Origin of the sequence: Colwellia sp. (assembly GCF_013214175.1) — a bacterium.
GTDB lineage: Bacteria > Pseudomonadota > Gammaproteobacteria > Enterobacterales > Alteromonadaceae > Colwellia.
In genome coordinates this window covers 451,751-537,572 of record NZ_JABSPA010000001.1, presented here as the reverse complement: position 1 = coordinate 537,572, position 85,822 = coordinate 451,751, and the positions used below count along the sequence as shown (strand labels likewise).

General features: G+C 38.9%; 68 protein-coding genes, 2 tRNA genes and 2 pseudogenes (1 of these 72 only partly in view). 29 read left to right on the top strand and 43 right to left on the bottom strand.

The genetic code is table 11. The annotated features are described in order from the left end of the window. A tRNA-Met gene (locus tag HRT55_RS02320) sits at positions 1–76 on the top strand. A gap of 532 nt (positions 77–608) precedes the next feature. Here the strand turns inward: HRT55_RS02320 and HRT55_RS02315 are convergent. From HRT55_RS02315 to HRT55_RS02300, 4 genes are all read right to left on the bottom strand, one after another. Next, positions 609–1,598 (bottom strand): NAD(P)H-quinone oxidoreductase, encoded by a 990-nt coding sequence (locus HRT55_RS02315; RefSeq protein WP_291618507.1) that lies wholly within the window; start codon positions 1,596–1,598, stop codon positions 609–611. Positions 1,599–1,636: 38 nt separating this feature from the next. Beyond that, positions 1,637–1,984: a HopJ type III effector protein gene (locus HRT55_RS02310; protein WP_291618820.1), complete on the bottom strand. Its 348-nt coding sequence runs from the start codon at positions 1,982–1,984 to the stop codon at positions 1,637–1,639. Between the two features lie 32 nt (positions 1,985–2,016). Then, on the bottom strand, positions 2,017–2,277 hold the full coding sequence (locus HRT55_RS02305) for a DUF2999 family protein (protein WP_291611780.1): 261 nt from the start codon (positions 2,275–2,277) through the stop codon (positions 2,017–2,019). 124 nt (positions 2,278–2,401) lie between these two features. Beyond that, a complete protein-coding gene (locus tag HRT55_RS02300) occupies positions 2,402–3,466 on the bottom strand; it encodes a CNNM domain-containing protein (protein ID WP_291618505.1) in 1,065 nt (354 codons plus the stop codon). Positions 3,467–3,719: 253 nt separating this feature from the next. On the opposite strand from HRT55_RS02300, the gene HRT55_RS02295 reads away from it, so the two are divergent. After that, the gene (locus HRT55_RS02295; protein ID WP_287206584.1) at positions 3,720–4,259 is read left to right on the top strand and encodes a M48 family metallopeptidase; all 540 of its coding nucleotides are present in this window, start codon (positions 3,720–3,722) and stop codon (positions 4,257–4,259) included. A 252-nt stretch (positions 4,260–4,511) separates the two neighbouring features. Beyond that, on the top strand, positions 4,512–4,733 hold the full coding sequence (locus HRT55_RS02290; protein WP_287206587.1) for a hypothetical protein: 222 nt from the start codon (positions 4,512–4,514) through the stop codon (positions 4,731–4,733). Between the two features lie 173 nt (positions 4,734–4,906). On the opposite strand, the gene HRT55_RS02285 is transcribed toward HRT55_RS02290, so the two are convergent. The 6 genes from HRT55_RS02285 to HRT55_RS02260 form a co-directional block, all read right to left on the bottom strand. After that, positions 4,907–5,623, bottom strand: coding sequence for a response regulator (locus tag HRT55_RS02285; RefSeq protein ID WP_287206592.1), 717 nt, complete (start codon positions 5,621–5,623; stop codon positions 4,907–4,909). 62 nt (positions 5,624–5,685) lie between these two features. Continuing rightward, positions 5,686–7,284: a sensor histidine kinase gene (locus HRT55_RS02280; RefSeq protein WP_291618499.1), complete on the bottom strand. Its 1,599-nt coding sequence runs from the start codon at positions 7,282–7,284 to the stop codon at positions 5,686–5,688. Positions 7,285–7,405: 121 nt separating this feature from the next. Continuing rightward, positions 7,406–8,944 carry a tripartite tricarboxylate transporter permease gene (locus tag HRT55_RS02275; protein ID WP_291618497.1) on the bottom strand — a complete coding sequence of 513 codons (1,539 nt, stop codon included), beginning with the start codon at positions 8,942–8,944 and terminating at the stop codon, positions 7,406–7,408. Between the two features lie 4 nt (positions 8,945–8,948). Next, positions 8,949–9,431 carry a tripartite tricarboxylate transporter TctB family protein gene (locus HRT55_RS02270; protein ID WP_291618495.1) on the bottom strand — a complete coding sequence of 161 codons (483 nt, stop codon included), beginning with the start codon at positions 9,429–9,431 and terminating at the stop codon, positions 8,949–8,951. Positions 9,432–9,538: 107 nt separating this feature from the next. Then, entirely contained in the window at positions 9,539–10,522 is a 984-nt protein-coding gene (locus tag HRT55_RS02265) for a tripartite tricarboxylate transporter substrate binding protein (RefSeq protein WP_291618493.1), read from the bottom strand. Positions 10,523–10,618: 96 nt separating this feature from the next. Next, a complete protein-coding gene (locus HRT55_RS02260) occupies positions 10,619–11,956 on the bottom strand; it encodes a porin (protein ID WP_291618491.1) in 1,338 nt (445 codons plus the stop codon). 389 nt (positions 11,957–12,345) lie between these two features. Here HRT55_RS02260 and HRT55_RS02255 point away from each other — a divergent pair, with 389 nt between their 5' ends. After that, positions 12,346–12,516, top strand: coding sequence for a hypothetical protein (locus HRT55_RS02255; RefSeq protein ID WP_291618489.1), 171 nt, complete (start codon positions 12,346–12,348; stop codon positions 12,514–12,516). Between the two features lie 145 nt (positions 12,517–12,661). Here HRT55_RS02255 and HRT55_RS02250 read toward each other — a convergent pair whose 3' ends face one another. Both HRT55_RS02250 and HRT55_RS02245 read right to left on the bottom strand, forming a co-directional pair. Beyond that, positions 12,662–12,829, bottom strand: a complete 168-nt coding sequence (locus HRT55_RS02250; RefSeq protein WP_291611759.1) for a hypothetical protein — start codon at positions 12,827–12,829, stop codon at positions 12,662–12,664. A gap of 332 nt (positions 12,830–13,161) precedes the next feature. After that, on the bottom strand, positions 13,162–14,079 hold the full coding sequence (locus tag HRT55_RS02245) for a universal stress protein (RefSeq protein ID WP_291618487.1): 918 nt from the start codon (positions 14,077–14,079) through the stop codon (positions 13,162–13,164). A gap of 429 nt (positions 14,080–14,508) precedes the next feature. Here HRT55_RS02245 and HRT55_RS02240 point away from each other — a divergent pair, with 429 nt between their 5' ends. The 7 genes from HRT55_RS02240 (at position 14,509) to HRT55_RS02210 (ending at position 22,484) form a co-directional block, all read left to right on the top strand. Continuing rightward, complete coding sequence (locus HRT55_RS02240) at positions 14,509–14,865, top strand: DUF1294 domain-containing protein (RefSeq protein ID WP_291618485.1); 357 nt, start codon at positions 14,509–14,511, stop codon at positions 14,863–14,865. Positions 14,866–14,870: 5 nt separating this feature from the next. Next, positions 14,871–15,656 carry a DUF3108 domain-containing protein gene (locus HRT55_RS02235; RefSeq protein ID WP_291618483.1) on the top strand — a complete coding sequence of 262 codons (786 nt, stop codon included), beginning with the start codon at positions 14,871–14,873 and terminating at the stop codon, positions 15,654–15,656. A gap of 173 nt (positions 15,657–15,829) precedes the next feature. Continuing rightward, positions 15,830–18,148: a methyl-accepting chemotaxis protein gene (locus HRT55_RS02230; protein ID WP_291618481.1), complete on the top strand. Its 2,319-nt coding sequence runs from the start codon at positions 15,830–15,832 to the stop codon at positions 18,146–18,148. 91 nt (positions 18,149–18,239) lie between these two features. Further along, positions 18,240–18,902, top strand: a complete 663-nt coding sequence (locus tag HRT55_RS02225; RefSeq protein ID WP_291618480.1) for a TorF family putative porin — start codon at positions 18,240–18,242, stop codon at positions 18,900–18,902. A gap of 251 nt (positions 18,903–19,153) precedes the next feature. After that, a complete protein-coding gene (locus HRT55_RS02220) occupies positions 19,154–20,380 on the top strand; it encodes an HD-GYP domain-containing protein (RefSeq protein ID WP_291618478.1) in 1,227 nt (408 codons plus the stop codon). 284 nt (positions 20,381–20,664) lie between these two features. Continuing rightward, on the top strand, positions 20,665–22,296 hold the full coding sequence (locus HRT55_RS02215; protein WP_291618476.1) for a sodium:solute symporter family protein: 1,632 nt from the start codon (positions 20,665–20,667) through the stop codon (positions 22,294–22,296). A gap of 68 nt (positions 22,297–22,364) precedes the next feature. Continuing rightward, a complete protein-coding gene (locus HRT55_RS02210; protein WP_291618475.1) occupies positions 22,365–22,484 on the top strand; it encodes a putative transporter small subunit in 120 nt (39 codons plus the stop codon). A gap of 187 nt (positions 22,485–22,671) precedes the next feature. Here HRT55_RS02210 and HRT55_RS02205 read toward each other — a convergent pair whose 3' ends face one another. Further along, entirely contained in the window at positions 22,672–23,565 is an 894-nt protein-coding gene (locus HRT55_RS02205) for a LysR family transcriptional regulator (protein WP_291618472.1), read from the bottom strand. A 112-nt stretch (positions 23,566–23,677) separates the two neighbouring features. On the opposite strand from HRT55_RS02205, the gene HRT55_RS02200 reads away from it, so the two are divergent. Further along, positions 23,678–24,538, top strand: coding sequence for a DMT family transporter (locus HRT55_RS02200; protein WP_291618470.1), 861 nt, complete (start codon positions 23,678–23,680; stop codon positions 24,536–24,538). 210 nt (positions 24,539–24,748) lie between these two features. On the opposite strand, the gene HRT55_RS02195 is transcribed toward HRT55_RS02200, so the two are convergent. Further along, complete coding sequence (locus tag HRT55_RS02195) at positions 24,749–26,086, bottom strand: DEAD/DEAH box helicase (RefSeq protein ID WP_291618468.1); 1,338 nt, start codon at positions 26,084–26,086, stop codon at positions 24,749–24,751. A 219-nt stretch (positions 26,087–26,305) separates the two neighbouring features. Here HRT55_RS02195 and HRT55_RS02190 point away from each other — a divergent pair, with 219 nt between their 5' ends. Beyond that, positions 26,306–26,707, top strand: coding sequence for a heme-binding protein (locus HRT55_RS02190; protein ID WP_291618467.1), 402 nt, complete (start codon positions 26,306–26,308; stop codon positions 26,705–26,707). A 347-nt stretch (positions 26,708–27,054) separates the two neighbouring features. Here the strand turns inward: HRT55_RS02190 and HRT55_RS02185 are convergent, their stop codons facing one another. From HRT55_RS02185 to HRT55_RS02170, 4 genes are all read right to left on the bottom strand, one after another. Then, a complete protein-coding gene (locus tag HRT55_RS02185; protein ID WP_291618465.1) occupies positions 27,055–28,065 on the bottom strand; it encodes an aldose epimerase family protein in 1,011 nt (336 codons plus the stop codon). A gap of 174 nt (positions 28,066–28,239) precedes the next feature. Next, positions 28,240–29,814 carry a sodium/sugar symporter gene (locus HRT55_RS02180; protein ID WP_291618463.1) on the bottom strand — a complete coding sequence of 525 codons (1,575 nt, stop codon included), beginning with the start codon at positions 29,812–29,814 and terminating at the stop codon, positions 28,240–28,242. Positions 29,815–29,905: 91 nt separating this feature from the next. After that, positions 29,906–31,117: a galactokinase gene (gene galK, locus HRT55_RS02175; RefSeq protein ID WP_291618461.1), complete on the bottom strand. Its 1,212-nt coding sequence runs from the start codon at positions 31,115–31,117 to the stop codon at positions 29,906–29,908. Next, positions 31,117–32,160 (bottom strand): UDP-glucose--hexose-1-phosphate uridylyltransferase, encoded by a 1,044-nt coding sequence (locus HRT55_RS02170; RefSeq protein ID WP_291618459.1) that lies wholly within the window; start codon positions 32,158–32,160, stop codon positions 31,117–31,119. The genes galK and HRT55_RS02170 overlap by 1 nt, the downstream gene beginning before the upstream one ends. A 163-nt stretch (positions 32,161–32,323) precedes the next feature. On the opposite strand from HRT55_RS02170, the gene HRT55_RS02165 reads away from it, so the two are divergent. The 3 genes from HRT55_RS02165 to HRT55_RS02155 all read left to right on the top strand — a co-directional run bounded on the left by HRT55_RS02165 (position 32,324) and on the right by HRT55_RS02155 (position 36,721). Further along, the gene (locus tag HRT55_RS02165) at positions 32,324–33,331 is read left to right on the top strand and encodes a LacI family DNA-binding transcriptional regulator (RefSeq protein ID WP_291618457.1); all 1,008 of its coding nucleotides are present in this window, start codon (positions 32,324–32,326) and stop codon (positions 33,329–33,331) included. 423 nt (positions 33,332–33,754) lie between these two features. Further along, positions 33,755–35,059: an inosine/guanosine kinase gene (locus tag HRT55_RS02160; protein WP_291618455.1), complete on the top strand. Its 1,305-nt coding sequence runs from the start codon at positions 33,755–33,757 to the stop codon at positions 35,057–35,059. A gap of 249 nt (positions 35,060–35,308) precedes the next feature. Further along, entirely contained in the window at positions 35,309–36,721 is a 1,413-nt protein-coding gene (locus HRT55_RS02155) for a sodium:alanine symporter family protein (protein WP_291618453.1), read from the top strand. A 287-nt stretch (positions 36,722–37,008) separates the two neighbouring features. Here the strand turns inward: HRT55_RS02155 and HRT55_RS02150 are convergent, their stop codons facing one another. The 6 genes from HRT55_RS02150 to HRT55_RS02125 form a co-directional block, all read right to left on the bottom strand. Beyond that, on the bottom strand, positions 37,009–37,380 hold the full coding sequence (locus HRT55_RS02150; RefSeq protein ID WP_291618451.1) for an RNA-binding S4 domain-containing protein: 372 nt from the start codon (positions 37,378–37,380) through the stop codon (positions 37,009–37,011). Between the two features lie 113 nt (positions 37,381–37,493). After that, on the bottom strand, positions 37,494–38,681 hold the full coding sequence (locus tag HRT55_RS02145) for an MFS transporter (protein ID WP_291618449.1): 1,188 nt from the start codon (positions 38,679–38,681) through the stop codon (positions 37,494–37,496). 510 nt (positions 38,682–39,191) lie between these two features. Next, positions 39,192–39,941: a hypothetical protein gene (locus HRT55_RS02140; RefSeq protein ID WP_291618448.1), complete on the bottom strand. Its 750-nt coding sequence runs from the start codon at positions 39,939–39,941 to the stop codon at positions 39,192–39,194. A gap of 14 nt (positions 39,942–39,955) precedes the next feature. Continuing rightward, on the bottom strand, positions 39,956–40,258 hold the full coding sequence (locus tag HRT55_RS02135) for a hypothetical protein (RefSeq protein WP_291618445.1): 303 nt from the start codon (positions 40,256–40,258) through the stop codon (positions 39,956–39,958). Between the two features lie 71 nt (positions 40,259–40,329). Beyond that, positions 40,330–40,554 (bottom strand): hypothetical protein, encoded by a 225-nt coding sequence (locus tag HRT55_RS02130; RefSeq protein WP_291618443.1) that lies wholly within the window; start codon positions 40,552–40,554, stop codon positions 40,330–40,332. Between the two features lie 122 nt (positions 40,555–40,676). Next, on the bottom strand, positions 40,677–41,558 hold the full coding sequence (locus HRT55_RS02125) for an EamA family transporter (RefSeq protein WP_291618442.1): 882 nt from the start codon (positions 41,556–41,558) through the stop codon (positions 40,677–40,679). A 304-nt stretch (positions 41,559–41,862) separates the two neighbouring features. On the opposite strand from HRT55_RS02125, the gene HRT55_RS02120 reads away from it, so the two are divergent. The 4 genes from HRT55_RS02120 to HRT55_RS02105 all read left to right on the top strand — a co-directional run bounded on the left by HRT55_RS02120 (position 41,863) and on the right by HRT55_RS02105 (position 49,091). After that, the gene (locus HRT55_RS02120; protein WP_291618440.1) at positions 41,863–45,336 is read left to right on the top strand and encodes a DEAD/DEAH box helicase; all 3,474 of its coding nucleotides are present in this window, start codon (positions 41,863–41,865) and stop codon (positions 45,334–45,336) included. A gap of 511 nt (positions 45,337–45,847) precedes the next feature. Next, on the top strand, positions 45,848–46,945 hold the full coding sequence (locus HRT55_RS02115) for a porin (protein ID WP_367240894.1): 1,098 nt from the start codon (positions 45,848–45,850) through the stop codon (positions 46,943–46,945). Positions 46,946–46,955: 10 nt separating this feature from the next. Beyond that, positions 46,956–47,369: a phosphate ABC transporter substrate-binding protein gene (locus HRT55_RS02110; RefSeq protein ID WP_291618438.1), complete on the top strand. Its 414-nt coding sequence runs from the start codon at positions 46,956–46,958 to the stop codon at positions 47,367–47,369. Positions 47,370–47,474: 105 nt separating this feature from the next. Further along, positions 47,475–49,091: a methyl-accepting chemotaxis protein gene (locus tag HRT55_RS02105; protein WP_291618436.1), complete on the top strand. Its 1,617-nt coding sequence runs from the start codon at positions 47,475–47,477 to the stop codon at positions 49,089–49,091. A gap of 1,026 nt (positions 49,092–50,117) precedes the next feature. Here HRT55_RS02105 and HRT55_RS02100 read toward each other — a convergent pair. From HRT55_RS02100 to HRT55_RS02090, 3 genes are all read right to left on the bottom strand, one after another. Beyond that, positions 50,118–51,977, bottom strand: coding sequence for a glycoside hydrolase family 3 protein (locus HRT55_RS02100; protein ID WP_291618435.1), 1,860 nt, complete (start codon positions 51,975–51,977; stop codon positions 50,118–50,120). Between the two features lie 290 nt (positions 51,978–52,267). Then, positions 52,268–53,113, bottom strand: a complete 846-nt coding sequence (locus HRT55_RS02095; protein ID WP_291618433.1) for a MurR/RpiR family transcriptional regulator — start codon at positions 53,111–53,113, stop codon at positions 52,268–52,270. A 213-nt stretch (positions 53,114–53,326) separates the two neighbouring features. Further along, positions 53,327–55,966, bottom strand: a complete 2,640-nt coding sequence (locus tag HRT55_RS02090) for a TonB-dependent receptor (protein WP_291618431.1) — start codon at positions 55,964–55,966, stop codon at positions 53,327–53,329. Positions 55,967–56,303: 337 nt separating this feature from the next. Here HRT55_RS02090 and HRT55_RS02085 point away from each other — a divergent pair, with 337 nt between their 5' ends. From HRT55_RS02085 to HRT55_RS02065, 5 genes are all read left to right on the top strand, one after another. Next, positions 56,304–57,905: a sodium:solute symporter gene (locus HRT55_RS02085; RefSeq protein WP_291618430.1), complete on the top strand. Its 1,602-nt coding sequence runs from the start codon at positions 56,304–56,306 to the stop codon at positions 57,903–57,905. After that, positions 57,893–58,798 carry a BadF/BadG/BcrA/BcrD ATPase family protein gene (locus HRT55_RS02080; protein ID WP_291618428.1) on the top strand — a complete coding sequence of 302 codons (906 nt, stop codon included), beginning with the start codon at positions 57,893–57,895 and terminating at the stop codon, positions 58,796–58,798. The genes HRT55_RS02085 and HRT55_RS02080 overlap by 13 nt, the downstream gene beginning before the upstream one ends. A gap of 32 nt (positions 58,799–58,830) precedes the next feature. After that, the gene (gene murQ / locus HRT55_RS02075; RefSeq protein WP_291618426.1) at positions 58,831–59,769 is read left to right on the top strand and encodes an N-acetylmuramic acid 6-phosphate etherase; all 939 of its coding nucleotides are present in this window, start codon (positions 58,831–58,833) and stop codon (positions 59,767–59,769) included. A gap of 24 nt (positions 59,770–59,793) precedes the next feature. After that, positions 59,794–61,005, top strand: a complete 1,212-nt coding sequence (locus HRT55_RS02070) for a DUF1343 domain-containing protein (RefSeq protein WP_291618425.1) — start codon at positions 59,794–59,796, stop codon at positions 61,003–61,005. A 171-nt stretch (positions 61,006–61,176) separates the two neighbouring features. Beyond that, a complete protein-coding gene (locus tag HRT55_RS02065; protein ID WP_291618423.1) occupies positions 61,177–64,038 on the top strand; it encodes an FAD-binding and (Fe-S)-binding domain-containing protein in 2,862 nt (953 codons plus the stop codon). 117 nt (positions 64,039–64,155) lie between these two features. Here the strand turns inward: HRT55_RS02065 and HRT55_RS02060 are convergent, their stop codons facing one another. Then, the gene (locus HRT55_RS02060) at positions 64,156–65,304 is read right to left on the bottom strand and encodes an anhydro-N-acetylmuramic acid kinase (protein ID WP_291618421.1); all 1,149 of its coding nucleotides are present in this window, start codon (positions 65,302–65,304) and stop codon (positions 64,156–64,158) included. Between the two features lie 525 nt (positions 65,305–65,829). Here HRT55_RS02060 and HRT55_RS02055 point away from each other — a divergent pair. Further along, on the top strand, positions 65,830–66,036 hold the full coding sequence (locus tag HRT55_RS02055) for a hypothetical protein (protein WP_291618419.1): 207 nt from the start codon (positions 65,830–65,832) through the stop codon (positions 66,034–66,036). Between the two features lie 134 nt (positions 66,037–66,170). Here the strand turns inward: HRT55_RS02055 and HRT55_RS02050 are convergent. Then, a pseudogene (locus tag HRT55_RS02050) lies at positions 66,171–66,404 on the bottom strand (IS110 family transposase); the annotation flags it as partial. Positions 66,405–66,847: 443 nt separating this feature from the next. Here HRT55_RS02050 and HRT55_RS02045 point away from each other — a divergent pair. Both HRT55_RS02045 and HRT55_RS02040 read left to right on the top strand, forming a co-directional pair. Further along, on the top strand, positions 66,848–67,726 hold the full coding sequence (locus HRT55_RS02045; RefSeq protein WP_291618418.1) for a tyrosine-type recombinase/integrase: 879 nt from the start codon (positions 66,848–66,850) through the stop codon (positions 67,724–67,726). A 7-nt stretch (positions 67,727–67,733) separates the two neighbouring features. Next, positions 67,734–68,933: an IS91 family transposase gene (locus tag HRT55_RS02040; protein ID WP_291618416.1), complete on the top strand. Its 1,200-nt coding sequence runs from the start codon at positions 67,734–67,736 to the stop codon at positions 68,931–68,933. 567 nt (positions 68,934–69,500) lie between these two features. Here HRT55_RS02040 and HRT55_RS02035 read toward each other — a convergent pair. The 10 genes and pseudogenes from HRT55_RS02035 to rlmE form a co-directional block, all read right to left on the bottom strand. Continuing rightward, positions 69,501–70,358 (bottom strand): hypothetical protein, encoded by an 858-nt coding sequence (locus HRT55_RS02035; RefSeq protein WP_291618413.1) that lies wholly within the window; start codon positions 70,356–70,358, stop codon positions 69,501–69,503. 1 nt (position 70,359) lies between these two features. Continuing rightward, complete coding sequence (locus HRT55_RS02030) at positions 70,360–70,749, bottom strand: GntR family transcriptional regulator (protein ID WP_291618412.1); 390 nt, start codon at positions 70,747–70,749, stop codon at positions 70,360–70,362. Positions 70,750–71,894: 1,145 nt separating this feature from the next. After that, positions 71,895–72,851, bottom strand: a pseudogene (locus tag HRT55_RS02025) (tyrosine-type recombinase/integrase). Between the two features lie 174 nt (positions 72,852–73,025). Next, a tRNA-Leu gene (locus tag HRT55_RS02020) sits at positions 73,026–73,110 on the bottom strand. 56 nt (positions 73,111–73,166) lie between these two features. After that, entirely contained in the window at positions 73,167–73,574 is a 408-nt protein-coding gene (gene secG / locus HRT55_RS02015; protein WP_291618410.1) for a preprotein translocase subunit SecG, read from the bottom strand. Between the two features lie 2 nt (positions 73,575–73,576). Then, complete coding sequence (gene tpiA / locus HRT55_RS02010; protein ID WP_291618408.1) at positions 73,577–74,347, bottom strand: triose-phosphate isomerase; 771 nt, start codon at positions 74,345–74,347, stop codon at positions 73,577–73,579. Positions 74,348–74,666: 319 nt separating this feature from the next. After that, positions 74,667–76,004 (bottom strand): phosphoglucosamine mutase, encoded by a 1,338-nt coding sequence (glmM, locus tag HRT55_RS02005; protein WP_291618406.1) that lies wholly within the window; start codon positions 76,002–76,004, stop codon positions 74,667–74,669. A 117-nt stretch (positions 76,005–76,121) separates the two neighbouring features. Then, positions 76,122–76,946: a dihydropteroate synthase gene (gene folP / locus HRT55_RS02000; protein ID WP_291618816.1), complete on the bottom strand. Its 825-nt coding sequence runs from the start codon at positions 76,944–76,946 to the stop codon at positions 76,122–76,124. A 125-nt stretch (positions 76,947–77,071) separates the two neighbouring features. After that, entirely contained in the window at positions 77,072–79,057 is a 1,986-nt protein-coding gene (gene ftsH / locus HRT55_RS01995; RefSeq protein ID WP_291618403.1) for an ATP-dependent zinc metalloprotease FtsH, read from the bottom strand. A gap of 290 nt (positions 79,058–79,347) precedes the next feature. Then, a complete protein-coding gene (gene rlmE, locus HRT55_RS01990) occupies positions 79,348–79,977 on the bottom strand; it encodes a 23S rRNA (uridine(2552)-2'-O)-methyltransferase RlmE (protein ID WP_291618401.1) in 630 nt (209 codons plus the stop codon). Between the two features lie 226 nt (positions 79,978–80,203). Between rlmE and yhbY the strand changes: the two genes are divergently transcribed. Next, on the top strand, positions 80,204–80,500 hold the full coding sequence (gene yhbY / locus HRT55_RS01985; RefSeq protein WP_291618399.1) for a ribosome assembly RNA-binding protein YhbY: 297 nt from the start codon (positions 80,204–80,206) through the stop codon (positions 80,498–80,500). A gap of 96 nt (positions 80,501–80,596) precedes the next feature. Here the strand turns inward: yhbY and HRT55_RS01980 are convergent, their stop codons facing one another. From HRT55_RS01980 to carB, 4 genes are all read right to left on the bottom strand, one after another. Beyond that, positions 80,597–80,818: a hypothetical protein gene (locus HRT55_RS01980; protein ID WP_291618397.1), complete on the bottom strand. Its 222-nt coding sequence runs from the start codon at positions 80,816–80,818 to the stop codon at positions 80,597–80,599. A 148-nt stretch (positions 80,819–80,966) separates the two neighbouring features. Beyond that, on the bottom strand, positions 80,967–81,812 hold the full coding sequence (locus HRT55_RS01975) for an SPFH domain-containing protein (RefSeq protein WP_291618395.1): 846 nt from the start codon (positions 81,810–81,812) through the stop codon (positions 80,967–80,969). Positions 81,813–82,244: 432 nt separating this feature from the next. After that, positions 82,245–82,721, bottom strand: coding sequence for a transcription elongation factor GreA (gene greA, locus HRT55_RS01970; RefSeq protein ID WP_291614188.1), 477 nt, complete (start codon positions 82,719–82,721; stop codon positions 82,245–82,247). Between the two features lie 107 nt (positions 82,722–82,828). Next, positions 82,829–85,822: the 3' portion of a carbamoyl-phosphate synthase large subunit gene (carB, locus tag HRT55_RS01965; RefSeq protein WP_291618393.1), read on the bottom strand. It continues 222 nt past the right edge of the window; only the last 2,994 of its 3,216 coding nucleotides appear in the window; its start codon lies off the right edge, out of view; its stop codon occupies positions 82,829–82,831.

Genomic DNA, 85,822 nt, shown 5'->3' with positions numbered 1-85,822 from the left:
GCGGGATGGAGCAGCCTGGTAGCTCGTCGGGCTCATAACCCGAAGGTCGTCAGTTCAAATCTGGCTCCCGCAACCAATTCAAATGTATTCTTAGTATTAAAATCCAAGCATAAGCTCATCGGGCTGTTATTTTTTATAAATAGAAGTAAATAGCCGAAAGTCGTTATTATCTGTTTCAAATATGGCTCCCGCAACCAACTTCATTTGTAAATATTAATATTATACTTTCCATTATAACTACACGATCTTAACTCGTCGGTCTGTTAGCCATTAAATAGCCGAAAGTAATCTTTACCTCTTCATTTTTAACAACTTCCAATTCACTTATGTACCGCCATTAAAAAAGGGGATTTTCCGTCCTAACAAGCAGGAACAACTTCCAATCGATGCTGTTGAAGTGGGATTAATCATTGAAGAAAAAGCTTGTGCTTTAGAAGCCAAAACAACACGCATTTAGGTTAAGACATGTAGCAGCTAATTGACTTAGTGGTAGGATTTGTTCTTGGCGTTTTATTGGTGTTTTCTTCTTTAGCGGTGAGTAACTTAAGTAAAAAGATGCAAGCCAAGACCTAGTTAGATTGACCATTAAACTTAAAGGAAAGCTTCTCTTAAGTCAGTGTTAGTACTAACTTACCAATATTTTCATTATTAGCCATTTTTTCATGTGCCAGCTCTACTTTTTTCCATGGATAAACTGTATCAATTACCGGCTTGATTCGCCCATTGAGCAACTCAGCGTAAAAATCGCTAATGAAGCTAGCTACTAAATTAGCTTTATAGTCATCACTGCGATTTCTTAACGTTGAAGCCGACAGTGTTAGCCGTTTGGCCAGCAGCTTAGCTATATCAAGTTGCTGGCAATAACGCCCACCCAGCATAGATAAAGTTACAATATGACCATCTAGCGCAGATACATTAATATTCTTAGCAACATATTCACCCGCCACCACATCAATAATAACGTCAAAACCTGAGGGTATATTCGCTTTAGCGTAAGTAACAAAATCCGTTTCTTGATAGTTTATCGCTACATCAGCACCAAGGGCTAAACATGCCTGTACTTTTGCCGCACTGCCTACTGTTACCACAACATTGCATTGTTTCGCTTTGGCAAGTTGAATAGCCGCGCTACCGACACCACTAGCGCCAGCATGAATAAGCACCTTACTGTTTGGCTTGAGCTGAGCAATGCTAAATAAGCTTTGATAGGCGGTTAGGAACACTTCTGCACAAGCGGCGCCCTGTTCATAAGTATAATGCTCTGGTAAACACAATAACTGCTGTGCTTTTACTTTGACATATTGTGCGTAACCACCACCGGCAACTAGCGCAAAAACCTTATCGCCAATTTGCCATGGTTTGCCTAAGTGGTTTTCGGCAACTGCCTCGCCACATTGAACAATTTCACCCGAGACTTCTAAACCTAGAATTGAAGACTCTCCCGCTGGCGGCGGATACTTGCCCGCACGTTGTAATAAATCCGCTCGATTAACGCCAATAGCCTTAACCTTGAGCAAACATTCATCTGCCGATATTTCTGGCAACGAAGTTTCACTCAGTAATAATGATTGCTGATTATCGACATGGATATATTTCAAGGAGAGCTCACCTTTGGCTTAAATGGTATAAATAAAATTTACGCTAAAGCTTTAAGCGCAACCGATTGAAATTCAACCCCCTGCCAAGCTGTTTTAATAAAATTACGAATATTACCGTGATCACTGCCCTGAGGGTTTTGTAAAACATCCTCATGGTAATAACGGCCAAAACACGCCAATGTTTGTTGCTCAGTGAGTTTATTTAACTTAGCAAAATAAAAGATTTTACAAGAGCCTTCATTAGTACCAGCGTCATTAAGTAAATCTCCATTACTGAAGCTTGCCGGTGTATAACTGTAGTTATCACTGACCACTTGCATCACCTGCTCAAAGCTCACATCATCGGCATTTAAGCTTAATTGACTAAGTAAATGAACTAAAGTAATGCTTTGTGGAGTGTTCTTTGTGGCACTAGCCACTATGCATCACCAGATTTTAACTTTGCCTTAGCCTCTTCAACCTTAGAGAAATCTAATCCTAACTCATTAACAGCCTGTTCAATAAGACCTGGGTCGGCCATTACTAAGCTCATAATGGCTTGAAGTTTTTCTGGCGGGATACCAAGTTGGCCAATAAATGCCATGGCCATCATAGGGTTTTCAGTCAGCGCTTGAAAAAGCTCGCCAATTTTTTCATCACTGATATTTAGTTCTTTTAAAATTTGAATAATTGGGTTCATTTAACGATCTCGTATTAGGACATAATAAAATACCGAGTTTAAGCTCGGTATTAATTTGAAGGTTATGTTAACAAATATAACGCATTGATAAAGACTAAAGAGCACTTATCAATAGATTGATTCGCTAATTATTATCTATTTCATTTTCTACCGCAGTATTTCCTTTGGCTTTTAAGCGTTGTCGATAATTTTCTTTGGCGAGCTTTTGTAAATCTTCAACTTGGTCGCTTTCATCAACAATTTCTCGGCCGAGAAAAGTTTCAATAGCATCTTCCAGTGTTACCACACCTGCCGTTTGACCAAAGTGGTCTTCAACAATAAAAATATGCTCATGGCGTTTGATAAAGAGATCAAGTAAGTTCAGTACTGGCAAGCTTTCTGACACTCTGCTGATAGGGTTACTAATCCCCTCAATACTATCATCACCCTTACCTACCCTTTCATTTTCATATAAGTGCGCTTTAATAATTACGCCAAGGATATTATCAATAGCGCCATCAAAAACAGGGATCCGGGTAAAGTTCGCTGTTTTTTCACTGTTAATGGCCGAAGATATAGTGACCTCTTTTGCTAAGGCATGGACAACACTGCGCGGTGTTAAGATATCTTCAGTTTTGGTATTACGTAATTGCAAAATATTTTCAAGCAACTGGCTCTCTTGTTTATCGAGTGTACCGCCTTTATGGCTTAGTTCAGCAACCATTAATAATTCTTCTCGAGTAACAATATCTTTATCTTTGCTGCTAAACAGGCGAGTCAATAATGATGACAGCCAAACTAGCGGGTAAACCAATTTTACTAAAAAGGCAATCACATAGGAAGACGGTATGGCTAAAACACGCCAATAATTAGCACCGAGGGTTTTAGGAATTATTTCAGAAAAATATAAAATGGCTAGCGTCAGTAAAAAGGCAATCAGGGTTTCTTTTTGCTCACCAAAAATACGAATGGCCTGAGCACCAACACCCGCTGCGCCCATAGTATGAGCAAAAGTATTAAGAATGAGAATACTGGAAATAGATTGGTCTAATTTATTCTTTACCTTAGCTAAGGTTTCAGCCCCGCGAGCTTTCGCGGCAAGTTTTTGTGCAACAAAGGCTGGACTTATAGATAGTAAGACCGCTTCTAAAATAGAGCATAAAAATGAGACGCCAATAGCAATCACAAGATAGGTAATAAGTAAGGTCATTGTTATCTAGTTGTCCTCGATAGCACTGGCTATTATTGCCCGCTCAATAACTATACTAATTATAGTATCAAATTAACCATTATATTACTGGCGGTAACACCTTAATAAGTTCGAGATCAACATAGCTAATTCATTAACTACACTATTGGCAAAGAATAAGTATAATAGCGCAGAACTAACTTAAACTAGATTCAAAACGCCTGAATTAATGCGACACATCAATACTAACTTTCCGAATTTTCTATAACAAATTATGCCGAAAAAATTTACACCGCTAGCATTTGAACAGCCCAAGTTAAAGTACCTCTCTGCTTACTCAGCACAAGTACAAACGCAAGTTCAGCAAATGCTTGAGCAAAAAAAAATAGCACAATACTTATTGGCTAAATACCCAATTACACATCAAATAAGTAATGACAAGGCTTTACGCACCTATGTGATGACATTAAAAAATCAGTATTTGAAAAAATCATCGCCGTTAAGCCAAATAAAATTCGATGATAAAATTCATATCATCAACAATGCCTTAGGTTTACATACCTATGTTTCCCGGGTACAAGGTAATAAACTGAAAAGCAAACATGAAATTCGTATTGGTAGCATGTTTAAAAAGGCGCCAGAAGATTTTTTAGCTATGATAGTTGTTCATGAATTAGCACACTTAAAAGAAAAAGAGCATAACAAGGCGTTTTATAAGCTTTGCCAAAGCATGTTACCTGATTATCATCAATTAGAATTAGACCTACGAATTTATCTGACCCAATTAGAAGAATTAGGTAGCATTTACGCTTAATAAACGCCTTCAACCTAGAAGATATAGCGACATTTCCTCAGCCGCAGTCTTTGATAATAAAGAAAGCCAGTAACAAGTCGCCGCTGTTTTCCCTCCCTTGTAGACCATAATACTAAGCTGTGACCAAAATGAACTTTATCGTACTTTATTCCCCTAAAGTTCATTATGGCTAAATTATTTACCTCTAGAGTAATTACCGACATGATATTCCTGAGTGAATTGCAAAGAGAATAATTACCAGGGAATATAACCATGAATAAGTGCAGCGATACATCACACCTGAACTCTACAGAGGCTCCAGGGCAAACATCAACTAAACCTTCAGTGGTAAATGCTAAGCAGGTAGGATCAAGTGATGACTTGGCAACAGTAGATTTAGCTAAACAGGATAAAGCCATCTTAACATCAGTTAAGAAGGTACAAGTGGTAGCTAATGACTTAGATAGCTCAAGCTTTGTTCTCGGCTATAACTAGCCATGCTATTTTAAGAGTAATACACATCAGAATAATGCACATCAGAATAATGCACATCAGAGTAGCGCAAAATATTAGCAGTATTGCTGCTCTCGGATTTTTATTTCACAGCTTTTATCTCAGTAGCTTTTAATATCATAGCTTCAATTTCAAGAGCTTTACTTCCCTAGCTGCTACTTCAAAAGATAATGACGTTCTGGTCGCCCGACTGTGCCGTATTCAATATCGGCAACAATCTCATTACAGCTTAATAGATACTCTAAATAGCGCCTTGCTGTGGTACGGCTAGTGCCGATACATTCAGACATAGATTCCGCGGTATAAGCACTGCCAGCATTATCACTTAACACAGTACGAATTTTATCGAGCGTTAACGAGTCAATTCCCTTAGGTAGTGTCACTGACTCATTGATAATTGATTCGCTTGCTAATCGGCTAGTTAAGTGGCTTTTATTATGAAATAACTCATCAAGATCATCTTGCTCAAAAGGTTGCTGAGCACTAAGTCGCTGACGATATTGTAGAAATCGTGCCAGGGTTAGCTTTAAGCGAGAAAAAGCTAAAGGTTTCAAGATATAGTCAAAGGCACCGTATGACATAGCCTCTTGAATCACTTCGCTATCTTTAGCCGCTGTTAACATAACAATGCTGATATCAAAGGCATTTAAATCTTGTCTAACGTACTTTAATACATCTAAGCCATTACTTTCGACTAAACTGACATCAAGAAAAATAAGCTCTGGCTTAAAACTGTCTAGTAGGTCTTTTGCCTCAGTGGTATTTTGCGCGATACCAATAACCTCAAAGCCCTCTTCATTATTAATAGTTTTCGATATGATGTTAGCAATACGCATATCATCTTCAACAATTAATACACTGTTTATTTTCATCACTTAATTGACTCCTTTACTGCTAGCTATTATTAGTTATTATTATTATTTTTATTCGTAGGCTATTTTGGTATATAAACCGTCATAATAGTGCCACCTTTTTTTGCCCGGGTAATGGATAAAGTACCGTCGACTTGATCCAAGCAATTTTTCACCAAAAACATCCCTATACCATGCCCCATCGCACGTTTTGTTGTGCGACCAAAGGTGAAAATATCTTTAATGGCTGCATCACTCATACCAACGCCAGAGTCTTCGATTTCAAAAATTATATCTTCACCCATATCGGTAAAAGACAGGGTCACCTGAGGTGCTTGCGCTTGATTACTACTGGCAGCATCAAAGGCATTATCGAGTATATTACCGAGTATGGTAACCAATTTTGAGCGTGGCAGTTTACTCGGTACTTGCAGTAAACTGCTTTCATTATCAATGATTAAGTCAATTTTTCGTTCTTTAGCAACATCATATTTCCCCAGAATAAGCCCGGCTATTATCGGGTCCGGTACAATGCGCATTAAGAAAGCAATAAGCTCCTGATAACCTGAATTCTCCACCATTATCAAGTCCAACGCTTCTTCATAAGAGCCAATTTGAATAAGGCCACCTATGGTATTTAATTTGTTTGAATATTCATGTGTTTGCACTCTTAACATGGTTGAGAACTGTTTCACTTGCGACAGCTTCTCACTTAAATCAACCACATCATCTTTATGGCGAAAAGAAACCACCACGCCGCGTTGCTTATCGGCAATCATTAAAGGAGTTTTTGTTAAGATTAAGGTACCCGCTTCAATATCAACTTCCACATCTCGCCATACTCGTGAAGAGTCACTGGCGAAAATAAACTGATAGTCAGGTAAGAGTTCATGTACCGCAGAGCCGATTAATTCCTGCTCGGAAATATTGGCTAAAATCTCAATAGCGATAGGATTACAACTGGTAATTATACCTTGTTCATCAATAACTACCACACCTTCTAGAATAGACTCGAGTACCGCTTTTCGTTCACTATAAACTCTGGAAATTTCTTCCGGCTCTAAGCCAAATATTTCATCACGATAGCGTTTAGCAATATATAAAACCAAAAAACAGCCGGCAATCAAGGTAATGCCAAAAACCCATGAAAAGGTATCGCGGTAATTGCTAATGCTGAGCATCATGCCGTGCTCTAAGTAGCCGACGGAGATCAAGCCGATAATGGTGCCATCGTCTAATAAAACGGGGGTTTTTCCGCGAATTGAAACACCTAATGAACCCTCAGCTTTGGATATGTATGACTCGCCAAGTTTAAGTGCTCTAATATTATCGCCACCCATCATGGCAAGGTTAATTTTTTTCGGGTTAGGATGAGAGTATCGAATGCCATTACTATCGCCAACCACAATAAACGAAGCAGCTATAGCTTGACGAATGGGCTCTACATAGGACTGAATAGGTTGGCTTTGTTTATCGAGCAGTGATTGTTGAATAATAGGATTTTTAGCCAATGATTGTGCAACGGCAAGGGCTTTTTCGCCGAGTTGCTGTTCGAACTCTTGTACTAGATAAGAAACGCTAAACATACCCAAAAAAATGGTCTGTAGCATAACAAGTAGCACAGACACTAAAGCGAGCTTGTTATGCAAACCCATTTTTTTAAACGTCTTGGCTATCTTCATTGGTTTTATCATAAAGTTTGGATTCAAAAGTCACTTCATACTTTCAATTTAGTGAATACAGACAAGCTAAGCAATATAGTCTTGCCTCGCTTGTCTGCTTTACACACCTAAAACTAGCTAGTTAAATTTCAGCTACTTTCTCTTGGCTAGTTGAACCATTACCTTTTCTCAGTGTAGAGATAATTGGCATAAGTAACACTAAAGCCGTCACTGTTAAGATACCTAGGGTAATAGGTCTATCCCATAAGAAAGAGATTGAACCATCATATAAGGTTAATGAACGACGTAGATTTTGCTCCAACATGCCACCTAAAATAAAGCCAAGGATCAGCGGAGACATACTAAAGTTCAATAAACGTAAACCAATAGCTATTACGGCAAAGCCGGCCATCATAAAGATATCAAAGGCATTAAATGAGACTAAATAAACACCGATCAGTGAGAAGAACAAGATAAGCACAGTTAATAGTTGCTTAGGTAACGTCAATGCTTTAGCAATGTAAGGAATCAAAGGTAAGTTGATAAGTAATAATACTATGTTGCCGATGTACATAGAAACAATTACCGACCAAAACACTTCAGGATTATCAATAAATAAACGAGGACCCGGTTGAATACCATAAGCCATTAACGCACCTAACATTACTGCGGTAGTGCCTGAACCTGGAATACCTAAAGTAAGTAAAGGTACAAATGAACCGCTACAAGCAGCATTATTTGCGGTTTCAGGAGCAGCTAAACCACGTAAACTACCTTTACCAAATTTTAGTTTCTCTTTCGCTGAAGCTAAGTTTCGTTCCATACCATAAGCAAGGAATGAAGCAATAGTAGCGCCCGCACCTGGTAATACACCAACAAAGAAGCCAAGTACTGAAGATCTAGCAACGGTAGGCGCCATCTCTTTTATTTCAGCTTTAGTAAGTTTTAAACTACCCACTTCTGTCGCCGGAGTAACGGAATTAAGACCTGATTTCTTATCTTTATTATTACTGATAATAGAGAGTAATGCCTCTGATAAAGCAAACATAGACATAGCAATTAATAAGAAACTAATACCATCAAGTAAGTCAATTTGACCAAAGGTAAAGCGCTCTACGCCTGACGCTTGATCCGTACCAACTGTTGATAACATTAAACCAAATAAGGTCATCATGATTGATTTAAGGAAGCTACCTTTATTAGAGAATGCCGCAACAGCAGTTAAGCCCAATAATAACAAGGCAAAATAATCAGGTGATTGGAAGCTTAAAGAAAACTTCGAGAGCATAGGTGCAGCAACTAACAAAAATACTGCAGCAATAGTTCCGCCACTAAAAGAAGCATAAGCGGCAATAGCAAGTGCCTTGCCTGCTTGGCCTTTACACGCCATAGGATAGCCATCAAATGATGTCGCTACGGTACCAGCAACACCCGGCGCGTTAATCAAAATAGATGAAGTTGAACCACCAAAAATAGCACCGTAATAAACACCGGCCATTAAGATCATGCCAGATGAGGGATCGATACCATAAGTAATAGGAATCATTAGGGCGATGGCAGTGATAGGCCCTAAGCCCGGCAACATACCAATAAAAGTGCCAACAAAACAGCCAAAAATAACGAACATGATGTTTTGCATTGACATTGCGGTTTGAAAACCGAGAAGTAAGCCGTCTAACATAGTATTAACCCCAAAGGTCGCCGGTTGATAAATAGATACCCAGCAGTTGTGTCATGATTGCCCAAAAGACAATAACTACAGGTACTGAGGCAAGGAAAAGTCGTTTTTTACTTCGCTCACCAAGTATAAGAAAACCAAAAATAAGAAAAGAAATGGTTGATAGAATAAAGCCCAATTGCTCTAAAGTAGCGCCGTAATACACCATTAAGGCAATAAGACTTGCCACCTGAAACCAGCCTTTCTTGTCAAAGCCATTGGCGGATTCCTCTGTCTCATCACTAGTGCTACTATCCGTAAGCACTGACATGATAATAGCCAAAGCTGAGACTAGAATTCCTAATAATGCATAGAGTTTAGGCATAGACTGTGATGTAAATACATCATACTCTTCACCAGGGTATAAAGGGATTTGGTAGGCATAGTAGCCATAACATACGCTAAAAATAAAAAATATTAATGCGCCAATGACATTTGTACTGATTTTCATAATTTACCTCAAACTGTATTATCCGGCTAAAACAATTAAACCGATTCAACCGAACAATGCAGCAGTCAACTAAAAACTATACTTCAAGAAACAGTCTTACAAGAACGTTACTTTAAAAAGCCTAACTCACGCATTAATACACCAAGATCTTTTTCTTGCTTCTCTAAGAAAGCGTAGAACTCACTGTCAGCATTGTACAAATTAACCCAACCATTACGCTCTTGGATTTTTGTCCACTCAGGTGTGTCTTGTACATCACCCAATAATTTTGCATAAGCGGCAACTTTTTCATCAGACATTGTTGGTGCTGCAAAGAAACCTCGCCAGTTAGCAAATACGACCTCATAGCCCATTTCTGTTAAAGTTGGGATATTCGGTAACACTGTCAGGCGCTCTTTTGAAGTAATAGCGAGTATGCGCACATCACCACTTTGAGCCATGGTAAGTGCTTCACCAACACCGGTGGAAAGAATAGCCGTTTCACCCGAAAGTAAACCTGCCATGGCTTTACCGCCGCCGTCATAAGCAACATAAACTAACTTGCGTGGTTTAGCGCGACCGGCTTTGATTGCCATCGCTGCAACGAGATGATCTAAGCTGCCACGTGATGAACCACCAGAGAACTTCACTTTACGTGGGTTTTGCTTAAAATCAGCTAATACATCACGCCAATCATAGTATTTAGAGTCTTTACGTACCACAAAGGCACCAAAGTCAGCAATAGTACCTGCAACAGGCTTAAGATCACGGAATGATTGTGGGAAAACACCACTTAATGAACGCACAACAATCGGAGTAGAATTTACCATCAAGGTGTTTTTCTGTTTTGCTGCAGTTTCAATCATGTAAGCAATGGCTTTACCACCGCCACCACCTGACATATTTTGATAAGAGGCATTTTCGACTTTTCCTGACTTCATTAAGGCTTCACCGGTACCGCGAGCCGTACCATCCCAACCGCCACCAGGGCCTCCTGGGATAAGAAAATGTATTTCTGAAATGTCGGGTTTTTCGTTCGCTGATACTGAAGTTGACACCAACGAAAGAAGACCAATAGCCATAGAAGCTAAGGTTAATTGTTTAATATTCATATTTAATCCTAAAAATTTTGATGCGAGTTAAGTTGGACTTATCGCTAAGCCCAACTTATCAAATGCTGTAAATCAATTAAGGTAAAACCAGTACCGCTAAAATAAGTACTGCACACGAGCGGTCAAGGCATTACCATCGGTAATCTCACCAACTAATTCTTCAGCGCCAGGGCCTGAAACATCAGAGATTAAGTAATTGGCCATGAATTTTATTTTTTTATTGAGGTAATAAGTAGTACCTACAGTGAGTACTTCAGTAACAGTACCTTGAGTATCTGAAGTCGCATCAAATTGACTGATACGGGCAAATACTTCCCAAGCGCCACTGTCGGCAATAGGGGTTGGTGAATTGAACACACCACGTTTCTTATAAACTCGACTCTCGCCGGTTAAAAAGTAACTTGCGGTAACATAGTAACCATCGTAGCTGCTGTCATTGAAGCTCTCCATCGCATTTACATCACGTACCGAATATTCACCTTGTAGTGATAATGGTCCGTAAACACCGGCAAATTCGAAGCCGTATTGCGTCATATTATCTACCGAAAAAGTCTCTCCGCCAGCTGCATAGTTAACCAAGCGCACGTTAGTATTACGTACTTCACCACGGGCAAAGTTTTCACTTAGCACATCGCCACCCATATCACGTTGCGAACCCCAAGCACCAAAATGAAGGGTTTTGCCTTTCGTATGAATGGGTGACCAAGTTAAGCGACCAGTTACTGAAAGGTTCATGTCACCGTTTTCATCTTGACCATCTGTGCCAAAACTACCGCCTTTATAGGCACCAATAGCATAACGAAGACCCGTGCTTTCAAAGTATTGATAAGCAGAAGTACCGTATTTAAAATAAGGAGACATTACGTTAGCTACCATAGGGCGTGAAATAGCAGTAATGTGTTTACTACTAGTTAACGCTTCTAAACTGATATCTTCACGAATTTTACCTAGTTTGATAGTAGGGCCATTTTCAAAACCCTTATAACGTAAACGAGCTAAAGTAATTTCACCTTTGTCTTCAGAAAAATCAAGCAGAAGCTTGTAATCCCAGTTATCCGCCTGACCTTCAACATATGTTCTAATACGACGAGGGAAAAGATCTGAGGCTGTTGCACCATCATTTTTTGCGTTATAAGCGCCATCAAAACGATTGTAATCTAATTGGAAACGACCACCCATTTCAAATGACTTGTTACCGTCTTTGCTCTCTACTTCCAAACCGCCACCTTTGGTTTTTACCCTTGGTGCTTGATCCATTTTTGCTACCGCCCTGCTAAGCTCCTCAACTTGCTGCTGTAGTTTTTTTACTTCTTCACTGTCATTAGCCTGCGCAACCATAGGTAATCCCATAGCAATCGCTAGTGCTAAACTTACGGTAGACTTTCTATTTTTAGCTTTGAAAAACATATTCGATTTTTGATGTTTATCTCTCATGAACTGAAACCCTTTAATTTGTTTTAATATATTTTTTATAAAGATTTGCAAGTGCAATTCAAAGCCAATGCGTTTCGAACTAGCATCAACCCCAACATTCGAGACTATATTTAAGGGATGGGTAGTGAAAAATATACAATGACAAACTAAATAACTTTAAGAGCATAAAAACTGTTAAATCCATAAAGTTCATGGCAAGTTTATTTTTCCATTTTGCCGAAAAATAATCGCTACGTAGCAAGTACTTAGGCAGTAAGAAATATAATTTATACAATAGACGGTGGACGAATAAGGCCTGAAGCCATCGTAAGGCAATTTTTAGCTAAAACCTCGACAGCTAATTTATATACATTACAATAAAGGCACTTTCGCTTAGCAAAACAATCAAAATGTCAGAAATTAAAATAAAGTTTGAATTGGAAAAAGAAAATAAAAACAGTGTCCGTTATAAAGAGATCCCCAAAGATGACATGCCACCCATCTTAGGCTCTATATATGTACAAAAATGGTATGCTGGTAATAGTAAGTATCTAGAAGTAACGGTTAATAAAGTGGATTAACTCGGGGGAACACGCAGCGTATAGTCCCTATGCCTTAATAACTAATAGAGGCTTTAAAACGCAAAAAACCAGAATACCTTATTAAGGTAACTCTGGTTTTTTTGTATAAACCGTCAGCTTTGCCGACGGTTTTGATTTGTGCTAATTATGCTTGGTATAGCATAGCTAGAAAATCTTTAGACTCATTCACTTTGGTAAATTTAAACAATTGTGAACCCGCTTGGTCTTTAACAACAACATTTAATTTGTTGATTGAAATAGACTTTACTGGTGCTGCAATAGCATAAATCTTACCTTGATAAGTATAAGACATAATATAACTCCTTGAATTGCATATCAATGCAATATTAAAAAGCTCTATAGCTGTACAGTGTAAAACGAAAATAATACGATGAATTAACCAAAAAAAATCGGAATTTCATACAGCAAAAGCTTTAATTAAATAACTTTTATAAGGTGTTGGCTGACTGTGAAAGGGAAAGACAAAACACGAAAAATCACTGAGGATTAAACTTGTTTAACAGAGGAATGCTAAACAACGAGGCCAATTTACAATGCTTTGTTGAAAAAGTAAACATTTATTTTTACCGAGTGTAAAACTATGTCATAACGACTAAGTAACTACGGGATACCATAAGTATTTTTTTAACATTTCAGCGATAAAATATCACAACCGACATTATCGAGTATTTTTTCCACGGTATTGCCAATAAATTTACCATTATTAGCCATGCCCATCACTAATAAATCCACTTGCTGGGTATTAACCAACTCAGGTAATTCAAACTCGGCAGAGCCAGCAACAAGGTGAGTAGTCTCTTCATCAAAGGCGTAGTCGCTCAATAACGCCTTAAAGGCTACTTGGTGATGGTGCTTAATGGCATCACTATATTCATGAAAGTCACCGTTAATTAAACTATGGTCCATACCAACTGAACTCATACCTTGCCATAACTCTATGCCTATTGGCTGATAACAATGACAAACATGAGCTTGGCCCTTGAATAACTCAGCCATTGCTAATGTTGCTTGTATAATCTCAGCATCTAAGGTTTTGGCTTTATTATGGCTTCTTTCCGGATCAACTGCCGCCATAACCTTACGATATGAATAGTCGCTAATATTTTTAGTTAATAATAAAGGCACGGGACAATGCTCTAGCAATTGCCAATCACAGGGGGTAAAAAATATTTTATTGATAGTCGAGTTTTGCTTGGTTGATTTAATCACCAATGATGCACCATTACTTTCGATTTTGGCCAACACAGCGCAACTAACATCTGCATGCCAAACAACATCCATGTAAACCTCTATGCCAAGGGGTTTCACTTCTGGCAAATAGGTTTCTAACCAACGTAATTTAGACGCCAAATATTCTTTTTGCAAAGCCGCTGATTGTGCTTGGTTAAAATTCCAATGACTAACAAACTCACTATTATAAGCGACCAATAAAAGTTCGATACTTGCTGAGGTTTTCTTAGCAATATTAATGGCTTGAACTAATGCTGGTTGGTGATCAGAACTAGAGTCCATAACCACCAAAATTTTTTTAATTAGTTTCATTATTTCCTCCTAAGTATCAAGCATCTAGATAACAAGCGCTTCAGTAATATCCTTATTAACTTAGATCAAAACCTTAATTATTCCCCTTACTTAAAAATTAGTTGAATCGATACCTTTTAGCAATGTATTTATCATATATTTGAACACTTGTGCTCTAAATTAAACAGCACTGTTGACAAGTAGCACCACTAGCTAGCTAAATGAAAAATGGTATTATTGTTTAAAAACAGGGGCGTTTTAAAATGACGTAAAGTTAGCATTACTACCTTGTGAGAATAACTCTACCTACCCTAGTTATTACCCGAGTAATTAAATACAATTGACGATATCATCACTACTTTTCATTATCTGAGTCTAACTAGCTGCGACACTTATACAAAAGTAGACCAGAACTAAGTAATAACTAAACATCAATGGAGTTAGTATTAAGTGTTGGCAATTTTTTTAAGTGTGACTTACCTATTAACTTTAGCTGTTTTATCTTTTAATCAATATATGCCAACAATGCTTTTCATATTTATTATAAGCCTCAATGTGCTTAGCTTTTTGTTTTACTTGCTCGATAAGTACAAAGCAAAAAATGGCTATTGGCGTATCAAAGAATCAACCCTGCACTTCCTGTCTTTGTTAGGGGGTTGGCCAGGTGCAGCTATAGCACAACAAGGGCTTAAACATAAAAATAGAAAAAAATCCTTTCAAATAAGATATTGGTTAACTGTGATGGCAAATATTGCAGTGCTGACCACGTTACTTTATTTTTCCCATGGTGCTAACAAACAATGGTGATCGCATTGACCAAATTAACCACTTTTAGCAAGCTAGCATTAAACATATTAACGCTATTAAGCTGTTGCTTATTGGCATCTATGCCCAAATTATCTGCTGTTGAGATTAAAGAGTTAAGCGCGGAAGAATTAAATGCCCTACATCAATGTGAAAAAAACTTTGAATATAATATTTATTTCCTAGGCCGTAATGTAGGTTATTTAGAACGAACGATAAAATGGCATAAAAACACGGCATTGCCCGAAGCAACTGTGACCTCATTCAGTGAAGTGAGTTATCTTTGGCTTGACTCAACTTATCAACAAACAACGACCATGCAGTACTCCCCTAAGGATAAACATTTTTTAACTCCTGGATTTTCACAAAAGATCACCGGACTTAAAAGCAGAGATATGCATGCGATTATTGCTGATAATGGCCTGAAATCAAGGGTCACTTTAGATACTGACATTTCTTATTATCAAGTAGAAAACTACCCTTTATATGATATTGATACCTTAGGCACACAAATTAGGCTGAATTTACTGCGAGGATTGAAACACTTTACCCTCTCTCGCCAAGCCAGTAGCCGAATTGATACTTATCACTTTGAAGTCGCAGGTTTAGACGTTATTGAACATAAAAAATGGGGCAAGTTAACGACAATAAAAGTGATTGAAGTGGGCGAACATGAAAGTATCGTCTTATGGTTTTCAAGTAAACATGACCATCAACTGATCAAAGCAGAACTCGATATGATATTTTCTCCCCTAGTATGGTTAACTAACTTTAGTCTGCAATGTGAGCCGTAAAAATTGTCCATAACTTCCCCATAAATTACGTATCTATCCTAAGTTAGCTTTTAATTTCATAGTAAACATACTTATCAAGCTAAACGGGTGACTTACATCTGTTCAAAAAAAACACAACAATAAGGAAAAGTACTAAACTAGATATTATGGTTTGCTTTTAATGAGCGGTTCCAATGAAAATATCCAACAAAATTATTTTAGCGTCAGTGGTATTATCTGCCATTGGTATCATAACAGCGGGTGGCTTAGTTGGTTGGCAAGCAACTTCCATTGCAGCAACAGCAATGGAAAAAAGAGCATTTAGCCAGCTCATTGCTATTCGAGAAATTCAAAAAACCCAAATTGAAAATTACTTTAAAACCATAGAAAAAGAAGTCATTACATACTCCAATGACGGCATGATTATCAATATGATGCAGCAACTACCTGAGCCCTTCTTCAATTACGATAGTCAAAGCTCACTACGAGATAACGATAAAATTAAAGGCTATTATCGTAATGAGTTTGATCCTGAATACAAGAAGCAGAACCCTTCCTCTTCATTAAGTTCTATAGAAAAATATCAACAGCTAAATCAAAACACCAAATCAATACAACATGCTTATATCAGTGCTAACCCCAACCCGTTGGGTAGTAAAAATGGTTTAGTCTTCTCAGATGATGGCTCAAAATACAGCCAGTTACACAAGAAATATCATGAACACTTGGACCAATACTTAAATGCTTTTGGTTATTACGATATATTTTTAGTAGAGCCTGAGACTGGTTTTGTTATTTACTCTGTCTTTAAGGAGCTCGATTTTGCTACATCACTGTTGTCAGGTCCGTACAAAAATACTGGTCTTGCAAAAGCCTTTAACGCAGCAAATAGCAGTTCAGATAAAAACGCTAGCTTTTTAATCGATTTCAAACCTTACTTCCCTTCATATCATGCCGCAGCGGCTTTTATCTCTTCCCCCATATTTTCAGCTTCAGGTGAAAAAATTGGAATATTAATTTTTCAAATGCCAATAGCTAAGATCAATAATTTAATGACTTATGACAAGCAATGGCAAAAAGTGGGATTGGGAGATTCAGGAGAAACCTACCTCATTGGTGATGACCATCTACTTAGAAGTCAAAGCCGTTTTCTGATTGAAGACAAAAAAGGTTATATCAGTGCGCTAGAATCTGTGGGCACAAATAAAGCAACCCTTGATAAAATAATGGCCAGTGACTCTGGCATCGGCTTACAAGAAGTAGCAACCGAAAGTGCCAATGCGGCATTATCAGGACAAAGCGGCATTAAACATATTACAGACTACCGCAACGTAGAAGTTTTATCAGCTTTTGCTCCGCTGAATATCGAAGGTGTTGCTTGGGCAATATTAAGTGAAATTGATGTTGCTGAAGCAATGAAAGATAGAGAAGATATGCTGAATAGCATCTGGCTTATTATTAGCGTCATTATGGTGATATTGATCCCTCTGACACTAATATCCGGTTTTATGGTTGGACGCGGTATATCTAACCCCATCAACAACTTTATTGGCCAAGTAAATAAAATAAGTAAAAATAAAGACTTAAGTCATAGCGTTGAATACAGCGGTAATGATGAACTACTTGGTTTAGCCAATTCATTTAATCATTTAATCAGTGAAATAAGAGATATTCTCCACTGCGTCGAACAGTTATCCGAAACCCTACTTGAGTCGACTGAAAAAATGTTAATTAATATGGATGAGACAACGAGCCAAACTCAAAGTCAGACCGATAATGCTGATAGCATGGCAGTGGCCACTAACCAGTTACTTGCGACTATCAAGGAGGTGGCTCGCAATGCTGCCGATGCCGCCAATACAGTGAAAGAAACCAGTGATAAATGCATTGAAAGTAATAATTCTGCCGAAAACTTGGAACATGATATGGATGAGTTAAATCAGCAAATGTCATCGGCTTCACACTCTATCGAAAAGCTCGCCGATGAAAGCTTATCTATCGGCTCTGTTTTAGATGTTATCCAATCAATTGCAGAACAAACTAATTTATTAGCCCTAAATGCGGCCATCGAAGCGGCTAGAGCTGGCGAGCAAGGACGTGGCTTTGCCGTTGTTGCCGATGAAGTAAGAACATTGGCAAGTCGAACACAACAATCCACTGAAGACATTCGAGAGAAAATAAACTCCTTACAACAAGAAACACAAAGTACGGTGAAAATAGTCAGCTCTTCCAGTGAAATGACTAATCATAGCATTGACTCTTGTCAGAAAAACCGCCACATAATCACCGATATATTGGCACTGGTTGAGCAATTAAGTGATATGAACATTCAAATTGCTACCGCATCTGAAGAGCAAAGCATGGTAGTCAACGAGATTAACCAAAATGTTACCGAGATAGCTGATAACTCTCATAATATTTCCGATAAAGCTAATTTAAGTAGAGAAGATGTTAAAAACCTCAGTACTCTGGTCAGGAACCTTGAAGAAAAAATGCGAGAATTTAGCTTATAGCTATACTTACCACACTGGCTATAAAATAACCCTATGATTTAATTTACTTAAAATACTCAAGTACAACGATTTATGCTTCAGGAGATAAAATATGAAGAAATCTTTATTAGCAATATGTTTTAGCTGTTCAATGTTAACTACATTTTTATTTAGTAGTAACCTTTATGCGGTTGAGGGACTATCTGCCAATGTAGCCGTAACCAATAACTACCTTTGGCGAGGTCTAGAGCAAACCAATGGTAAGTCAGCTATATCTGGCGGTATAGATTATGCTTCAGACTCCGGTTTCTATGCCGGCACTTGGGTCTCTAATGCCGACTGGGCTCCAGAGATGAGCTATGAACTGGACTTCTATGGCGGTTTTGCTGGAGAAATAAATGGCTTGGGTTATGACCTTGGGGTAATTTATTATGCTTACCCTGACAGTAGAGATGACGTAGATTTCAGCGAAATTAGCGCCAGCATATCTTATGGCGTTTTTTCGTTAAGTTATGCGGTACTCGCTGAGGCAGAAGGTGCTGATTTTGCCGATGATTCCTATATAGCAGGTGATGTAAGTTTTGAGCTGGCATCCGAGATTGGCCTGACCTTACACATTGGCACAGGCACTGATGAATTTTACGCGGGTGAAAGTTTTATCGATTATAGTGCCAGTTTAAGTAAGTCTGGCTTTACCTTTGGCGTTAGTAAAACCGACTTATCTGATGATGATATGAGAGTATTCATCTCCTATGGCATTGATATCGATTTATAAGCCATCGCCATAAAATTTTCACCATAAAGAGTTCAGCTATATTTTGACTAAGCTCACCATGATAAATTTATGTAGGGTCGGATATCAACAATGCCGCCCCTTTTCACTTTATTTACTGTTTTTACTGACGCTATTTTAAGAAAAAAACGCAAGTAAAGTTCTCTTATACTGCTTGCTACTTTTCGTTTAGCTTAGCTATAACTTTAATGATTAAACTACTGATGTGAGCCACTTCTTATGAGCAAAACCTTATGAGCAACAATGAAGAGTCCTCTAACCAGAAAATAACCGTTAATCAGCTTGAGCCTGGCATGTATGTTTTATCTGTTCGCATCAAAGGTAAATCAGTCAACGTAAAATCTGAAGGCTATATAAGCTCTAAAGAAAATATCAAAAAGCTGATTAAGGCGGGTATTACTCACTTAACCGTAGACCCCAGCAGGCAAAAAAAAGTAGAAAAAATAGATAAAATCCTGCCCGAAATTAAGGATAAAATAACGCCAACCAAAGCTAAAAAATCCACTAATGGGATTTCATTAGATCAAGAGATGACCAAGGCCAGTAAACTCTATGATGATGCCAAAAGTTTACAGCATAAAATTCTTAACAGCCTTACCGAACACAAAACCATTAATGTATTAGAAGCTAAAGAGTCTACTGATGCCATTGTCGACTCCATATTTCGAAATCAAGATGCCTTAGCTTGCATGACCCGCTTACGTATTAAAGATGAATACTTAGTAGAACATTCGCTCAATGTTTCCATCTTAATGACTTTATTTGCTAAACATTTAGCCTTTGACCGTGAAATTATTGAAAAACTGGCTCTAGGAGCGTTTTTGCATGATATCGGTAAGGTCTTAGTACCGCCAGAAATATTACACAAACCAGGAAAACTCACACCTCAAGAGTATGAAGTGATGAAAAGCCATGTTGACTTAGGTTTAGAGGTGCTAAAAGAAAATCCAGACTTACCAGAACTCGTAATAGAAATAGTACAACAACATCATGAGCGACTCGATGGTAAAGGCTATCCTAAACAACTAACTAAACAACAAATTAGCCAAGTAGGACGTATGATAGCCATTGTTGATAGTTATGATGCTATGACGGCAGATCGCGTTTATAAAGTCGGTATGCATCCAATCAAAGCCTTTAAAATTTTAATGAAAGATGCACCTGATAGTTATGATAATACCTTGGTTGAACAATTTGTAAATTGCCTTGGCATCTACCCAATAGGAACATTAGTAAAACTAACCAGTGGCAAGCTTGGCCTGATAAGTCGTTTAAATAAAAACCAGCCATTACTACCATTTGTCCGCGTTTTTTATAACACTCGACTTAATCAAGCCATTGCCATGGAGGAGCTAGACCTTAGCCAAACTAAGCATAAAGATCAGATTGATTGCTGTATTAAACCTGGTGAGTTTAATATTAATTTACTGCGTTTCTTCAAAGCGGCTTTTCATAATTGAGAAATACTTTGGCTATAACTGCCAACCATACCGGCAAAAGTTTCAACAAAGTGAACATAAACAAGACCCTCTACTGACTCCCTTTGGCAAGCCCTTTGATTACCTGCCCTCTTGGTTATTATCCGGCAGTTCATACCCAAATAATGTATAATGCGCGCCTGCGTGTCTTGCTATTGTTAATTGCGATCAATCAGAGCCAATTAAAAGGATGCCATTGCTCTTTTCTCGAGCATTTCAATTCTCGCCGTAACTGAACCTCCACAATTATAACCCCAAGGAAACCTATGCCAGATCAGGTATTTTATCAATTTTCAATCAGTACTACGCTTATGCTTTTAGTGGGCTTTTACGGCCTTACTTTTTTGTTCTCAACCCTAGCGTCAAAAAAATCTGACAGTGTCGATGGCTTCATGGTTTCCAATGGCGCGGTAGGATTTGGCATAGCGGCTGCGAGTATGACGGCAACCTGGATTTGGGCGGCGTCTTTTTACGGCGCGGCAAGCTCAGGCTATAAGTATGGCTTATCCGGTGCAATGCATTACGGCTTTTGGGGGGCCTTAATGATATTGTTTATTTACCCTTACGGTCAACGCTTTCGTGAACTAGCCCCAAGAGCTCGCACCTTAGCAGAAGTCATGCACGCAAGACACGGTTCATCAAGTCAGCTTATTTTAGCGGTTTCAAACTTAGTTGGCAGCGTTATCAGCCTAATGGTTAACTTCACCGCGGCGGGCGCTTTAGTGTCTGTACTCACGCCACTGTCTTTCCAAACCGGCGTATTAATCGCCGGTGTTGGCGTTTTATCTTATACCTTATGGTCAGGCTTTAGAGCATCTATCCTCACCGACTTCGCCCAAGTTGTCGCCATGATGCTCGTCGCTATTGTGCTAATCCCATGGATTTATTTCAACATGGGCGGCTCAGAGGCACTATCACAAGGCTTCAATATAATCACCGCCGAACAGGCAAACTTTTTCTCCACTAAAGCTATTTTAGAACAAGGTGCGCCATTCTTTGTCGCCGTGCTTGCTTACGGTATTGGTAATCAAACTATTGCTCAACGAATTTTTGCCGTACGCCAAGACCTCATTAAATCTTCATTCATTACCGCTACGCTAGGTTATGGCTCTATCGTCATAGGTTTGGGTATGCTTGGTATGATGGCACTGTTTATGGGCATGACACCCCATGATGGCGATCTGAACAACCTCATTCCACAAGTCGCATCAACCTACCTACCGCCTTTTGCTATCGGCATGTTGTTTATCTTAGTTATTGGTTCATTGTCCTCAACGGCCGACTCAGATCTCTCTGCCCTTTCAGCCATTGTTATGACTGACATCTATGCAAAGAATTTAGCCAAAGGTAAAATTGATAATAAGAAGATGCTACTACTGGGCCGTATAACTATGGTTATCGCCACAGCTCTAGGGTTAATCCTCGCCAGTTTTTCACTCGACATTCTGGTCATGCTCGTCTTTGTCGGTGCATTATGGGGTGCGCTGGTTTTCCCTGTTATCGCCAGCTGTTATTGGGATAGAGTCACTAATCGCGCTTTTTTAAGTGCTGTACTGGGTGGTTTAACACTATTTTGTTTGGTGCGTTTTGAATTGATGCCACTGCTAGGAATTTGGGCTGCTAGCATGGAAGTCATTGCAGCGGTTGGTGGTGGCACAGTTATTGGCTTAATGTGTTATGGTTTTTCCAATCGTAAAGTGGCGCTTATCATTGGTACAATAGTCGGTGTAATATGTGTTTACTATTTCCAAAACTTTTTACGTGACTACACTGTATTACTCGGCTCCCTGATCGCCTACGGCGCAAGTACTATGATTTGTACTGCGATTAGCTTAACTAATAAAGAACGCTTTGACTTTGCGCTGATCCACGAACGCATTCAACATTTTGATAAATAACATTGAAAATTATAGCTAAAATTTAAGCTAAAACTAAAACTAGAATTAACAACGAGGAAGACAACATTATGTTATCTCTATATATTTTGATATGGCCAGTAATTTCAGCAGTAGTGCTGTTCATCATAGTCAGAGCTTTTATTAAAGACATGGCTGAGGCCAAGCGCGAAGATCGTAGTATTGTTTAATTAAGAGCGTTTAAACTCTGACTTCTTAACAAAACGCCCTAAACAGGAATATCTAAATAAAAAATCCGATGTTTGCTCAACATTGGATTTTTTATGTATTAACTTCTAATTATTTTGCTAATTCTTACGTTAATAAATACGCTGATAATCACTCACTCTCAGCCTTCAAAAGTCACAATTTAATTATTTACTCAAAACATTGCTGCTTCAACCAACGACCCAACTTAACAATATCGGTTTGTTTGGCACGTGACTTTTTATAGACAAAATAGAAATTATCGCCGGTATGCACTTCATGCAAAGGAATACGCACAAAGTTTTGTTGTCGGTCTTGATCAGACATCAAATAATGATTCATCAAGGTAATGCCTTGGTCATAACGTGCCGCTTCCGCAGCAAGTAACATATGGCTAAAATGATTCATTGTCACTGACTTTGGTAATTCATAGCCGCCATGTCGACACCATTGACGCCAATCTTCACCAAGCTCAGCTTCTGGAAATAAATTTTGCACTGACAATAGTGGATATTGCCACATGGCTTCAGGCAAAGGTTTATCTTTTATTTTCTGCCATATTTTGTTGCCGCAGACCGGATACAAACGCTCTGCATATAAAAACTCTACGACAAAGTTATTTTTTGGCGGAGCAACGGTAATAAAGCAATCTGCGACTTGATCGCTGCATTTAGGCTCATCAGCCATCATATTGAGCGATAGTTCAATTTCAGGATACTGTTGGCGTAAATCGTCTAAGCGAGGAATAAGCCACTTAACCGCAACCGAGCTATACAAAGCCAAACGTATTTTACCTGACTGCCCTTCCCTAATTAGCTGACTAGCATTAGCCACATTACTTAATGAATGGCTGATCTCTTCAAAATACCGTTCACCAACCTCACTTAAGACAAACGAGCGACCGTGGCGACTAAACATCGGCTCACCGAGATATTCTTCTAATAACTTAACTTGGTGGCTTACCGCACTTTGCGTGACATTAAGTTGATCTGCGGCTTTTGAAAAGCTGTTAAGTCGAGCTACCGCCTCAAAACACTGTAACGCACGTAATGGTGGTAATTTCATTATTAACTCAGCTAATAGTAAATGTATTTTAATCATTATACATAATACATAGCTTTGCCATATGATCTGCTTCGTTAATCGTTATTTGTTATTTAGAAAGAGGAGCATCACAATGCCAAAATTATCTGTCGGAACCGCTATGACCTTATTAGTAATAGGTAACTTAATTGCTGTATTTTCTGATGCGTTGATCAAAACCTTATCGCAAGATGTTGCTGTTTATCAATTTGTCTTATTTCGTCAAATAAGCGCCGTTGCCATCTTATTACCGCTTTGCTTTTTTGCCACTAAAGCACCACTATTACCCGGTTTAAAATGGCATATTCTGCGTGGTCATATTTGGTTACTTGGTGCTATTTTTATGGTATTTGCTATCAGTGCTATGCCATTAGCAACCGCAAACGCTATTTTTTATGCCGCGCCTTTATTAATGTTGCCATTCGCTTTGATTATTTTCAAAGAGCAACTGTCAAATCAGGCGATAACTGTCGCTATTTTAGGTTTCATTGGCGTATTAGTAGTGATCAGACCAACTTACATTGATTGGGCAGCAATAGCGGCATTTATTGTTGCGATCACCATGGCAATTAATAACTTATTAATTAGAAAGCTACCCAAAAAGCAAAATGTATTTCAAACATTAATGATGACAAATATAGTGGGTATTCCAGTAGCATTCTCACTGGCGGTTTGGGAAGGAAAACCTTGGGACTTTGCCCCTATGCTCACGGCAGCGGGATCAAGTAGCTTTATTTTAATTTATGCAGGTATTTGTATTATTGCTTACCGCTCAGGTCAAGTCAGTAAAATTGCCAGCGCTGAATACAGTGGTTTGTTATGTGCTGTCGCAGTAGGTGTTATTTGGTTTGATGAAGTGCCCGATTTAACCATGTTAGTCGGTACCATCCTTATCATTGCACCACTAATCTGGTTAGCAAAAGTAGAAGCGCGTAATAAAGGTATCGCAGCATAAAAGTATTAGCAAAGATGTAGAAGCTAAAGTGTTCAACCTAAGGCTTGGTATCAAAGAGCTCGTGTCTAAGGTGATATGTTGAAGGATAGTATTGAAGGCATGGTATCAAAAGTTACCGCCCACTAAGTGCCATAAAAAAAACGGTTTTGAAGTTAATAATGATTAGCTTCAAAACCGTTTAAATCGCGCAATTAATCAATCTAATAGGCATTATTCAGGTTTAGTATATCCCGCCCAAATATCGGCATTTACTGACTTTTTCTTTTTACGTTTTTTCTTGCCAGAGCCTTCAGGTGCTGCCACTGGTTTCATTGCTTCTAAAAGTTCGGCAGTGATCTCTTCATCGACTTCAAAACCCTCTACTTGTTCACGTTCAAGGCGAATTTTGTTCTTCTTCTCGATGACTTTGAAATGATGATAATCTTCGTAATCGATAAGCGATATTGCTAAGCCCACTTCACCAGCACGACCACTTCGACCAATACGATGCATGTAGTCTGATGGACTTCTCGGTAAGTTAAAATTGATTACCACAGGTAGTTTTTCAATGTCTAAACCACGAGCAGCAATATCCGTGGCAATCAACACCTCAATCTCGCCAGCTTTAAAGCCTTCAAGCACACGAGTACGTTCGCCCTGGCCTTTATCACCATGAAACACTTCTGCAGTGATATCACGTTTAGCGAGTTTTTCAGCTAAATGCTCACAATGATTTCGAGCATTAACAAAAACAAGTATTTGTCGCCATTTATGTTGCTTTATTAAGTGCTCTAACAGCGCTGTTTTTTCGCCTTTATTAACGGTAAAAACGCGCTGTACTAAGGTGCTGCTGTCAGCACTTTGTAATTGTATTTCAACAGGATTGTTAAGCAATTCTTGAGTTAATGTCTGGACTTGCTCAGGAAATGTCGCGGAAAATAATAAGGTTTGCTTCTTCTTTGGCAATAACGCCAACAACGCAGCTAGCTCTTCAGTAAAGCCTAGGCTTAACATACGGTCAGCTTCATCAAGCACTAGGGTTTGCACTCTATCGAGCTTAATGGCATTACTTGAAATTAAATCGAGTAATCGACCCGGCGTCGCTACTAAAATATCGGTGCCGCCACGTAATGCCAGCATTTGTGTATTAACTGAAACACCACCAAAAACAGCGACAGTTTTAATCGCGCCGTTAAAGTGCACCGCATAAGATTTAATGCTATCGGCAACTTGCTTGGCTAACTCACGAGTAGGTACTAAAATCAGACCCGCAACATAGTTCCCCTTACTGCTATGAGTGCCTTTACTCGCTGATGATTTTACTGCGCCTGGTTGCTTAGAAAGCTGCTGCAACAGTGGTAAGGCAAAAGTAGCAGTTTTACCTGAGCCGGTATTTGCCCCGCCAATTAAATCACGTCCCGCTAATACACTTGGAATAGCCTGCGCTTGAATGGGCGTTGGCTGCTGATATTCCAGCTCAGTTAATCGAGCTAATAAGGGTGAAATCAGGCCCAGCTCAGCAAAAGTGTTGGCAGGCGTTGTGGAAGAGGTCGTTAATTCAGAGGTCATTGACGTAAAGGGCTCAAAGATAAAATAATAGCTCCTATTTTAGCGTATTTATGTTCCCCTCAGTTAGTGAAATCGATAAAACATGTCCGAGCAGTGATCAAACTACGCCGTAATGTTATTTACCGCTTAATATTGCTGTACCTTTAGCAAAAGAATATATAAATCCCTCACACAAGTGAATACAATATACACATTGTGTTTTTACTACTGACACAAAAAATGAATACTTTGACACTTGAGCAAACCGAACACGTTATAAATAGGGCAATAAAGAAGGCTGAGCTGCTTAACATCATGGTTAACATCGCGATTGTTGATAGTGCGGGTTATTTAATTAACTTTAAACGTATGGATGGCGCACTGCTCGGGGCAATAGATATCGCAATTAAAAAAGCAAAAACGTCGGCTTTATTTGCTAAGCCTTGCCATTTACTGGGAGAAAAATCACAACCCGGTGGCGCCCTATATCAAATAGAGCAGTCAAATAACGGCTTAATCACCTTTGCTGGTGGCCTGCCAATTAACAATGCTCACGGTGAAGTAATTGCCGCTGTTGGTGTTTCAGGATCAACCATTGAAAATGATCTTGCCGTAGCGCAAGTATCAATAGCTGAAGTCTGAAGTACCTAGGATACTTACCATTAGCTAACAAAAATAATATTGCCGCACTCATCCCTCTTATAAAAGTGGAGCATGCTGTTAAAGTTAAGCCTGCTGCTGAACAGCTAATGAAGTAAGAAATAACGAATTAAAAAACAGGTACTCATTTATGAGTAATGCTTTCTATATTCAATGGCTTAGTAAACCTATAACGAAAAAAGGCCGATACTTAGGGTATCAGCCTTTTAATATTCTATTTAAACTTAATAGTGCCCATGGGAGACTTGTCTTCCCTAGATCTAAGTCACCAGCAGTCCCCATCATTTAAGAACAATAACTTATATCTGAATTAGCAACCAAGTATTCAGCTAATTTATCGACTCAAATTTATAAATTATTTTTCGCTGATATTGTTGGTTTGGCTTTAAGATATTACTGGGAAAGTGCTTGTTGTTATCCGCATCGGTATAATTCTGTGCTTCTAGGCACAGGCCTTGGTAGGCGCTGAACTGACCAGTTAAATAATAGCCCGTATAAAGCTGTATTGCCGCTTGGTTGGTATAAACAGACAAGCTAACTTGGTGTTCTAGCGAAGTAAGAATTGCTTTCGGCTGCTCGTCAGGGCTATTATCCAAAATAAAGCAGTGGTCAAAACCATTTTTTTCTTGCAGCGATTTATCTTCAGTATGCTGCTGCCGATAGCCGATAGAAACCGGCTCTCTAAAATTATAATCGGTCTCTGCTACTGATAGGATTTTACCTGTGGGTATATTAGCCGCGTCAGTTTCAAGAATTGCCGATGACATCATTTGTAAATAGAGTGATTGGCAGTCTTTTTCACCCAAATTAAAATAAGCATGGTTGGTCAAATTAACAGGTGTAGCTAAGTCAGTATTGGCCGAATACTCTACAGTCAGTTTGTTGTCAGCACTTAATTGATAAGTAACAGATAGCTCAAGGTTTCCTGGAAAACCTTGGTCTCCATTTGGGGAAAATAGAGATAAAGTAACCGAGCTGCTAGTGAGTGTTCGCTTACATACTTGCCAATAACGTAAAGAGAAATTATCCGGCCCGCCGTGTAAACAGTTTTCACCATCATTTAAGGCTAACTGATATTGACGACCAGCAAGTTCAAACTTGCCGCCAGCAATACGATTGCAAACTCTGCCGCAGGTCGCACCTAAATAAAACTCATCATCTATATACTCTTGCGGTGTTGCATAACCCAATATCATTTCTGTTGGTACACCGTTTACAGGAAATTTAATTGACTTAATTCGAGCACCAAAATTAATGATTTCAACTGACATGCCATAGTCATTGGTGAGTATGATTGATTGCAACTCTGTTGATTCCAGCTCGGTAACCAATTGAACCATTAAATTACCCCCTTAAAATTTTGTTGAAACATTTCAAACCGTAAAGGTCTATTGATAACTAGTACTTGCATGTTTATCTCCATTAAAAATAGCAAGGGTCAATTGCTTATTAATTGTATTAGCAATGTCTGGCAATTGACCTTTATTTACTTCCTGCTTAAAGAACTACTTTTCTTACCACCAAGTTGCGTATAAAGCGGTAAGGATAAGTACCATACCAACAGCAGCGACATTAAATGACTTAGCCGTTGCAAAGCTCACTTGCTCTAAACTAACACTGCTATCCGTAGTATTTGCTTTACCCGCCATAGAGACAAAGTAACAAAGCGCTAAACACAGTAAAAATACTAAGCCAACACGGTCCATAAATGGCAATTCAGGCCAAGCAAACTTAAGCACTAGCGAAAAGACCGCTGAACCCAAGGCTGCTGATAATGCGCCCATTGAAGTAGCGCGTTTCCAGAACATACCCATAACAAATATCACCACAATACCAGGAGTAAAGAAGCCGGTAAATTCTTGGATATATTGGAACGCTTGGTCAAACTTACCCAATAGTGGCTGAGCAACAAGTAAAGCTATACACAGTGAAACTAACGCAGCAATACGGCCAATATGTACATAGTGACGTTGGCTTTCGTTCGGCTTAAACTGGCTATAAATATCCATGGTAAAGATGGTCGAAATACTATTAGTCATTGAGGCCAATGAAGATACGATAGCCGCGACTAAAGCTGCAAAGACTAAACCTTTAATGCCAACAGGCAACATTGCCATCATTGACGGATAAGCTTGATCTGGTGTGGTTAGTGTAGGATAAAGTACCACTGCGGCAATACCTGGCAATACCACAATAACTGGCATTAACAATTTAAGATAAGCAGCAAAAGCGATACCTTTTTGTGCTTCTTTAAGATCTTTAGCCGCTAAAGCGCGCTGAATAATATACTGGTTAAAGCCCCAATAACTAAAATTCATTACCCACATACCACCAAGTAATACCGAGATGCCAGGCAGGCTCATATAATGTTCATTTTCCGGACTTAAGATCATGTCAAAATGATCAGGCATTTGTTCAGTAAGAATACCAAAACCGGCTAAAACACCTTGGCCATCTGAAACGGCATCTAAAGCTAAATAGCTGAGCAATAGGCCGCCAAACACTAATAACACTACTTGTAATATGTCGGTAAAAGCAACGGCTTTTAAGCCACCATATAAAGAGTAAGCCACTGAGAAAACGGCTAAAAATATCATGCCGAACATCCAATCGACGCCAGCAACCGTTTCAATGGCCATACCACCTAGCCATAACACTGCAGTTAAGTTAACAAAGGTATAAACCGCCAGCCAAAATATAGCCATGGTGGTTTTTACTTTGTTATCAAAGCGTTGCTCAAGGTATTGTGGCATAGTGAATATTTTATTTTCCAAGAAAATAGGCAACATATATTTACCCACTAATACTAAGGTAATCGCGGCCATCCACTCATAAGAGGCTATGGCTAAACCAATGGCGTAACCCGAGCCAGACATACCAATAATTTGCTCGGCAGAAATATTGGCAGCAATTAATGAAGCTCCAATTGCCCACCAAGGTAATGATTTACTGGCTAAAAAGTAATCTTCGGTATTTGCACCTTCTTTTTTCTCACTACGAGAAATCCACAAGGCTAGACACAGCAACCCTATAACATAGACAATAAAAATTGTGCTATCTATGGTCCCCAATTTATTTGTAAATTCCATCGCTTGTTCACCTTATTGTTATAATTATTTTTTTGAGTTCATTGTTCATTTAAGCCAGCTACTTTCTTAAGCCAATGATTACTGCTGCAAGTTATCTAAACGCACCTTGTGAGGCACTGCAGTGATATATGCTTGGACTCAAGCCAAATGCTTGCTGATATTTACTATTGATAACACCCGTTACCTTAGCCACTAAATGATTAGGCACTAAAGCGACCACACAGCCGCCAAAGCCGCCACCGGTCATTCGAACACCGCCATCACTACCTAATACACTGCCTATCATGTCGACTAAGCCATCCATTTCCTTGGTAGTAACTTCAAAGTCATCACGCAAAGAAATATGAGACTCTTTCATCGCCAAACTAATTGCCGCCATATCATTGCTTTTCAATGCTTTCAGAGTGTTAAGTGCTCGTTCATTCTCACTAATCACATGTCGAGCACGCTTAAATAATACTGGCTCAAGTTGCTCTTTGGCAGCATTAAGCTGCGCCATGGTCACTTCCCGTAAAGCCGATTTACCAAAATGATTAGCCACTTGCTCACATTGTCGACGTCTTAAGTTGTATTCACTATCAACCAAGCCACGCTTTACATTAGAATTAACAATAAACAGTGTTAAATCATCGGGAATCGCCGCGTCTTCAAAGGACAAATCTTTGCAATCTAGCAGCATGGCATGACCTTGCTGTCCCATGGCAGAGATAAGTTGATCCATAATGCCGCAGTTACAACCAACAAAATCATTCTCTGCTTGCTGGCCAATGAGCGCGGCATTGATGCCATTTAAGTCTAAGTGGTAAAGCTGGGTAAAGGCTTTTAAGATGGCAATCTCAAAACTGGCAGAAGAGCTTAAACCAGCGCCTTGGGGAACATTGCCGGTAACCACTAAATTAGCTCCTTTAATATCAGGGTGCGTTTTCATTAACGCTTGTAACGTACCTCTAACATAATTGCTCCACATCATCTGTTTATCAAAGCTAATATCATCAAGGCTAAACTCATTGATTTGTTGGTCACAATCATGGGCATACACTTTTACTATCTTGTCTTCACGCCTCGATGCAGCAATAGTCGTACCGAAATTAATCGCCGCCGGCAGGACAAAACCGTCATTGTAATCGGTATGGTCACCAATTAAATTAACTCGACCTGGCGCATGGCAAACTAGCTCAACAGCGCTTTGAAATTGCGCTACAAATAATTTCTCGACCAATAATTGCTGGGTAAACGCTTGTTGCTCATGCTCTGGTAATTCCAAAAAATTATCAGCCACATGTTTAGGCACATTTTCTAGCATTAACTTTGCTCCTTATAATGAACATCAGACAAATCACGTAGTCTTTGTGCAGCTTGCTCAGCGGTAAGGTCACGCTGTGCTTCTGCCATCATTTCATAACCAACCATAAATTTACGCACAGTGGCAGACCTTAACAGTGGCGGAAAAAAGCTAGCATGCAAAGTCCATTCATCATGTTGTTGATTATCAAAAGGTGCGCCGTGCCAGCCCATTGAATAAGGGAAAGAACAATTAAATAAATTGTCATACTTGATGGTAATTTTCTTGAGAATATCCGCGAGAGATAACTTTTGCTTTTCATTAAGCTCAGTAATACGCGACACAATAAAGCGTGGTAACACTAAAGTTTCAAATGGCCAAGCAGCCCAATACGGCACCACAACTAACCAGTCATCATTTATTACCACAATACGTTCTTTATTTTCGACCTCTCTAACAACATAGTCTTGCAATAAATTACTGCCATGTTGCTGAAAATAAGCCTGCTGCGCCTTTTGCTTTTTCATTACCAAGGTCGGTATTTGCTGTTGCGCCCAAACTTGCCCATGGGGATGTGGATTTGAGCAGCCCATAACACTGCCTTTATTTTCAAAGACTTGCACCGAGGTATAGTTTCTGCCTAATTCATCACATTGACTTTGCCAAGTATTTACCACGCAAGCAATTTCATTAACCGATAGCTCAGGTATGGTTTTACTATGATCCGCTGAAAAACAGATAACACGACTTTCGCCTTGCTCTGTTGCCATTTTAAATAATGGGTCATCACTGCTCACTATTGGCGTGTCTTGCTTTATCGCAGCAAAATCATTAGTAAAAACAAAAGTATCTTTATAGTGACCGTTTACTTCACCGTTTATGCGGGTATTGCCAGCACATAAAAAACAGTCTTTTTCATAGGCAGACTTTTGTTGCTCATCAACTTGCTCTAGCTGTCCCTGCCAAGGCCTTTTTGCTCGGTGAGGAGAAACCAATACCCATTCATCAATAAGTGGGTTATACCTTCTGTGAGGATGTTCGGTCGGATCAAATTCGAGAGTCATAATATTTTTACGGTGAATTATTTAAACTAAAAAACCAAGGGTAAACGTTTACCCTTTTTTGTGCAAGAACTTACTCTACTAAAGCTAATCTTGATGGCTGACCCTTGATTAGTGTATATTCACTGAGTATTTAACTAAATCCTATAATGTAAACATTTACCCTATGGCAACAATAAAAGACGTAGCACGTCTCGCTGGTGTTTCAGTGGCATCCGTTTCTCGCGTATTAAACAATGGCCCTAAAGTCAGTAAAAAAACTATCGAAAATGTAACTAGGGTCATGAAAGACTTAAACTACAGCCCTAATGCCAATGCGCGTGCTTTAGTTACGCAAAAGAGCACAACCTTAGGTGTCGTTATTCCCGCGCTAATCGACCCGTTCTTCGCTTCATTAGCTCACGGTGTTGAACAAGTAGCCCGCCAAAACAATAGGCAATTATTATTAAGTACCGGGTTGGTAAGTGCCGAAACAGAAATGCAAGCCATCAATTTATTGATTGAAAGACGATGTGATGTGATGGTGGTTCATAGCAAGAAACTATCGGACGACGTCTTAATTGAATTGGCTAATAAAGTCCCCGGCTTAGTACTTATTGACCGCTATATTGAAGAAATAGCACAGCGCTGTATTTGGTTAGATAATCTCGAGGGCGGTAAAATAGCCGCACGTCACCTACTGGCATTAAATCATCAAAGCTTTGCCTGTATTTCCAGTAAACATCAAATAGACGACCCACTACTCCGCCTACAAGGCTTTCAAAACGAGTTAGCATTAGCTGGGGCCGATATTGAAGAGAACCTCATTGAATATGGCGAACCGACCCTGCAAGGTGGTGAAATAGCGACTCAAAAACTACTGGCCTCAGGCAAGGTTTTTTCTGCCTTGTTTGTTTATAACGATGCCATGGCAATAGGAGCAATTTCTACCCTAGAAGACAATGGTTATAAAGTACCATCAGATATTTCAGTACTCGGCTTTGATGATGTCTTGCTTTCAAGCTATTCAAGACCAAAATTAACTACGCTCAACTATCCTATTGAAGAAATGGCCATGCAAGCCGCCAACATAGGCCTTGAGTTAATAGCCAAACAAGTTGCAGCGAATAATTCAACTAACTATAAATACATTCCTAGGCTTGTTAAACGAGAGTCGACCAGTTTTAAATCATAACCGTCTTATATAAGACGTAAATATAGCTGCAAATATAGCCGTATAATTTCGCTTTCACTTAGCAAATTGTCTATCAAAATACTGAGTGCCAAGCGGGTGAATGCCAACCGGCTAAATTCCAACTAAAATATATCTTCGCTACCCCATAAAGCATATTAAGGTGGCCTTGGCTGAGTGTACCTTGACTAAAAAGCCATCATTCTGTGAAGATGCTTAACATACAAAAGTAGTCAGCCAATAAATATCCGCTTGAAACTTAAGCATTACACGCCAGATTTAAGCCAACCTGTTCCATAGTTATGCTTAAAACTTCGCCTTGTTGGCCTAGCTGAGCGGTAATATCGAAATTTAGCTGTTTTTATTGGTAGTTGGTTAGCTTGTTAAGTTATAATTTCCCTTCCCGAACTCATGAATACTATCGCAATGAAATTTCCTGGCCGTCGTCAACATAAACATTATTTTCCAGTTGAGAATAAGACCCCACTCACCAATAAAGTTAGTTCTGAGCCTAAATTAGCGCGCAGTTATATTGTGGGCATTGATCAAATCCTTGTTGATATTGAAGCCAAAGTTGATGATGAGTTCTTAACTGAGTTTTCCCTTAAGCGCGGTATGTCACAGGTAATTCCCGATGAAGTTACGCATCGTTTATACCAACGTTTAAAAAACGAACAATTGATCAACTATGAGTTTGCTGGCGGTACCATAGGTAATACTATGCATAATTACTCTGTGCTGGCCGATGACAGATCGGTGTTATTAGGGGTGATGTCAGAAAACATTCAAGTGGGCGACTACGCATATCGCTTTGTCAGCAATACTTCTTCTCGGGTAGATTTAAATTTTTTACAACCGGTAGATGGCCCAATAGGCCGTTGTTTTACCTTAATTGATGATACCGGTGAAAGAACCTTCGCTATTAATGCCGGCTTAATAAATAAGCTAAAACCTGAATCGATTGATGAATCCTTAATTAGTAATGCCGCTGCGTTAGTTATTAGTTCGTATTTAATGCGTACTGAAGAAGGCGATAGCATGACACAAGCTACCCTTAAAGCAGTAGAATGTGCCAATAAGGCCGGTGTGCCGGTAGTTTTAACACTTGGCACCAAATTTATTATTGAAAAAGAACCTGAGTTTTGGCAAAAATTTGTCAAAGACCATGTCAATATTCTTGCTATGAATGAAGATGAAGCTCAGGCCATAACAGGTATTGACGATCCATTAAAAGCAGCTGATGCTTGTTTGGACTGGGTTGATTTAGTTATTTGTACAGCCGGTCCAGAAGGTTTATTTATGGCCGGCTATGTCGATGACGAGCATAAACGAGTCACTGAATACCCACTACTGCCAGGCGGTATAGCCGATTTTAATCGCTATGAGTTTTCACGACCTATGTTATTAAAAGATTGTGAAAATCCGGTGAAAATATATACCCATACTGCGCCATATATGGGTGGACCAGATAATATTAAAAATACCAATGGTGCTGGCGATGCGGCCCTTGCCGCTGTATTACATGATTTGAGCGCAAATGTTTATCATAAAATGAATGTTCAAGGTTCCAGTAAACATTCACAGCCAGCAATGACCTATTCATCGTTATCACAAATCAGCAAATATGCTAACCGCGTAAGCTTTGAAGTATTGGTGCAACACTCACCTCGGTTATCACGCGGCTTACCTGAACGTGAAGATAGCCTAGAACATGCATACTGGGCGTTATAGCCGAATATTTTTACCCTTTAGTAAGGGCTTTGACAGCTAGCTTAGCAAAGCCCTTCCCTCAAATGACTAGTATTAGCTGATATAAATAGTAACGACAAAGTGTTACTACACTAACTAGGCATAATAGCGTAAAGTTGCGAAATATTTGGCTCTGACTCAGCGGTATTACCTGCAACATTCGTTATACCAAGCAAAGCCCTGAGCTATTATTAATTCACGCCAATTATTCACCTGAAATATGAGCAGTCTATGTTAGAAACACTTATCAATTTAATTAATTCTCTTTTATGGGATACGGTACTTATCTACGGATTAGTCGGTGCAGGTATCTTTTTCACTTTACGTTTAGGCTTTATTCAAATATCTCACCTTGGTCATGCAATGAGCCTGATGAAAATCAGTCGTCATGGCGCTAAAGACGGCTTATCTTCATTCCAAGTATTTTGTACCAGTATGGCTGCCCGTGTTGGCGCAGGTAATATGGCGGGTGTTGCCGTCGCATTAACCACAGGTGGCCCCGGTGCCATTTTTTGGATGTGGCTTATTGCCTTCTTAGGCATGTCAACATCAATGATTGAATCAACCCTTGCTCAAGTCTATAAAGTAAAAGATGAAGAAGGACAATTTCGTGGTGGCCCCTCTTATTACATGCATAAAGGCTTGGGACAAAAGTGGATGGGCATGTTATTCGCCGTACTGCTAATTATTGCCTTTGGCCTAGTATTTAATGCCGTACAAGCCAATACCATTACCGGCGCTATGAGTGCAGTGTTTGACTTTGATGCCACTGTGGTTGGCATTGTCATCTCGATAGCCAGTGGTTTAGTTATCATGGGTGGCATCAAGAAAGTTGCTAAAGTGTCTGAGATTTTAGTGCCTATTATGGCCTTGGCGTATTTGCTTGTTGCCCTTGTTGTCGTCTTGATGAATATTGAAAAATTACCCGGTGTATTTAGCTTAATCATTAAAAGTGCCTTTGGTTGGCAAGAAGCTGCTAGCGGCGCTGTTGCTTTTGCGATTGCACAAGCAATGAAAGCAGGCATAGCCCGTGGTTTATTCTCTAACGAAGCCGGCATGGGTAGCGCTGCAAATATAGCAGCAAGTGCGACACCTAATCCAAATCATCCTGCTTCACAGGGTTTCATCCAAATGTTTGGTGTTTTTGTCGACACCTTAGTCATTTGTACCGCTACGGCCGCGATAATACTGCTAGCCGGTGATACCGGTAGTAATGCCGACGGCATTGCTATCACCATTGCCGCCTTAGACTTTCACGTTGGTGCTTGGGGTGGTGCATTCATCGCTGGCTCAATAATCCTGTTTTGCTTCACTTCCATTATTGCCAATTACAGTTATGCGGAAACGAACATCTTGTTCCTATCCAACAATAAAGCCACCTTTTTACCGCTGTTTCGCTTGTGTGTAGTGGCAATGGTAATGTTTGGCGCTGTAGCAAAAATAGATGTTGTTTGGGCGCTTGCGGATGCTTCTATGGGGCTTATGGCATTAGTAAACCTCATTGCGCTGTTACTGCTATCAAATATTGCCATAAAGGTAATTAAGCATTACAAAGCGCAGCGTAAGGCTGGTATTGAACCGAACTTTGTTGCCGCTGACTTTCCAGAATTAAAAGGTAAGACTGAGCCAGGTATCTGGAAGTAACTCGTTAGCGCTAGTCACTGATGACAGTGCCGAATAACCGTACCTAATAAAAATACCTATATTACAGCAGCTAAAATCAAAGCTACTCTCACCTAACGGTAAGGGTAGCTTTTACTGTTAGGTTTTCGGTGTTCAATAAAGAGAAATGCAGTTATAAGAGAACGGAAAAAAATAAGGTCATAGTAAACGGGGAATTGAACTTTCCCCCAATTAAAAAACCGCGATTAACTTTAAATTACTGTAAAACTTAACGAATAAAAAAACGAATAATTAAAGTGAAATAGACTTTATTTCGAGCGTTCGATTGATGGTTCAGTAACCTTTTTTGATGAAAGATCCCGCGCTTTACTTTTAGCTTTGTTGTAAGCTATTTTTTTCTTTTTTGAATTTTTACTGACTGAAACTACTGTACTAATAAACTCTGCTGATTTTTTGCTGGGATTATAAGCGACCTCAATAATTTGACCGTTATATTCGATAATATCGCCGTGGCGAATTTTTTTACGCTTTTGAACTGCAACTTCATTATTGACTAAAACTTTACCTTCACTGATCATGGTTTTAGCTTCGCCGTCACCGCCAACCATTTTGGCAATTTTGATTAATTTACAAAGTTCTATCGGTTCAACACAAATGTCGATAATTGAGTGTTCAGACATGAAATACGCCTAATAATTTTAAATAATAATATTGTTAAATTCTAACATATATAACTGTTATTGAATCAAACTAATGAAATTAACAATGAGTGTCCTAGTTAATTCTATAAATTTTATTTTGATAATGAACAAGCGTGGCGATGTAAGCGCCAACATAATAGGTAAATTAAGCCATATAATACCATGCCACCTGCAAGCACCCCATACCAAGCGGCATATTGCCAGCAGGCAATTAAGTAAAAACCACCTAAGCTACCACCAATGTAATAGTGCACAAGGTATAATGCCGTTGCGGTTGCTTTCGCTACTTTCGCTTTCTGACTTACCCAGGCATAGGCAAGTGAGTGCGTGAAAAAAGCGCCTGAGCCAATAAGTAATAGACCAACAACCATTGCGTACAATGAATCATAAACGGCTATCCACATACCTATTGCACTCACGGTTGTACCTAGTACCATGCCCTTGATTGGGCTGTAATGTTGGCTCCAACGACCACTTAGTTTTGCCGAAATAGTACCGCTTAGATAGCACAGAAAAATCATCGACGTTAAGCTGATAGACAGTGAATAAGGTGGCGCGATAAGACGGAACCCCATTACCGTATAAAGATTAACAATTAACGCAAAGTTTAAACCGCCAATAAGCATAGCAAGCCATAATTCACGCTGTTTTAAATGACCAATCACACGCTTATTATGGTTACGAAACTGCCCTCTTTTAGGGATAAAACATTGTTGCTCAGGCAACAGTCGGCTCACTAATAGCGCGCCAACTAAACTGGCAATAGCCATACCAATAACAGCTATATTCCATCCCCAATATTCGGTGGCAAAACCGCCGTATAAACGCCCTGCAATACCGCCTAATGAATTTGCACTAATATAACCACCAACGGCAATCATAAATGCTTTTGGGGTAAACTCTTCAGCCATATATGCCACAGCAACGGCAGCAAACCCCGCAAGTGCAATACCCATTACCCCTCGCGTTAAGGTTAACATTATTAATGAATCGGTTAGCAACATGGCCATGCCAGTAAATGGCAATAAGAAAAGACTCAACATCATCACTTTACGACGGCCAATAATTTCTGAGCCTACAGCCCATGGAACAAGAGTAAGCGCTAACATTAATGTGCATGACGCAAGCAGCCAATTAATTTCAATCGCACTGGCGTTAAATTTTTCAGCCATCAATGGCAACATGGGTTGGAACATGTACAAATTACAAAACACAAGGAAGGAGCCTAACGCTAACGCAAAGCTAGCACGGCGGTAAGCAGCTGTTTTTACTTCAATCATGATGATGACACTCTGAGGCTGGCTTTCAATTACACTTACTATTTTATCAATTGATAAAGCAGTAATAAAACTAAATTAATAGTTAACCTCAACTCTGGATAAGAAAAATTACTCAATAAGCTATTTTAGCGCCTATCTTCGTTAGTTCTGCTACCAATAGCCAGCTATTGGCTAAACAGAACCGCCTTGATAATAAAAGTACTGTTATGAATAACTATTATTGACTCAGCTTGTTTTAATTTTAGCTATTTATTGAGTCCAGCATTCATGTAAGTACCTTTGTATTACAGAACTGATGAGTGAGATTGCATGTACCATTGGGAAATTGAAGCCCTTAGATATAAAAATACTGATACTGTGCTGTTAATAAATAGCGTCAGAGTAAAATTAAATACTCACCACTCGCCTCAATTTTTGTATTTATTTCAACCGGCCACATTGCGAACTATTACTTTTTTAATGGCTGATATAACAGTGTTACTTGCCGTACAATAATTGTAGAAAGTTACATTACAACTCTTTTATTAGCTGCCAATTATTTTGTTTATCTACCGATAATACTAACAGCCTGATATTCATGTAATTACCACCATCTAAATAATCATGTACCACAACAATCACATCTTCGATGAGATCATTGTTTGTGTCTCCGCGACCTATGATTTCAAGCTCTTGGTATCCGCCGTCATGATAATAGGTAGATTTAGTGGCCGATTGTGATTCATACTTAGTAAGTGGCGTAATATCTGCCCAATGGCTTAATGCGGCGTTGTTAGCATTTCGCTTAGACTCTTCTAGCGATGTTTGCAGTGCAACCGACTTTGGCAACAGGTTAGGCAAATCATTACTTAGTACTAGCTCAGGTAAATAACTCGATGTAGCGTCTTTAGCTGATAAGAGCAGACTAGCGGCTTCGCACATAACCTTAAACTCTAGGTATGGACCCATTTCATTTTCTTTAGCGGTACGTGTTGTTTCAATTGCTTTCTCAAAATAATTTTGACAAGAGTTAAAAGTGGAATCTCCTGCTTTGGTATGGATCATTGTAATGTCGGCGTACCAAGGCGCAGCAATTAATCGTTCAAGATCTTCAATAGTAGTTAACTCGATAGACGATGCTAAAAGTTCGGATAAGGTAAAGCCTGTATTCCAGCTTACAGGAATACTTACTTTGGATTCTGGGGTTGCATTTGTTACACACCCTTGCGCGGTTACTAGGAAAAACATAGCACTAGCTATTAATAATGGTTTGAAATACATAATATTCTTGAGTCCTATGGTTTGGCTGGAGAGGTTGTATTTGCTGCTGATTTTTCAAGTAGATCTTTAACATACTTATTTCTTTCTGCTGAAACAGGTGTCTTTCTATTCGATTCTTTGGCGGCTTTAGCCCAATCTTTAGCCTTAATAGCTGTCTTAAAGCTTGGCCATTTGTTATTTAAGTCAGTCATGCCAACATTGAAAACAATGTCAAATAGAGCAAGTTTAACTTCAGTTGGATACGTTGAAAAATCAGTAAATATTCTTTTAAGCTCACTTTCAAAACTATCAATGTGCTTGTTAGTTAGCGCATTCATATCTGCATCCAATAACTTGAGCACCACATGTTTTTTATAAAAACTAGCTATTCTGTTCTTTGATTGTTTCTTTACAGCATCATAATCGGCTTTAATTTACTCTTAGAGGCAGGCATGTTATTGATTTTTTTAAAGTTCAATTTTTGCGCACTAGCTAGATCTTTTAGTAGATGTCCAACACCAACAGTAACCAAGCCCTTTGAGTCAAGATACATGTGGCTAACTTTCCCCTCATATTTGTCCATTTTAGCGCGTAATTTAGTTTTTTCTGCAGCAGAAGCCATAAATAAATTCATTAGAGATACTTCAATGAACACTAAGTGACTAACTTTATAGGTTTAATTCATACAATGCACTAATAACATGGTAAACGATTGTTGTTGGATATCGCCAAGCATGCTTTAAAGGCTTCAGCTATTTATTCACTGGCTTTATACGCGTTTCTGCGCTTCTCTAACCATTGGTTCAGTACTAACGACAGGACAATGAGTGAGCCGCCAAAGACTAATCGCGCAATATCTGCATCACGATTCCAAATCACTAAATTAACGATAATACCAGCAGGGATGAGCAAGTTATTCATAATAGCCAGTGCACCGACATTAACCAAAGTAGCCCCTTTATTCCAAGCAAAAAAACCAACTCCTGAGGCGATAATGCCCAAATAAACTAATACGCCCCATTGCAACTCAGTTGTCGGTAGCTTATTGGCATTACCAAAAATTAAATAACAAATGACAGCCACACAAAACGCACCGATGAAAAACCAAGCAAATATTGCTTTTTGATTGATAGACTGTTTTAGCTGCTGAGCAGCCATTAACTGTTTATAACAGACCTGCCCGGTAGCAAAACATAAATTAGCCGATTGCACTAAGACCAAACCCATAATAAAGTTAGCGTCTATGGTGTTAAAACGAATGGCAATAGCACCCGAGGTTGCCAGTAATGCGGTTAACATAAAATTGAGGTGAAATTTTCGCTCAAAAGCATCATTTAATAAGGTGATATAAATAGGGGTCATCACCGTAAATAGTAAAACTTCAGGCACAGACAAATACAAGAATGACTGATAATAAAAAACGTACATTAAGCCTAATTGGATTGCACCTATGCCCATTAGTTTAACGGCGGTTTGCCAGGTAATTTCATTTAGTCGTAAAAAAGGTAAAAATACTAACATAGCCAAACCAACACGCATTAATACCGAGAACCAAGCATCAACCTGCCCAGCTAAATACACACCAATTAAACTAAATGAAAAAGCCCACAATAGGGTAACCGAAATAAGATATGACATTAAAACCTAACTACATGATTTTTTTTTACCATTGTAAGCAACAATCAATCTCAAACGTAGTTATTTAACATTAATGTATTACTAACAAACAAAATATTGCGGTTCACCTTATGAAAAATAAGCCTTTATGGTATTATTCAACTAAAATAAAACCTGACTTGCTATTAACATTATCTCCTATTGTATCCTTAGCTATTATTAGGGTAATTGAGAGTTATCATTCTCTTGAGAGCAGATTACTGTCTAAGCTATCTAAGCTAGTCACCCTATGTAACCTATTTGAACGCTTAATAATTAAGAACTTATGGCCAAAAACATTTTTACCCCTGAATTACTTGAACAACACTTCACTAAAAATGAGTGGAAAAAAGGCACTAGAATTTATCAGGCTGATGGTATTAAAACCTGTGCCCTTGATGGTGAAATAATTCGTGGTGTCGTTTTTAGTGAGCGCTCTAATCAGTCGACTTACTTAACGCGTTTAGTGTTAAATATTAAGCATGATGGTATTGCCAGTTATTGTGATTGTTATGTTGGCCGTGACTGTAAACATGGTGCCGCCTTGGCGCAGTGTTTTATTCATGAACACTTTGATAGAAACAGTATTGCCACACCTGAAAGAGTTATTGATAGATGGCTTAGCCACTTTCAAGCTCAGCCCAGTAGATATCAACCCAATCCTCAGCAAAAATCGTTATTGTACTTTTTAAAACCCAACGGTTTTAACGAAGACGATTATTATACTTTAGCGATTAAATCAACACGCGCCAAAAAAAGTGGCGGCTGGAGTAGCTCCCTTGGCAGTGAATATTCTACCAGTTCGTTAATTAATAGTGCCTATGCGACTAACGAGGATGTCGCGGTTATTACCGAGGTTATGCGTACTAACCAATTTGGTGATGACATTAAGTATTTTGATTTATTTGCACAGATTATAAAAACAAATCGCTGTTTTTGGGATGCAAAATTCAACTTAGATCAAGCCATTACCTTAAGTGAGCCCATAGAAGCAGAGTGGCAGTGGCTAGCACTGGATAATAATTTACATACTTTAAAGTTGGTTTTTAATGAGCCATCAAGCAGTATTCAAATTATTAAAGCACAACCGCTTTGTTTTTATGATGAAGAAAAAAATTGCTTTGGGCAAATTAATACCAATACTCGCTGCGACTTTGAAGCTGACTTACTTAACTCCCCCATTTTTGAAGAAGATAGATTACCCTGGGTAATGAATAAGCTGTCTATGTCGTTGGGTGATGCGGTGCAACGCTTACCTAAACCCAAAACACAGTTTTCACAAGACCTAACCAAGCCAGAAGTGCATTTATACTTTTCTACGCCACTAGAAAAAAACCCACAAACGGGTAATGTGAGGGTTAATTTTTCCTATCAAGGTAATTTAGTTAATCCGCATAATGAGAGTGTTACCATCACACCCAAAAGGTTAACTGATAGTGAAAATGATAGTGAGGGTGAAAACGACAGTTCGAGTGAGATCTCAAGCGAGGCTTCAATTGAGGCATCAAACGAAGGGAAAATTTATCGAGATTTAGCCTTTGAGCAAGCAGTTATTGATAAATTGACCCGCTTAAAATTTAGCCTTGTGCCTATACCTAAGCGTTACGCTTTTATTAATGCCGAGTATTTGAATAAAGACGCTTCACTTGCCGATAAAACGCCTAAGTTTTCCATGATGTTGCAAGGCCGTTATGCTTGGCATCAGTTTTTAGATCAAGAAATCCCCTTACTTAAAGATTTAGGCTGGCATATTAGCTTTGCCGATGCTTTTTATTTTAAATCGCTCGCCACCGATAGCATATTTGATGCCGAAGTGATTGAAACCGATGATCATGATTTTTTCTCTTTAGGGTTAAACTTAACCATTGATGGTAAAAAAATGCCCGCGTTTCCTATTTTACTCGGTGCTATTGAACAATTACCTAGATCGGCCCTCTTGGACCGTGACAAAGTTGATCGCGACAAGATTGACGGTGAAAAAGTTGCTCACGAAAATGTAGATCAAGATGGTTTAGTTATCGAAAAAGAACCGCTTATTTCTCCCGATACGCCTATTTATGTTGACCTAGACAATGGTGAGTTTGTTGCCTTGCGTTATCAAAGCGTACAGCCAATATTAAAGCAGTTTATTGAACTTTTTATGCCTAACGCTTTAAATAAAGATGGCACCATGGAGCTATCGCGCTTTCAAGGACATCAAACGTTATCCATGTTAGATGACCAAGGAATGATAACAGCAGGCGCAAGTCGGTTAAGAGAGCTGGCAGATAAGCTAAAAAACTTTCAAAAAATAACCGCGGTGACACTGCCGACAGGTTTAAACGCGACCCTAAGAACTTATCAGCATCAAGGACTCAACTGGTTGCAGTTTTTGCGCGAGTATCAATTAAACGGTATTTTGGCTGATGACATGGGTTTAGGCAAAACCATTCAAACCTTGGCGCACTTATTAATTGAAAAACAGCAAGGCCGATTGACTAAGCCGGTGTTAATTGTTGCGCCCACCAGTGTTATTTTTAACTGGGCGAATGAAATTGAAAAATTTACCCCTGAACTTTCGTATCAAGTATTACACGGTACCAAACGTTATCAGCACTTCGGTTGCCTGCAAAGGCTTGAAGGTAGTGAAGGCGTCAAAAAACCCGTTGATTTAATTATTACCAGTTATGCCCTGCTCACTAAAGATTTAGATCTTTATTGTCAGCATAAATTTTATTACCTTATTCTTGATGAAGCTCACTATATAAAAAATCCAAAAACTAAATTATACCAAGCGTTTCAGTCACTCAGAGCGCAGCATAAATTGTGTTTAACCGGTACACCCATGGAGAATCATTTAGGTGAATTCTGGGCACAATTTAATTTTTTACTGCCCGGATTTTTAGGCGGACAAAGGCAATTTACCAAAATATTTAGAAATCCTATAGAGAAACATGGTGATCAAGAGCGTAAGCAGTTATTAAATCAGCGTATTAAACCATTTATTTTACGTAGAACCAAAGACAAAATAGCCACTGAGCTACCGCCGAAAACGATAATAATTCAAACCCTGCGTATTGAAGGTAAACAAGCTGAGTTGTATGAGTCAGTGCGTTTAGCCATGGATAGTCGCTTAAAGGATATTATTGCTGAGAAGGGCTTAAAACGTAGTCAGATAGAAGTTTTAGATGCGTTATTAAAGTTAAGACAGGTATGTAATCACCCTAAGTTATTATCACTTGAAGGGGCTAAAAAAGTAAACAAATCCGCTAAGCTCGATTATTTAATGGAAACATTGCCTGAGCAAATTGATGAAGGCCGTAGAATATTAATCTTTTCACAGTTTACCAGCATGCTTGCTTTGATAGAGGAAGAGTTGGTGGCAGCGGATATTGGTTTTGTTAAACTAACCGGCGCCACCACTAAGCGACAAGAGGTAGTTGATAAGTTTCAACGCGGTGACGTGCCAGTATTTTTAATTAGCTTGCGCGCAGGTGGTGTGGGTTTGAACTTAACCGCAGCCGACACGGTTATCCATTTTGACCCTTGGTGGAATCCAGCGGTAGAAAACCAAGCCACAGATAGAGCTTATCGTATTGGCCAAGATAAACCGGTATTTGTTTACAAATATATTATTGAAAATTCAATTGAAGAAAAGATTCTGAAAATACAGCAGAATAAGGCAGAGCTAGCCAAGGCGTTGTTATCGGAAGAAGTGAGTGATAAAAAGCTGAGTTTAACGGATGATATTTTAGGAGCGTTGCTGGCACCGCTAGATTAGCGCCTTAGTCAAAGAACAACATAACTGGATCTTGGTTTGTACTGACAAAGTGGCCAATGATCCAGCATGAAAAACATTAACTATTGTTAAAAAAGGCGTTATATCGCCAGCTTCTCGCTCCTAAACACACTAATTTCACCTGTTAAGTGTCAGCAAAAGTACTTTTCTGAATTACAAATTGTCTAGTTAAATCAGAAAAGGACCTTAGCCCTAGCTTGTTTCATTAGCAAACTCAAAACAGCACTAGGTAACATTCTGACCAAGGCTTAAGTTACACCAAGCAAAAATAAAATAACAAATATACATTTTATCAAAAACACTATCCCCTCATACATTTCCTTGATTTTATTATACTTCTCAACTTAACTGATAAGGTAAATTAAACTTATCCCCTTTCGTTGCAAGCCCATATATCGTGAAATCATCGCTTGATAATAACTCTATTAAAAGCGTGATTATTTATAGGGTTATGAAGTTAACTTTAGTCATTTAAATATTAAGAGAGAATGCCATGAAATTTATTTCATTTATCAAATTAGCGGCAGCTACTTCATGCTTGATAAGTATGTTAAGTCTGGCTGAAATTAATTTGTCTGGTTTTGCCAGTATTAATGCTGGCAAAGTTTTAAGTGGTACGGGTGTAGAACATTATGGTGTGCCACCAACGTTTCTAGCTGACTATCCCATTGTCTCTGCTTATAGTGAAGAGTGGGATATGGCTCCTGAAAGTTTATTTGGTTTACAGATAACTGCCGATCTTAACGATGGGTTGACTGCCATAGCTCAACTTGTTGGTCGGGGTGTTGATGATTACTCACCTAAATTTGAATGGGCTTACCTTTCTTATGACATAAATGAAAACTGGACCGTTCAAGCCGGGCGAAAGCGCTTACCACTTTTTTATTATTCTGATTTTTATGATGTTGGTTACGCCTATGTATGGATGCGTGCTCCGGCTGATAACTATACCTGGCAAATATTTAACTATAACGGTATTAATTTGATGTATAACACCGATTTGGGTGATTGGTCGTTGGCAACTAATCTCTATGCAGGTAAAGAAGAGGATAAAGAAAATAAACTGTTAGGGGATTTCTTTTTTGGTGATACGACCAAAGAAATATGGAAGGACATGATGGGTGGTGTAATAAACCTCAGCAAAGATTGGTTTGAAACACGTTTTACTTATATGCAATACACTAACGAACGCGATATTGGTGGTGAGCAGGTAATGTGGGGCGGTAAAGATAGCAGAGATGGTAAATTCTTTGGTGCCGCTTTTAATGTGGACTTTGATAATTGGTTTATCTTAAGTGAAATTAATCGTTTAGATTTGGAATTTGATGGTAACTTAGATACAAACATGATTACTTTTGGTTATAGAATCAATAACCTAACTCCATTTATTGTTTATTCAAGCATGAAACAAAAAGGTGATGGTGTTGTTGATGGTGAAAACCATAACACGACTTCAGTAGGACTTCGTTGGGACTTCCATGATGCGGCTGCATTTAAAATTCAATACGATGATGTAAAAGACAACTCCCATGATTTTGCCGTAGCAGGTGACAGCAAATCACTTTCTTTTGGCGTAGATCTGGTTTTTTAAGGAGATTGAGATGAATGCTTATAAAATGTTAGTCATCACCATGTTGGTGTTAAGCCAAAGTGCATTTGCTGAGGTTGCTGTTATTGTAAATTCTGCAAATAACAATAATATTGATGCAAAATTGGTTAAAAAAATATACCTAGGTAAAACAAAAGCGTTTTCTGATGGTGGCAAAGTAAAAGTATATACCTTGCCTAGTAGCCAAGACGATACTGAATACTTTCGCAAAAAAGCGTTGAAAAAATCCAATAGCCAATTTAAGTCTTATTGGTCTAAGCTTGCCTTTACTGGCAAAGGAACACCTGCAACCGAACTTGATACTGCCGCAGAGATTATTGCGGCAATAAAAAAGGATCCTAAAGCCATTGGTTTTGTTAACAGTAGTGACGTTAACGATGAAGTTAGAGTTGTCCTCAATTACTAACGAGCAACTTTATAAAGGTCAGCCACTAAGGTTATTTTGACCTTAGTGCCCTTTTATTAACAAATATAGTAGAGAGTAGTAGTCTATTTAGTCTTAGAGGTCAGTATGAGCATTTTTAAAAAGTTACCTATTTTTTATAAAATTTTGGCAATATTAGCTATTGCCATATTAAGCTTTGTCGTTAATTTAATTATTAATATAAATGCCATATCTACCAATCAGCGCTTATTAAATACTATAGAGAACACCACCATACATTTGGTTAACTTAACCAGTGAAAATGTGACTCGTTGGCAACGTATTGATGAAGTTTATACTCAAAGCGTTTCTTTTGGTGATGAAGATTTGATTGAACAAGCTGAAGAAATGTTTGGCCGTTTAATTGCTAATTATAAGCGCATAGAGTCACTGGACAGTAGTTTTACTGGGATTAATAACTTGATAAAAGAAAGTAAAGCATACAACAGCATAAGTAAAAATATATCTTTGGCTTTTATTAATGACGAAATAGATTTTCAATCGGCTAAGCCTAAAATTGAAGAAAAAACCAATCTGTTTGAACACGTTGAAACGTTGTTAAAGCAAGATAAAGAAAGTGCCGCTAATTTATTTAAATCGTTAATTAAAAAAACGATTACCAATGCCAATGAGTCTAGAGATTTAAGCATACTATTAGGTATTTCACTTCTCTTAGTGATGTCTTTTCTTAGTGTGATTATTGCTCGTTCTGTAAGTCAATCTGTTGTTATTATTGATTCATCTTTACAAAAACTAGCCTTAGGTGGCGGCGACTTAACCAATCAAATTAATGTCGCTAGTCAAGATGAACTTGGCAGTGTTGCAAAAAACTTTAATGCTTTTACTCAATTTCTAAGAGGTATTGTCAAAGAGGTAATTGATACTGTACCACCACTGACTCGATGTGCTGAGCAGCTAACGAATAAAGTCCGGGATGTAAATGAAAATGTGCAAGAGCAAGCCGATGTTGCCGAAATAACGAAACAGTCGATGATTGAAATGCAATTTAGTGTTACTGATATTGCTAAGTCTGCAGCCGAAGCCGCATCAGCTGCAGATGAAGGTGAGTCTGAGGTTAATTTAGGCATGGAAAATGTTCAGAAATCTTTGTCGGTTTCTACGGCGCTAGCACAAGAGATAAATAATGCATCGCATGTTATTGATCAGTTGGCAAAAGATTCGCAAAACATGAACAAAATTCTTGATGTAATCAATGGTATTGCTGATCAAACCAACTTACTTGCTTTAAACGCGGCAATAGAAGCAGCAAGAGCTGGTGAGCAAGGCCGAGGTTTTGCTGTGGTTGCTGATGAAGTGCGCAGCCTCGCCTCTCGAACGGCCTTATCAACCACCGAAATAAGAGAGTTATTAGATAAATTAATATCTGCAGCAGATAAATCGGTGACGACTATGGAGTTAGCAAGCAAGCAGGCACACAGTAATGAAAAAATATCGCTAGAAGTGGATAAATCATTAACTAAAATTAAAGCTCAGATTGGCCATATTAGTTCAATGAACAGTCAAATTGCAACCGCGACGGAAGAGCAATCAAGTGTTGCTAAAATTGTTGTTGATAATATAGAACAAATGCACGGTAGTTTTGGTGCAACACAGATCTCGATTGAAGAGATTGGTCAAGTTGCTCTAATGCTTGATAATAACTCAGCGCAATTACAAGAAACAACATCGAAGTTCAAAGTCTAGCGGTAACTATATTCATAATCAACGCTATGTACATAGCATAGCGTCTATTCCGGCCGCTCTTAAATCCGCTAAACCTCAAGGAGGTATAGTGTTGACTCACTCCACTATACCTCATCAACTTACTATCAAGTAGATAAAGTAAAAGCTACATGATTAGCAACTACTTACTCTAGTTTAGAGTACTCTACCCCGATATAGCCATTCACTGACTTTTACTTTTTAAGCTTTTGTTAGCCTTTTTCTTTCCAGATCATTCAGGTGCCGCCATGGATAAATTGCGTTTAACAGCTTTGCTGTGATCTCTTCATCAACTTCAAAGCCTGCAACCTGATACCTGCTTACGTTCAAGCCTTATCTTGTTCTTCTTTTCTATCACTTTGAAATGATGATAATCTTCATAAGCGATATTGCTAAGTCTACTTCACCATCACAGCCTATTCGACCAGTACCATGCATCTATCCTGATGGGCTTTAAGTTAAAGTTGATTACCACAGGTAGTTTTTCCATGTCGAGAGCAAGGTCAGTGATATCCGTGGCAATTAACACTTTACCTGATGTTTTGTTCGCTCTGCCCTTCTATCGCCCTGAAACACTTCTGCGGTTATATTACCTTTACCGAATTTATGTTCAGCTAGGTTTAAATGCTTAATTCATTGTTACTACTTTCATGATATTCCCCTTAAACCAGTTCATACCTTTAGCGACTAGCTCAGTAACAAGCTGTTTGATTCTCTTTAAAGTCATTAGGTACATGACAGATTATATAGATGTGAATCGACGCACTACCTGTGGCTGCGTCGTTTAAAAATTTATTTTATTATGTTTTTATTTGGTCATAAAAGAAACGTACTGATAGTTTGAAATCTAGTAAGTTATTAGCAGGTTCAGGCGAACCATGTAATGTGCCATCATCTGCTAACTTAAATATATATCAAAAACACTACCCCTTCAGTATGAACTTGGTTTTAAACTGAAGGGGCAATATTTATCAAGTTAACTAAGCAATATAGCTAAGCAAGTCAACTTTACAAATCTTTAACGGTCACCGGTAGACTGCCCTTAGCCAGAACTTTACCGGTAATCACTTTAGCTAAAGCATTTAAAGCCGGGCTTTCAAAATTGCCAGTTTCTGGATTTTTATGGGTATTGTAGGCATAAGTTGCTAATGACACATCGGCCACTTGACTAAATATTGCTATTTCATAAGGCGTTCTTAAACTAACAAAAATAACCTTTTTGTTGAGCTTTTGCCCTTGCTCAAGCAAATTATAAACAACTTCTGGGCCAATAACTTTTTTACTCAATTCCTTATTCGCGACTAAATCGTCCATTCCTCCCATTTCAGCGGCACTTTGACGAGGGGCTATATGTGCACCAAGTATTACGTCGGCTTTAGCTATTGCCTCTTGCGCCTCAATGACACTATAGCTTTGCATACTGGTACAACTAATTGAATTACCCGTGCCTAACTCTGCCTTTAAGCCACTAACTAAAGCTAAACACTTTGCCTGATCTGGCATTATCAAATGAATACGTTCATCTGCATTTATCGGTAAGATTTTACGCTTTTGGCTGACCAGTGTTATTGCATCTTCGGCAAGTTTTCTTTCTATGTTTTTATTCTCTGGCGTCGCTAAAATATTTTTTGCCTTAGCGATTTCCTCTGCTAATTTTTTACTAAAAGCCTGATCTAATTTGTAGTCACTTTTTAATTTTTGTATCCGCTCAAATGAATGAAATATTTCTGCACGGTTAAGCTCTCCCGAGTTTACCGCGATAACAATTGAGTCAATCAAGTTTGATAATTTATTCAAATCTTTTGGTGTACTAATTTTAATTGGCATCAAAGCTATATCAGCGCCAGCCTTAAAGCTATTTATAACCGCATCATGCATAGTAAAGAAGTTCTTAATTCCAGCCATATCCATAGCGTCGGTAATAACAACGCCCTTAAAAGCTAGCTCCTCGCGTAAAATGTCAGTAAGTATTACCCGTGACATAGTCGCTGGCTTGATCATTTCTTTGCCATCGATTGAAATAAAGGTACTGCTATCTAATGTTGGGTATTGAATATGAGCGGTCATGATCATACCCGGAGCATGATTTTTTATAATTTGCTTAAACGGGCCAATATCCATGCTGTAGATAGTTTCAATATCATGGTTTACCTGAGGCAAGCCAGTATGACTATCGGTAGCTGTGTCACCATGACCTGGGAAATGCTTTAGCGTACCAATAATACCTTGTTGCTGAAATGCAATTAATTGTACTTGACCCAACTCGGCAACAATTTCAGGGTCTTCACCAAATGAACGTACATTAATTACCGGGTTATTTGGGTTAGCATTTACATCTACCGTTGGCGCATGATTTACATTAATGCCAAGTGCATTTAGCTCGCTACCAATCACCCGTGCAGTTTCACGTGCATAATAACTGCCGTGTTTTGCATAAGTTGCCCCGATAGACATATTACCGGTAAAAGCGATTGTTTCAGCTCTTGAAGTTCTAAATACCCGTCCACCCTCCTGATCAATAGAAATAAGCAAGGCGGAGCCAAAATCGGATCTTGCTGCCGCCTGTTGCAAATCAAAATTGAGTTTGATGGTTTGCTCAGTACTGACTAAGTTATCAGCAAACAAAATAATACCACCGATATTGCTGTCACTAATAACCTTAGCTATGGAGTCAGGTAGTTGAGTTAGAGGGGTTCGACAATACTCTTCACTGGTTTCCTCTTCACAGTAATAGCGCAAATCAATCATGATTTTTTGTGCTATTTCAGTTCTAAGTCTTGTGTCTTCAATGCTTGTTTGACTACAAGCCGTTGCTAATATTGACAGTCCGGCTGCTAACATGGCAGAACGAATTGATTTTATTTTCATAGATTTTCCTATAGGCCATAATAGGCTACTTTTCATCGGGAATGTATAAGATGAATATGAGTTAATGATTACTGAACCGTTTATCTAGTCCGTATATTGAGTATGTTCATGGGCATGAGCTAAACCTTGATAGCGCCTTTTCTTAATAAGTTTATTTACTCACCAGCTAACGCCATAACAATAAATAATTCCTTGGTTTGCATTACCTTTAATTAATTATTCCTTCGTAAGCAAAAAAAAACTAACAAATTGCTGTTAGTTTTTGAAGCCTGCTATATTCGTTAACTTTTCTATCTTTGTTTAAGCCTAGCAACAACGGCATTTGTTTTTTCTAATAATTTTCGCTTTTCAGCAGAGCCCTGAGTTAAGGCAATAAATAACATATCAATGACATATTCTTGCGAGGTTCTCGCCAAAATTGAAGATAGACGAACAGAGTCTTGTTCAGCGACAGAAAAAAGTCTGACTTCGGCATGAATAGAAACGGGGTTATCGCCATACTTGGTTAACGAGATAATTTTACATTTATTTTTTTTAGCCTGTAAACATATCTCTTTTACTTCACGGGTTTCACCCGATTCGCTGATAACAAAGACCAGGTCTTCTTTGGTAAAGTTTGCCACATTGGCCAATTGTGCATGAGTATCATGGTCAGCAATGCAAAACTTACCTAATTTTTGTAATTTATAACTGAAATCTTTACATACCAAGGCTGAGCCACCGACACCACTGATTAAGATGCGCTTAGCCTTATCTATTAACTGCAATGCCTGATTAAACGATGCCGCATCGTTAATATTTTTAGTTTCGGCGAGTACCGAAACTTTACTTAAATATAGCTTTTCAAAAAGCGCGTCAACATCATCCGTTAAGGTAATTTCTCCGTGGATCTGGATGGCCGTATCTTCTTCATTTAACGCATCGATAATCGCTAACTTAAAAGTAGGATAACCTTTATAACCTAGTTTTTGCGTAAACTTAACCACACTCGACTGACTAACTGATACCGCATCAGCAAGTCCCTGTGAAGAAAGCTGGCGGATTTCAGCAGCGAAATTCAGGGTGTAATCTGCTAATTTTTTTTCATTGAGTGATAAAGATTTATGCAGCGCTTTGATTTTTACGAATGCAGTCATAGTGATTCTGTTACTTCGAATTAATTATTATTCTCGTTTACTTTAACTTCTATGAATAAAAAATTCAATGTTGATTTAGTGACATACTGGCTAATAGTAATTGCTGACGCTTATTGAGCCCCTGAATAGCAAATATATACTTTGATAAAACAAAAAACCCGGCATAAATACCGGGCTTTTTGATATTAGTGTTAGTTATAGTGCTACTAATTACTATAGTTTTACGGTAACACCTAACATGATACGACGACCATATTGGTGATCTTGGTAAACCAAGTTTTCATCACCATCATAATTCCAGTTTTGCTCTGCATCTGTCAGGTTAATAGCCTGCAGAGTGAACGTGGTAATTTCATTCAAGTTATAGCCTAATGTGGCATCGTACTGGCCATAATCACCTTTCATACGGTTACCGTATTTAGTGTGTTCATCATATAAATACTCAGAGCGATAGTTATATGAAACACGTGCTGAATAATCATCATTTTCAAAGTAAACGGTTAAGTTATAGGTATCTTCTGAATTACCCGCTAACAATGCTTCGCGACCGGCAGCGAGTTGCTCTTCACTTTCAATTAAATCAACATCAGAGAAAGTATAGTTAGCCTGTATACCAAAACCATAAGCAAAACTTTGCTGGTAGTTAATTTCATAGCCTTTATTAGTACCACCGCTACCGTTTACTGGTTTAGTAATATCATAAGTGCGCTCAATACCTTCATCATCAAGTAACTGCTCTGGCGATGTTTGTTGAGTAATGTAAGATTCAAGGTCTTTGTAATAATAAGCCACTGAGAATAAAGAAGAAATATTAAAGTACCACTCTACCGACAAATCAAATTGATTCGCTCTATAGGGGTCTAACTCAGGGTTACCGCCAGAGCCTTTACAGTCTTCATTCTGACTATTACAATCATAAATACGACGGCCAGCCAAGTTATCATAGTCTGGACGCGACATTACTTTCGCCACTGCTATACGAGCAACAACATCATCAGAAACATCGTAGTTTAGGTTGATGCTTGGTAAAATGTCAGTGTAATCATGTTTTACCTCTTTTAATTCTTGAGTATCTGGGTTTAATTTACTACCGGTATAATCCCAATAAGCAGACGATAAGTCGGTCTTAACATAACGTATGCCAAAATTACCTTTTAACCTATCTTGTGAGAAATTGGCTTTTAGGTAGCTAGCGGTGATTTTTTCGTTTAAATCAAAGAAATAATCAATACGCTCATAAACATTCTTAGGATCTGTCGAGGCAATATAGTCATTCCAAGCAGTTTGGTCAAAGCCATATAAGGCATCATTGCTGCCGCCATTATAAAAATCATCGGTTGGCCCTGTTGCAAAGGGTGCCAGACTCATTGACGAGGATGGGCTGTAATCACTTTTCAGTAAATCAGACGATTTATTATGATCACGGTATTTCAAACCGACTTTCACTGAAGTAAAAAAGTCATGTTCAACAAAATATTTGAAATCGGCCTGCCCATATACTTCATCTTCCGCATTGGTTATTTCATTAACGTGTGCGTAAGTAATATTAAAATCATCGGCAGAATCTACGTCATGGAAAACCACTTCCGATTGCCCACTGGTTAAATCCCAAGAAGTAGCAGTGGTGGCATAAGCTTCAGTGTAGGTATCAGTGACATCACCTGCTGCTGAGGTATAACCTATTTGGGTAACAAATTCATAGTTATCACCAGAATAAATCGCTTTTAAGTCAGTGCCAAAGGTGTCGAATTTACCTTCATAACCGGCATTTGAGTAAAGTGCATCATTGCCTTGCGCTTCGCGTGAGCCACCGACAATAATACCGTCAACAATTTCTTTATCGGTGACATTGTTATCATTAAAATACCAAGAGCCAGTAAAAGTACCTTGGCCTGAGTTTTCAACTTGCGAGTAAATGTTAGTCAGGGTGAAGTCTAAATCGTCTGTTGGCGCAAATTGAATTGTGCTGGTTAAAGTATCTAATATATTGTTACTGGTATAGCGGTTATAGCCAACGCCTGTCGGAATTTTACCACCATCATCCGGCATTTCGCGGAAGTAAGTTATCACTTCTTTACTATCACGCTGCATATTATTGTCTTTATGGGTATAGGAAAAGTTAATACCTAAGTCTTCATTGTCATTTTTCCAACTATAAAAACCTGAAATAAATGGGCTGGTCTCGCCAGATGAATATTGATGAACACCCTTAACGGTAAATGCACCGGCATTAGATTCTGTGTCAAGTGGCTTACGTGTATGAACAATTACCGTACCGCCAATTGAGCCTTCATCAATATCGGCTTGAGCTGTTTTATATACTTCTAAGGTTTCAACCATTTCAGAAGGTAATATTGAATAGTTAAAACCTCTTGAAGATTTAGTTACCTGGGCCGATGCCGTTGCTGAAGCAAGGTTTTGACCGTTGATTAAGGTAAGATTTAAGTGTGGAGAAGTACCTCGAATACTGACTTTATCACCTTCACCAAAGTCTTTTTCAATAGAAACACCAGGAATACGTTGTAGTGAATCAGCTACGGTTTGCTCGGGAAACTTACCCACGTCTTCAGCAGAAATAGCGTCAACGATAGCGTCTGAAAAGCGCTTAGTATTAAGTGATTTTTTAAGCGAACCACGGTAACCAGAAACTTCGATGACCTCTATTTTTTGTTTTTCTACCACTTGATTTGTTGTTTGTTCGTTTTCAACAGCAAAAGCTGCCGTTGAAAAAATCAGACTTGTTGCCAAAGCTGCTTTATGGATTTTGACAATAGTGATAATTCGATAATCATTTCTTTCCCCGGTTAATTGTTGTGCCTTAAAGGGTCCAATAAAATTAACCCCCCTTGACAATTCTCTTTATAAATTTACCAGCATGGCCAGCTGGTAATTTTTAAGCATCTTAATTTCAAAACAATTACAACACAAGATAAATTATTCCAAAACATAGATTCATATAGAATTTAAAATTTAACAGAATGTTAAATAACATACTTATCACATAGATACATAAAAAATAATTAGAAATAAAAAACAATAAAGGCACACTTCCATACATAAAATCACAACTAAATTAGCTTTTGTCGGCTAATTATTATTAAGAAATAAAAAACAATAAATTATTCCTTGAACTTACCACTCTAAGAATGTTTAATTACAAAAGATAAGAATTTAAAGAATATTAATAGTTATGAATGCGACATATACTTGGCTAGATTGGTCCGTTTTTTCAGCCTACTTTGCCTTATTAATTTGGATTACTTGGTACTTTAGTAGAGAAAAAGCAAACAATACTCAGGATTATTTTCTTGGTGGTAATAAAATGCCAATCTGGGTGGTCGCCATTTCAGTATTAGCAACATCACAATCAGCTGCGACTTTTTTAGGTGGCCCCGACCAAGGTTACCAAAATGACTTAACCTATTTAGCCACTAATATAGGGGCTTTTATCGCTGCTTTTTTTGTGGCAATATTTTTGATCCCTAAATTTTATCAAAACAATGTTTCTACCGTATATGAGCTGTTAGAACAAAGGTTTGGTGCACAAGCAAAACGTCAAGCGGGTTTAATATATTTAATGGGTCGTGTTTTTGCCAGTGGTGCCCGCTTATATATGGCCGCTTTGGCCGTGGCTATGATTCTATTTGGCAATATTGAAGCTTCGAGCGTAATTATTGGTATTGTTATATTAACTATTGTTGGCTTGGGCTATTCAGTAAAAGGTGGCATACGCGCAGTAATTTATAGTGATGCTATTCAGTGTGCTGTTTATATTATTGCCGCACTATTTGTTGTCTATTTTTTATATTCAGCCATCCCGGCAGACTTTGGCCAAATAGTCGATGCACTGAACAATCCACATGATAGAGAACTTTCTAAACTAACAGTTTTTAACTTCAATGTTGATTTTAGCTCTGCCGGGGTTTTTAATATCTGGTCGGCATTAACAGGTTTTGTTTTATTAAATATTGCCGCATTCGGCTTAGATCAGGATATGACACAAAGAGTACTAACCTGTAAAAATGCCAAAGAAGGCTCAAAAGCTATGGTCTGGTCCGTGATAATGGTGGTGCCAGTAATGGCGTTATTTATTGCTATTGGTCTATTATTGTATGTTTTTTATCAACGTCCTGATCTTATGGCTAGTGATGCCGCAGGGTTGGTACAATCATTTGAAGGTGAAAAAATCACAGTATTCATGTCCTATATCCTTAATGAAATCCCGCCAGGAGTGCGAGGACTAGTAACGGTTGGCGTGATTGCTGCAGCACTATCAACACTTAATTCAGGTTTAAACTCTATGTCTTCGGTATTGGTGCAAGATATTTACCGCCCTTGGCATGAAAGTAAAAATAAAGCTACCGACCCTAGGCATTATGTTAAAGCGGGTCAGGCTGGTATGGTATTGGCGGCATTAGCGTTATCAGGCATGGCGATACTTTGTTTCTACTGGCAACAATATACCGATATGCCATTATTGGCCTTTGCTCTAAGTGTTATGGTTTTCTCATATAGTGGTTTATTAGGTGTCTATTTCACCGTACTTTTCACCAAGAGGGGCAATAAACATTCGGTACTTGCGGCACTGATAGTTGGCTTTGTAACAACACTATTTTTCCAACCTTATATATTATCTGGACTAGCTAACCTGTTATCAGTTCCTGACTTAGCCAACATTAACTTAGGATTTACCTGGCAGCTTTGCATTGGCACGCTAGCAGCTTTTATAACCTGCTGTTTAGGTAAGAAATTATCTACAGTCGAAACGGAGAGCAAACAATGCGCAGCATAATTGTTATTGATGCCGGTGGCAGTAAAACGCTAGTCAGGCTTTACAATATACTCAGCCCAGAGCGGTTCAAGGCTGAATACGCCAATGCTGAAAAGATAAAGCCCAATTTTCATTGCAACACTGAGCGTGCGTCTTTAACCAATGATTTACAAGGGGCAATAAACACAATCAAAGCCGCTATTTGTTTATGCTTAGAACACACTGGCAGTAATGAACTTATTATCAGCATTGGCATAGCAGGGGCTGGAAATAACAATAACCGCCAACAATTATCAACTCAGTTACTTGCAGCTTTTGAACTTAAAGATAAACAACTCATTATCAATTCTGATGCAAAAACGTCTGTTCACGGTGCTTTATTTGGCAAAGCCAACATTTGCATTGCTTTAGGCACAGGTTCAGTGGCGATGAAATTAGCTGCAGATGGCAGTGAACAATTATTTGGTGGCTGGGGATTCTTAATTGGCGATCATGGTGGTGCTGCTTGTTTAGGTAAAGTTGCCGTGCAACATCTAATCAATCAAATAGATAATCATGGCCGAGCTAAAAGCTTGTTAGCTCAAGCTGTTAGCAAACAAATAGGCAATAACCGCCCGCTGATATCAAGCTGGCTTAAAACAGCTACGGCCTATGATTTTGGCCAACTTGCGCCTTTAGTTACTGAGTTGCAGACAAAATGCCAGGCAGCAAAATCAGCTTTTGCGCAACATATAACATCCGTTGAGCAGTTAATACTAACCGCACAAGGACCAACAAACCTGCCTGTCACCGTGATAGGCGGTCTGGCTAGTGTCACTACCAGTCATTTAAATGACCAAATACAAAATCAAATAGTTCCGGCTCAGGGTACCTCTTTAGATGGTGCCTTAGTATTAGCTTTAGCCGCCCTTTAACATATAAATAAATATCTACAAGAGATTAGAAAATGACAACAGATACAGCAGGTAAATTAGATAAAGAAGCCAAGTTACTGGCCCAGTTAGCAACAATGGTTTCTGAAGGTCGCAACCCAGATACTTTAGATATTGATGTCTTAGATACCCAAGGTGTACTGACCAAGATCAATAACGAAGACAAGAAAGTTGCCCACGCCGTTGAAGCGGTAATTCCTGAGATCAGTAAAGCCGTTGATGCTATCGTTTTAGCCTTTAAAAAAGGTGGCAGACTTATTTATATGGGTGCTGGTACCAGTGGCCGTATAGGAATTTTAGATGCCGTGGAGTGTCCGCCGACATTTTCAGTCTCTAATAAAATGGTTGTTGGTCTTATTGCCGGTGGAGAAGGTGCAATTTATAAAGCGGTTGAAGGTGCTGAAGACAATGAAGGTTTTGGCGTTGCCGATCTTAAAAAAGTTAATTTAACAGCCGATGATGTGGTCATTGGTATCGCAGCGGGGGGCCGTACTCCTTATGTTATTGGTGGTCTTAATTACGCCAATGAACTTGGCTGTACCACCGCGAGTGTAACCTGTAATCCGGGTGCCATTATTTCACAAATCGCTGATATTGCTATTTGTGCTGTGGTCGGCCCTGAAGCACTAACTGGCTCGACTCGAATGAAGTCGGGTACCGCACAAAAGTTAATCCTAAACATGTTATCTACTGCCAGCATGATCCACTCAGGTAAAATTTATCAAAACCTTATGGTTGATGTAAGTGCTAGTAATGAAAAACTCTATGCCCGCGCCAGCAAAATTGTTATGCAGGCAACAAACTGCGAGCACCACGTTGCCAAAAATGCGCTAGAGCAAGCAAACTATAATGCCAAGCTTGCCATTTTAATGATATTAACAGGTAAAGATGCACAAACTGCTCAACTGTTATTAGATAATAACAGTGGTTTTTTACGTCAGGCTATTGGTTAAACACCACCGTATCAGGAAATGAACATGTCTTTTTTTAAAACTTTCTTTTTGTCCATGCTGTTTTTGTTAACTGCCTGTACGCAAACCAGCCAAAACATTAAGCAGACCAATAACGGCTTAAATTCAGCTTTAAGTTTAACTGCAGGCATAGTTACGGGCGCACAACAGCCAAATTTATACCTGGAACAATTAAAAGGCAAACGCCTTGGACTTGTTGTTAATCAAACATCTATGGTCAATGACCAACATTTAGTCGATTTTTTATTAGCACAAGGCCTTAAAATTAATAAAATTTTTGCACCTGAGCATGGCTTTCGAGGTGATCATGATGCTGGCGCTAAGGTCGATTCCAGTATTGATGGAAAAACTGGTATTTCAATTGTCTCAATCTATGGTAAAAATAAAAAACCATCGGCTGAGGTACTTAACGATGTTGATGTATTAATTTTTGATATTCAGGATGTCGGCTTACGTTACTACACTTATATCAGCTCAATGCACTATATGATGGAAGCCGCCGCTGACAATGATAAAGAATTTATTGTTTTTGATCGCCCTAATCCTAATGGTTTTACCGTAGACGGCCCGGTACTCGACCTTAAGTTTCAGTCTTTTGTTGGCATGCATCAAATCCCCCTTATGCACGGTATGACAGTGGCTGAACTGGCAAAAATGATCAATGGCGAAGGCTGGTTAAAAGACTCGGTAAAAGTGGATTTAACCGTTATTCCTGTAGGCAACTACGACCGTCATATGAGCTACTCTTTACCGGTAAAACCTAGTCCTAACTTACCCAATGATGTATCAATTTCTTTATATGCATCATTGACCTTTTTTGAAGGAACACCGGTGAGCATAGGCAGAGGCACTGACTTTCCTTTTCAAGTGATCGGCTTTGATAAATTTGGCTTAGGTGATTTCACCTTTACGCCAAGAGCCATTAAGGGAGCTTCGATGACCCCTAAGCTAAAAGGAAAGTTAATTAAAGGCGTTGATTTAAGACAATCGGCAATCCGTGGCGTTAATCTAGATCACTTGGTTAACTGGCATCAATTATTTGTTGAAAACGACGAGAAGTTTTTTACCCTAGCCCCGTTTTTCGACAAACTTGCCGGTACCGACAAATTGCGTAAACAAATTATTTCAGGGTTAAGCAGTGTTGAAATTCGCGCCAGCTGGAAAAGTGAATTAAATGCATTTTTACAACAGCGTCAACAATACCTACTTTACCCATAACATTTTTAAGTTAACCGCCCTTACAGATTGAACTTACCGACAAGGATGTCATTTTTATTGCAATGCAGACTCGTATAGATGATAAGCTCAAGCTGTTATTTCTAGGAATTGTTTTCACCAAAAATGCTAGCTACCGACCCTGTAAATTATAAAGTTACCAGTGAGTAAACCATGCCTGCCGATTCATTTTCCTCTTTTGTTAATAAGTTAAATATTTTTTTAAGCCAAGATGAAATTATAACGTCTTATACTAAGCGTTATGCCTTTGGTACTGATGCCAGCTTTTATCGCTTAGTACCTAAACTGATCTTACAACTAAAAAATAAAGCGCAATTAAAAGAAGTTTTACAGCAAGCAAGTGCTCATCACGTGCCCGTGACCTTCAGAGCCGCGGGTACCAGTTTATCCGGACAAGCAATTACCGACTCGGTATTAATCACTTTATCTAATGACTGGCAGGCCTTTGAAATACATGACCTTGGCAAGAAAATCACCTTGCAACCAGGTATCATAGGCACTAAAGCTAATCAGCTGTTAAAACCTTACCAGAAAAAAATAGGCCCAGATCCAGCCTCTATCGACAGCTGTAAAATTGGCGGAATTGCTGCCAATAATGCATCGGGTATGTGCTGTGGTATTAAGCAAAATAGTTACCATACTCTAGCGGATATGACTATTATCTTTGCTGATGGTAGCGAGTTAAATACTGCCGATAAGCTGAGTTGCTCTGCTTTTTTAAAGCACAAAACAATTTTTGTTGAACAAATTAATAAGCTGTTAAAACAAGTCAAACAAGACAAAGAACTATCTGAGCTTATTCAACATAAATATCGTCTGAAAAATACCTGTGGTTACGGGATTAATGCATTATTAGATTTTGAACAGCCTATTGAAGTAATCAAACATTTAATCATCGGCTCAGAGGGCACCTTAGCTTTTATCGCCGATATTACTTATCACACGGTGGATGACCACGCCTATAAAGTCACCGGTTTTTATGTTTTTGATGATCTAAGTGCCGCCTGTAACTTAGTAACTGAGTTAGCTACGCTTGAGGTGACTGCGGTTGAATTACTTGATTATCGCGCACTAAAAAGTGTTGCTGATCATCCGTTAATGCAGCCTTGCATTGCTAAGTTAACTGAATATTCAGCGGCATTATTAATTGAATTACAAGCCGCTGATAAAACACAGTTAAGTAAAATAAAACAAGCGGTTGAACAACAACTAGCGCTTATAGAACAACGAATTAATTATCAAGTAGAATTCACCGCTAAAGCCGAGATCAGCAGTCAACTATGGCAAATACGCAAAGGCACTTTTCCTGCGGTTGGCGCTATACGTGAAACTGGCACTACGGTTATCATAGAGGATGTCGCCTTCCCTATTGAAAAACTAGCTGATGGCGTTAATGAATTACAACGTTTATTTGTTAAATATGATTACATTGAAGCGATTATATTTGGTCACGCTTTGGATGGTAATTTACATTTTGTCTTTACCCAGTCCTTTAATGAGCAGCATGAAATAGACCGCTACAGTGCATTTATGGAAGATGTAGCCCAACTGGTTGCCGTGCGCTTCAAAGGCTCTTTAAAAGCCGAGCATGGCACTGGCCGTAATATGGCGCCCTATGTAAAACTTGAATGGGGCGATAAAGCTTATGCCTTAATGCAAGACATCAAACAGATATTTGACCCAACTAATATTTTAAATCCTGGCGTGATATTAAATGATAACCCGCAGGTACATCTGGAAAATTTAAAGACCTTGCCTGCCGCCAATACCATTATAGATAAGTGTATTGAATGTGGCTTTTGTGAGTCTGTCTGCCCCTCTAATGGTTATACGATAACGCCCAGACAGCGTATTACCCTATGGCGCAGAATTACCGAACTAGAGTTAGCTATTAATAACAGCGAACAAGCCGTTCCGGCACTAGAAGCAGAATACCAAACGCTACAGCAGGATTACCAACATTTAGGAATCGATAGTTGTGCTGCCACCGGATTATGTGGTTTAAAATGCCCGGTAGGCATCAATACAGGTGAATTTATCAAAGCGCTTAGAGCTGAAAAACTTGATAAGCAGCCTATCGCCAAAAAGATAGCGCAAATAACCGCCAATAACATGAGTACAGTGTTAAGTGGTGCAAAACTAGGTATGTCGGCGGTTTCTGCGGCAAGCAATATATTCTCAGCGCCTGTTGTTGAATATGGCTTTAAGGTGTTAAACAAAATTTCCGGCAAGCGCATTCCATTATATTATCCAGCCTGGCCTAAAGGCGCTCAAGCGTTACACAAAACTAGGCAAAAATTTTCAACTGACGATGATAGTAAAAAAGTCATTTACTTGCCTAGTTGTGGTGGCAGGGTCTTTGCCCAAGATAAAAATGCCACAGATCAACGTGATTTAAACCAAGTAATATTAACTATTCTGGCAAAAGCAGGCTTTGAAGTCATTATTCCTCAAGGCGCCAGCGAACTATGCTGTGGTATGCCCTGGTCAAGTAAGGGCGATCAACAAACCGCAGACCAAAAATCCAAGCAACTGATTAAACATATATTGCCCTTCACAGAGCAAGGCAATATTCCGGTAATTATGGATGCTAGCCCCTGTGCTTTAACGTTAAATCAATTTGATAACCAACAAGTTATTTATGAGTCCGTTGATTTTATCGCCCAATTTGCCCTTGATAAATTAACGATTACAGCACAAGCAAAGCCAATCACAGTACATATTACCTGTAGCAGCAAAAGACAAAAAACTGAAAATAGCTTATTAACCATTGCCCATGCTTGTAGTGAAGAAGTGATAGTGCCGAGTGATATTCATTGTTGTGGTTTTGCTGGTGACAAAGGATTTGTCTTACCTGAGCTTAACGAAAATGCGCTTAAATCGCTAAAACAGCAAGTCAGTGGTAAGTGCAATGAAGGTTTTTCAACGAGTAGAACTTGTGAAATAGGCTTGACCAAAACCACAGATATTCCCTATCAATCTATCGTTTATTTATTAGATCGTGTTAGTAAATAACATTAATACTAAGTTCAAATAGACATTTCGCGCTGTGACTTAACAATCACAGCGCGACAAAATATGCACATACTTTTTATTAAAAAGTTATTACCCGTTATTGCGAGTTATTTAGAGTTATTGAGAATTTAATACTCGGGTTACAGAGCCACAAATTTCTCCACGTGACGCTCCGGTCACTTGAGGATCATTACCCGGTAAGCGATTCATACAACGATACGCTAACCAAGCAAATGCCATCGCCTCCATAAAATCACCACTAATACCAACCTCATCGGTACTGCAAACTTGCCACTGCGGCAGTGCTTGTTGTAAAGCCTGCATAATACTCTGATTTTTAGCGCCACCACCACAAACCAATAACTGCCCAGGCGTAAAATGATCAATAGCATCAACGATAGGTTTACAGGTCAGTTGTACTAGCGTCGCCATAATGTCAGCATCACTGATAGGCTGTGTAAAATCACTGAGCTTTTGTTGCAGCCAATCTAGATTAAAAAGCTCTCGGCCACTACTTTTAGGCGGTGGCAAAGTAAAATAATCTTCACTGAATAAAGACGCTAGTAAATCTTCATTGCATTGGCCACTAGCGGCAAAGGCACCGTTGTTATCGTATGGACAACCCTGTACTTTATCTATCCATAGATCTAATAAGACATTACCAGGACCGGTATCAAATCCGCTCAGCGGTTTCGGATTAACAATTGAAATATTTGCAATGCCACCAATATTTAAAAATATCTGCGCGCTATCACCTTTTACGGGCAATAGATCCTGATGGAAAATAGGTACTAAAGGCGCGCCCTGTCCAGTTAAAGCTATATCCATTGATCTAAAGTCTGTCACGACGGTAATACCCGTATTGGCCGAAATAACACTGGCATTAACCAATTGCATTGAAAAGGGGTATTGACCGGTAGGTTGATGAAATACCGTTTGACCATGACAACCTACCGCAATGATATGCTTTGCATTTAATTGATGCTTTTTAATAAACAAATTAACCGCATCAGCATAAGCTAAACTCAACTGAGTGGTTAGTTCACCTAATGCTTGTAAAGAGGTCATTTGCGTTTGGCATAAAGACAAAATATTACTGCGAAGATCTTGTTCAAATTCAAACTCTTCGCCAAACAGGAACTCTGTTTTACATTTATCTGCTTCCGAGTTTATATTTATTAGCGCAACGTCTATGCCATCAACACTTGTTCCCGACATAATGCCCAGATAAAGTTGCTGTTCAGGTAAATTTTTTTTGTGTGTCATCTAAAGCTATCTCATATCACTTAATACCGTAAGAATAAAATATTTAAAGCTATATGTCACTAGGGAATAATTAATGAATCGATAAGTTATTATTACTAGTGTTTAAAAACGGTAAAACTATAGTGTTACCGCTAATTTTAGACATTAAATAACTGGATTTGATATAAAACTTAAAAATCATTTGGCGCCGCAGCTATAGCTAAAACTAATTAGAAGTGAATAAAGAAAGATAAATTGGATGTAGACTATGGATGAATATAGCAGTGCCATGTGAATACAACCCCATAGATTTATTAAAAGTTAAGATTTCAGAGCAGTTCACCCTACTTTTATGTTCTACACCTTAAGGGTCGGTCACTATTACCCTTGAGTTCAATTGGTGAATGCAACGCTATCCTTAATACAAAGGAGACTAAAATTGATGCTTTCTAGTATTTCTACTTTGTGATCCGATAGTACCTTGCTATGTGTATAGTATTTTCTATACTAGTCGATATATGGAGTCATTAAAGAAGAATATTAAAAATGGAATTTTCTACGCCAAAAGCAATTCACCAAATAAAATCAAGCCATCACAAAACGATGTTAGTTGATGGGCAAAAATGCTGCCCTCTTATAGCCATGACAATCGCCCTTAATTATCATAAACTGGATATTACGGAAACAGCTTCTTGCATGACCATAAAAGGCGTTGTACCTGTAGTGAGAAATGATAAGTTTCTGCTTAAATAATTTTAAAAAATATTTTTATAAAAGTACTTTTCATAGTGTAAAGCTCGGTTTGGTCAACTTGTCGAACATACAGTTTATGTCTCCTGTATCTGGACATTGTGAGTGTATCAATCTCAAGTTTTAGACCGTTTTCTAGCATCCGTTGGAACATCTTTGGCTCCACTAGGAGAAAATGCCTTACGGTACGTGGCTAACATAGATGGGTTAACAGGATTGATAGTGACAAAATCTAACTTTTGAAGTGCATAAACGATCGGCCCTTTAGATAGCTCTACAGTAACCGCTATTTGCCCCTTATATTGCTTATGTATATTGGTTATCCAATCCATACCGATATAAACAGAATAGTTACCTGAAAACTTAGTCATAATTACCTCCAATTATTATTGTCCGCATGTATGCCAAAGCTCTTCGAAAGCAATATAGATAGCGTTTAAGGGCAAGCCCTGAGTATTCGTTATTGAGCTAAGGTGTACCTAAGTTCATCGAAAGCAAAGCGGAAATCATCAAGATAATGAGCGCATAATATTCGTATGAGATATGTACATGAACTGAACTCCCTGATTATAGGTTTATTCAACCTGAAAGGACTCTATTGCGCACCAAGAAGTCATTAGCACTAATCTATTTTAATACTAAAAAAATGAATCTGTTGAGGTCGACGAGTTAAGGATCACTTTTACCACAAAGAACTAAACCGCTCCGCGGTAATGGTGTGTTTGGCAAGCACCGTTCACCCCTTTAACACCTTCACTTATTCCTAAACTAAGTCTTGAGGCATGTCGCCTCACCTTAGCTTGGAGAATACCCCATGAACATTAGCCCATATTTTTCAGCACCACTGCGTCAGCGTATTAACGAAGACATGATCCTGCGTAAACTTGCCACTAACACACAAATATCTTATATCCGTGGTGTTAATAAACTCTGTGAATTTTTACAACACTCACCTGAAACCACCACCCAAGAAGAGTTGCGTGAGTTCCAACTTTTCATGGTCACTCACGGTGTTTCTGGTATCACCGTCAATGCCACGCTAACGGCACTTATGTTCTTATTCAAAATAACACTCGATAAACCTGAAGTCATCGCACGGGCTTGTCCCGTGACGGTTGCCCGTAAATTGCCTGTGGTGTTGAGTCTAGAAGAGGCTAAGCGCTTTATGTCTTGTCCCATGCATCCTAAATTCAAAGCCGCGTTAGCCGTCGCTTATGGCTCGGGATTACGTGTCAGTGAAGTGGTGGCTTTAAAAGTGAGTGATATCGATAGTGAACGTATGATCCTGCGTGTTGAGCAAGGTAAAGGCAGTCGTGATCGCTATGCGCTGTTATCACCCGCACTCGTTGATCATCTTCGGGATTGGTGGTGTTTTGCGAACCATGAAGGCCAAATGTTTGCAGGTAGTTGGTTATTTCCTGGCTTGAACCCTATCGACCACATGACAGCTCGTCACTTGAGTCGAGTCTGTAAGCAAACCGCTAAGGCCGCGGCCATTGACAAGAATGTCTCCATGCATACTTTGCGTCATAGTTTTGCTACGCACTTACTTGAAGCGGGTGTAGATATTCGCGTGATCCAAGTATTACTGGGGCATGCTCAACTGAATACCACGGCGCGGTATACGCAAGTGGCCACGGATTTACTCAGACAAGTTATCAGCCCATTAGATTCATTGTCGATAAAGCATTGAGCCGCTCATGCCTCGCCCAACACTGGAAGTGGCTGATGTCTTTCGAGCGCACGGCCAACATTGGCGTGAGAGTCATGCGGGTCATGTCAGTTTAGATCAACTCAAAGTGATGTCTGCCGTTGAACATTGCCGCAGTGAAGTGCTCGGTGGTCATGTTTTACATTGCCCTGCCTGTGAGCATACTCAAATTGCTTATAACTCATGTCGAAATCGCCATTGTCCGAAGTGCCAAGCTAGCGCAGCGAAACGCTGGTTAGCTGCACGACAAACAGAGTTATTACCTGTCGATTATTATCATGTTGTCTTCACCTTGACACAACCTATCAGTGAATTGGCTTATTACAACAAATCAGTGATGTATGGGTTGTTACTTAAAACGGCTGCCAAAACACTGTTAACGATTGGCGCGGATACCAAACATTTAGGTGCTCGCTTAGGAGTGACTTTTGTCTTGCATACGTGGGGCAGTGCCATGACGCATCACCCGCATGTGCATGGCATTATTCCTGGCGGTGGTTTATCACTCGATGGTGAAAAGTGGATATCGTGTAAATCAGGTTTTTTCTTACCTGTGCGGGTATTATCACGGTTGTTTCGACGGTTATATCTTGAGGGATTACGTGAAGCGTATGAGCAGAATAAATTACAGTTCTTTGGTGATTGTTTATCTATTACGGAGGAAAAATCCTTTCTTGCTTGGCTAAATAATCAACGCAACGTTGAATGGGTAGTATATGCCAAACGACCCTTTGCAGGGCCACAAGCAGTATTGGCTTATTTATCTCGCTATACCCATCGTGTTGCTATTGCGAACTCTCGACTGGTTGCTATGGATAAACAAACGGTGAGTTTTAAGTGGAAGAACTATCGCGTTAAGGAGCAAAAACGACACCGAGTCATGACGTTGACGAAAGATGAGTTTATCCGACGTTTTTTGCTACATGTGTTACCGAGTGGTTTTCACCGTATTCGTCATTACGGTTTGACGGCTAACACAGGTCGTAAAAAGAACTTGGCTAAGGCGCGACAATTATTATACGTCAAAGTCCCGATAGTGCCATTGGATCAAGAGATATCGGGTGAAGCAAAAGCGCATGAGCCAACAGCTACCTTTGTGTGCCCTTGTTGTGGTGCAGGCATGATAGTGACCGAAGTATTGCTTCATTTGTATTTGCCTCGAGCACCGCCTTTATTGCAGGGTATGTGATTAACAACTGGGTAAATTATTGACGAGAGTTGATAAGGAATGACGTTGTCCAACTTATGAAAACGAGTCGAATAGGCCTAAAATAAACATGTATGAGAGGTGATATTTATGTCGAAAAACATATTCAAGCAACCTAGCGTAGTCTTCCTAAAGCATTTCCCCCACTCAGAACAAAAGACAATTAAGCAATCCCCATAACACCGAGTTTGCTTCCCGCGGTTTCTTCATTGTGAGCCTTTCAGACATCAGCCTTCTGTTGAAGAGTTGTTGATAAGTTTTGTGTACTGGCTGATATCTGAAAACCTTAACAAAGCGGTCTTAATTTTGATATGAATTCATCACAATAAATAGTCCGCTTCGCCACCAAATCGGTCGTTGACCTTTATAAAAACCCAGATGAAATAGAGCATTACTTCTAAGGCGAAAACACACCTGAAACGGGTTGTAGTTATAAATTAGTAGCCTGAATTACTTAGCCACTACAAAGTGACCTAGAGAGATATAACCACTTATACAGAGGTAAATTGATTTCTATTTCCTATTTACAAAAATAGCGACTCATGGACTTCACAGCAAAGACCCTTTTTTGTATAAATCAAAATTTAATTCATCAACTTTAATACTGCCGATGGAATTACCCAATGAAAACAGCGCAATTACTTGCAAATATATAGTCATAGCTAACGGTGCTAAACTATGCAATTGATATTCTTTAATACTCAAGGTAACCATTAAGAATATACTGGCACTGATACTGATAAATACTAGCGATTTAATTGCAACCGTTATCACCTTTTGTCGATCTGCTTCAGTTTGGTGAGGGTTGAGTTTTTTACCGTAAAGATTCCAATAAATTAAACCAGAAAAAAACGCATTTACAGACAAAAGAATCCCCGCTGCAAATACGGCGCTACCTTCAATACTTATTGTGAAATCTTCTAAATAAAAGCCGTATAAAATGGCAATCAATAAAGTAATCAAAGCAACATAAAGCCACTTAGGAGCAATAAAACTAGCTAGATTACGAGGACTTAAAGTAGCACTACGGACCGAACTTCGGTCTACTGTTCGCATCATTTTAAATTGACTAAATTCAGAAAGCTCAATCACCATAACTGGCATAAACTGCACCATAAAAAACAACCACACTAATACTTGAGGTTCAATAAACTCACCTTTGTTATTAAACACTATACTTAAGGTTAAAATCACTAAGCCAGCAGCAGCAATCAACCAATTGGCTAAGCGATAATTACCATGAAAACGATGATAATTTTCGATAGGTTGTGGATACAACTTTGGATACTGATTACACGGGTAATGGGTTATTACATAGCGCATACGTTGATATATTTTATTAGGGAAATACACCGAAAAAAGTAATATTTGACTTAAAAATAAAATATAGAATATGGTTTCAATCATCTTAATTCCCTCTCTTTTTATCTGAATTCATTACCTTTGTAAATGCAATACGAATCTCTGAATCTGTTGCTCCGGTATGTCTCAACATACCAATCACATCAGTTAGTTTTTCCTCAACTAGCTCGTTAAGGTTAACCGTACAGTTTTTCTCAGCATCAGGATGAATATAACTACCGCGATATCCTTTGGCTTGAATAACAGAATCTCTTTCAAGCAAACGATAGGCTTTAGCGACAGTTTTGTTATTTAAACCAAGATCATTTGCCAATTGACGAATTGACGGCAAAGGATCTCCGGGTTTAATTTGCTTTTGCTGCACCGCCAGCTTTATTTGTTCAATTAGCTGGGAAAACTGGGGCAACGGATTATCAATATCAATGAATATTTCCATAAATATATTGCACCTTTTTAAATGAACCACTTGTACCCCATCAACAAATGGTACATACACTACTTAACTTATGCAAATAAAATCACAAAAAAATAACTAAAGAGATTAAAGCGGATAAATCAAAACATGATATTTGGCACGGCGCAGTCTATATTCGAAAATTAGAAGATTACAAAGTATGGGGATTTATCTGACCGAGACTGGCGAGATACAGGTAACGGGAACTATCGGCTTTTGTTAGTCGCACCGTGGAATGGATTCGGACTGATAAAGTTCCTTCGACTTAGTGAAGCGTTTTTTACAGATAGGAAATAAATTTCAGTTTTAACAATTTTGACAGTATCAGGAGAAAAATGCATATGTAAAGTAGTAGGAAAGTAAGGTTTTACCTAATTGAATAACTAAAAAGTGGTAACTTCTACCTTTAAAATGTTTTCCAATAAAGCATATTCTAAACGAACAAAATGACTATGACTCCTAAGGCTGTTTGCTCCTTATACCGAGATAAAGTAAGAAGCGAGTTCAATTACTTCTTTGAGCCTTGAAACGGACGTTAGGGATAACGGAGATGTAACTTCCGCTCAGCGCACCAAGAAGCCCTTGGCGGCGACCTGTTTTTAGTTGGTCATTTGATTACGATCAAAGGTTCGCTGTTACCACAAACATGTCTAAACAAGAGTAAAAACCTAAGGAGTTTTGTCCATAGAAACCTCTAATCAGATAGCCAAAATACCAATTCTATTACAGTCAGCAACTGATGTAAGAGAACTAGGTTGAATACCCGTTATTTCAATTTGTATTCTGTGTAATAAAATAGTGTGAAATACAATAGCCGTTAATTTACCTACTTTTTTCGATACTAGAGTGCATATTTTTGCGAAAAAATGATGGAAATGACTTTCTCAAAGATTCATCAGGAGTAATGGAACAAAAAACATCACAATGAAGAAAAGCATCACTGCAATAAATAAATCTATAAATATATTCCCTGTAAAATTAAAGTTCATACTATATCGTCCTTTATATAGTTATTATCCATTGAACCAAACGACATTCCCATTACCTTGTTTTTTAACTTAATACATTGCTTTGTCGTAATAGCTGTCATTTAAAACGCCATTCGAAGCATTTTCAATGTGTTCTGACTACCTGCCCAATAATACCATTCTGCGCTATAGATAATCGGCGCGGTTGTATGCCCTTCTTACCTTATTTTTATCTACATGAGCTAAAGCTGGGTTCAATGTAGTACTGTCAATAGAGCACATGCCATGGGCGACTAACCGTCCTTCAAAGCCCATACGTTTTAAGGCCATATTAGCGGTTTGAGGGATACTCGATTCACTTGGTTTTCTATCTGCTCGGAATATATATTCTCTATGGCCATTAAGGGCTTAAGAATTTGCAGTAAGGCTAAAGATTAACCGGTTAAATGTACAATATGAGCACGTTTCATCTTCATACATTCACCCCGAATCACCCAAATATTATTATCTAAATCTATTTAATCCCACTTAGCTGCAGCGGTCTCACTTGGTCGAACCATGGTATGTAGCTGCCACTCTAGGAGACAACGAGTTGTTACCTTAATACTTGCATAAGATAAGGCATTCATAAGCTCTGATAGCTCTTCTGGCTTTAACGTAAGCATATGTTGTGACTTAGGTGTTTCAAAAGCAGCTTTAATACCCGCTAAGGGATTATGATGAATCGTGCTGGTATTAACAGCAAGAGTCATCAATTCATTTAAGTGACCGATTATCTTATTAGTTGTTTCTAAGCTGCCTTTAGCCGCTAATTATTTTAAGACAGCAATAGTTTCCGCTGCATTGATTTAATCGATAGGCTTATGTGACAACTTAGGAAATATGTGGTTTTCAAAGTTACGCAGAAGCTTTCTGGCATCCGCTATAGATAGTGAAGGATATTTTCCTAAGCTGAGGTTTTCTCGTTTTCTCGTGATAGGCCTTAGATAGGCAAAGCCAAAACTTAGTACCATTAGGTTGGATGCCTAATTGTAAGCCATCACCATCAGATAAATTATATTCTTTATCTTTTGGATTAGCCTATTTGACTTCAATATTTGTCAGTGGTTGGGTTATTTAGCCATGTAACACCAGTACCTTTGATATTTACATAGAATATCATCTAGTTACAGCTTTGATGTAACACGGACCACTCTAGCTTGGGAGTTTGATTGTTCCAGACCTAAAAAAACCGAAACCCTGTTAATACAGATTGTTTCGGTCTTTATCGTTCTTCTTTGTATAATCTAGTGGTGCGGATGGGGGGACTTGAACCCCCACGACCTAAGTCACCAGCCCCTCAAGCTGGCGCGTCTACCAATTCCGCCACATCCGCGCAATACTAGATATTTAAACTTTTTCGCTTTTAACTAAGTTGAGGCTTAGCTAAAATTAATCTGGAACGTTGCTATCTTCTTCTTTCTTAGCAGCGCCGTCAGATGATGCCGGAACATCGCTGTTTTGTGCAGCTGGTAATGTAGTTGCTTCAAGGCTTTCACCAGGAATTGCATCAATAGCTTGTTCAGCCGGAACGCTTAGGTTATTCCACTCATCAACTGATTTAGTTTTGTTCGCAGTTAAGTTACCTAAGATTAAGCTGATAGCAAAGAATGCTACGGCTAAATACGTTGTTGCCGAAGTTAGGAAGTTACCAGAACCACCTGAGCCAAACACAGTGGCAGAAGAGCCAGCACCAAATGATGCGCCCATGTCTGCGCCTTTACCTTGTTGAATCAATACTAATCCAATTAGGGCTAAAGCAATAAGTACGTAAACGATAATTAATACTTGATACAACATTTCTATCTTCCTTTTGCTGCGGAACAAATAATTTTAAATTGTTCAGCTTTTAAACTAGCTCCACCAATAAGACCACCGTCTATATCAGCTTGTGCAAATAATTCTTCACAGTTAGCTGCGTTAACGCTGCCACCGTAGAGTAAAGGTATTTTAGCCGCCACTTGCTCATTTTGCTGAGCTAAAAACTGACGAATAAACTGATGTGTTTCTTGTGCCATCGCACTTGATGCTGTTTTCCCTGTACCTATCGCCCAAACTGGCTCATACGCGATAACAACATCATTAAATTTCTCTATGCCAATTTCATCGATAACTGGCTGAATCTGTGCTGACAACACAGTTTCTGTTTCTCCAGTTGCTCGTTCTGCTTCGCTTTCACCAATACATAAGATAGGTGTTAAGCCGGCATTTAATGCCGCATGAACTTTCTTAGCAACTTGCGTAGACGTTTCTTTATAGATGCTTCTACGTTCAGAGTGACCAACTATTACATAGCTAATCGCTAAGTTTTGTAACATAGCTGTGGATATTTCACCTGTAAAGGCTCCACTTTCATGTTCACTTACATTTTGTGAGCCAACATGAATTGCTTCATTTAAGTTAGCTGCTTTTATTTTCTGAGCTAACTCAGATAAATATGGGAAGCTAGGACAGATAACTACATCTACGTGTGAAGATAGTTTAACATCTGCTAACCCTGAAACCATAGTATCAACTAGGGCTGAGTCACCGTTCATTTTCCAATTTGCGGCTACAATTGCTTGTCTAGTCATTTATACCTCTTAGCCTGGGTTATTATCTTATCACTTCAGTTAAATTTCAAATGCAGTGATTGCTAAAATGAAGCCGCGAGATAGTAACTAACCTGCGCAAAAGATACAAGTATTTCACACAATAACTTTTACTGGTTGCAGGTTTTTTATACTTACTTACCAATATGTACAAGAAATCACTCATTTCGTACAGCTGATTGGTATAACACAGTATTTTGCACAATATGGTTTGAACTTGCGCTTTACTCTCTCAACGCCACTTAAAGTCGAAATTTAAGAGCCTAAAGCTGGGTTGAGAGAGTAAGGTTTAATAGCGGTACTATTTAACCAGTTTTACAAAATCAGCAATTTTATTGGCTAATAGTGTTACTTCATCCATATCTGGACCTTCAACCATAACGCGAATTAATGGCTCAGTACCTGATTTACGTAATAATACGCGACCACGACCGGTTAATGTTTCATTAACTTCATCTACAGCAGCAAGTACTTTGACATCTTCTAATGGATTGTTCTCACCAGCAAAGCGCACATTAACCAGCAGCTGTGGCAACATGGTAATGCCTTGGCGTAATTCATGTAGCGATTTGTCTTGCTTAGTTACCGCAGTAAGTACGTTAAGCGCAGCAATAATACCATCACCGGTAGAGGTGTGATTAAGGTTGATAACATGGCCAGAGTTTTCTGCGCCTAGCTGCCAGCCTTTCTCTCTTAGTAATGCCATTACATAGCGGTCACCAACATTACTACGAGCGAATTCGATATTTAATTCTTTTAAAGCGAGTTCTAAACCCATATTGCTCATTAAGGTACCAACAACACCACCCTCTTTACGACCTGTTTTTAGGTCGTTACACGCGATGATATAGATAATTTCATCGCCATCAAGAACATAACCGGTATGATCGACCATCATAATACGGTCTCCATCACCATCTAGCGCGATACCTAAATCGGCTTTGTGTTCAACAACGGCTTTACTGATGGCGTCCATAGAGGTAGCACCACAATCTTTATTGATATTAAAACCGTCAGGTGATGTGCCAATTTCGATAACATTTGCGCCTAATTCACGAAATACATTTGGCGCTATGTGATATGTTGCGCCATTGGCACAATCAACCACTATGGTTAAATCTTTTAATGAAATTCGACTTGGAAAGTTACTTTTACAAAATTCAATGTAACGCCCTGCTGCATCGTTGATACGTGTGGCTTTACCTAATTGAGCTGATTCAACACAACCCATTGGTTTATCAAGCTCTGCTTCAATTGCTAATTCAACATCATCAGGCAGTTTCTCACCCGATTGTGAAAAGAATTTAATGCCATTATCATAAAATGGGTTGTGAGAGGCACTAATAACAATACCGGCTTCGGCTCTAAATGTTTTAGTTAGATAAGCAATACCTGGGGTTGGCATAGGGCCAAGTAGACCTATGTCTACTCCCGCAGCAGAAAAGCCCGCTTCGAGGGCAGATTCAAGCATGTAACCCGAAATGCGGGTATCTTTACCGATTAAAACTTTTTTGGTTCCCTGCGCTGCTAGCACTTTACCGGCGGCGTAACCGAGCTTCATTACAAACTCAGGGGTTATTGGAGCTTTGCCAACTAAACCACGTATACCATCGGTGCCAAAATATTTACGATCAGACATAGTTTTTCCTTATATATTTTACTCTATAGCAGCTTTGCTTCACTGCTAGCTTTGTTAGTTTTACTAACTTAAATTATGATATTGCTAACATTAGTTTGTTCATACTGACAGTAGTAATTACTGGTATTTAACTGTCATGGCTAAGACTTTTAGGGCATCAACTGTTTCTTTAACGTCATGTACCCGAATAATACTCACATTTTGCTGTGCGGCTATTATAGCGGTAGTTAAACTACCTGCAAGGCGTTCATCGACCTTACGCGCTAATAAGTTACCTATCATTGATTTTCTCGATGTACCTGAAAGTAAAGGTAAACCTAAGTCACTAAACTGATGTAACTGAGCCAGTAACTGATAGTTTTGCTCTAGAGTTTTACCAAAGCCAAAACCTGGATCTAAAATTAACCGTTCTCGTTTGATACCTGCCTGTTCACAAACATTAATACGTTCGATGAAATACTGCTTAATGTCACCAATTACTTCATCGTAGTGCGGATTTTCTTGCATTGAACGCGGTAAGCCCTGCATATGCATTAAACATACAGGTACATTACTCTGTGCTAATACAGCTAAACAACCCTCATTTTGTAATGCGCGCACATCATTAATAATATCAGCGCCATGAGCGATAGCTTGTGCCATCACCTCGGCTTTGCTGGTATCGATTGATACCTTGATAGTAAACTTTGCTTTAATCGCTTTAAGCAGAGGGATAACGCGTGTCAACTCATCTACTTCACTTACCTCAACCGCACCTGGACGCGTAGATTCACCACCGATATCGATAATATCAGCACCGTCGCTAATCATCTGTTCAACTTGGGTCAGTGCTTTATCAAAACTGGCAAACTTACCACCATCAGAAAATGAGTCAGGGGTTACATTTAATATCGCCATCACTTGTGGTTTGGTGAAATTTTCAACTTTAAATATTTGTTGCATCATTTGTAATCATCTAGTTAATCTTTTCTTATCTTATTTATACTTTGTTTAAAATATAAATAAGATAAGAAAAAGCCTCGATATTCACAAGGAATATCGAGGCTTTTTTATTTATTAAAAACGTCTTAGCTTGAAGGAGTATCTTCGCTTGGTTTGCTAGTGTCAGGTTCTACTGGGCTAGCTTGCTCAGTATCCTTAGCTGGCTCAGCGTCTTTACTCTTTACTTCTACTTCGCTATCACCATTGCCGTTCTTTTTGTTTGATTTAGAGTTATCTTTATCATCCCAATCTGCTGGTGGACGAACTGTAGTTCTCGCCATCAAGTCATCGATTTGTAAAGCATCAATAGTTTCATACTTCATCAAACAATCTTTCATCGCATGAAGAATATCAACATTGTCTTTGATTAATGTTTCCGCACGTTTGTAGTTACGATTAATTAATGCCTTGATCTCTTCATCAATCAATTTAGCGGTTTCTTCTGACATATGTAATGACTTAGCAGAAGAACGGCCTAAGAAAACTTCACCTTCTTCTTCAGCAAACAACATAGGTCCTAGCTTTTCAGATAAACCCCATTGCGTAACCATTTTACGAGCAATATTGGTTGCACGTTCTATATCGTTTGAAGCGCCAGTAGAAACTTTATCACTACCGTAAATAACTTCCTCGGCAATACGTCCGCCGTATAAAGAAGAAATATTACTTTCTAAATGTTGCTTAGAATGACTGAATCTGTCTTGCTCTGGTAAGTACATAGTTACACCAAGGGCACGGCCACGAGGAATAATACTTACTTTATAAACAGGGTCATGATCAGGTACCAAACGACCAATTAAGGCATGTCCGGCTTCATGGTATGCAGTCATTTCTTTTTCTGACTCGTTCATCACCATAGACTTACGTTCTGAGCCCATCATGATTTTATCTTTAGCTTGATCAAACTCTTTCATACCAACTACGCGAAGTGCAGCACGTGCGGCACCTAAAGCAGCTTCGTTAACAAGGTTGGCTAAATCTGCACCTGAGAAACCAGGCGTACCACGGGCAATTACTGATGCTTTAACATCATCACCTAACGGCACTTTACGCATATGTACTTTAAGTATTTGTTCGCGACCACGAATATCAGGTAAACCAACAGTTACTTGACGGTCAAAACGACCTGGACGAAGTAACGCAGGATCTAATACGTCTGGACGGTTAGTCGCGGCAATAACGATTACACCTTCATTACCTTCAAAACCATCCATTTCCACTAACATTTGGTTTAATGTTTGTTCACGCTCATCGTGTCCACCACCCATGCCGGCACCACGTTGGCGACCAACGGCATCGATTTCATCGATAAAGATAATACAAGGAGCCGCTTTTTTCGCTTGTTCGAACATGTCACGTACACGAGATGCACCAACACCAACAAACATTTCAACAAAGTCAGAGCCTGAAATGGTAAAGAAAGGTACTTTCGCTTCACCAGCAATCGCTTTTGCTAATAACGTTTTACCTGTACCTGGCTGACCAACAAGTAAAATACCTGATGGAATTCGACCACCAAGTTTTTGAAAGCGGTCTGGTTCTCTTAAGTAATCAACCAGCTCTTCAACTTCTGCTTTGGCTTCATCACAACCAGCAACATCGGCGAAAGTCGTTTTAATTTGCTCTTCACTTAATTGACGGGCTTTAGACTTACCAAATGACATAGCGCCTTTACCACCACCACCTTGCATTTGACGCATGAAGAAAATCCATACACCAATAAGTAGGATCATTGGGAACCAAGAAACAAAAATAGTCGTTAGGAAACTAGTTTCTTCTGGTAATTTACCTTGGGCACGTACGCCTTGCTTAACTAGATCGTTAATTAAATCACGGTCATAGCCACCAGGGATAACGGTTTTATATTCTTCACCGCTACGCTTTTCACCCGTAATTACGCCATTTCTATCGACATTCGCATCACGAATTTGTCCTTGACGTACATCCTTAATAAATCGGGTGTAATCCATTTGTTGTTCTTGTGTGGTACTCGGAGAAAAACTCTGAAATACACTCATCAAAACAACTGCAATAACTAACCATAAAATTAGATTTTTCGCCATATCGCTCAACTTAATGACCTCTTGTGGTGCTTGGTAAATTTATAAAAAATAGAACCGTAATAATGCTTGTTACAGTTATGGTGCTTAATCTACTACAATTCAAGGCTTGTCGCTATTTAACTTTAGCCGTGTGTAACAACTAGTTACATTAAACAGATGAAACATTTAAATTGCTAACCGGCTAGTGTAAAGCAGTATAGAGTCATAGGAAGGACAGCCTGAGATATGAACTCTCAGTGCGGCTTAGCCCTTAAATTTCACTATACGGCAATGAACAGCCTTTAACTTCATAAAACTAATTAGCCCTTGTAACCCGTGCCGACCAGATAAACTTCTCTTGAACGTGCTCTTGATGACTCCGGCTTACGGGTTTTAACCGTTTTAAATACTGCGCGCGTCGCTTTCATGTAATCTTCAAAACCCGCACCTTGGAAAACTTTTACTACAAAGGCGCCATTAGGTTTTAAGACTTCGCTACACATCTCTAATGCTAACTCAACTAGGTACATGCTGCGGGCTGAATCTGCACTTTCATTGCCGGTCATGTTCGCCGCCATGTCAGACATAACCACGTCAATATTCTTGCCATTGATTCGATTTAATAAGGCATCGAGTACTTCTTCTTCTCTAAAGTCCCCTTCGAGAAAATCAACACCCGCAATGGCATCCATTGGCAAGATATCACAAGCAATAACCTGGCCTTTGTCACCGACCACTTTAACTGCGTATTCCGACCAACCACCTGGCGCTGCACCCAAATCAACCACTTTCATACCGGGTTTGATCAATTTATCTTTTAAATTAATTTCTTCCAATTTAAAAACAGCACGTGAACGTAAGCCTAAACGTTTTGCTTTTTTTACGAATTCATCATCAAAGTGCTCGTCTAACCAACGCTGACTGCTCGCTTTGTGTTTTTTATTTGCCATGTTTTTGCTTACTCAAAAAAGATCATTCATTATTATAGGATTATACCACTGAGGCTTGTTAAGTATTCACTTTCAGCATAAAAAGCGAAAACAAAAAATGTAAATAGCCCCTGTTAGCAGCATTACTTACAGATGATTATAAAATTAGTAAGATTGGTATTAGTATTAATCTCTAGATAAGGGTAAAATGACGGCAATTCAAGGCAACAGATAACGAAATTTAGTAATGAGCTTAAACAAAAAACAAATTCAGCACCTTAAAGGTGTTGCACACCCTCTTAAACCAGTAGTTTTATTGGGTAATAATGGCTTAACAGAAGCTGTTGTTGCTGAGATTGATTATGCACTTAATCACCATGAGCTAATCAAGGTAAAAATCCCAACAGATGATAAAGAAAACAAAGCGTTAATCGTTGAAGCTATTTGTCGTGAAACGAATGCGACTCAAGTACAATTGATTGGTAAGACTTTAGTTATTTATCGCGAGAGTGCAGAAAAGAAAATTAGAATTCCTAAGAGCTAATTTTACTTTTGCTTTGCTAACTATTGATAAGATTAATAGTTATAAAAATGACAGCCATGGCTGTCATTTTTTGTTTGTAGCAATTAATCCAAGTGATTATTTTTCTGTAGCATCAGGCTTTTTGCCTTGCTCTTCACCCTCAACCAGAGAAGTGACTACTTTTTGCGTCAATTTAACTCGCCCTGAATCAACCAAGGCTTTTCTTAATACATATTCAATTTGAGCATTAACGCTGCGCAGTTCATCATCTGACCAACGCTGCATTGCCGCCAAAACATCTGGGTTTATCCTAAGTGGGAAGCTTTTTTTAGCAGCCACTGCTACCTCCAAAATTTAACAAAAACAAAAAATAAGTAAACAAAAGTAAAACCCCTCCACTAGACTCCCGACAAAACACTTCGGAGTGACGGTAACTAATAGTTCTGTTTAGTAACCTACGGGAATGATAAAGATTCAGGGTTATATTTTAATACAAACTACCAGTGTTCACTACCGGCTGTGTGCTTTTATCACTACATAAGACCACCAGTAAGTTACTGACCATGGCAGCTTTACGCTCTTCATCTAATTCAACTATGCCTTTCTCTGACAGCTGTTTAAGTGCCATTTCAACCATGCCGACAGCGCCATCAACGATAAGTCTTCGTGCTGCAATAATTGCCGATGCTTGTTGCCTTTGCAGCATTGCATTGGCGATTTCTGGTGCATAAGCGAGATGACTAATACGTGCTTCATGAACTATGACGCCTGCTTTCCCTAGTCGTTGTTGTATTTCTATCTTTAACGCTTCTGATACTTCTTGTGGGTGACTACGTAAGGCTATGTCATCACCTTCGTGTTGATCATACGGGTAACTGGTCGCCATATTACGTAATGCAGATTCACTTTGAATATTTACAAAGCTGATATAATCATCCACTTCAAAGACCGCTTCAGCGGTATCATCTACCGACCAAACCACCACAGTGGCAATTTCAATAGGATTACCGTGATTATCATTCACTTTCATTTGATTCGATTCAAAGTTTCGAATCCTTAATGAAATAACTCTGCGCATAAATAATGGAATAGTCCAGCGTAAACCGCCCGCCTTTACCGTGCCGACATAACTACCAAAGAAAGTCATCACTTTCGCTTGGTTTGGCTGCACCATAAAAAAACCGGGCATTGCTGACACCGTCAGTATAAAGACCAGTACAGTCAGTATTTCAATGTTACCCATCGCAGCTTGGCTAACAATAAATACTGCTGCCGCTAACAAGATAGTAAAAACAACATAACCACTAATCGAAAAACCTATTTTCTCATTCATACGAACTCCTTTTAAAACCTAAACATATCACAAAAGTGATATCACTTTGATATCAAAAAGACTACTACTATAATATTGAATTTGCAAGTTTACTTCGCAGTAAACAATTAAGTAATACATTTTTTTAAGTTTGTGTTCTTGTTGTGTATAGGAAAAATAAAACAGGCCAAGGCGCTCGATTGAGCAATAGCGAGCTATTGGGATTGAGAGCAACGCTGACATGGCGTATTTTAACCAGCACAAGTGGGCAATAATTTAATGAAATTGGTATAACTAGCCAAAGTTTACTTTTATTGAGGATGTTTTTTGCGAAACCTGTTACTGAGCAGGCACAAAAAAGCCGCAAACATTAAGTTTGCGGCTTTTACCTAAACACTTAGTGCAAGACGTGCGGCAGAAACCTCTGCAACAACTACTTACAGTTAGGTGTCTTTAGATATGTTCAACAGAGATGATTTCATACTCAACTACGCCACCAGGAATAGTTATTTCAATTTCACTATCAACTTCTTTGCCAATCAAACCACGAGCGATAGGGGAGTTAAGAGAAATCCTTCCGGTTTTAAAGTCAGCTTCATCATCACCAACAATCTGGTAAGTCACTTCAACTTCAGTTTCAATATTTAATAATTTAACTGTAGTTCCGAAAATAACTTTGCCGCGGTTAGGAATTGACGTTACATCAATCACTTGCGCATTACATAATCGGCCTTCAATGTCTTGGATACGGCCTTCACAAAAGCCCTGCTCTTCTTTAGCAGCATGGTATTCAGCATTTTCTTTTAAATCGCCGTGCTCACGTGCAGTAGCAATGTCTTTTACAATACGTGGGCGTTTCTCTTGTTTTAAGATTTTAAGCTCTGCTTGTAATTGCTCAGCACCACGAACGGTCATTGGATATTTAGTCATTATTATCTTCTCATTCTAACAATAAAGGTGGTCAACCTATAAATAGGAGATAACCACCTTTAAAAAAGTTTTAGATAAGCGTTAAACTTATTCTGTAAAAAAACTATTTAGAGTCTTTTGTGTAACTCTTGAATAGAGGTGACTTTACTTCTGTCATCAGCCGCATGTGACATACAAGTAGCAAAAGCCGCGTTTAAGGTTGTGGTATAAGCTACTTTATAACGTAAGGCACCACCACGTAATACTTTGGAATCTTCGATGGCTTTACGGCCTTCGGTAGTATTGATGATATAACTGTACTCACTATTCTTAATTCTATCAAGAATATGTGGACGACCTTCATGTACTTTATTAACACGACGAACCGGTACACCAGCTTCTCGTAAAATAATTTCAGTACCATGGGTGGCATCTAAATCATAACCTAAATCAACCATGATTTTAGCTAATTCTAATACACGTTTCTTATCACTATCACGCACAGAAATCAACGCTCTACCTGTCTTAGGTACACTAACACCGGCACCTAAACTAGCTTTAGCATAAGCTTCTTCAAAGGTATCGCCAACGCCCATCACTTCACCGGTTGAGCGCATTTCAGGGCCAACAAGAGGATCACTACCAAGGAACTTGTTAAATGGAATAACCACTTCTTTTACCGAGTAGTACGGTGGAATGACTTCTTTGGTAACACCTAACTCTTTTAAGGTTTTACCCGCCATTACCCGTGCGCCAATTTTAGCTAGCGGTACAGCGGTTGCTTTAGATACAAAAGGAACGGTACGAGCGGCACGTGGGTTAACTTCAATTAAGTAAACCTTGCCGTCTTTAACTGCCATTTGTGTATTCATTAAACCAACAACACCTAACTCAAAAGCAAGAGCGGTGACTTGCTCACGCATCACATCTTGAATTTCTTGGCTTAAACTATAAGCCGGTAATGAACAGGCACTATCACCTGAATGAACACCCGCTTGTTCAATATGTTGCATGATTGCGCCAATGACTACGTCAGTGCCGTCACAAATCAAGTCAATATCAACTTCTATCGCATCATCAAGGAAGCGATCAAGTAATACTGGCGAGTCGTTAGAAACACTTACTGCTTCAGTCATATAACGACGTAAATCATCTAGGTCATAAACGATTTCCATCGCGCGACCACCTAGTACATAAGATGGACGAACAACTAATGGGAAGCCAATACCTTCAGCTTTTGCCATCGCTTCGTCTACTGAAGTTACTGTAGCATTTTCAGGTTGTAATAAACCTAAACGGTCAACCGCTTGTTGGAAACGTTCTCTATCTTCTGCTCTGTCAATCGCATCTGGAGAAGTACCGATAATAGGTACGCCAGCAGCTTCAAGTGAACGTGCTAATTTAAGTGGTGTTTGACCACCGTATTGCACGATAACACCGACAGGTTTTTCAATGCGTACAATTTCAAGAACATCTTCAAAGGTGATAGATTCAAAGTATAAACGGTCTGAAGTATCATAATCGGTAGAAACAGTTTCAGGGTTACAGTTAACCATGATAGTTTCAAAGCCATCTTCACGAAGCGCTAATGCTGCATGTACACAACAGTAATCAAACTCAATGCCTTGACCAATACGGTTGGGGCCTCCACCTAAGATCATGATTTTTTTATTATCTGTAGGGTTAGCTTCACACTCTTCATCGTATGTTGAGTACATGTAAGCAGTATCAGAGCTAAACTCTGCCGCACAGGTATCAACACGTTTGTATACTGGGTATATATCCGCCGCGTGACGTTTTTTACGTACTTCCGCTTCAGAAACACCAATTAGATCAGATAAACGAGAATCGGCAAAACCTTTACGTTTAAGTTTGCGTAAGTATTCTGGTGTTAGAATAGTTAAGCCGCCATCAGCAACTTTCGCTTCTTCTAAAATGATATCTTCAATTTGTACTAGGAACCAGCGGTCAACCATAGTTAAGTTAAAGACTTCATCTACCGTTAAACCTAAACGGAAAGCATCACCAATATACCAAATACGGTCGGCACCAGCTTCTTGCAATTCATGCATGATTTTGGTTTTAGCGCCTGGCTGAGTAACATCAACAATAGAATCAAAACCATTCACGCCAACTTCTAAGCCGCGTAAAGCTTTTTGTAATGACTCTTGTTGGTTACGGCCAATAGCCATCACTTCACCAACTGATTTCATTTGCGTAGTTAGTCTATCGTCTGCGCCTGCAAATTTTTCAAAGTTAAAACGTGGGATCTTAGTAACAACATAATCGATAGTCGGTTCAAATGATGCCGGTGTTTTGCCACCAGTAATATCATTTGTTAACTCATCTAGGGTATAGCCTACCGCTAACTTGGCCGCTATTTTAGCAATTGGGAAACCCGTTGCTTTTGAAGCTAATGCCGATGAGCGAGATACACGTGGATTCATTTCAATAATAACCATACGACCTGTATCTGGACAGATACCAAATTGTACGTTTGAACCACCGGTTTCAACACCAATTTCACGCAATACTGCCAGAGAGGCATTACGCATGATTTGGTATTCTTTATCTGTTAACGTTTGCGCTGGAGCAACAGTGATTGAATCACCCGTATGAATGCCCATAGGGTCAAAGTTTTCAATCGAACAAATAATGATACAGTTATCATTTTTGTCGCGAACCACTTCCATTTCATACTCTTTCCAACCAATCAATGATTCATCAATCAATAATTCAGTTGTTGGTGAAAGGTCTAAACCGCGCGTACAAATTTCATCAAACTCTTCGGTGTTATAAGCAATACCGCCACCTGAGCCACCCATGGTGAATGATGGGCGAATAATACACGGGAAACCTAAGTGTTTAACCGCTGCATGTGCTTCTTCTAGTGTATGAACAATTTCAGCACGTGGTGTATCAAGGCCAATAGCTTTCATCGCTTTATCAAAACGACTACGGTTTTCTGCTTTATCTATGGCATCAGCTGTTGCGCCGATCATTTCAACATTAAACTCTTTTAATACGCCTTTAGCTTCAAGTTCTAAAGCACAGTTTAATGCGGTTTGACCGCCCATTGTTGGTAATACCGCACAAGGACGTTCTTTTTCAATAATTTTGCG

Bases quoted from the DNA above. Each gene is read 5' to 3' on its own strand.
- HRT55_RS02305 (WP_291611780.1), bottom strand. From the start codon at position 2,277: ATGAACCCAATTATTCAAATTTTAAAAGAACTAAATATCAGTGATGAA.
- HRT55_RS02300 (WP_291618505.1), bottom strand. From the start codon at position 3,466: ATGACCTTACTTATTACCTATCTTGTGATTGCTATTGGCGTCTCATTT.
- HRT55_RS02295 (WP_287206584.1), top strand. From the start codon at position 3,720: ATGCCGAAAAAATTTACACCGCTAGCATTTGAACAGCCCAAGTTAAAG.
- HRT55_RS02290 (WP_287206587.1), top strand. From the start codon at position 4,512: ATGAATAAGTGCAGCGATACATCACACCTGAACTCTACAGAGGCTCCA.
- HRT55_RS02285 (WP_287206592.1), bottom strand. From the start codon at position 5,623: ATGAAAATAAACAGTGTATTAATTGTTGAAGATGATATGCGTATTGCT.
- HRT55_RS02280 (WP_291618499.1), bottom strand. From the start codon at position 7,284: ATGAAGATAGCCAAGACGTTTAAAAAAATGGGTTTGCATAACAAGCTC.
- HRT55_RS02275 (WP_291618497.1), bottom strand. From the start codon at position 8,944: ATGTTAGACGGCTTACTTCTCGGTTTTCAAACCGCAATGTCAATGCAA.
- HRT55_RS02270 (WP_291618495.1), bottom strand. From the start codon at position 9,431: ATGAAAATCAGTACAAATGTCATTGGCGCATTAATATTTTTTATTTTT.
- HRT55_RS02265 (WP_291618493.1), bottom strand. From the start codon at position 10,522: ATGAATATTAAACAATTAACCTTAGCTTCTATGGCTATTGGTCTTCTT.
- HRT55_RS02260 (WP_291618491.1), bottom strand. From the start codon at position 11,956: ATGAGAGATAAACATCAAAAATCGAATATGTTTTTCAAAGCTAAAAAT.
- HRT55_RS02255 (WP_291618489.1), top strand. From the start codon at position 12,346: ATGTCAGAAATTAAAATAAAGTTTGAATTGGAAAAAGAAAATAAAAAC.
- HRT55_RS02250 (WP_291611759.1), bottom strand. From the start codon at position 12,829: ATGTCTTATACTTATCAAGGTAAGATTTATGCTATTGCAGCACCAGTA.
- HRT55_RS02245 (WP_291618487.1), bottom strand. From the start codon at position 14,079: ATGAAACTAATTAAAAAAATTTTGGTGGTTATGGACTCTAGTTCTGAT.
- HRT55_RS02230 (WP_291618481.1), top strand. From the start codon at position 15,830: ATGAAAATATCCAACAAAATTATTTTAGCGTCAGTGGTATTATCTGCC.
- HRT55_RS02225 (WP_291618480.1), top strand. From the start codon at position 18,240: ATGAAGAAATCTTTATTAGCAATATGTTTTAGCTGTTCAATGTTAACT.
- HRT55_RS02220 (WP_291618478.1), top strand. From the start codon at position 19,154: ATGAGCAACAATGAAGAGTCCTCTAACCAGAAAATAACCGTTAATCAG.
- HRT55_RS02215 (WP_291618476.1), top strand. From the start codon at position 20,665: ATGCCAGATCAGGTATTTTATCAATTTTCAATCAGTACTACGCTTATG.
- HRT55_RS02210 (WP_291618475.1), top strand. From the start codon at position 22,365: ATGTTATCTCTATATATTTTGATATGGCCAGTAATTTCAGCAGTAGTG.
- HRT55_RS02205 (WP_291618472.1), bottom strand. From the start codon at position 23,565: ATGAAATTACCACCATTACGTGCGTTACAGTGTTTTGAGGCGGTAGCT.
- HRT55_RS02200 (WP_291618470.1), top strand. From the start codon at position 23,678: ATGCCAAAATTATCTGTCGGAACCGCTATGACCTTATTAGTAATAGGT.
- HRT55_RS02195 (WP_291618468.1), bottom strand. From the start codon at position 26,086: ATGACCTCTGAATTAACGACCTCTTCCACAACGCCTGCCAACACTTTT.
- HRT55_RS02190 (WP_291618467.1), top strand. From the start codon at position 26,306: ATGAATACTTTGACACTTGAGCAAACCGAACACGTTATAAATAGGGCA.
- HRT55_RS02185 (WP_291618465.1), bottom strand. From the start codon at position 28,065: ATGGTTCAATTGGTTACCGAGCTGGAATCAACAGAGTTGCAATCAATC.
- HRT55_RS02180 (WP_291618463.1), bottom strand. From the start codon at position 29,814: ATGGAATTTACAAATAAATTGGGGACCATAGATAGCACAATTTTTATT.
- galK (WP_291618461.1), bottom strand. From the start codon at position 31,117: ATGCTAGAAAATGTGCCTAAACATGTGGCTGATAATTTTTTGGAATTA.
- HRT55_RS02170 (WP_291618459.1), bottom strand. From the start codon at position 32,160: ATGACTCTCGAATTTGATCCGACCGAACATCCTCACAGAAGGTATAAC.
- HRT55_RS02165 (WP_291618457.1), top strand. From the start codon at position 32,324: ATGGCAACAATAAAAGACGTAGCACGTCTCGCTGGTGTTTCAGTGGCA.
- HRT55_RS02160 (WP_291618455.1), top strand. From the start codon at position 33,755: ATGAAATTTCCTGGCCGTCGTCAACATAAACATTATTTTCCAGTTGAG.
- HRT55_RS02155 (WP_291618453.1), top strand. From the start codon at position 35,309: ATGTTAGAAACACTTATCAATTTAATTAATTCTCTTTTATGGGATACG.
- HRT55_RS02150 (WP_291618451.1), bottom strand. From the start codon at position 37,380: ATGTCTGAACACTCAATTATCGACATTTGTGTTGAACCGATAGAACTT.
- HRT55_RS02145 (WP_291618449.1), bottom strand. From the start codon at position 38,681: ATGATTGAAGTAAAAACAGCTGCTTACCGCCGTGCTAGCTTTGCGTTA.
- HRT55_RS02140 (WP_291618448.1), bottom strand. From the start codon at position 39,941: ATGTATTTCAAACCATTATTAATAGCTAGTGCTATGTTTTTCCTAGTA.
- HRT55_RS02135 (WP_291618445.1), bottom strand. From the start codon at position 40,258: ATGAATGCGCTAACTAACAAGCACATTGATAGTTTTGAAAGTGAGCTT.
- HRT55_RS02130 (WP_291618443.1), bottom strand. From the start codon at position 40,554: ATGAATTTATTTATGGCTTCTGCTGCAGAAAAAACTAAATTACGCGCT.
- HRT55_RS02125 (WP_291618442.1), bottom strand. From the start codon at position 41,558: ATGTCATATCTTATTTCGGTTACCCTATTGTGGGCTTTTTCATTTAGT.
- HRT55_RS02120 (WP_291618440.1), top strand. From the start codon at position 41,863: ATGGCCAAAAACATTTTTACCCCTGAATTACTTGAACAACACTTCACT.
- HRT55_RS02115 (WP_367240894.1), top strand. From the start codon at position 45,848: ATGAAATTTATTTCATTTATCAAATTAGCGGCAGCTACTTCATGCTTG.
- HRT55_RS02110 (WP_291618438.1), top strand. From the start codon at position 46,956: ATGAATGCTTATAAAATGTTAGTCATCACCATGTTGGTGTTAAGCCAA.
- HRT55_RS02105 (WP_291618436.1), top strand. From the start codon at position 47,475: ATGAGCATTTTTAAAAAGTTACCTATTTTTTATAAAATTTTGGCAATA.
- HRT55_RS02100 (WP_291618435.1), bottom strand. From the start codon at position 51,977: ATGAAAATAAAATCAATTCGTTCTGCCATGTTAGCAGCCGGACTGTCA.
- HRT55_RS02095 (WP_291618433.1), bottom strand. From the start codon at position 53,113: ATGACTGCATTCGTAAAAATCAAAGCGCTGCATAAATCTTTATCACTC.
- HRT55_RS02085 (WP_291618430.1), top strand. From the start codon at position 56,304: ATGAATGCGACATATACTTGGCTAGATTGGTCCGTTTTTTCAGCCTAC.
- HRT55_RS02080 (WP_291618428.1), top strand. From the start codon at position 57,893: ATGCGCAGCATAATTGTTATTGATGCCGGTGGCAGTAAAACGCTAGTC.
- murQ (WP_291618426.1), top strand. From the start codon at position 58,831: ATGACAACAGATACAGCAGGTAAATTAGATAAAGAAGCCAAGTTACTG.
- HRT55_RS02070 (WP_291618425.1), top strand. From the start codon at position 59,794: ATGTCTTTTTTTAAAACTTTCTTTTTGTCCATGCTGTTTTTGTTAACT.
- HRT55_RS02065 (WP_291618423.1), top strand. From the start codon at position 61,177: ATGCCTGCCGATTCATTTTCCTCTTTTGTTAATAAGTTAAATATTTTT.
- HRT55_RS02060 (WP_291618421.1), bottom strand. From the start codon at position 65,304: ATGACACACAAAAAAAATTTACCTGAACAGCAACTTTATCTGGGCATT.
- HRT55_RS02055 (WP_291618419.1), top strand. From the start codon at position 65,830: ATGGAATTTTCTACGCCAAAAGCAATTCACCAAATAAAATCAAGCCAT.
- HRT55_RS02045 (WP_291618418.1), top strand. From the start codon at position 66,848: ATGAACATTAGCCCATATTTTTCAGCACCACTGCGTCAGCGTATTAAC.
- HRT55_RS02040 (WP_291618416.1), top strand. From the start codon at position 67,734: ATGCCTCGCCCAACACTGGAAGTGGCTGATGTCTTTCGAGCGCACGGC.
- HRT55_RS02035 (WP_291618413.1), bottom strand. From the start codon at position 70,358: ATGATTGAAACCATATTCTATATTTTATTTTTAAGTCAAATATTACTT.
- HRT55_RS02030 (WP_291618412.1), bottom strand. From the start codon at position 70,749: ATGGAAATATTCATTGATATTGATAATCCGTTGCCCCAGTTTTCCCAG.
- secG (WP_291618410.1), bottom strand. From the start codon at position 73,574: ATGTTGTATCAAGTATTAATTATCGTTTACGTACTTATTGCTTTAGCC.
- tpiA (WP_291618408.1), bottom strand. From the start codon at position 74,347: ATGACTAGACAAGCAATTGTAGCCGCAAATTGGAAAATGAACGGTGAC.
- glmM (WP_291618406.1), bottom strand. From the start codon at position 76,004: ATGTCTGATCGTAAATATTTTGGCACCGATGGTATACGTGGTTTAGTT.
- folP (WP_291618816.1), bottom strand. From the start codon at position 76,946: ATGCAACAAATATTTAAAGTTGAAAATTTCACCAAACCACAAGTGATG.
- rlmE (WP_291618401.1), bottom strand. From the start codon at position 79,977: ATGGCAAATAAAAAACACAAAGCGAGCAGTCAGCGTTGGTTAGACGAG.
- yhbY (WP_291618399.1), top strand. From the start codon at position 80,204: ATGAGCTTAAACAAAAAACAAATTCAGCACCTTAAAGGTGTTGCACAC.
- HRT55_RS01975 (WP_291618395.1), bottom strand. From the start codon at position 81,812: ATGAATGAGAAAATAGGTTTTTCGATTAGTGGTTATGTTGTTTTTACT.
- greA (WP_291614188.1), bottom strand. From the start codon at position 82,721: ATGACTAAATATCCAATGACCGTTCGTGGTGCTGAGCAATTACAAGCA.